This window comes from Streptomyces sp. NPDC057136, from assembly GCF_042670885.1.
In the GTDB taxonomy this organism is placed as follows: domain Bacteria; phylum Actinomycetota; class Actinomycetes; order Streptomycetales; family Streptomycetaceae; genus Streptomyces.
The window spans coordinates 57,672-173,014 of record NZ_JBHUUV010000012.1; the positions used below are offsets into that span (position 1 = coordinate 57,672).

Consider the following 115,343-nt stretch of genomic DNA (forward strand, 5'->3'; position numbering starts at 1 on the left):
CGTAGCTGTGCGCGTCGGCGCCCTGCCAGGTGACCACGGCTGGGTTGTCGAGCACCCGCTCGGGGTCCGCCAGCCCGGCATCAGCGAGAAAGACGATCACGTCGTGGTCGCTGTGTGCGAGCCCGAGCCGTTCGTCGCGGCCCTTGGCATGGACGGATACGATCCTGCCGCCGGACGGTGTCGGGGCGTGGATGACGATTGGTGGCGTTGCCATGCTTCCAGGGTGGCCCGGGCGGCCGGCAGGCGCATCCGGTTGATCGAGATGCGGGGGTGTTGGCCCGGCGTGAAGATCGAGCTAGTGCCGCATCAGGCAACGTTCGCCCTGTAGGCGGACGTCACCAACCGGCATCCCGCCTGCCGGGTCCGAGGTCCTGGTGCCGCCCGGACTATCCCGGCGTACCGCCGGGCGCCGGGATGACGCCGAGCTGCTGGAGGAAACCGAGAAGATCCTTGTCCGACCACTTCTCCGCGAGCCTGCCATTTTCGATGCGGTGAATCACCGTCGCCGTCATCGTGAGCTGGTTACCGGTGGCGGGAATGCCGGGAAGGTCCCTCTCGTGCGCTCCGTGGGCCGTCAGCCGGGTCACCACTTTGTCGCCCTCCGCGATCTGGTCTTCGATCTTATGGGTCCCGGGCGTAGCCTCCCAGAAGAGACGGAACACCTGCTTGAGCCCCTCGCGACCGGACCCGAGCCCCGGAAACGGTGGCGGTGAATGGTCCTGGTAGTCCTCGGCCACGAGATCGTCCATGGCCTCCACGTTGCCCTTGTCGATCTCCGCGTAGAAGCGGCGAACCAATCTCTTGTTCTCTTCGCTCGACACGGGACTCCTCTGCGCGCGTTTTGTACCGCCGAAACCGGCGTTACGCCCGGAAGCATGACCCGCCCAGCCATGGGACGACACCTCAGGCGCGCCGTGCTTCCGTGCACGATCACCCGGAAGCATCCATGCACGTAATTCAGCACGCCAGCAGGGCGAACGTTGCCTGATGCGGCACTAGATCGAGCTATGGGCGGTGGCCCGCATCAGGTCTGTCCTGGGGCAGGCGCCGTCACCGGGATCGGCCCTAGAAGCTGATCGCGTGAATCTCTTCACGGTGTCGACGGAGAAGAAAGCGCAGCGTCAAGCGAAGAAGGCTGAGCGCGAAGCTGAGTACCAGGAGCGGAAGGCCGAGTCCCTGGACCGTGTTTCACCTGCGAGAACATCGCAACAGCGGCATGAATTCCACTCATGAAGTACCGGTGGACAGTCACCGACACAGCAACTGGAACGCCCCAGAGGACCGACTACGGCTTCACGATCGCCGGGGCACGCAGGGCGGCGGCGCTGTACGTGAGCAAGCTGATCAGCGGAAAAGGAAGATCAAATAGCTGCCCTGGGGGATGGAGGCTCGCATGCCAGCAACCGTCTGGTCCGGCGCTACCTGATTGGCCTGGTCACTTCTGTGAACTGAGCGTGTCTCCTTGATGGGGCGGTCGGTTGATTGGGTGTGTCTGTCCGTTTCATGATCACTGATGCGTTGTGGGACCGGATCGAGCTGTTGATGAGCGCCAAGGTGTCAGGCGCACCACGTGACCACCGCACATGGCAGAAGAGAAGGCCACCTCCTTGGCCGCGCTTGCGTGATGGCTGCGGCCGATGCTCTATCGGGTCGCACGACGTCGAGCTGACTCGTCACGGAGTCGAGGCCAACCCACTGGGTTCTGGCCATGCTTCTGTGAAGGGGCAGCCTGCCGCCGGTTCCGGGCCGAGCCCGGAGAGCCCCGACCCGAATATGGCCCCAAGCACACGACGCTGACTGGGCGTGGTTCGGCAAAGGTGCGAACTACAGGTCCTGCACCGAAGGACGGCAAGGTTCTCGGGCCGGGGCAGATTGGGTCCGCATGCTGGAACGGGTGACGGCGCAGCTCGACACAGACGGTGTGGGGGACCGGCCGACAGGCTGTGGACGGCCTCCGTTGCGCGGGCGTGCCTCAAGCGGGCCGGAGATCCCGGAGATGATCCAGCCAACTTGAGGCATGCTCGCTACCGGGCGGCTCCTTCATCCAACAGTTGTTACGCCGGGTCGATGCGGGAGACGCTGCCACCTATGCCGAGCACGTACAGCTCGCCATTGCAGCCCTGCACGAACGAGACGGCCTCGCCGCCGTTGACTCCGAGGTCGCTCACGCCGGTCACCTTGCCGTTCTTTATCTGCAGGGCGCGGACGGTGCCGTCGCAGTAGTCGCTGAACACGTACTGACCATTGAGGTTCGGGATCGCCTTGCCTCGATAGACGTATCCGCCGATCACCGAACAGCCCAGCCCGTTGCGGTCGTACTCGTGGATCGGCGGCACGTGGTTCGCGGGCTCAGCGCCGCCCCGGAAGGGATGGGTGCCCTCCATCTGAGACCAGCCGTAGTTCTCGCCGCCCTTGCTGTTGGCCGGGGCCCAGTCGATCTCCTCCCAGTCGCTCTGGCCGACGTCACCGATCAGCAGGTCGCCCGTGCCCGCGTCGAAGGAGAACCGCCACGGGTTGCGCAGCCCGTATGCCCAGATCTCGTCCCTGGCGTTCGGGTCGTTGACGAACGGGTTGTCCGGCGGGATCGCGTACGGCTTGCCGCCGCTCGGGTCGATCCGCACAAGCTTGCCGAGCAGCGTGTCGAGGTTCTGCCCGTTGCCGTGCGGATCGCCGCCCGCGCCGCCGTCGCCGAACGCGATGTAGAGGTAGCCGTCGGGGCCGAACTTGATGTCGCCGCCGTTGTGGTTCGAGTAGGGCTGCGTCTGGGTGAGGACGGTGCGCCGGGTGTTCGGCTGGATCTTGCCGCCCCGCACGGCGAACTCGTCCACGGTGCTGGTGCCTTCGAGGTTCGTGAACGAGATGTAGAAGTGCGCGAACCTCTTGTCGAACGCGACGCCCAGCAGGCCACGTTCGCCGTCGGTGGTGGTCTCGCCGGATATGTCGAGGACGGGCTCGCCGAGTCCTTTGTCGCCCAAGACCCTTACAGTGCCTGCGCGTTCGGCTATCCAGACCGTGCCACCGGGACCGGCGGTGCCGGCCGATGGATTCTGGGCCGTGGCCACTCTCTTGAGCGCGACCTTCGCTGCCTGACGTGGGGCGGCGGGCTCGTCGGCGGACGCCGTGGTCAAGGCGAGGGAAGCGACGAGGCAGATGGCGCCGATGATCGCCGAGCTTCTGGTGCGAACTTTCACCGTGACCTCCTAGAGGCGGCGAACGGGGAGGTCACCCGCCTGCTTGGGGCAGAGTTAGGTGGGTGTCGCCCGCGCCAGCACGCAACCTGGGTGGGGGGATAGTGTGCTACTGGCCACGGATGAGGATACTGGGACAGCGATCGTTGGTATAGACCAAGGCTCCGTCCATTTGTCTCCGTCCCGCTTTCCGTCGCGCCCTCCGCCGCTGCGTTCCCGGCGCCCCCGCCCGAGAGCCACTTCGCCCACCGGTCGTCCACTAACTGATGGCTTCAGAATGAAGCCGAGGCGGGCGTGCTCGATGCGCACGCCCGGCCAAGTCGACGCTGGGAACACTGTGCCGGCTGCGCTTGTTCGTTCGGCTGTTGGATCGTCCTATGACAAGGAGAGCGATGCCGGACTCGGGATTCCCGCCTATGCAAGCGCGTGGCCGAGGGGTCAGCTGGTATCGCGGAGACTGCCACATCCACTCCGTGTACTCGGACGGCGAGCTCACTCCTGAGCAGCTGGCAGCCGACGCTCGCACAGTGGGCCTCGACTTCATCGCCACCACGGAGCACAACTCCGCGGACGCGCACAGCGCCTGGGGGGCGTCATGCCGCAGATGACTTCTTGATCCTCCTGGGTGAGGAAGTGACCACCAAGACCGGGCACTGGCTCGCTCTCGGCATCGCCCCAGGTCAGGTGATCGACTGGGACTATCGCGTGGGGGACAAACTCATCGACCGATGCCTGGACCAGGTCCGCGAATCCGGTGGACTGTGCGTGGCCGCGCACCCGCACGCGCCCTATCCCTCAGGCAGCTTCATGTACCCCTACCAGGGCCTCGATGTGGTCGAGGTATGGAACGGGCTGTGGACGTCGGACCGGCCGTGGAACGCCGACAACGAGGCCGCCCTCGCCGAGTGGGGCCGAGGCCTGGCGGAAGGAATACACGCGGGGCGCTGGCAGCCGGCCATGGGCAACAGCGACACCCACCTTGAGGGTCAGATAGGCATCCCGCACACCGTCGTGCTTGCCGAGGGTTTGAGCACGCTGGCCATCCTCGCCGCAATCCGTGCGGGTCGCAGTTGGATCGCCGAATCGGCTGCTGTCGATCTGTCACTCACGGCCGTCGCCGCCGGCCACAACGCGGGGATTGGCGAACGACTGGCAGCCCACGGGGAACCCGTCATGGTGCGTGCGCACATACGCGGTGTCCCATCGGCGACCGTCAGTTTCCATACCGACCGGGGCAAAGTCCACCGCGAATCGCTGCCAGATTCCGGCGTGGGCACCACCGAGTGGCACACGACGTCGGAAGACTCGGCCTTCGTCCGGATCGAGGTACGCCATCCGCATGGCCATATGGCCGCTCTCAGCAACCCGATCGTTCTGACTTGACCTTCGGATTGCCTCAGGACGGCTTGCGGAGGCGTCGAAGGCAGATGAGGCTGCAGGCCACCTGGAGCAGACCCAAATGGAGGTCAGCGCGTCGTTCGTAGCGGATGCGGAGCCGTTTGAACTGGTGCAGCCAGGCGAAGGCGCGTTCGACCACCCAGCGAACCTTGCCCAGCCCGGAACCGTGGGCGATGCCGCGTCGGGCGATCATCGGCTTGATGCCGCGCTTCCACAGCAGGCGGCGGTACTTGTCGAAGTCGTAGCCGCGGTCGGCGTACAGTCGCCGAGGCTTGCGGCGCGGGCGTCCACGCAGCCCCCGGATCGGCGGGACCGCATCAAGCAGCGGCAGGAGCTGGGTAACGTCGTGGCGGTTGCCGCCGGTGAGCGTGACAGCGAGCGGAGTTCCACGGCGGTCGACGATCACATGGTGCTTGGAGGCGGGACGGGCACGGTCGACCGGCGAGGGACCGACATGATCCCCCCTTTGAGAGCCCGGACATGCGACCCGTCCAGGCGCAATCATCCAGCGCCAGAAGGTCCGCCCGGCGCAGCTAGTGGCGCGTCTTGCATCGTTGGCCGGGCAATCGACGGGCTGTGTGGTGGTCGGCAGACTGTCTCCGGGACCTGATCTTGGAAATGGTCGTGGCACGGCCACCGAGTGTGTCCGTCCGGCCGGTCAGCATGGACGAGGGCCGGAAGCTGCAGAGGATCAGCCGCACCGCGAAAGACCCCGTGCGGCTGCGGCGGGCGATCGTGGTGCTGATGTCCGCCCAGGGCCAGAGCGTCGAGGACATCACCTCGCTGATGCAGGTCGGTGAGGACTACGTCGCGATGTCATCCACGCGTTCAACGAGCGGGGGTTCCAGGTGCTGGACCCAGAATGGAGCGGGGGACGCCCGAAGACGATCAGTGAGCGGGTGCGTGAGCACATCCGCCTGATCGCCCGGGCGTCCCCCGCCGATGGTTCACGGAGCCCTGCCGGCTCCGGAGCGTCGAGGCATCCGGAACGGTCGGCAGAGGTACCCGGGGGTACGGCGCCGGGAAGCAGGTCGACGGACTGAGGAGCGCTTGGTCCGCGCTGGCCTCACGGACATCAGGTCCGCCGGGCGGCCGTGGAACTCCTTCAGCGGTCAGGCCGGCCGGCGGCGGTGATACGGAGGAACCTGCGGCGGTCCGGCTGCGGGCGATCAGCCCTTCCGGACGAGGAAGCGCTGGTCGGCCGTGCCGCTACAGGGTTCCTGGATCGCCTCGACTCCTTCGACGGGGTCGTCGTCGGTCATGCCGACGCACTGGCCGCTGTGGGCCGGGCGAAGCCGAAAGGCCCCGGCGCTGTCGGCGGCGGTGGGTTCCAGGCGGAACAGGGTGCCCTGGTTGCAGTCCTCACGGGGTTCGAGCATGCCCTTGATCTGGTCTTCGCCCATGACCGTCAGGCATCCCTTTCCCATTTCGGGGTGGTGCCACTGGATGCGGTACAGGCCCTCGCCGACCGGTTCGAGATAGGTGCGTGGCACGGCGGCCTGGACGCAGGGGAGTTGGACGGCGACGGCGCTGGCGTAGGCACCGTCGCGATCGCGTCCGTCGGTCAGGCAGAGGTCAGGCGTGCGGGCGGGGCGGATCGTCACCCAGCCGTCGGAGGGAGTCCGGGAAGCGGTGGCCGCACCGGCGGGAGCTCCCGGATCAGCGGAGTCGTCGGGCAGGACGCCCCAGGCTGCCAGGGCGAGCAACGGGACCAGGAGCGCGGTCACGAGCGCGACCGTACGTCCCTTGGGTCGGCGGGACCGCGGGCCCGTGACTCCACCGGTCCGCGGTGGGACGTTGGCAGCCTGGGGGTCGGCGTCGGCCCCCAGGCCGGGCGCGGGGTCGGGCACGGCGACGGGGCGTGCGGCGATTCGGTCCCTGGCGTCCAGCCAGGCGTCGACCCGCTGAGGGTCCCCGCAGGCGCGCACGAATGCGGCCAGCAGATCGGGGCGCGGCAGGTTCGTACGTCTGAGAATGTCGGCCAGCGTGCTGCGTGCCAGCACCTCGCCGTTCCGGGCGGCCTGCTCCTCCAGTTCGCGATATGTCAGCCCTGAACGCTCCTTGAGCTGCTGCATCGACTCGATGAAACCGGCGGCGTCTCGGGCTTCGTACGGCGATGACTTCCCCAGGTTCCCCATGGGGTCATCTTGCTGCTGCTTCAGCCAGAGGGACAAGGCCGGATTCCGCCGCACCCGGCCCTTAGGAGCACCATCCGGACAAGGCCCTGACCAGTCCGGACAGTCCGCTTCTGTCCGGACGACTGGGCTGCCGCCGCTCGCCCGGCCCGTCGGAGCCCCGGAGCGCTCCCCGGATCCCCCGCGACCATGACGCGGGCGGTGGTCCGGGTGGCCGGGTCGCGGTCGTGCGGCGCCGTCGAGTCAGGGCGCGGACCCGCAACCCGAGGTGGTGGCCACGTCGGTGATCACGTTGGCGCTGCCGGAGGAGCACGGCTCGGTGACATGCGCGGCGAACCCCTTCCAGCTGATGATGTGCCCGTGACGGGCGTAGCGCGCCGTGGTGTTGTAGGGGGAGACGATCGCCGAGGAGGAGGGCGGCAGGCCTCCGTCGTCCGCGTCGGCGGTGCGCCGGCACAGACGACCTGCCGCGTCGCGTGGGGCGTGTTGCGGGGTACCTGCAGCCCGGCCCAGCAACAACGACACCTCTCCCCCAGGGGTTGCGTGGGGAAGAGGCGTCGTCGGGGATGGCTCCCTACTGAGCATGCCCAGAGTGACGGCCCGACAGGCCGTACAGGGTCAGCAGCTGGCAGTCACATTCCCGCAGTAGATCCACCCGGAGTATCCGGCGCTGTCCACTACGTCGTACCACTTGTTGCCGTAGGAGTTGCGGGTCGACCCGTACACGGTGAGCCTCTCGCCGTCGTACGCCCAGGAGACAGAGGAGGAGCTGCCGTACGGGCTGACCCTGATGTACCCACCCGTCGATGTGGTGGTCGAGACCGCTGCCTTGGCCTCATGGACGGTCGATACGGCCGGCGAATCGACGGACGATGCACTCGCCATCGCGTTGGCGGGCACCAGCACCGCGCTCATGAGGGCGGCACTGCTCATCAGCACCGCAGCCTTGATCTTGATCGTCACAGATTTTCCCTTCGTCAGATGCAGGACGTCCCGGGCAGCACCTCTGGCTGGGGCCCCCTCGCCTCTTCGCTGAAGCACAAAGCAGACGTAGCGGCCGCTCGGCTGATCGGGACACTGCAAACCGTGCTGGTGGTTAAGGCCCAGAGCAATGAGGGCTGGCTGTCCCGGACAGAGACGGCGTGTCCGGGCAGGTCAGGTGCATCTTCGGAAAATGTCCCGGACAGCCGGACGTGCAGAATCCACCTCGGCCCAGAGCCACCACATCACGATGACCGTGGTGAACCTGGGTGGAAGGTCGGGCTGTTCTTCATCCCGGCCGCCAGCTCCCGCTGGCGGCCCGACGGCATCCGCCGTCGCGCGGCCGACCGAACCGGCCCGGCACGCTTCTGTCGCTTGCGGACGATCTCCGGTTCGAACGAGCCGTCACGTCGCGCGGCACGACTGTCTCCACCGGTCCGGCGTCCGTCAGGACGGTCTTGGCCCGAGTCCCGTTGCGGGAGTTGCCGCCGTTCTTTCCGGCGGGATCATGTTTGTCATAGCCGAGGTGGTCGGTGATCTCACCGCTCAAGAGCGGACTCCAGCAGCCGCTTCGTCAGCGGCTGCAGGAGCCTGACCTCACCGGTCAGCTGCAGACCCTCGGCCTGGGCAAGGCCTACCAACTCGTCGATGAGCTGGCCGTCCACCGTCTTCGACGGCTCAGGCTCAGACGGCTCGACAGCCTCGGGTTCGGTCACGTTGTCACTGGTCATCGGTGCATCTTCCTTGATCAGGAGCTACACCGAACGTTTTGCAGTCCGAGGCACGGCTACTCGTCTTTGAGGAAGTGTGCCAGCGGCTCGTCCAGGGTGAACTCACCGTTGTCGACCGCGGCTTCCAGCCAGTCGGCAGCAGCCCGCACCCGCGATGTCCCGGCAGATGGTCTCGCATTCGACGTCGGTGAACTCCCGGCCCGGGAATACGGCATGCCGCCGCCGGGCGGATCTGTGCAGCAGCTTCACAAGGGCTGCGCATGGCCTTCGATGGGTGCCGTTAGCGTTACTGTCCGCTCGATCCCGCGTTCGAACGTGAAGAATACGACGCCGGCGTCCCTGGCGGCGCAGCCAGCACAGAAAGATCGCAGATGGACTACTGCTCCTTTTGCCGCCGGAATCTCAATGGGGTTTTCGTGTGTCCGGGGTGCGGCGCATACGCTCCGGACATAGCCCCGCCTGCCCAACGCCTCCACGGCGAGGTCGCCACGATGGCAGCGACGCAGGAGACATGGCGCGCGGAGGAGGTCCCCGTTCCGGGATCCGACGCCGACATCCGTCGCTTCGATGCCGCGCCGAGCAGCAGTACGTCCAGGGGCGTTCCCGAAGGCGCCGACCCCGTCATGCAGGGCCGGGCGGCTCGGCGGCGGCAGCTGGCACGCTGGAAGAAGAACCGGCGCCGGGCCTTGGCCGCAACGGCCGTTGCCCTGGTCGGTGGCGGCCTGACCATTGCCGCGATGCCGACCACCAGGCCTTCCACCAGCCAGACGCATGCGGGCGCACCACCGGAGCGGTTGACCGCGGTTACGCCGCGGACGGCCACGGCCGACTCGTCGTCGGAGCAGCTGGACACCGCGGTTCCTCGGCATCCCGGCACGCGCACGTCCACGGCAGAATCCCGGCCACAGGACACCGCCGACGCCACGCCTCCCTCCGGGACGGCGAACCGGCAGCCGCAGTCCGCCGCCACGGCCCAGCCCTCCTCGCCCCCGCGCGTGGCGCCGCACTCCGCGCCCGAGCCGGCCGAGGAGACGTACGTCGACGACTCCGACGCTCCGGCGTCGGCACCCGAGACGACCGCGCCCGCCTCCACCGAACGTCCCGACGAGGGCACTTCGGCTGTGAACCCGCCGCCCGCAACACCACCGGTCGAGTCGGCACCGCCGAAGCAGGTGTGCGTCCTCATTCTCTGCATCGGCTGAATCGGCTGGGCTCGTCGGCGCCGTATACCGTCGGTGCCGTATACCGCCGGTGCCCCCAGCCTGCCGTCGGTGACCCCTTGCGCTGCCGGGCTTCGCGCCCTACGGTCCCATCGGCGCACGCAATGCACATCGGGGACATCTTCATGCAGACCATCGATTCGTCCGCGAATCCGTGCACCGCCGACATCAGAAGCACCGGCCGGGATGTCCGCGTCCTGCGATGCGTGGCCTGCGAGTTCGGCCTCACCGGACTGTTGCTCTGACTTGTCGTCACCGCTGTGTGGTGGCTGTTCGCGCCCGCGGGCCCGTGGCCATCGGGAATCCCGCGGTCGTACTGGGCGTGTTCGTCGGTGTGTTGCTGACCTCGATCATCCTCCTGGGGGGCCGTCGCCCGCCAGGCCCCGGTCGACTACGCGGCCGTGGGGCCGCACCTGCCTGGATCGCTGCCGCTGTGTTCGCGGCGGAGGCCGGAGCCCTTCGTCGCCGTGAGGCTCATGCTCATCGCCTCCTCGACCGCCCGTCACGCCTCCCGTTGCGAGAGTTGACCACTTACGAAGCTCGGACATCTGGTCTGCGTCGGCGCGGTCCACTTGCTTGGGGAACCGGGGCTGTCTTCGGGACCGCAGGCCGGTAGTGCTCGGCGAACAGCCGCGCAACGAGTTCGCCTCGGCTGGAGACCTCCGTCTTGCCGAAGACGGTCTTGACATGGTCGCGCACGGTGTGCGGGGAGATGAACAGCGTCGCGGCGATCTCGGTGGTGGGCAGCCCGCGCGTGATGAGTTGGGTGATCTCCAGCTCGCGCGGGGTGAGGCCGTACGCCTCGGCGATGAGGACCGCCCGGTCGGCGGCGGCCGCCGGCTCGATGACGAGCGCCACGGGACCGGGTCGCCCAGCGGGGCCGCTGAGACAGGAGGCGTGGCAGGTCAACCAGCGGCCGCCAACGGTTCGGATGCGCACCCTCGCGCGGTCTGCCCGGTCGCGGCCCCGGGCGATCGCCTGGGCCTGCAGCGCGGTGGCGACCACCCAGATCGGCAGCCTCAGGCCCAACTGCGAGGGGATGGAGGGGCCTTCAGGGAGCTGCGAGAGATGCTGTCGCGCCTCCTCGTTGATCGACGTCGGCTCGCCGGAGGGATCGAAGAGCACCAGTCCGGGCGCGGGTGCGTCGGTTCCGCCGGCGGACGCGGACGGGCGGGCGAACCGGCGCAGCCGCGAGGCCAGCGGACCGGACAGACCGGCGAGCAGCGTGGTCTCGGCCGGGCCGAACGGGGCGCCACCGCGCATACGGAACAGGCTCACCACGGCCCATGGCCGGTAGCCGACCCGCAGCACGGCCCGTAGCTCGTCGTCCACGCCCTGGCTTCCGAGCAGTCGGCGGAAGCGCGCGCTGCGCGCGGGCAGGTCGCCAGTGGCCGCGCGCAGACCGGCCGCGGGGACGGTGGCGCGGGCAAGGTCCCGAAACGGGAGGACGTTCTCCTCAAGGAGCTCGCTTTCCCAGTATTCGGCGCAGCCTTCGCCGGAGCCGAGATTCTCCACCAGCATCGGCGCGGTGATGAGACCGGTCTCCGGGTCGGTGGCCGCCCATACGGCCGAGTCGAACGGCATGAGCCGTCGCAGCTCGGCGGACGTCCGGCTGAAGAATTCGCGTGTGTCGGTGGCCCGCTCCGCACCCGACAGCACCTTGGCGTGACCTGACAGCACCTCGGCGTGGCGGCGCGCATCGGACATGGAGATCCCTCCCGTGGTCTGGATGCAGGCCAGCCTGCCCGCCCTACTGCCCTGCGCCAACCCCCCGTTTGTGGGGGGGGGCATCCCGGCCGGTCACCGCTCGCAGGGGATGGGGCTCGGCACTGGCGGCGTCGAGGCTCAAAGGGGCCGCGGCTCCTTTCGGCGGCGGCCCGGAACGTGAAGGGAAGAACATGGACATCGCAATCGTCGGAGCGGGTGCTGCCGCGGTCGGCCTGCTGGACACGCTGGCGGCCACCGCCGACAGCCCCGGGGCCATCACAGTGTTCGAGCCGTCCCCGCATCTTTGGCGAGGCCGCCCGTACGGCCCCGACCTGGACACGGTGCTGGTCAACGCACCACCCGCCATCATGTCGATCCGCCACCTGGACTCCGGGCACTACGCGGCCTGGCTGGGCACGCGTGGCACCGCCCACCTCGACGGACGGCTGGGACAGCCGGTGGTTCCGCGCGCGCTCTACGGTGAGTACCTGGCACACACCGCCGAGACGGCATTGGCCACCCTGCGCGAAGACGGCTGGAAGGTGCGCATCGTCACCGCCCGCGTCACCGAGGTGACCCGGTCCGGTGCCACCTTGTCGCTCCGCACCGAGGACGGACATGGGCATGAGGCCGACCACGTGGCCCTGTGCGTGGGCGGGGGAACGCCGCAAGACCACTACGGTCTCGCCGGCGCCCCCGGTTTCGTGGACGATCCGTACCCGCTGGCACGCACACTCGACCGGGTCCCGCCCGGCAGCAACATCGCGGTCATCGGTAGCGGCCTGACCGCGGTCGACGTCGTCGTGTCGCTCGCCGCGCGCGGGCACACCGGGCCGATCATGCTGCTGTCCCGCAGCGGTGTGCTGCCCCACGTCTGGCAGCGCCCGGTCGGCCACCGGCCGCAGCACGTGACCGCCGAGCGGGTGGCGGCGCTGCACCGGCAGCACGGTGTCGTCACCCTCGAGGACCTCATCGGGCTGATGCGCGCCGAACTGGCGGAGACGGGAGAGGACTTCGAAGCCTTGGTGGCCGAACTGCTGGCGTCCGCGACTGAAGATCCGGTCGGGCGCTTGCGGGCGCAACTGGCCGCTGTGGACGACTCCAGGATTGGCCGCCGGGTCCTCCAGGAGACAGCGCACAGCGTTGGCCCGTACGCGTGGCGGCTGCTGCCCGAGCCCGACCGCCTGCGGCTCGGGCGTCACTTCCGCATGGCGACGAGCGTGGCCTCACCGATGGTCCCCGTGAACGCCGCCACCATGATGCGGCGGTTGGACTCCGGGCAACTCACTGTCGCCGCGGGCGTCCGCAGGATCGAGGTTGTGGACGGGGTGTTCCGGGTGCACGGCGACGACGGCGAACGCACTTTTGACGTCGTCGTCAACGCCGTGAATCCGCCACCGCGGGCGATCCCTCGGGTGGCCGGTCAGTTGGTCACGGCCCTGCTCGCCGACGGCGCGGCCGAGCTGCACCCAGCCGGTGGGCTGGTACCGGCTGACCCGCGTCTGCACGTGGTGGGAGACCTCGCCGGGGGCGGTCCGTTCATTACGTCAAGCATTGCGGGCATAGCGGCCCAAGCGGCACGGGCTGCGCAGGTGATCGTCGCCGCTCAGGACGCAGCGCGGGTTATCTGACCTGGACGCTGAGTCAGGTCTCCTCGTTGGTCGGCGGCGCCCACCCCGACAGATCGGAATGCAGGATTCCGATTCCTGTGGGTGTGCGGAGAGTGGTGGGTAGACAGCGGCGCGCTGATCCGATCGAGTGCGACCCTGAACCGCCCTCTTCCTGACGCTGCGCATGCTGATCGACGAGGCCAGGACGGTCCCCCCTACCTGAGCGTGCACGGCGGGGGCCCCGGACCGAAGTCCGGGGCCCCTGTCCTCCGGGCGGACGGCGACCGACGTGGTCCGCGAGCCGGGCGTCAGCATTGAGGGTCTGCGCGGCTGGGTGAAAGCCGACCGGGGTGAGGGGCCCGCGGGTGCGCCGGCCACGGCGGAGCGGGGAGGCAGTTGCGTGAGCGGGACCGTGAACAGCAGCAGACCATCGAGTTCACCCTCGCCTTCTTCGCGAAGGAGATGAAGTGCGACGACGAACTGGCCGTGGAGATACAGCAGATCCATGCCGACTCCCGGGGTGCTTACGGGGCCTGCGGGTGACCGTGCAGCCGCGGCGCGCGAAGTGATCGGGTATGCGATGGCCCGTCCAGGACCTTCAGTACGGCTACGACCAGGTCGGCAACGTTACGTCGGCGCCCATGTGGCCGACTACGGCTGGCTGGGCGCGACCTGTGACGGGGGCACCTCAGGAGCCGTGGGACTGAAAAAGGCCATAGAGGCTCTGGAGGCATCGGTGGGAGGAGTTGGAGTCTTCTGCTTCACCGCCCATTTGTGCAGTGTCGGCCGGCAGGGTGAGCCGGTCTCGGCCCGCATAGCGCGGTCGGCGGGACAAGGGCCCGCCCCCAGGGATTGATCGGCTGCGTCCCGCCCTGACTCTTGACGAGTACACGTATACCGGCCAAGAATGATCGCGCAGTGAGAGATGACAACGTTGTCTAATCCGAGAGGCGTTCTTTCCATGAGATGGACCCATTGGATTCGGGGTGCGGGGACGGCAGCCGCCACGGCCGCGATGCTCGGCGCCGCCGTTGCCGCACCCGCCGCGGCGGACGGCGGAAAGCACGCCGAGCGCAGCCCGCTCACCGATCTCGTCAACCCGTTCATCGGGACGGAGAACGAGGGCAACACCTACCCGGGCGCCGCGGTGCCATTCGGTATGGTGCAGCTCTCACCGGACACCGGTCACAACACGGGGTACGACTACTCGGAGACCCACATCAGGGGCTTCTCCACCGTCCACATCTCCGGTGTCGGCTGCGGACTCGGCGGTGATCTCCCGGTGCTGCCGACCACCGGCGACGTCACCTCGACGGACAACGCCACGTACGCGGCCGAGTTCAGCCACGACGACGAGAAGGCGGGCCCCGGCACGTACGAGGTCGGTCTCAAGTCCGGCATCAAGGCCGAGTTGAGTGCCACCGAGCGCACCGGCGTGCAGCGGTATACCTTTCCCGCCACCGACAAGGCCAACGTCCTCATCAATGCGGGCCAGTCGCTGCACAGGACGCTGAACACCGAGGTCGAGATCCTCGACGACCGCACCGTGCGCACGGCCATCACCGGCAGCGGCTTCTGCCAGGACACCAAGCCGTACACGGTGTACACGATCACCCGCTTCGACCGGCCCTTCACCACGTCCGGTACGTGGAAGGGTGACACGGTCGCCGAGGGCTCGACGGTCTCGTCCGCCGGCGGTGAGCGCAACGGCGCCTTCGTGCGCTTCGACACCTCGAAGGACCGTACCGTCGAGGCGACCACCGCGATCTCGTACGTGGATGCCAGGGGTGCTGCCCTCAACCTCCGTGCCGAGGGCGGTCGTTCGTACGACTGTGTGGCGCGCGCCGCGCAGGCGGCGTGGGAGGACCGCCTCGACGACGTCCAGGCGAAGGGCGGCAGCGAGACCCTCCGCCGGACCTTCTACTCGTCCCTCTACCGCTCGTTCCTCGCGCCCAACATCGGCAGCGACGTCGACGGCCGCTACACCGGCTGGGACCAGAAGATCCACCGGGCCGAGGGTTTCACCTACTACCAGAACTGGTCGCTCTGGGACACCTATCGCACCCAGGCCCAGCTGCTGTCGCTGCTGGCACCCAGTGAGTCCCGTGACATGGCGATCTCCGTCCTCAAGATCGACGAGGACAGCGGCTGGCTCCCCAAGTGGGGCTACGGCACGGTCGAGACGAACATCATGACTGGTGACCCGGTCACGCCGTTCCTCACCAATGCCTACCAGCAGGGTCTGCTCAAGGGGTATGAGGAGCAGGCGTACCAGGCTCTGAAGAAGAACGCCGACGGCGTACCCCCGGCCGACTCCGCACCCGTGGGACGTGAGGCGAACAAGGAGTACCTCGCCGACGGCTTCGTGCCCTACATCAAGGGCCGGGCCCATGTGAAGCCGGGTGACTCCGACTACGACCACGGCGCATCCGCCACCCTTGAGTACGCGCTGTCCGACGCGATGCTCGGACAGATGGCGAAGGAGCTGGGGCACGAGGACGCCGCCGCCCGGTACGCGGCGCGCGCCCAGAACTACCGGAAGATCTTCGACAGTTCGACCGGCTTCTTCCGTGCCCGGGACGCGTCCGGCGCGTTCACCGGCCCCGTGGACCCCGCCCAGAGCGAGGGCTTCCACGAGGGCACGTCCTGGCAGTACCAGTGGCTCGTCCCGCAGGACCTGCCCGGCATGGTCTCCCTGATCGGCGGAACCGGCTCTGCGAACGCGCGCCTCGATTCGTTCTTCGCTTACGAGCAGCTGCTCAAGGACCCGGCCAAGACCGCCCGTGAGGTCTGGGTGAACGGGCCGTACGCCTACTACAACGCGGACAAGTACAACCCGCAGAACGAGCCCGACCTGATCGCTCCGTACACCTACCTCTCCACCGGTCAGCCGTGGAAGACGACCGACGTGGTGCACGCCGCGCTCACGCTCTTCACGGACACCCCCACCGGCATGACCGGCAACGACGACCTTGGCACCATGTCCGCCTGGAACGTCCTGTCGTCGATCGGGATCTTCCCGGTCCAGCCGGGCACGGACACGTGGGGCCTGTCCACGCCCGTCTTCGAGCGGGTCGACCTCACCCTCGACCGGCGTTACTACCCCAAGGGCCGGCTGACCGTGAAGGCTCCCGGTACGTCGGACTCGGCGCGGTACATCCAGTCCGCGCGGACCGACGGCGCCGCATACGGGAAGACCTACGTCACCACCGAGGACATCCGCGGCACACGCGACATCTCCTTCGAGGTCGGTACCACGCCCTCCCGTTGGGGCACCTCGGCGGAGGCGGCACCGCCCGCACTGAAGTGACGCGCTGAGCCGGCCCCCGGCCCCACACAGGACCCGCCCCTCGTCGGGGGCGGGTCCTCGCGCTTTCCGGACGTGGTCACGGTCTCCGACGTGAGAGGAACGGCCTCTCTGCAGGAACAGGCCCTCGAGGCGCGCTCCGCCGAGGTGTGAAACCCCTCCGAGTCACCGGCGCCTGGCCTCCGTACCGGTCCTCGAGGAGCGATGACACACCCATCATGACAGGTCAGACGGCATTTTCGTAGGACGAACAGCACGCTCGCGAAGCCTTGTTGGGGCTCGGCGGTATCTCCCAGAATCGCCGTCATGAATCACTGCGAGAACGTCGATCACGACGCCGTACTGAGAGCACGCACCCTGTTGCTCGGATCCGGCACGATCAACATCCACGAGGAGATCGACGCCTATCGAGTGCTCGCCGGGGTGAGTCCGGTGGTGCATCTGCCGCGCCTGGCCCGCGCGCTTGTGAAGTTCGGCACGTCGGAGCCCCGGAACCCGGCGACCCGCTTGCCCGTCCTGACCGAGGCTGCTGCCGCGGCCCGGCGGATGGACGAGGCCGAGCCGAAGCGGGCGGCACTGCTGGGGGAGGTGCTGGAGGCATGCAGGGAGGAACTGCTCACTCTGGGGCGGAATGAGGATGCGCGCGTCGTGAGTGAGGAGCTGGCCCGGTTGGTCCCCGGCGGGGAAGGGACACCTGCGGGCCGGGCCGCCTGAGGCAGGTTACCGGTGGGGCAGCCCGGCGCCGAGCCGGCTGCCCCACCGGAGGGCTCCGGCTCACCGGCCTCACGCGTGGTGGCTCGGCGGAAGGCCGCGGTACGGGCTCCTCTACGATCACCCCTGTGTGCGCAAACGTGATAGTCGCCGAAGACGACGCGAAACAGGCCGAGCTGGTACGCCGCTACCTCGAACACGAAGGGCATGCGGTCACGGTGGTGTCCGACGGACTCTCCGCACTGGAACAGGCCCGGCAGGGGGCGCCCGACCTGCTCGTTCTCGACGTCATGATGCCCCGCGCCGACGGACTGGACGTGCTCCGCGTACTCCGGGCAGAGCAACGCGAACTGGCGGTCCTCATGCTGACCGCACGGGCCACGGAGGACGACCTGCTGCTCGGGCTCGACCTGGGGGCGGACGACTACATGACCAAGCCCTACAGCCCGCGGGAACTCATGGCACGCGTGCGCACGCTCCTGCGGCGGACCCGGCGGGACGGGGACCGGGCAGAGGGCGACGTGCTGAGGGTGGGAACACTCATGGTTGATCCCGTGCGCCACGAAGTGACCGTGGACGGCGCGGGAGTCGAGTGCACGCCGGGTGAGTTCCGGCTCCTGGCGGCCATGGCCGCCGAGCCCGAGCGCGTCTTCACCCGCGAGCAACTGCTCGCCGAACTGCACGGCTTCGACCGGTACATCAGCAGCCGTACGGTCGATGTGCACATCATGAACCTCCGCAAGAAGCTCGAGCGCGCGCCCCGCAGACCGGTCCGGCTGCTCACCGTCTTCGGGGTGGGATACAAACTCATGGATCCGCTGAAGAGGGCCGCGCGTGCTTCGGCGCGCTGAGCGCGGAGGGCAGCGGCTGCGTCTGCCGCTGCGCAAGAGCCTGCTCGGCCGGCTGCTGGCCGTGTCGGTGCTCGTGGCGGCGTGTTCCGTCGCCGCAACCGCATGGCTGGCCGTCCAGACCACGTCCGGTGCGATCGAACAGGAGCAGGGCCGCAACCTGGCCGCCGACACCCGGATCCTCGACGCCCTGCTCGCCTACGCGGCCGAACACCCCACCTGGGACGGGGTAGAAGCCACCGTGGACGAGCTGGCCGAGTCGGCCGATCGGCGGATCACACTGACGACGCGGAGCCGGGAGACCGTCGCCGACTCCGCCGGTTCCTCTCCGCCCCCACCGGCTCTTCCGGCCCAGGCGTCCGCCGTCGTGGATCCGCTGTCCGTGACAGCCGTGTCGTCCGGAACCGCGAACGGGAGCGTGAACGGATCAGGAGACGGGAGTGCGAACGGGGCAGGCAGGGGGTCCGGTTCGGTGTCCGTGACGGTCGGCTCACCCGGTGCGGACGGGGAGCAGCGCTCCGCCGACGACCGGATCGACCCGCGGGCCGTAGGCCCGTTCAGACTGCCCCAGGCCGAACGCACGTCGTTGAGGCGTACCGCCGAGGCCGCCGTGCAGTGCCTCAGCCGGTCAGGGATCGCCTCGGACGTCGTCGAGGCCCCGAGCGGGCGCCCCCGCATCCAGGTCGTCGGCAACGATCCTGACCGTCTGCGGAGCAGTCGGTGCCCGACGGACGCGCTGGACAGCCCCACCGGGACCGAGAAGAGGGCGCTGAGCACACTGAACGAGCTCGTCGACGCTTGTCTGGAGCGGCAGGGCCGCGAAGGCGTACGGCTGGACCTCGACCTCTCGTGGAACAGCTCCGCGGAGCCCCTTCCCACGGCCGTCGCCGAAGGGCCGACACCTGTGCCGGGCGTCAGCGTTCCCGGGTCTCCCACGCCGACGCCGTACGCCACCCCCTCGCCCCTGGACAGCGAGAACGACCGCGACATCGCCTCGTGCGTCGGCATCGCCCGTCAGGAGCAGCTCAGTTCATACGTCGCCTCACCCGCGCTGCTGTTCATCACCGACCCGGGCGGAGGTGCCGTCCCCGGCTTCGAACTGTCCGCGGCGAACACAGTGAAGATCATCGGCGCCGCGGCGCTGGTCCTCGCGCTCACCGTGGGCGCCTCGGTCCTCGCCGGAGTCCGTCTCGTACGGCCGCTGCACGCGCTCACGGGAGCGGCTCAGCGCATGCGGGACGGCGAGGACCCGTCGCAGGTGGTGGTCGCGGGTGACAACGAGATCGGCCGGCTGGCCGCCGCTTTCAACGACATGTCGGCACACCGTGCCCGACTGGAGGAACAGCGCAAGGTGATGGTCAGCGATGTCGCGCACGAACTGCGCACCCCGCTGAGCAACATACGGGGGTGGCTGGAGGGGGCACAGGACGGCATCGCCGAGGCGGACGCGACGTTCGTCTCCTCGCTCCTGGAGGAGGCGGTCCAGTTGCAGCACATCATCGACGACCTCCAGGACCTGTCGGCGGCCGATGCCGGTGCCCTGCGACTGCACCCCGAGCCGGTGCGGATCGAAGAGCTGCTCGCCCAGGTCGCGTCGGCCCACCAGGCAGGGGCCGAGGCCGCCGGGGTCGGCCTCACCGTGGCCCTCACGGCGGGGCGCGAGCCGGTCCCCGCGCTCGACGCCGACCCGGTCAGGCTGCGCCAGGCGGTAGGCAACCTGGTGTCCAACGCCGTACGCCACACCCCGCCCGGAGGGCAAGTGACGCTGCGCGCGTATGTGACGGCGCCCGGGGACGCGGGCGATGGGGCTGCAGACGAAACGGTGGTGGTGGAGGTCGCTGACACCGGCAGCGGCATCGAACCCGAGGACCTGCCGTACGTCTTCGACCGGTTCTGGCGTGCCGAGAAGTCACGCAGCCGCCGGACCGGGGGCAGCGGTCTCGGGCTGGCCATTGTCCGCAAACTGGCGGAGGCGCACGGAGGGACGACCGGCGTGGCAAGCACGGTGGGCCAGGGGTCGGTATTCACCCTGCGGCTTCCGTCGGCCGGCCCTGATCCGATGGAAACGGCGGTCTGACAGCTTCCTCACAACTTCACTCCAGTCTGGGACGAGCCGGCGCCGCCCGACGCGCATCCGAGCGCGGGCACCACCCATGCCGAGCTGGAATCGGAGTTCTTCATGTCCCTTCGAACGACCCTGCGCACCGCGGTCCTCACCGCCGTCGCCGCCGGCGCGGTCCTCCTCCCGACCGCCGCGGCCGTCGCCGACGGCACTCCCACGCCGGTGCCCTCGGCGAGCGTCGCCACCCCCAGCCCCACTTCCGAGGGCACCGACCCCTCCCCGACGCCGACTCCCGCACTGGCGGAGCCGGGCACGATGCCGCGGGGCGGCGTCGACGCGGGGGAGCGTCCCGTCCAAGGCGCCCACGACACCACGCTGTACGGCTCGGCCGCGGGCGCGGTGCTGCTCGCGGGTGCCTGTGCCCTCGTGCTGCGTAGCCGGTCCGCCGCTCAGCGCAACGGCTGATCCCGCACAGTGGCGCCGCTCCCCGTGGGGGGCGGCGCCACCCCTTTTCCCTCGCTCACCACTGCACCGGAGTGCACATGCCCCTCATACCGAACTCGTTCTGGCGGGCAGTCGCGTCCGCCACGGCAGTCGGCCTGCTGCTCGCCCCCGTCACGGGGTGCGGAACGGCGGACGTCCCCGAGGCATCCGCCCGGACGGCCTCACACGCACCCCGGTCCCCGGAAGCGCCCAAGGCGCCTGCGCCGATCCGGCTGACGGTACCGTCGCTCGGCATCGACAGCGCGCTGCTGCGGCTGGGACTCAACGAGGACGGCACGGTCGAGGTTCCGCCGGCCGAGGAGGGCATGACGGCGGGCTGGTACGCGGGCGGGGCCGTTCCCGGTGAACAGGGTGCTGCCGTGCTCATCGGTCACAACGACACCCGCTTCGGCAAGGCCGTCTTCCACGACCTCCGCTCGATCGCCGAAGGCGCGGAGATCGTGGTGTCCGACGGGGCGGGCGGCGAGTCCCATTTCGCGGTCACCGGCACAGAGACCGTGGACAAGAACGCTTTCCCCACGGAGAAGGTGTACGGGGCGACCGGTGAGCGCGTGCTCCGTCTGGTCACGTGCGACGGAGCGTTCGACGCCGACGGCCACCCCGTCGACAACCTCATCGTGTACGCGACGCTTCGCTGACCCTGTCCGTATGGGCGCGAGCCGCCCGGGTGAGCTTCTCCACGTCGGTCGGCGGACCGTGGCGCCGCGGTCGCCGAACAGAGGCCGGGCGGGGCGTGCTTAAGGACTAGTACTGCAACCGCAGCTGCCGTGACAGGTGCTGGATTGGCTCGTTGTGGTGACTGTGCGATGAATCGTTGACGGTTGAGCAGGTCGAGTCGTGGTCCGAGGGGATAGCCGGTTCCATGCCCGGTTCGCCCACCGTTTCGGCCGGTCGGAGCCCCGGGAGCGGGCGTCGGACTACCTGAACGGGTTGCTCGCGCCGCTTGAGAAGAAGAACGGGTGGACGCTGTCGGAGCAGGTCGGGCAGTTGCGTCCCGACGGCGTCCAGCGGCAGTACACCGGCACAGCTGGCCGCACGGAGAACAGCCAGATCGGAACATTCCTGGCCTACGCCTCCGCCAGGGGGCGGGCGTTGATCGACCGCGAGCTCTACATCCCCGTCTCTTGGACTGGTCAACGGACGCGCGGCAGGGCGAGGGGCGCAGGGCAGTGTGACGCGACAGGCACACGGCCAGAACCGACAACAGATGACAAGGCGATCGGCCCACCAACTCCCTGACCACAGCCTTGACTTGGCTGGCCAGGATAGGGAGGCAACCCCGAAAACGCCACGTCCAAAAGCTCGTCGGCATCCCGCATGTGATGTCAACGAAGCCGACCCCACATTCCGTCACCACCGAAATTGGACAGAGCCGCTAAAGAGACGGGCTCCAGCGGCTGCCCCTTATGCCCTTGAATGCCCTGCCGAATCTGATGCGGTACTCACCGGTTCAGGTGAACGGAACCAGCCGTTAGGGATATCGGACAAGTGCGACAGGCATGCTGGGATCGTTCACAGACGTGCACCGGCCTTCGGGCCGACGGGCCGGTGAGGTGACTGGGGTTGCGGGGTCGGGGCAGTCGTGCTCAGGGGAGTTCAGCATGGACGGGCCATGGTTGGCTGCTGTACGTAGTGGGCGTTGCATCAGTGGCGCTGGCCGGCTGCGCGGTTGGTGGGCTTGCGGGATGGCCGACGGATGCAACGCTGAGAGTGCCTGTGAGCGCGCTTGCCGCCCAGGGGGTGCTGGCGTTGTCCCTGTTCACGCGTGCTCGGCTGGCCTCGGGGCGGGTGAGGCTTCGCCTTGTGTTGCTGGGTGCCTCGGCGGTCGGCGACGGGGTGCGCGAGCTGGCCGCAGATCTGTCCGGGATGACGGCGGGGTCGGCGGGCGGTGGCACGCATGCGCTGTCCGTCCTACTGGTCGTGGCAGGGCTGGCGATCGCGCCGGGCATGGCAGTGGCCGGGCTGGCGATCGCGGCCGACGGCGGGGGGCCGATGCGGCTGCGGGGCCTGCTGGACGGGTGGATGATCGCCGGATCCCTCTTCACGCTGGGCTGGACGGTCGTACTGCGGCGGGCCGAAGCGGGCGACCGCCTGACGGCAGGAGTGTCGGTGGCCGGCTCTACGGTCGTTCAGATCCTGGTGCTGGGTCTGCTCGCGGGCCTGTGGTTCGCCGTGCGCCGGGAGGAGCGCGCCACGGTTACTGTCGCCGCGGCCGGGCTCGCGATCGTACTGACCGGCGACATGCTGTACCTGTGGTCGGCCGGGCCAGGTGTGTGGTGGACATGTTCTGGGGCTTTGGAATGCCGCACCGTGGGCCTGCTCATCGTCGCTGCGGCACCGTGGATGCGCGGAGGCGGCAGCCTTCTGCGAGAGGGCCGCAGCGAACCAAGTGTGCGAGAGACGGTCGCGGCGCTCATCCCGCTCGTCGTCTGCGTGGCAGGCGTGACCATCCAGGCGCTGACCTGGCAGCGTCTGGATATCGCCACGCTCGCCGTCAGTGGCTCCGTGTTCGTCGCTCTGGGCGTTCGCCAGGCCGCCGTACAGGCGGACAACCAGCGCCTGAACGGAGAGATCGCCGCCCGTGAGAGCTACTTCCGGTTACTGGTACAGGGCTCGAGTGACATCATCATGATCGCCGGGCCGGACGGTGTCCTGCGCTACATCAGTCCGGCCGTGCACCTGGTCCTGGGATACCCGCCCGAGGATCTGCTGGGCTCCTCGCTCCCCCTTCTCGTCCACCCCGACGACCGGATGCCGTTGATCCGCATCATTGGGAGGCCGCAGGTCCCCAGCACGCCCGTGGAACGTGCTGTGGAGCATGTCTCTTACCGCCTGCTGGCGGCGGACGGACAGTGGCGGCACATCGAGTCCGCAGTCAGCTGCCATTGTGAGGGAGCCGTTCTCAGCAGCCGGGATGTGAGCGAGCGGGCGGCGCAGCAGGCCAGGCTGGAACACCTTGCCTTCCACGATGCGCTGACCGGGTTGCCCAACCGTGCTCTGTTCAGCGACCGGGTCCGCCATGCACTGAGGATGCGTTCAGCTGCAACCGACCCGCCGGCGGTGCTCTTCATGGACCTGGACGGTTTCAAAGCGGTCAACGACTCGGCAGGGCATGCGGCAGGCGATGAGCTGCTGGTGCAGGCAGCGGGACGGCTGCGCGGCGGGGTGCGGGCGGGGGACACCGTTGCCCGGCTCGGTGGGGACGAGTTCGCCGCGCTGCTGACGGGAGGAGCCGGATGCGAGGGGCGCGCACGGGAGGTCGCCGAGCGGCTCCTGCTCACCTTGTCCCAGCCCTACGGCGTCGGCGGAAGCCAGGTCACGGTCGCCGCCTCGATCGGCATGGCCGTCGCAGTGGGGGACACCAACGCGGACGAGTTGATGCGTAACGCCGACCTCGCTATGTACAGAGCCAAGGCAGCCGGAAAGGGCCGCATCCGGGCCTACGAAGAAGCCAGCGGGTTCCGGTGAGCCGTCCGGACAGCAACGGCTGCTGAAGCTGGACGCCTGGAAACCGCAATCCACCAGCCCGAGGCTATCGCCGTCTACCCCCTCGTCGGCTACACACCGATCCGCAGCTTCCGGTCCTACCAGCGCCAGGGAGCTCAGCTGCTTGCCATGGGAAGCAGCTCTCTCCTCATGCCCCATGGTCATGACACGGGCGGCCGCGGTCCGCCTGCCGACCGGATGCAGCAAGCTGGAAGATCGTTTCGGGTCAAAGAATCGAGCAGGTACCAAAGGTGACGAAGAATCACATACGGCACCCGACAACGGATTCCGCGGCCGGCCCGCTCCCCCTCGCGGCGGGAGGCGGCCGCTGAACCGGCGTGTCACTACCAACGCCGAGGCCACACACCCCAGATGCGGTTGCAGTACTAGGCATCAGGGGCCAGCGCCTCCGGCCCCTCGGTGTGCCCGTTCCAGAATGATGCCGTGGCCGAGAAGCAGCAGGGAAACGGCTCCCGGCCAGCTGACTCCCGTGTCGCTTGGAGCGTATTCGGGCCGGCCTGGACGACGATCCGGCCGCGACTATCGGGTCGTGCCAGGAACTCGTTGAAAGTCGCGAGATGGCGTGGCCCGTGGGTTCTCTTCATGATCCATCTATGTAGATGGGCGGCTAGCGTTCATCCCGGAGGGGGTGCCCGTACACCGGGATCTCGCGTGGACGGCCTTCGATCTAAGTCTCCGAACTGGGCGCGCTGCGCACCGGATCCAGACCGCCGGATGATCCGGCAGACACGAGGGTCGAGAGTCGTGAACATTTCCACTTCGTTGCGCCGGGCCAAGGCTCCGTTGGCCCTGACGGCTGCTGCCCTGCTGGCCGCAAGTGCGTGCGGCGGTGCCGAGGCGGGCTCCAGCGGTGGGGACGGCGACAAGTTGGCCGGGACGGTGAAGGTCGACGGTTCCAGCACTGTGGCTCCGCTGTCCACCGCTGCGGCGCAGCTCTTCCAGGACAAGAACTCGGGCGTCAAGGTCACGGTCGGTACGTCCGGCACCGGCGGTGGCTTCGAGAAGTTCTGTGCGGGCGAGACCGACATATCCAATGCGTCACGTCCGATCAAGGACGAGGAGAAGGCGGCCTGCGAGAAGAAGGGCATCAAGTTCGAGGAGTTCACGGTCGCCAACGACGGTCTGTCCGTCGTGGTGAGCAAGGACAACGACTTCGCGGAGTGCCTGACCGTCGAGCAGCTGAAGAAGGTCTGGGAGCCCGGCTCCAAGGTGAACAACTGGAACCAGATCGACCCGAAGTTCCCGGACGTCAAGCTCGAACTGTTCGGAGCGGGCACCGACTCGGGTACTTTCGACTACTTCACCGATGCGATCAATGGTGAGGAAGGCGCCTCGCGCACCGACTACAACCCGAGCGAGGACGACAACGTCACCGTTCAGGGTGTATCGGGCTCCAAGGGCGGAATGGGCTACTTCGGGCTCTCCTACTACAAGGAGAACAAGGACAAGCTGAAGGTCCTGAAGATCGACGGCGGCAGCGGCTGTGTCGAGCCCACACAGACCACCGTCCAGGACTCCAGTTACAAGCCGCTGGCCCGGCCGCTGTTCATCTACCCGAAGGCTTCGTCGCTGGAGAAGAAGGAGGTCGAGGCGTTCGTCGAGTACTACGTCGAGAACAGCGCCGAGATCGCCGAGAAGGCCCAGTTCGTGCCGCTGAACCCGACGCAGGATGAGGAACTGAAGAAGGCGCTTGAGCAGCTGAAGGCCGCGCACAACTCATGAGTTCCTCCCTCACCGGACGGCAGGCCGCTTCGGGAAGCCCTGGCTTCCTGAAGCGGTCCCAGCCGCGGTACGGCGAGAAGGTCATCAAAGTCCTCCTGGTGGCCGCCTCGCTGGTCTCGGTGCTGACCACGATCGGCATCGTCATCGCCCTGATTCCGCCGGCTGCCGAGTTCTTCGGCAAGGTGAGCATCGGCGAGTTCCTCACCGGCACCAACTGGGCGCCCCTCTTCAAGCCGCCGCACTTCGGCGTCCTGCCGCTCATCGGCGGCACCCTGATGGTCACCCTCATCGCGCTGCTAGTAGCCGTACCCCTTGGCCTCGGTGCGGCGGTGTATCTGAGCGAGTACGCGAACCGTCGCGTACGGACCGTCTTCAAACCGATGCTGGAGGTGCTCGCGGGCATCCCCACCGTCGTCTACGGCTTCTTCGCGCTGAAGGCCATCACCCCGCTGCTCCAGGAGATCTGGCCGGCCGGCGACGGACCGCAGATCTTCAACGCGCTCGCTGCCGGCTTCGTCATGGGCATCATGATCATCCCCACGATCGCCTCGCTGGCAGAGGACTCCATGAGCGCCGTGCCCCGCGCCCTGCGCGACGGCGCGTTCGCCCTGGGCTCCTCCCGCATGCAGGTCTCGACCCGCGTGGTGTTCCCCGCCGCGCTGTCCGGCATCGTCGCCGCCGTCGTGCTCGGCATCTCGCGGGCGCTGGGCGAGACGATGATCGTCGCCATCGCCGCGGGCGGTCAGCCGAACCTGTCCTTCAACCCCCTTGAGGGCATGCAGACGATGACCGCGTTCATCGCAGCGGCGGGCATCGGCGACCTGCCCACGGGCTCGACCGGCTACCAGACGATCTTCGCGGTGGGCTCCCTGCTGTTCGTACTGACCCTGCTGATGAACCTGCTCAGCATCCGTCTGGTGCGCAAGTACCGCGAGGTGTACGAATGACCGACGTCATCGACCGTGACACGGCGGTCCCGGACGCGCCTCAGGCGCCCCGGCTCAAGGGGCGCGGCACACCGCTGCGCGAACGCATCTTCCAACTGAGCCTGTGGGCCTCGCTCGCCATCGCCGTCGTCTTCCTCGTCTCGCTCCTCGGGTACGTGCTCGCAGAGGGCTGGCCCCGTCTGGACCCGCGGCTGTGGTCAAACTTCCCGGACGTCATCACGCCGGAGAACGGCGGAGCCCAGTCGGCCATCATGGGCACGCTCTGGGTCATCGCCTTCACCGCGGTGTACTGCCTGCCGACGGGCATCCTCACCGCGATCTACCTGGAGGAGTACGCCGATCCGAACCGGTGGTGGAACCGGGCGATCGAGATCAACATCCAGAACCTGGCCGCCGTGCCCTCGATCGTCTACGGCATCCTCGGCCTGGGTGTCATCTCCCGGGGCCTGGGCTTCGGCCAGACCGTCCTGACGGCCTCGCTGACACTGTCGCTGCTGGTCCTGCCCGTCGTGATTATCTCCTCCCGCGAGGCGATCCGCGCGGTACCGCAGTCCATCCGGCAGGCTTCTCTGGCACTGGGCGCGACTCAGTGGCAGACCATCTGGCGGCAGGTCCTTCCGGCGGCCGTGCCCGGCATGGCGACCGGTTCGATCCTGGCCCTGTCGCGCGCGATCGGTGAGGCTGCCCCGCTCCTGCTGCTCGGTGGCCTGACGTACATCTCGTTCAACCCCACCGGTGTGCAGAGCCAGTTCACGGTTCTGCCGATCCAGATCTTCAACTGGATCAGCCAGTCCAGGGCCGAGTTCGTCTCGCTCGCATCCGCCGCGATCGTCATCCTCCTGGTGATCCTGCTGGCGATGAACTCCCTCGCCATCTGGCTCCGTAACCGCTATTCCCGTACCTGGTGACCGCCATGACCTCCACGACTTCCGAGACCGGTCGCCTCGAACCGTCCGCAGACTCTCCGCAGGAGACCGCCATGACCCCTCCCTCCGATGCCACCGGCGGCACCCGGACCCCCCAGGTCGCCTTCCGTGAGGCCCCGTCGCTGACCAGCCCGGTCTTCGAGGTCGGCAGCCTGTCGGTTTTCTACGGCGACCACGAAGCCGTACGCGACGTGAACATGAATGTCGGCCACCGTCAGATCACGGCGATGATCGGCCCATCCGGCTGTGGCAAGTCCACCGTCCTGCGCTGCTTCAACCGCATGAACGATCTGGTCCCTGGCGCGCGCGTGGCAGGCAAGGTCCGATACCACAACGAGGATCTGTACGGCCGTGAGGTGGATCCGATCGAGGTCCGGCGTCGTATCGGCATGGTCTTTCAGAAGCCGAACCCGTTCCCCAAGTCGATCTACGACAACATCGCGTACGGGCCCCGTGTCGGCGGCTTCAAGGGCAACCTGGACGACCTTGTCGAGGAGACGCTCACCCATGCGGCACTGTGGGACGAGGTCAAGGGCAAACTCAAGACCTCCGCGCTCGCGCTCTCCGGCGGTCAGCAGCAGCGGCTGTGCATCGCGCGCACGATCGCCGTGAAGCCAGAGGTGATCCTCATGGACGAACCATGCTCGGCCCTGGACCCGATCGCCACGGCCAAGATCGAGGACCTCATGGAGCATCTCGCCGAGGAGTTCACGATCATCGTCGTCACACACAACATGCAGCAGGCGGCGCGCGTTTCGCACCGAACAGCTTTCTTCACGGCGGACGTCGACGACAAGGACGTCCGCCACGGCCGACTCGTCGAGTACGACGAGACCGCCCGTCTCTTCTCCAACCCCTCCGACCAGCGCACCGAGGACTACATCTCCGGTCGCTTCGGCTGAGTCCACCAGCCGGCAGTCCGCCGCAGCCAGGCCGACCTTTGCGACCCGCCACCGTGAAGGAGAACCACGGGTGACACCCGAAGCACCACAGCCACCAGTAGTCGTCCCGCAGCGCCGCACAGGTGGCCAGGACGACAGCTCACGGCCGGGTCTGCTCCTGGCCGAGCCCGACACCGAGCTCGCCGCCCGGGTCATGGCCCGCTTCGAAGGTGCGGGCGTCTCGGTGACCGTTTGCCACGACGGTGCGGAAGCCCTTCTCCAGGTCGGTGCCCACCATCCGGCGGCCGTCCTCCTGGGCGCCCCGCTCCCGATCGTGGGCGCCGCCCAGGTCACCGAGCTGATCGCACGCCTGCACCCGGTCCCCGTCATCGTGGGTGCGGGTCCGGACGGGGTGGATGAGGCCACCGCAGCACTGTCCGCCGGCGCAGTGGCCTTTGTGGCCCGCCCCTACCGCATTGAGGAAATACTGCCTTTCCTGACCGTCGGCAGGCGGCAGGCGGGCGACGGCCCGGCCGACACGCTGGTTGTCGGAGACATCGAACTTGATCCGGCTGGTTTCCACGTTCATGTGCGCGGTCGCCCGCTGCAGTTGCCGGTCCGTGAGTTCATGCTGCTGCGCTACCTGATGCAGCACCACAACCGCGTCATCAGCCGCGGCGAGCTGACGCAGGCCCTCTGGGGCGCCGAGGTGCTGGACAGCAACACGCTCACAGTCCACGTCAGACGGGTGCGGAACAGGTTGCGCAACGAGTCCGGCAGCTGCTGCACCATCGATGCGATCCGCGGCATGGGCTATCGGCTGGAGTGCAGCCCAGTGACGACATCGTCTCCCTCAAGCGCATAGCCGCCGGGGGACGTTGCTCAGGAGGTGGCGTCCGATGAAGGACATGCCGGAGACGGACTCCTACACCTGCTCGATGGTCGCCAAACCTGCCGAGTGGTCCACGGTGAAGCGCCGGTCGGATGGGGATTCAACCAGGGCGCCGAGTCCTGAGGCGGCTTCTGTCAGCTCCGTAAGGGCCTCAGCCGAGAACGGGCCGCCGTGCTGGGCGACCTGGACCAGCATCAAGACGGTGTACGCGTAGGCCCGCATCGTCTTCGCGTCGCGGCCCGTCAGCCCTATCGAACGGAACCAACTGGTGAGCGGCTCGACCGGACGCATCGGCCGGCACGGCCACCACCACTGACGCGCCTTCGTCGACGGCGTCGGCAAAAGGTGCCTCCAGGGAGCGACATAGCGCGCCGATCCGCCGGGCCCGAGATTGAGGTCTGCGATCCGGACCCGAGCGTTGCCCATGGATAGAGCTGGGGGCGGGGTCAGGTGATGTCGTCGGGGGCGAGGTCCGGGCGTAGTCGGTGCCAGGAGGGGTGGCGCAGGCGCCCGGCCCGGGTCCGGGTCGCGTAGCCGACCTCGCCGACCAGGCGCGGCAGCACCCACCGCGCCCCGGCCACCGGCGGCACCTCGGTGAAGGGGCAGTGGTCGATCGCGGCGGCGTGGAGGAGTTCGGCCAGTGTTACGCGCTCGGTGTCGCTCCAGCCGGTGCCGACGCTTCCCGCGTATCGCAGTCCGTCCTCGTCGTGCTCGCCGACGAGCAGCGCACCGGGCAGGCCGGCGAGCCGGCCGCGCCCGGGCACCCATCCACCGACGATGACGTCCAGGGTCCGGACGTGCCGGATCTTGATCCACGCACGGGAGCGCACCCCCGGCTCGTACACCGACGTGAGCCGCTTCGCCACAAGCCCTTCGAGACCTGCGGCTTTCGTCATCTCCAGGGCCTGGGTCCCATGGCCGACGACCGACGCGGGTGTCGACCAGTGCGTACCCGTGAGCCCGAGCCCTTCGAGCACACTGTGCCGCTCGGAGCAGGGCATCTTCGTGATGGTCCTCGCGTCAAGGAAGACGATGTCGAAGAGGATGAGGTGGGCGGGTACCTGTTGTGCCATCCGGGCCGCTTTCGCGGGTGATCCGGACAGCCCCATCCGGGACTGCAGCCGCTCGAAATCACTGCGCCCCTGGTCATCGAAGGCGACGATCTCACCGTCCAGGACAGCTGGCCGGCCAATGGCTGAGCCGAGGGCTGTGAATTCGGGGTACGCCGCGGTGATGTCTGCTCCGGACCGCGATCGCAGGATTACGGTCCCGTCGCCGGGCAGGTAGATCATGGCCCGCTGGCCGTCCTGCTTGACCTCGAACCCGAATCCATCCTGGAGTGCTGGGGGCGGGAGGGGGCCTGGTGTGGCGAGCATCGGGGCGAAGCGGGGGAGGGCCGCCGCTGGGTCAGCAGGCACTGCGCTTCTTCACCGCCGTCTTCCTGCCCGTGGTCTTCTTCGCGGCCGTCTTCTTACTGGGCCGCATCGCATGGACCGTCGCGTCCCCGCCCTCCCCGGTGTCCTCGCCGCGGGATTCCTTCGCCGCCATCACGGAGGGGTTCAGGGCGGCCATCAGGTCCACGACCTGCCCGGACTTCGCTTCCTCGCCCTCGGCCGGCTCGGGGAGGGGCTTGCCCTCGGACTTCGCCTCGATCAGCTCCTCCAGAGCATCGCGGTACGCGTCCCGGAAACCGCTGATGTCGTCCAGCGCCATGGTGTCGGCCAGCTGGACGGCCCGCTCGATCTCCTCCTCGTCCAGGTCCACCTCCTTCGGCGCGGCCGATTCGGGACTGAGGCCGAGGCGCTCACGGTTGTGCCAGGCGAATTTCGCGACCGCGACCTTGTCCGAGCGCTCCAGCGCCTTCCTCAGGAGCGTGTACGGCTTGGCGGCGACCTGGCCGTCGATCGCGAGGTAGTAGGAGTCGCTGATCCGGATCGGATCGATCGTGTCGGCGTCGACGAACGCGACGATCTCGATGGCGTTCGCGGTCGGCAGGGGCATCTGGTCGAGCTCGTCGTCGGTCACCGGGCCGGTCTGGTCCTTGCCGATCTCGTAGCCCTCGCCGATCTCCTCCTGCGGCACGACCTTGCCGTCGACCTGGCAGAGCTTCCGGGTACGGACGCGGCCCATGTCCTCCAGGTGGACCTGGTGGAAGTGGATCGCACGGTCCTCCGTCGCGGAGACGACCTTGATCGGGATCGTGACCAGCCCGAAGCTGATGGCACCGCTCCACAGGGGCCTCGGCATGCTTACCTCCAGGCCCCCTTGGCGGTGTGAGCCGGAAGTGACCGGAAGCGCCACATGAAGCGAGCGCGGCCGGGCCACCGCCCGTAATCCGATCCTCACGTCGGCCGGACCGGCCCGCATCCGGAGGGGATCGGTTTGGAGAGAGCTGCCGCCGCCCAGCTTGGCGGGCCGACCACGACATCTGTGACTGAGTACCTGAGTTGGCACCGCTCGCCAGATACCGCGCTCGGAATCGTCCGCCCAAGCAAAGAACTGGCAGCACTGTGGACTGCTCAATGGGCCAAGGAGGGCGGTGGTGCCCGGCAGCCGAGCAGCAGACCGGCATTCCCGACTCCTGACCGTCAGGTGCCGACGACAGCCCTCGCAGATGGGTTGTCGATGCCGCCTGGGGCTTTCCTTGCTTCCGTGTCAGCCGCCGATCGTGTTGAGTTCCGCGACCGCGTCCGCCGGTAGCGTCAGGTCTGCGGCGGCGATGTTCTCGCGCAGGTGTGCGCGCGAGGAGGTGCCCGGAATGAGGGCGATGGTGGCCGAGCGCTGCAGCAGCCAGGCCAGGGCGACCTGCTGGGGTGTGGCGTCCAGGCGGGCGGCGACGTCGGTCAGGGTCTGTGACTGCAACGGGGAGAAGCCGCCCAAGGGGAAGAACGGGGTGAAGGCGATGTTCTGTGCCGCGCACCGGTCGACGAGGGCGTCGTCCTGGCGGTTGGCCAGGTTGTAGAGGTTCTGCATCGTGACGACCGGGGCGATGGCCTGCGCCTCGGTGAGCTGGGTATCGGAGGCAGCACTGAGTCCGAGGTGGCGGATCAGACCTTCCTTCTGCAGCTCGGCCAGCGCGCCGAACATTTCGCCGATCGCCTCCTCGTCCGTCTGCCCCTCGTTGGAACCGAGGCGCAGGTTCACCACGTCGAGCGCGTCCACGCCGAGGTGCTGGAGGTTCTCGTGGACCTGAGCCTTGAGGTCCTGGGGGTCCCGCGAGATGTTCCAGCTGCCGTCGTCGCCGCGACGGCTGCCGACCTTGGTCACGATGCGCAGGTCCGCGGGGTAGGGGTGCAGGGCTTCCCTGATGATCTCGTTGACGACGGCGGGCCCGTAGTAGTCGCTGGTGTCGATGTGCGTGATGCCCCGCTCGACGGCCTCCCGCAGCACCGCGACGGCTTCGTCCCGGTCCTTGGGCGGCCCGAACACGGTGGGTCCCGCCAGCTGCATGGCGCCGTATCCCATACGGCTGAGGATCAGGTCGTCGGCGAGGGTGAGCGTTCCGCCGGGAGTGGTGTCGGTCATGGGGTGCCTTCCGCTCTGTGCCTGTGTGGACAGCTTGTCCGGTGTCGACTGTGCGCGCGTCCGGCCGCGCTCGGCAGTACCCCACTGTTCCTGGGAGTGACAGGGACAGGCACCCGCGCCGGTACGGACCTAGGGTTGGGGCATGGATGGCACGAATGCTCTCGGCGAGTTTCTGCGCGCCCGGCGGGCGCTGGTCCGGCCCGAGGACGCCGGAATCCGCGGTGGCGGACTCCGGCGCGTCCCGGGACTGCGTCGCGAGGAGGTCGCGATGCTCGCCGGGATCAGCGCCGACTACTACCTGCGCCTGGAGCAGGGCCGCGACCGCAATCCGTCGCTTCAGGTCCTTGAAGCCCTGGCCGACGTCCTGAACCTGGACGCGGACGCCACCACGCACCTGATCGGCCTGACCCAGGCCCGACCCTCCCGAGCCCGCCGGCCGGCCCGCCCAACGGACCGTGGACGGGCTTCACGCAAACCTGAGCCTGTGCCGCCCGGCATCCTTCAGCTCATGGAGGGCTGGACGAGCAATCCCGCGTACGTCGAGAACAAGTTCACCGATGTGCTCGCCGCCAACGCGCTGGCGACGGCCCTGTCCCCGAACTACTCCGTCGGCGTCAACCTCCTGAGGGCCCTCCTCCTCGACGAGAGCGAACGGAAACTGCTGCGGGACTGGGAGGAACTGACCGAGGCGCTGATCGCCGCCCTGCGGGCCAACGTCGGGCCCGACGTCGACGATCCTCGCCTGACGGAGCTCGTGGGCGAGCTGTCCGTACGCAGTGAGCGCTTCCGCCGTCTGTGGGGCCGTCACGATGTGCACCCCAAGCAGGCGCGTGTCAGCCGACTGCGCCATCCGAAGGTCGGCGACCTCGAGCTGCACGCCAACAAACTGGCCATCGTCGGCACGGACGGCCTGGTCCTCAAAGTCTTCCACGCCGAACCGGGCAGCCGCAGCGCCGAGCTGCTCGCGATCCTGGGGAGTTTGGCAGTGTCCGGCGAGGGCCGGAACCTGACCGGCTCGGACGGCCACCAGGCTGTCGACGAGCAGTGAAGGGTCGTCGCCGGCGCGCGGATGTTGGCGTTCATGCCGGTCGCGGCGCCAGTCTGAGGTTCGGCCTCCGCCGTAGGGGAGGGCACTCTGTCCGGTGCAGCAGGTGTGCCTACGCGTCGGCCCCGTAGGTCCCGTACTCCGGAAGTCCTGTCGATTCGTATACGTGAATCGCCAGTCCACCCGGTGTCGTCTCATTGCTCAGGAGTCGTAGGCCGGCCGGGGCACCGCCGTCCGGGAACAGGCGGCGGCCTTTGCCCACGACCACCGGGGCGATCACGAGGCGCAGTTCGTCGATCAGCCCGGCGGCCAGCAGGGACTGGGCCAGCCGGGCGCTGCCGTGGATCTGTAGCTCGCGGCCGGGCTGCCGCTTCAGTTCGGCGACCTGGGCGGGGATATCGCCGGACAGGATCGTGGTCGGGTCCCACTCGGCCTTGACCAGGCTGTGGGAGGCGACGTACTTCGGCAGGCCGTTCAAGGTGTTGGCGAACGGGTGTTCGGTCATCTTCGGCCAGTCCCGTGCGAAGTTGACGTAGGTACGGCGGCCGAACAGGAACGCATCCGCCGTGCCGAGCCAGGTGCCGGCCTGCCGTTCGAACGCCTCGTCCATGTGCGGCACGAACCAGCCGCCCTGGGTGAACCCGTCACTGGTGTCCTCGTCCGGGGACCCCGGGCCCTGGTAGACGCCGTCCAGCGACAGGAACTCCTGCAGTACCAATCTCATCGCGCACCACTCTCTCTTGGGTAGGGGACGTGTCCGTCCTTTCCTCCTGAGACATCATGCCGCCCGAAATCTCATCGGTCCGAGCGCCGCCGATTCCGGGCTCCCCGTGTCCGATACGCCCAGTCGGGACTGCACGAGATGCGGTCCCGTGGCCTACGCTGCCGCAGCGTTGTCATTTTCGGGCCCTGTGATCGCTGAGTGCTACCGGTCGGCACACGTTGCCCGCTCCCAGTTTCTGGCTCAACTTCCGTGAAGGGCTGACTGGCCGTGATGTCAGCTGTGAGTGGTGGGCTGGACGGATGCTGTCGTTGACCTGCTGAGAGACGGTGTTGGTGCCTCTGTACCCGTCTTTGACCCGCGTCCTGGCTGAGGCTCTGGTCGACGTCCTGTGGTTCATCGAGGCAGTGAAGACGAGCAGATGGATCCGGATGACGCCGTCAAGATTCTGGAGGGTTTCGCACACCCGGTCTTCGGCCCAAGGGGCCGGCGCGATGAACCCTGGTGACGCCCCACCGCCGTCACCCCTTATGCAGGCCCGGTCGTCTCGTCGTTGACAGGGATGCCCAGTTGGCCGGCCACAGTGGTGAGGGCCGTTCCCAGCGGCAGCGCGATGCGGGTGACGGAGTGCCGGTCGCCCCGGGTCGGGTCCCGGTTGACGATCAGCACCGGTTTTCCGGTCTGGGCCGCCTGGCGGACGAACCGGAGCCCGGACATCACCGTGAGTGAGGAGCCCAGGACCAGCAGCGAGGCCGCCTCACGGACCAGTTTGCGGCAGTGCTCGACCCGCCGCGGGGGCACGGCTTCGCCGAAGAACACCACGTCTGGTTTGAGGATGCCGCCGCAGACCGTGCAGGACACCACGCGGAAGTCTCCGACCTGCTCGTCGGTGAGGTCGGCGTCACCGTCAGGGTTGATCGCGGCGGCCACCGGCCCGAAGTCCACATTGGCGTCCTCCAGCTGTCGGGCGAGCTCGCGGCGCAAGGTGAAGGCGCCGCAGGAAAGGCAGACGGCCCGGCCCAGGCTTCCGTGGAGTTCCACGACGTCCTCGCTGCCGGCGGCCTGGTGCAGGCCGTCGACGTTCTGGGTGATCACACCCGAGAGCAGGCCGTGCCGCCCGAACGCGGCCACGGCCCGGTGCCCGGCGTTGGGGCGGGCGCGGCCGAAGGTGCGCCAGCCGAGGTGGCTGCGCGCCCAGTACCGGCGCCGGGCCTGGGCGCTGGCGGTGAAGTCCTGGTAGGTCATCGGGGTGTGCCGGCTCAGGCTCCCGCCCTCGCCCCGGTAGTCGGGGATGCCCGACTCCGTGGAGATGCCCGCCCCGCTGAGCACCAGCACACCGCCGGTGCTCAGCGCATCGGTGACCGGCTCCAAATCCGTGGTGCCCGGCGACAGGTCCTCGGTAGGGGCCCAGCTCAGAGTGGGGCGCATGCGCATGCCCCCAGGGTACGGAACAGGCTGCCACCACCCGCTTCCGCCGTCGATGGCGCCGCTTCCAGGGACGCAAAGGAGCGGACGTGCTGGATAAGTGCGTTCAGGTGCTCGCGGGCGTAGATGACGGCGGCCTGGACACCCTGGCGCCAGTGGCCGCGTGCTGGTGGGCACGGATCGAGGTGGAGTCGACCGAGACGTCCCAGTCGATCCCGCCGGCGGCATCGGCCCGGGCCTGCACCTGTTGGAGTAGCCGCTCCCAGGTTCCGTCGGCCGACCAGCGGCGATGGCGCTCATAGACGGTCTTCCACGGCCCATAGCGTTCGGGCAGGTCCCGCCACTGCACTTCGGTCCGGACCCGGTGCAGGATGCCGTTGACCAATTGGCGGTGGTCGCGCCACCGCCAGGCAGTGGTTGTTGCCCACTGGCAGGAACGGCTCCAGACGTCGCCACTCCGCCTCTGTCAGATCCTCCGACCAGTCATAGCAAGAGACAACGACTCAGTGGACGGCATGGGCACGGTCAGCACCGGCGATGCCACCACGCCAACTCCGAATCTGCCATGGGTTCGTGATGCGTTCGTCTGAGTAGCACCTCATCCAGGTGCTCGATCTGCACCCGGAGTTCGGTGGCGGCTCTCGGCGGCAGCAGGGACAGAGCCTCTTGCAGCTTGTCCCGGGCCCAGCCCTCGCCGCAGCACGGGCAGGTGAACTCGGCTTCCCAACACCTCCACCGGCGTTTGGTGCCATGGACGCGGACAGCCCACACACTCAGCGCGACAGACACAACCCCCGGCGCCAGCCGCTCTCGTTCGAGCATGCGGACGGCTGCATTCGCCGCCCCCGACAGGCCAGGAACGTCGCGATAGCGCACCCAGGGTCCTTTCCAGTCACGTTCCCGCGGCCGAAGCGAAGCTGGCGTTCTACGCGGCACGGCCCCTTCGCATATCAATCATGGACGCTGACGGCCAGCGGCCCTCGGCGAAGCGGCTGGAGCAGGAGATCAAGGCCAGGATGCCGGAGCGTTCCCTGATGGGCATCGTGGCCCGGACCGCGTACTGGGTGGAGTGGTGGCGCCGTTTCGGCCCGCCGTCCGGCAACGAGCCCAAGCTCACCGCCCCCTTGGGCCGCTATGTGATCGTCACGTTCGTCAAGGGCACCAACATGGGCCCGTACGAGGCCGCCCGGCACATCCCCGGCGTGAGCGGACACGAGCTGTCGTACGTCGCCAACAAGCACTTCTCGATCGTGCTGCTGAACGAGGCGGTCGCCGACCTGGTGAACGCGCACGCCCGCCTGGACATCTCGCAGGCGTGGGGCGACGGGACCGCCGTCGCGGCGGACGGCACCCACATGGACACGTACCTCGACAACCTGCTCTCCGAGACGAGCGTGCGGTACGGCAAGCCGGGCGGCATCGCCTACCACCACGTCTCGGACACCTACATCGCGCTGTTCACACTTCATCCCGTGCGGCGTCTGGGAGGCCGTCTACATCATCGAGGGCCTGCTGAAGAACACCAGCGAGGTGCAGCCGACCACCGTGCACGCGGATACGCAGGGCCAGAGCTTCCCTGTCTTTGCGCTCGCCCACCTCCTGGGCTTCGACCTGATGCCCAGGCTCAGAAACTGGAAGGAACTGACCTTCTACCGGCCCTCCAAGCAGAGCGAGTACGTGCACATCGACGCCCTGTTCGGGGAGCCGGGCAAGAACATCATCGACTTCGACCTGATCGAGTCCCAGTTCCGCCACCTGATGCGCGTGGCCGTCTCCGTACGCGAGGGCACCATCTCCTCCTCCACACTGCTCAAGCGCCTGCGCTCCGGGTCGCGAAAGAATGCCACCTACGCCGCCTTCCGCGAGGTCGGCCGCGTGATCCGCACCGTGCAGCTGCTGCGCTACCTCTCCGACGCGCCGCTGCGCCGACGGGTGACCGCGGCGACCAACAAGGTCGAGTCGTTCAACCGGTTCTCCCAGTGGATCGGCTTCGGCAACCGCGGCGTCATCGCCGACAACGACCCCATCGAGCAGGAGAAGGCGATGAAGTTCAACGCGCTGCTCACGAACGCGGTGATCTTCCACAACGCCCTGGACATCGCGGAGATCGTGCGGCAGCTGCTGGAGGAGGGCTGGGAGATCGACCCGGAAGACCTAGCGCACATCTCGCCGTACCTGACCGAACACATCAACCGGTTCGGCGAGTACAGCACCCACGAACTCGGCATCCAGCCCGAGGCGTACGACCCGAAACTCGACGTCGACTTCACCCCGCTGCGCGAGCAGGACCTGACCCCCGCCGGCCTCGGCCAGGCCGCCTGAACCGTGAGGTGAACTAGCTGGTGACGCCCTTCACGGGAGCGGGCCGGTATACCCCAGAATCCTGCTGTGAGGGTCAGCCTCCAACACCGTGGCCTGGGCAGGTGATCCGATAGCGCTGCCGTGGGGACGGGGTTTGTGACGGTTCTCGTGAGCCCTCGCCGTATTTCAGAGGGATACCCGCGCTGTTCTGCCAGCGGCAGAACACCAGCCGGACCGGGCTCGACGATCACTACAGTCCAGTCTCATGACGACGATTACGACGCGTACGGTCGAGTATCCGGCCGACGGTTTGACGATGATCGGGCACCTCGCGCTCCCGGCCGGTGTCGACCGCCGGCCCGCGGTGCTGCTCGGACCAGAGGGCATGGGGCTCAGCGACGTCGAGCGCCGCCGGGCCGATGCTCTCGCCGAACTGGGATATATAGCGCTGGCCTTCGACCTTCACGGCGGGCGCTATTTGGGCGACCCCGAGGAGATGCTGGCCCGTTGCCTGCCGCTGCTCGCTGATCCCGACCGGATGCGGGGCATCGGCCATGCGGCGCTCGACGTGTTGCGCACCGAACCGCGGACCGACCCCGACCGGATCGCCGCCGTCGGCTACGGCACCGGGGGCGCCGTCGGGCTGGAACTCGGGCGCGGCGGCGTCAGCCTGCGTGCGATCGGGACAGTCAACGCACTGACCACGGGCCGACCGGGCGAGGCGGCGCGCATTTGCTGCCCGGTGTGGGCCGGGGTCGGGTCGGAAGACCCGATCATGCCGCCCGCGCAACGGGACGCGTTCACCGCTGAGATGCAAGCCGCGGGCGTCGACTGGCGCCTCGCGGTCTACGGCGGCGCCTTGCACGCCTTCCACCACCCGCCGGTCGGCCACCCTGTGGTCCCCGGCGTCGGCTACCACCCACGGCACGCGCAGCGCGCCTGGCGCGACGTCGTCGACCTGCTCGCCGAGTGCCTGCCCGTGACGGAGGATCTGGGGCATGTCCCAGGTAAGCATGCTGGCGCCGGGCACTGACAGTCCCCTCCCCTCAAGTCCGCACAACAGAACCGCATTCGGGCGGATGCTCGATCGCGGAAACGCGTTCGCAACTGCCGCAGTAAATGCCGGATTTACCGCGACAGAGCCCCTACCGTGATCACCGCGACCTGCGGCGGGCCATTCCGGCCGCCGGGGCGAGGTGTACGCATTTACTGCGGCAGTGTCAGGGGGTGGGCGGCGTGACGATCGAACCAGTGACCGAACTCGGAAGCGGGGGCGCGCTTCGGCTGCCGTGTGCTCGGGTCGTACCTCTGTCCGCCCCGCCCGCGTCGTACACCGCGGCGGTCGAGCGGTACCTCACCGGCGCGGGCATCGCGAAGTCCTCCGCGCGGATCTACCGGATCTCGCTGACGACCTGGGGGTGGTTGCTCGCCGGCGAACCGGCGCCAACCGGACCCGCCCGCCGAGGCGCGAAGCCGCCCGTCTTCCCCGTCGCCGCGATCGACGACCCGGCGCTGCCGGAGGTGCTGGCCGAACTGGCGGCGGCGCGGGCGGACGTGATGGACGCCGACACCGTCAACCGGGAGCTGTCCATCGCGCGCAAGGCGATCGGCTGGTGCAGCGCCAAGGCTGGATCGAAGGCGACCCCACGATCGGCATCGAGCGGCGGCCGGCGCCGCCCGACCGTACCAAGGCTCTCGCGGAGAGCCAGATCGCCGCCCTGTGGCGCCTCGACGTCGCGCTGCGGGAGAAGACCCAGTGGAAGATGCTCTACGAGTCCGCCGCGCGGGCCGACGAGGTGCTGTGCCTCAACGTGGAAGACCTCTACCCGCAGGACAAGCGCGGGAAGATCACCGCCAAGGGCGGGGCGACCGAGTGGATTCACTGGCAGTCCGGCACCGCCCAGCTCCTGCCCCGACTCATCGCCCGCCGTACCCGCGGCCCGCTGTTCCTCACCGACCGCAAGGCCCCGGCCGGAACCCCGACGCTCGACGTGTGCCCGGAGACCGGCCGGGCCCGGCTCTCCTACCGGCGCGCTGAGGAGATCTTCGAGGAGAACACCAGGCTCCTGGCCAACCCCCTCGCCTCACCCGACGACATCGAGGACCTGGACGGCTGGACGCTTCACCGGCTACGGCACAGTGCCCTGACGCACGACGCGGAGGACGGCACCTCCACCCCGATGCTGCTGGCCCGCTCCCGCCACGCCTCCGTCCGCTCCCTGGAGCGGTACGCCCGCCCCGGCGTCGACTCGGTCGCCCGGCACGTCGCCGAACGCGACCCCGCTGCACGTCGCCGCACGTAAATCCGATCGGATCAGGGCTTCAAGATCATCCCGTTGCCCCTTTGGCGCGTATCTCGGAACCGGCGCGTATCGCATCCGATGCGAACTGGCGTCACCTTGCGCCGCATTGGTCAGGCGGGCGCCGGGAAGCCACTGATCAGCAAGGTAGGCGGTTCTCCAGGGCCTGCTGGGACGGTATCTGACAGGACGGGTCGATGTCGTTCCGCTTCACTCGATCGGATGGCTGACCTGCCGTTCCGCTCCACGCTTCGCATCTGATGCGAGATTCTCGCGGCGAATGCGATCTACGGAGCGTGACAGTGTGGTGAGCAACAACAGGGCGGCGCCGGGGGCCGCGCGGCTTCACCTGGCCGACGGGGTGCCGCTGCTCCGGCCGGACGAGCAAGTCTTCGAAGCGATGCTGGACGGCTGGCGCAACCAGCAACTGGCCCGGAACCTCGCGCTGTCGACCATCAACGGCCGCGAGCGAAAGGTCCGGGCGTTCGCCGCTCACGCCGACGCCTTCCCGTGGAACTGGTCCTCACCGCTGGCCGACGAGTGGTTCGGCGACCTGCGGTCGGTTCACGGCTGCGGACGTTCGACACTCCGGGGCTACCAGGAAGCGGTGCGGCTGTTCTGCGACTACACCACTGACCCGGCCTACGAGTGGGCGACCGAGTGCGAACGCCGCTTCGGGACCCATCCGATCCAGGTCTGCCACGAGTGGAACACCGCCGTGCACATGCAGGAGTGCGAGGCCGAGGCCCCGAAACGGGCCTTCACCCGGGACGAGTTGCAGACATTCTTCGACCACGCCGACGACCAGGTCGAGCGCGTCCGCGGCCGCGGACGCAAGGGCTGGCTGCCCGCCTTCCGCGACGCGATGTTGTTCAAGACCGCGTACGCATTCGGACTGCGCCGCAACGAAACCCGGATGCTGGACACTGCGGACTTCGGCCGCAACCCCGAAGGAGCGGAGTTCGGTGAGTTCGGCATCTGTTACGTGCGCCATGGCAAGGCGAAGAAGGGCTCGCCGCCCAAACGCCGCAGCGTGCTGACGGTATGGGAGTGGTCAGCCGAGATCCTCGACCAGTGGACGAGCGAGGTCCGGCCCGCCATACGGCACGCGGACGGGCCAGCCCTGTGGCCTTCCGAACGCGGGCGGCGAGTGGGCCTGCAACGGCTGGACTCCCGTTTCGCCGCCTACCGCAACGATCTCGGCTTGGACCCGGTCCTGGACTTCCACTCGCTACGCAGGTCTTACGTCACCCATCTGATCGAAGACGGCATGGACCCTTTCTTCGTCCAGCAACAGGCCGGCCACGACCACGCCTCCACCACCTCCATCTACACCTGCGTGTCCTCCGACTTTCGCACCCGCACCCTGCGGCGGGCGCTGGACGCCACCATCGAGGCCGCACTCAAGCCCCCGAGGAGGGCCCGATGAAACGCCAGGTCAGCTACCAGTGGCGACTGCGCGAGAGGATGGCCACCGCCGGGATGTTCACCACCAGCGAGCTCGCCCCGCCACTGGCCGAGCGTGGCATCAACCTCTCGCTCTCCCAGGTCCACCGGCTCGTCACCGGCACCCCCGAGCGGCTGTCGCTTCCGGTCCTGGCCGCGCTCTGCGACATCTTCGACTGCACCCCGGCCGACCTGATTGCTACCAGGGCAGAGAACGCGACAGTCCGCAGGGTCGCCACTGGTGATGCGGTCGTCGACCTGTCGGCGGTCCGTCCCAAGCGCGCCCGCATCCGGCCGGAAGGATGAGTCGCACCCGCGTCCGCGCCGAGGACTTGCTCTGCACACGTTGTGGCCGGGCCCTGCGGCTGGGGGCGAACCACTGGCCCGAGGGCTACATCTGCCAGAGCTGCATGACCAGAGCTCTGGAGACCTACGGGACCTGCACCGGATGCGGAGTTGAGCGGCTCATTCCCGGCCTCGCGCCGGACGGCGGGAAGCTCTGCACCGACTGCGCCGGCGGGATCGGTGACTTCTTCTGTGAGCAATGCGGCCAGGAGGCCAGACGTTACCGGCGCGGGGTCTGCGGCCGATGCGTCCTGACCGAGCGGCTCCGCGATCTTCTCGACGACGGGACCGGCTCCGTCCACGCTGAACTGCTCCCGCTGTTCGACGCCCTGCGGCAGATCCGCCGCCCGTGGGGCGCGCTGACCTGGACCAATAAGCCCCACACTCGGCGCAACCTGCGGGCTCTCGCCCTGAAAGAGGTTCCGCTCACGCACGACGGCCTGAGCCAGCTCACTCCCTGGCGATCGGTCGCTTACCTGCGCGACTTGCTCATGCAGAGCGGCGTCCTGCCCCCGGCTGACCGGCAGCTGCTGCTATTCCAGCGGTGGCTCGCCGAGAAACTGCCTGCCGTCGGCGACGCCGGGCACCGGCGGCTACTGGAGCTCTTCGCAACCTGGCACGTTCAGCGCCGACTGAACTCCCTGGCCGATCGCGGCCCGCTCACCAGTAAGCAGGTTCAGCAGGCCCGCAACGAGATTCGTCTCGCGACCGTCTTTCTCGATCACCTCGCCGAGCGAGGGCGGAACCTCGCCGAGTGCACGCAGGCCGATGTCGATACTTGGTACGCGGGTGGCTATACCGCCCGGCGCCTGACCCACGCCTTTTTGCGATGGGCGATGCGGTCCAAACACATGCTCAAGGTCGCCGTCCCGCATCGCTCCACGAGCAAACCCGCCCCGCTCGCCCAACACCAGCGACTCACCCTGTTGCGGCAGGCCGTCGACCAAGGCGACATTCCGCTCCAGGACCGCGTAGTTGCCGCGTTCGTCCTCCTTTACGCGCAACCGCTCACCCGGATCGCTCGGCTCACCACCGACGATGTTCTTCACGTGGACGGCGAGGTTCTGGTCCGGCTCGGTGATCCTCCCTCGCCCGTCCCTGAACCGCTTGCCGGAGTGCTGCTGACCTATCTCGACCAGCGACCGAACACCATGACCGCCACGAACCCAAACGCCCGGTGGCTCTTTCCCGGCCGCAGGGCTGGACAGCCCATGACCCCGCACACGCTCGAACTCAGGCTTCGCCACCTGGGCTTCCCCACCCAGCGAGGACGCACGGCGGCCATCCGCCACCTCGTCCTCCAGGCCCCCGCACCCGTGATCGCCCGCATGCTCGGCTACCACGACGACACCACCGCCCAGCTCGCCGCCGAGGCAGGAGGAACCTGGCGGCACTATGCCCCCGGCGACCACTCGCGGTGAACACGAGCCCGGGAGCGGTCACCCTCCGGTTGCACGGATCTCGGCGCGCGTAGGGGCTGCGGTCGACTGGTGGAAAGACGTGCGGCCTCGGCGGCCACCCAATCCAGAAGCACATCTGCCAGATCAGGAAGGGATCTTCCTTCGCCGAGAAGGACGAGGCGGCAGTCGAGATGGTCTCCCGGATTGTGGGGGTTCAGGATGCCGCAGCGAAGACCCGTACGGTCGATCTGGCCGCCCAAGCAGGTGCTGACCATATTGCGCACGGGGTCTACCAGGCTCGTCCACACCAGCAGGCCGTCTGTCCATAGGACGTCGACGGGGAAGTCCACGCAAAAGTCTTCAGGTTCCGGCGCCCCCCTGGGCCAGCTCGTGACGCGGGCCGCCAGGTGCTCGACCACTGGCCGCCAGTCCTCGCCGAACTCCCAGTCCGTGAGGTACTCGTCGAACGTGCTCATCGGGCCAGTGAATCACCGTTGCGTGCGGACTCGCCTGCGCATATCGACTCCACGCCGCCTATCTCGTTGAGGAGCGCGGACAGGTGAGTCGGGGCGGAACGGCCGACCTGCCCGGCGGCAGGGGAAAGGGGCTGAGACTGGCGGCCACTCACAGTGAGCACAGCCCCCACTGGCGGAGGAATACGCGACTCACGATTACGCGAGGTCGCCAGTGTCACACCCCCTGATCCCCGTGGGTTCAAGAAAACCGAAGGCCCTTCAGCCTGAACCCACGGGTCCACCGGTCTGCTTCAGGTCAATGCATCCGTGGGTTCGGTTGGAACACGAGGGTGCTGTGCCAGACGAAGAGCTTCGGCCGTGACCTCGGCGTCGATCTGGGCCGGTGTTCTGTCGCCGTACTCGAGGATGTCGTACTCGTCGTCCAGATTGGCGAGTCGCTCGGCCAGAGGCAGCTCGTGCCCGAAGCGCTGGTGGATCCGGAAGGCCAGCTCGCGAGGCGTCAGCTCGCCCGCCAGCATCCGGGCGGCAAGTGCCCGTACGGCGGCTTCCTGTCCGGCAACGCTGCCCACTGCGTGGAAGGTGAGACCCAGTTCGTCAAGTGCGGGGGGAAGGAGGTCGGGGACGTCGTAATCCGCCTCCGCACGTGTGCACGCGGCCAGAGTCCGCAGGGCAGGACTGTCGAGGCCGGCAACGAGTGCATCACAAGCAGCAGTGACGACGTCGGTTGCGCAGATCTCGCCCATGCTCCAGAGAACGGCGCGGTCCTGAAGCTCGCGGGCTGATCGTTCGGTCGTCGGCATCTGTCCATGATCTCGTCAGTGGGGCGAGCAGGTCGAGTGGGTTTCACTGCCATGCCTGCTCGGCCTCGTGCAGGTCGCGTACGACCGCCAGCGCCAACCCGACCCTCCTCACCTTCAGTCCGACCGCTGATCGGTCGGACGGAGTGAGAACGCTTCGAGAATTCCGAAATGACGTCACAGAGCTGCAGAACACCCAAGGGAGGAAGAGCCCCATGGCCACGTGGCCAGTGATTCAGCGGGGCTCAGGGGAACTCACGGGATGTCGCACAGTATAGCCCGCGCCGGGACCCGTCGATGCGTTACCGCACGGGTCTCGATGCCGACGTGTGTGCCTACGTGGTGTCGACACCGGGTGCGCAGCTGCTCGCGCACAACGCCGCGATGACCGTCCGGATCCTGATGGGCCAGGCCAGGCCAGCCGGGTACACCGTGGCGGTGGGTGTGTCGGCGGCCGGCACCGAGTCGTTGACCGGACTAGCGGTGGTTTGTTAGACCGGAAAGGGGCGGTTGGGATGGCGCGGGAAGTCCATCGCCTGTTGTGCGAGTTCGCGACGATCGGCGTGTACCGGACCGAGATCGTCCACCGTGATGTTCACCGCCCGGTTCCGTCGGCGGCGCGGCACAGGTGACACCGCACGGCGGGGCCCACACCGTTGCGCGGTCCCCCGTGGTTGGTCACGGGCCGTGCCTGCTCGGCGCGCGTGTGCGCGAGTCCGGGCCTGCCGGGCGTCGTATCGGGGCGGTCGCCGACGCGGGCGTTGATCCGGACAGCGGCAGGGCACAGCAGGCCGGGAGCGGGGAGGTGTGGGCGCAAAGGCTACGCGTGTCGCGCAGGGGCACGCTCCGCAAGAGGGGGGCTGTACGGGCCCCTTTCCGAAGTACCGTCCTGAGTGTCAAGGTGCGCGGGTCAGCAGGACTACGGCGCCGCCCGGTCAGCTCTGCCAGCGCTACCGGGATGGCATGGAGGACCAGATCGGCGTCCACGGCCTGGTCCTCAACGCGCTCGTGAGTTCAACACCCGCTACATGGGCGCAGCCGTCAACCAACTGCGCGCGGACGGCTTCGACGTCCGTGACGAGGACGTCGCCCGCGTTTCCCCGTTCGTCCGTCACCACGTCAACATGCCTGGGCCGGTACTCCTTCCGTTTTCCGGACCTCCCCGGCGGTATGCAGTCCCTGCCTGACAAGGACGCCATCGACGAAGGGTGGGACCGCTCAGCGGGGCGTTCCGCATGGCGGTTCTCCGTGCCGGGGTCAGGGTGTGTGGTCGGGCCAGGGGATGTCGGTGGCAACCGCGGCGGTGTAGTCGATGCCCGGCACGGAGAATCCGTACAGGCCTTGGACTTCGGTGCGGAACCAGGCGAGGTCGGCGAGGTCGGCGATGGCACCGGTAGTGGCGGCCTCCCAGCGTTCGGCGACGGCCGCCTGGACGTCGTCGGTGAGTTCCCAGTTGTCCAGGCGGATCCGGCCTTCGTCGTCCAGAACGAGCGGGGCGGCACCGGTGAGCTGGTCCCACAGGGCGGCGAGCTGGTGCACCGGCGGGACCAGGTCCTCTCCGAGGACGCCGCGCAGCAGGCCGGTGTACAGGGCGATGCCGGGGATGGCGGTGGAGGACTGGGTGACGGCAGCGCCGTTGACCGAGGTCACGGCCCGACCGCCCACCGTCTTGTCGAGCCGCTCGTTCAGAGTGCGGGCGGTGGCCTCCAAGTGGGCCTTGGCCACGCCGATGGTGCCCTGCCGGTAGATCGCCGCTGTCAGCGGCGAGCCGATGTACGACAGCGCGGCAGTGGCGAAGCCGTAGGCGAGCAGGCCCCGACTGGCCAGGTGATCGATCCAGCGTTCCCAGTCCGCGCCGCCCATCACGGCCACGGTCTGCTCGACGTCGTCGCCTTCGGCCGGCCCGGTCTCGATTTCGCGGACCTCGGGAACGCCCTGGCCGTCGAAAAGGAGGGTCTTGGTGCGGTTCGCCTGGCCGATCGGCTTGAGGACCGAGGCGTACGTGGTGCCGGTGTCGGGGTCGGTGCGCCGGGGCGCGGCCACCGAGTAGATCAGGTAGTCCAACCTGCCGCCGAAACGCTGCTCGATGAGGTCGGCGACCTGGTTCTTCATCGCGTCGGAGAAGGCGTCGCCGTTGAGGAAGACCAGATCCTTCCCGGCGGTGCGGGCGATGCGCGCGGTGGCGGCGGTGCGGTACCAGCCGGCCGTAGCGGTACGCCGTTCGGTGGGGGCCTTCTCGAAGGAGACCATGATGCCGCGGATGCCGGCGCGCTTGAGTCCGGCGAGAGTGGCCGCCAGTCCGTATCCGGCCGAGGAGCCGATGATCAGAGCCACCGGCCCGGCACCCTCGGGCACGCCGGCAGGGTCGGGGCATGTCTGCCACATGTCGGCCACCAGCTGCTCGCAGCCCGCCGGGTGGGAGTCGAGGAAGAGGAAGCCCCGGTTGCGGGGGGTGAGAACGCGCTCGCTCACGATTGCAGTCCTTGGTTCGGCTGGGACAAAGACGCGGGGACCAGCCGGGCCACCACGTCCTGTAAGTCTGCGACAGGACGGACACGGGCAGTGGCCCCGCAAGGGACAACGATCGCGAGCCGGTCTTGGTGTGTTTCCACCACTTCCAGCAGAGCAAGAAGTAGTTGCGACCGGGCTCGGCATCACCGCGCAGCACTTCGCCTGCACCCTCCCGTGATCCGCCACCGGGCGGGACGAAGCCCGGCCCGTCCTCAGCGCCGACTGTCGCCCGGGCGAGCAGGCTGGTGAACTCGGCGATGGCCTCCGGGGACGACTCGAAGTAGCGGCGGACGGTCGCCGGCTTCCTGCGTCTCGACTTCGCGTCCAACACACGCCCAGTGCCTTCAGCTGACCGTCTACCAGATTGCGTGCGGTTAGAAGTGCATGTGGAGTCGGGTGCGGGGGAGCTGCGTTCGTTGCAGGGCTGGTTGCGGTCGGATCCGGCGCCACCGTTGACGATCGCCGATGGTTACCGTGCGAGTGCCGCCGGCTCGCCCAGTTGCAGGGCGGCAGTACGCCAGGCTTCGGTCACGGCGCGCTGGGCGACCGCGCTCGCTGCGTCGATCTCGGTGGGCAGTATCAGCGGAGCGCCGATGTGGACGTGCAGGCGGGGGCGCCGGAGGGGCGCCGTGAGTAGTCCTGCTAGCTGCTTGGTGTGGCTGCCTGAGGTGATCCTGCGGGCACCGGCCTGACCGATCGGAATGAGGGGGGCTCCGGAAGCGGCGGCGAGACGGGCGGGGCCGCTTCGGAACGCTTCGGGGGCGGCTTCGGCGGGGTCCGTGCGGCTCGGGAGGCGGCCCTCGCCGTAGATAAGAACGTGGCGGCCCGCGCCGAGCGCAGCCGCCGCCTGGTCCAGGGCGTCGGCGGCGCGGGCTGTGCGGCGGTGGACGGGCACGTGCCCGTCACGGTCCAGGAGGTAGCGCAGGACGGGGATGCGCCACAGGCCGGCGGTGGCAAGGATGACAGGTTCAATGCCGAGGCGGCGGAGCGCCGCCAGCACGATGCCCGGGTCGGCCAGGGATGTGTGGTTGGCGACGAGGATGCTGGGGCTCTGGAATGCGGGGAGCTCGGCTGACGTCGTCATGCGGCCGAGGGAGGGGACGATGGTGGCGGCGATACGGCTGAGCACGGGGCTCCTCGGGGCTCGGGCGGCGGCGTGATCCATCGTCGCTCCGCGGCCTTCCAGGGGCCTGAGTTCTCGTACTCATCCCTTCTGAGCCGCAGGTATCAGCCCGTCCAGGTTTTGAGTGTTGCTGCCAGCCGCCGGCCCTCACGGTTGAACTGCGGCTTCCCGGTTGCGCAAGCTGCAACTCTCAGTCAGGTACACCAAGCTGCTGTACCTCGTTGTAGGACGGGGCACTCAGGTCTGTCGGCCGGCCGTCTCGGATGGCGGTCGAGGTGGCGACGGCCGCCGCCAGAGCCCTGCGGTAGAGCAGCGAGCCGAGACTGATCCTGCGCACGCCCAACGTGGCCAGCTCGGAGAGCGTGGGACCGGTCGGCGCGTAGAGGATGTTCAACGGGACGACGAGGGTGGCCGTCAGCGCGGCGATCCCGTCAGGGGCCGACAACCCTGGAACGAATACCCCGTCAGCGCCTGCCTGTTCGTAGAGGGCGAGGCGCGTGGCAGTCTCGTCTTCCCGGCGGCCCAGCCAGTGGGTGTCGGTGCGTGCGTTCACGAATAGCGCGGGCACGGCGTTCTTGACGGCGGCGATCTTCGCCGCGTGCAACTCCACGGGGGCGAGCGTGCCGTCGGGGCGGCCGTCTTCGAGGTTGATTCCGGCCGCGCCCGCGTCGTACAGCTTTTGGGCCAGCTCGGCTACTTCCTCCACCTCATCGCTGAAGCCTCCTTCCGCGTCGACGGTGAACAGGAAGGAGCCCCGTCCGAGCCGTCGGGCCAGTGCCAGGGTCGCTTCGATGGTGGCGGCCGCCCCGTCCGGCACGCCGGCGGCCGCGGCCACGCCCAGGCTGGTGGTTCCGATGGCGGCGAACCCCTGCTCCGCGAGGGCAGCGGCGGAGGCGTAGTCCCAGGCGTTGGGCAGCAGCAGCGGGGCGGCCTGGTGGTGCAGGCCGGCGAAGGGGGGCAGCGGGCGGTGGAGCAGGCCCTCGGCCAGGGCGAGGGCGTGAACCCGGCCGGGGCATACGCGAGGCGGGCTGCCAAATGTGAGGGGTACTGGGTGAGTGCGGTTGGCGGTCGCAAGGTCGAGGAGCACCACGTCACCCTCGGCGATCTCCCGACCTGCGACTCGCGTGGCCCTGGCGGCGATACGGCGCATGGTCCGTACCGGGGGAGTCTCGCGGAGTACCCGGGCCAGCGGTACGTCGCCGCTGGTGGCTGCGGCCTCGACCAGTGCGGCGGTCGCCTCGCATGACTGGACCAGCAACCCGATGCGTTGGGCGGCAGCGTCCAGGGCGGCACTATCCGCCGGGTCCGGCGCCAGTAGTGCCACCAGCCGGGTCACCGCATCGTCCGCAGCCGCGTCCGCCCCACCGAAGTAGATACGGGCGACCGTGATCACTGCCTCGGCCACTGCCCCGGGCTCCGGCATCCTCAGAGCCTCGGCAAGGGTGCGCACCACCCGAGTACGGACCTCCCCCACACCCTCCGCTGCTGCCGCCTCCCGGAGCAAGGCGGGGTCCAGCCGGGCCAGTTGGGCCTCGATCAGTGCGCGACGTTGCCGGTGCGGCTCCCCGCAGCTGAAGCGGGCCACCGAGGCGCGCAGCCAGGCGACACTCGCCCCGACCGAACCGTCGTCCGCAGCCGGTAGCTCCGGGACGAGTGCAGGGTCGGCAAGGGCCGCTCGCACGTCCGCGTAGCAGTCGAACTCATGCATCGTGTGCGTCATAGCCCTGACGCTAGGGCCGGAACAGTTCGGCGCCGGCCGAACAATCCCCGCGGCATCATGACCTTCGTGCCCCCCCGTGGGGTGCGACGGTCCTTATTGAGTGTCCTGCGGACTGTGTGCGGACTGCTGGGCCACCGATGTGATCACCGCTAGGAATCGCCATCGTCGGCACGCACGGCCATCAGTACGCGTTGCAGCGCGGTGATGCCAGACCGGTCGATCGACTCGTCCCGACGGACCACCGGCTCAAGAGCGAGCTGCGGTCCCCTCCGCTGGTTGACCCCCGGTCGCCCGAGGGTGGTGCCCAGCTCCTTCATCAAACTGTTGTGTCTTCGCGAACCTGTTGAGCCATCAGAAGCATGAACATTTCTCACCTTGTCCGCCTGCTGTTCGTCGACGGCGTACTGAAGGAAGGCCAGGATCGAGCTGCTCCTCCTTTGTGGGGAGAACTACCACTTCTGTTGGAGTTGAGACGTACATGCATCGCAGCAGGCGCATCGCGCCGTCCCCCGGCAGCGGGTTTGGGCGCACTGGCGCCGTTCGGCGCAGGATTGCCCGCCCATGCGGAGACGGGGTTGCCAGGGCTGCCGGGGCCGGTGATCCCGGGCAATGCCAGCAGGGGGCTGGTGGCTGACGCCGAGGGCGAGGGCATCGCGGAGGGCCGCCGCATTCCGCAGCACCCTTGCGGTGCGGGCCGCAACCAGCAGTGGTGCTTCCAGGCGGCCGGCGCGGGCTATCTGATCAAGAGCAATGTGAACGGCGCGTATTGCTTCGGCCGCCAGGAGGGCTGGGCCGTACGGGAGCACTGTTCCAGCCCGGGTACGAGCTGGGAGTTCGACCGGAAGGGCGACGAATCCCGGATCAAGGTGCCCGGCGCGGAGCAGTACCTGACCACGTCCAGCGTGCGCTGGGCGGTTCCGACGGCACCGGAGCGCGGCTCGCGGTCGGCCCGGACGCCGCCGGGCGCAGCCGCTGGCACTTGACCGAGCCGGTCCTGCCCAAGCAGCGCGTGCCGGCCGCCCCCGGCTGGACGATGGGCGGCGGTCTGGGCAGCTCCGACTGGCCCTGCTACAGCAGGTGGAACGACATCCCACTCACCCGCGCCGAGGGAGGATTTCGCCGGCTGACGGTCATGAACCATTTTCCGCGACGTCGCCATGTGGCCGACGTACGCGAACGAAAACGCCAAGGTCCTCGACCGGGCGAACCACGTGTGCGCGTTGGTGGCCCGTCGACGGCCCAACTTCATCGCCGACGACCAGTACAAGGACGGGGACCCCATGGCCGCCGTCCGCTCTCTCAACCAGAACCGGTGAGCTCCATGACACATGACCACGACTACCACCCCGACCGGATGTTGCCGCGCTGGGCGGATCCCGCCGTCGCGGAACAGGGTCTGAACGTGCAGGAGGTCTCCCGGCGACGGTTGCTGCGCGGAGCAGGCCTGTTCGGTGCGGGGTTCCTGGCATCCGCAGCGTTCGGCGGCGAGGCGCTGGCTGCCACTGCCGAACGGGAATCCGCGGCGGTCGGGGGCCCTTCGAGCCGCTATGCGTACCTCGTGGGCGACCATCACGTGCACAGCAGGTACAGCCACGACGCCAAGTACGACCTGCTCCAGCAGACCGGCCGCGCCGAGCAGTTCGGCCTCGACTGGATGGTCTTGACCGAACACTCCAACATCGGCCACGCGAGCCCGGGCGGCGCGCGGGAGCAGCATGAGGAGATACGCGGGATCCGTGAGGCCTGCCCCCGGCTCCTCGTCTTCCAGGGCCTGGAGTGGTACATCCCGGCGGCCGAGCACGCCACGGTGATGTCCGCGCCCGGCCGGCACGAAGTGGACCTGCTCACGCAGTTCGAGCTGGCGCACGATGGCAAGCTCAACAAGCGGGACGCGTCGACTTCCGAGAACGAGCAGGCGGCCGTCGACGCGATCAGATGGCTCGCGCGCCAGCGTCGCCTCGGGATCGTGCCCGACGTGCTGCTCTTCGCCAACCACCCCTCCCGTCTCGGCATCGACTCGCCGCACGAGCTGCGCGCGTGGCGGGATGCCGCACCCGAGATCTTCATCGGCATGGAGGGCGCGCCCGGCGCTCAGGCTGCGGCGATAGCGACCAACAGCGGAGCGGGCAGCGTGCGGGGCGAGTACGAGAACGCCCCATCGGCCAAGTCCTGGCCCGGCTACCCGCTGGAGTCCTACCGGACCCTGGGCGGCTTCGACTGGATGAGCGCCACCGTCGGCGGCATGTGGGACTCCCTGCTCGCGGAGGGAAAGCCGTTCTGGATCACCTCCAACTCCGACAACCACCGCACGGTCTGCGACACGTGGCGCGACGGCGACTTCCCGCCCGGAACGGACTTCGACCAGCTGGGCCACAAGCCCAGCCCGACGGACACGGGCGTACCGCAGCACGGCAGTGACTTCTGGCCCGGCCAGTTCAGCCGTACACACGTCGGCGTGACCCGCTTCGGCTACCGACAGGTGATGGACGGCCTGCGGGCCGGCCGGGTCTGGGTGGACCACGGGCACCTCATCGACGACATCGACGTACGGCTGCGCCGGGACGGTTTCGACCCTCACGGCGTCACCCTCGGGCAGCGGCTGCGCGTACGGCGCGGCCGCCAGGTCAGCCTCGACGTCACCATCACCCCGGCTTCCCGGCACAACTCCAACGGCGATCTGCCCCGGCTGGCCACCCTCGACGTGATCCGCGGCACCGTGATCGGCCCTGGCACCGACCGCGACTCCTGGTGCGCCCCCGACACCCGGGTGGTCGACCACATCGACGTCTCCCACCGCCGAGGCACCTTCACACTCCACATCCCCCTGGGCCGGGTTGACGAGCCGTTCTACGTCCGACTCCGGGGCAGCGACGGCAAGAGCAACGCCCCCGGCCCCTTCGGCCCGGCCGTCGACGCCCACGCCCCTCAGCCCCACAGCCCCGGCGAGGGCAACCCCTGGAACGACCTGTGGCTCTACACCAACCCCATCTTCGTCGACGTGACCCACTAAACGCGCATCGAGCGTGACGCCCGCGCTCACGCAAAACGGCCCCGGACAATCCGGGGCCGTTTTGGCTTTGGCCCCAGCCGCACAATTGCCTCATCCGGCAAGGCAGGTTCATGGTCAACCTCCGTCTCCGGCAGGTCTACGCTCTCTTTGCGCTGGCGCTGGCGCTGGCGCTGGCGCTGGCGCGAAGCGGCATCGGGAATACGATTGCGACGAATAGTGGGCGATCCGGCTCAACGAGGCGCCTTGGCTCCTCGCCGTGAACTGCCGCCCCCGCACAAGACCGCGGCCCGGACCGGCGGCTCAGCCCACCCGCTGAGCGGGAACCGGCGGAAACGGACTGCAACCCGCCAACTTGTGGCCGCCAGGACCGTGGTCGAGGCGGTTGAAGAGGTGGTCGACGTCGGGCGGCTGGAGCATCGCCGGCATGGTGATCGCGCGGGTGACGGGCTCGCCAACTCAGCCCATCCCAGCTCCGGCCTGTCCGATTCAGGAGGGGGCGACAGGGCGGGCTCCGTCCATGGCGGACCAGTCCGCCGTGATGCGGGCGGCCGTCGCCCGCAGTGCGGGAAGGATGGTGTCGCGGGCTTCCTCTTCGGATGTGCGTCCCGCGTGCAGGGAGACGTTGACCGCGGCGGCCACCGTGCCGTCGGCGCCGTGGACGGGGGCGGCCACCGAGCGCAGACCCTCCTCCAACTCCTGGTCCACGAGGGCGTATCCGTCCTGTTCCACCTGGTCGAGGACGTGCCCGAGGGCTGCCGGGTCGGTGAGCGTCAGACCGGTCAGCGGTCGCAGGTCGGCCGAGGCCAGCCACCGCGTTCGCTGCGTGCGTGGCATCCCCGCGAGCAGGACCCGTCCCATGGAGGTGGCATGCGCTGGGAAGCGGCTGCCGAGGGTGATGGTGACGCTCATGATCCGGCTTGCCGCGACGCGGCCGACATAGCGGATGTCCGGGCCGTCGAGCACCGCCACCGAGGCGGACTCCCGTACCTGCCGGACGAGGTCGGCGAGATGGGGCTGGGCGACCTCTCCCAGGGTGAGGCCGGAAAGGAGCGGGTATCCGAGGTCGAGCACTCTGGGAAGCGGGCTGAACAGCCCGTCGTCGCCCGCTGCGTAGCCGAGCTGCTCCAAGGTGAGCAGGGAGCGCCGGGCCGTGGCGCGGGCCAGGCCCGTGGCCTGTGCGACATCGGACAGAGTCATTCCGCCGGGTGTGCCGCCCAGTGCCGCCAGCACCGTGAGGCCACGGGCCAGCGACTGCAGGTACTCCGGCCCGAGATCCTGCTTGGCCTGTGCGGTCGGGTCGGCCATGGGAGGTGGCGGCGTCGCGGGGGGCCCGAGGACGGCGAGGGCGTCGGTCATACGCGCGGCGGTGCGGCGCAGCGGTTCCAGGGCGTGGCGCCGCAGGGCCTGTGCGGAGTGCCGACTGGTGTGGCTGACGGCGCTGAGAGCGCAGAGGGTACGGCCCTGGGAGTCACGGATGGGGACGGCGACGGCGACGAGGCCGGGCTCGATGAGCCCATCGTCCTGTGACCAGCCGCGGGCGGCGGCGTCGGCGGCGAGCGCCCGGAACTCCGCGTCGCCAAGACGCGGTCCATGCGGTGGCGGCAGCGCGGGGAACACTTCGGGAGTGCCGGGCCGGCGTGCGGCATACCGCTCGTCCGGCCATTCGGCGGCGAAGAGCAGCCCGGGGGCGCAGCGGTCCGCGGGCAGGGTGTCCCCGACACGGAAGGAGACGGTCAGTGCCCGGCGCCGGGTGTGCTGGACGACGAAACGCACGGCGTCGCCGTCGGGGACGGCGACGGAGACGGACTCGTCCAGTTCGTCGGCGAGCCGGGCGGCGAGCGGGTCGAGTGCCGCGGGCACGCCGCTGCTGCGCAGATAGGCGGTGCCGAGCGCCAGCAGGGGCGGGGCGAGGGCGAGTTCGCGGCCCTCTTCGCGCAGATAACCCAGGTGGGCCAGGGTGGTTGCGATCCGGTCCACGGGGGAGCGGGCCAGGCCGGTCGCCCTGGCCAGTTCGCTCGCCTGCATCCGGCCGCCCGGCGCGCGGGCCAGGGCCCGCAGCGCGGCGAGGCCTCGCTCGAGAGGCCCGACGAGCCCATGGATGTTGCTGGGCTGCGGCATCCGTCCTCCTTGATCACACGGCGGTACCCGTTGACAGGTGGACGCAAGGGGAAGGAGACTCACGCCATCGTCATTCCTGAACAATAGTTCACCAGGCGAACACACGCAAGGTCGCGTGCCGACGAGCGGACGGACGCTATGGACAGCTACGACCTGCCCGGACACGGCGGCTCCCCGGCCGTACTCCCGCACCAGCCCACCGTCGCCGCACTGGCCGCTCTCGTCATGGAACTGGCGGACTCGCTCGGCATCGAGCGCTTCGCCTACACGGGAGTCTCCCTCGGCGGCGCGGTCGGCGCCTGGCTGGCCGCCCACCACCCCGACCGCGTCGAGTCCCTCGCCCTGGTGTGCACCTCGGCCCGCTTCGGCGACCCGGACGCCTGGCCACCACCTTGTTCACCCCCCCGTTCCAGGACCTCATCACCCGCTACGCCTGGGGCGAGATCTGGACCCGCCCCGGACTCGACCGACGCAGCCGCAGCTGCGTCACCCTGACCGCCCTGATCGCCAGGGGCCACCACGAGGAGCTGGCCTTGCACGTCCGCGCCGCCCGCGCCGCCCGCGCCAACGGACTCACCGTGGCCGAGATCCAGGAAGTGCTGCTCCAGACCGCCGTCCACTGCGGCGTTCCGGCCGCCAACACGGCCTTCGCCATCGCCGACCGTGTCCTCGCCGAACTCGAAGAAGAGAGCCCGTCATGACAACTCCCTCCCGCACCACCGTCGGTATCGTCGGCGGCGGCCCCGCCGGACTGCTCCTCGCCCGGGTCCTGCACCAGGCCGGCGTCGACTGCGTCGTCCTGGAGGCCCGCGACCGTACCTACGTCGAACAGCGACAGCGCGCCGGAATCCTGGAACAGGGCACCGTCGACGCGCTGCGCGCCTGCGGCGCCGCCGAGCGCCTGGACCGCGAAGGCCTGGTCCACGACGGCATCGAACTGCGCTGGAACCGGCGCAGGCACCGCGTCGACTTTCCCTCGCTGACCGGCGGACGCCGGGTCTGGGTGTACGCCCAGACCGAGGTCGTCAAGGACCTGATAGCCCTCCGACTGGCCGACGGCGCACCCCTGCTGTTCGACGCCCAGGTCACCGCCGTGACCGGAGCCGACACCGACCGTCCCGTCGTCCAGTACACGCACGAGGGGACCGCCCGCACCCTGACCTGCGACTACGTCGTGGGCTGCGACGGCTTCCACGGCGTCGTCCGCAAGGCGATACCCGAAGGACAGCTCCACACCTTCGAACGGGTCTACCCCTACTCCTGGTTCGGCATCCTCGCCGACGTCCCACCCTCCTGCGACGAGCTGATCTACGCCCACTCGCCGCGCGGCTTCGCCCTGCACAGCATGCGCTCGCCCACGGTGAGCCGCCTCTACCTCCAGGTCCCCAACGGCACCGACCCGGCCTCCTGGAGCGACCAGGAGATCTGGGACGAACTGGAGACCCGCTTCGCCGTCGACGGCGACTGGAAGCTCGACCGCGGCCTGATCACCCAGCGGGCCGTCCTGCCGATGCGCAGCTTCGTCACCGAGCCCATGCGCTGGGGCCGCGTCCTGCTCGCCGGCGACGCCGCCCACATCGTGCCCCCCACCGGCGCCAAGGGACTCAACCTGGCCGCCTCCGACGTCATCGTCCTCGCCGACGCCTTCACCCAGTGGGCCGCCACCGGCACGACCGACGCGCTCGACGCGTACTCCGACACCTGCCTGAAGCGGATCTGGCGGGCCGAGCACTTCTCCTGGTTCATGACCACGACCCTCCACACCGCCCCCGACCAGAGCGCCTTCGATACCCGGCTGCAGCTCGCCGAGCTCGACCGGATCGCGACCTCCCCGCATGCCGCGGCCGAGCTGGCGGAGAACTACGCGGGGCTTCCCGTCGGCCGAGCGGGCGCGGCAGGTAGGCCCGTCTGAGACAAGCCCGGCCACATCGTGCCCTACGCCTCGGTGAGCAGAACGACCGGCAGCGTCCGGGGGGCGGCTCCCGGTTCTCGCGGACCCGATTCAGGAGGTTGCGCGCTGCCACTCCGGCCAGGCTTGGGCGAGGGTGGCCATTCCTTCGGGGAAGAGCGTCCTGCCCATGCCGAAGCGCAAGTGTTGTCCGGTGTGGGCGAACATCACGTCAGGGGCCAGCAGCACACCGTGACGGTCGACCAGCCACTCGGAGAACGCCTGTGCCTCCGTTGCCGTCAGCCACGGGTAGGCGCAGGTCCCACCGGCCGGGGGCACCCAGTCCCAGCCGGGGGTGGATTCCACGAACGAGGCCAGCGTGGCGGCATTGGCGCGGACCAAGGTGTTGGCCCGATCAAGAAGCGCGGGTGCCGCCTGCAGGCCCGCGATGGCGAGGACCTCGCTCGGCGCACTCGTGGCGAGCGTCGTCCAGTAGCGATAGTCCAGCAGGCGCGCTGTCACCGCTGCGTTCTGTGTGACCGTCCAGCCGATTCGGACTCCGGCCATGCCCAGTGCCTTCGAAACGCCCGTGACCGAGATCGCGTTGGCCGTCATCGCCGCAGCGGACGGGAGCCGGCGCTGCGGGTCCAGTTCGATGCCACGGTAGATCTCGTCGCTCAGCAGGAGGGTCTCAGTCCCGTCCACCAGGCCCAGAAGTTCCTCGAAGACAGACGCCTCCGGCAGTGCTCCCGTGGGGTTGTGGGGGAAGTTCGCCACGATCAGCCGGGTATCCGGCCGCAGGGCGCGCCTGACCTCGTCGACATCCAGGCGCCAGCCGTCCTCGCGCCGGAGGCGGACCTCGGTCACCTCCGCCCCGATCGCACGTGGCACGTCGATCAGCAGCTGGTAGGCGGGGCCGATGACCACTACGTGGTCCTTGGGGTTGAGGAGGACATTCAGGAGGACGAACACCGCCTCGGTGGCGCCGGCGAAGACCTGCACCGCCGACCCCGAGGGGACGCCGCAGGACTGGGCGGCCAGCTCCCGCAGCAGCGGGTGGCCCGGAGACTCGGTGTAGCCGAGTGTCAGGGACTCGTACCACCGGCGCGTGTCCTCGGGGGCGACCTTCCATAGCTCGTCCAGCGGCAGCCCTTCGGTGTCTGAACCAGTCAGGTTCACCCGGCATGTGAACTCGTGCTGGGCGAACATACGCTCAATCAAGAACGGAGGCAGCTGCATGTCGTGATCCTTTCTGCTGGTAGGCATGCTGGCATGGCAGCGGGTCTCGGTCGAGGAGTGATCTGCTCAGAGCAGCCCCCTGGTGAGTCCGTGGTGCGCGAGGGCGAGCCGATCCGGCACGTGGCCGACGCTGACCAGGACGACCGGGCCACCGCCGGGGCCGCGATCAGCACGTAGAGGTCTGCCGCAGTAAATCCGATATCTACCGCGGCAGACGGTTGCGTTCGTCAACCCGCCGCGTCCGGAGCACGCAAGTGGACCATGGTCCTGGGGCCGGGTCAGCCGGTCTGGCGGTCGCGGCCCGCGAGAAGGCCGGCCACGAGTTGGGGCAGCATGAGCAGCGCCATGAAGACCAGCGGTGCCCGCCAGCTCCCGCAGAGCGTCCTGGTGGCCCGCGGTGTGCTCGGGGCATGAGCTCGGCGATGGCGGTGCGGATGGCGCCGCGGCTGACGTCGTGTTCGCGGGCGAGGCTGGCGATGACCAGGTGGGCCATGCTGTTCCCCGTTCCTGTGGTCGCATCCGACCCACGAGACGACCGCCCAGGCAGGCGCCCGGGTAGGCGCTGCACGGCCTCCAGTACGCAATCGCACTGTCGGTGATGTCCTCGCGGTGCTCAGGAAGCGGAAACTCAGCGTCCCCGAGTACCGATAGGAGCTGGTACGTCCACGACGCCAGCGTGTGGACGCCTGGCCAACTCCCGTGGGTTGGACGCAAACCGGGGCGCTGGCCAGCCGCGAAACTCAGATCATGCGTCGTAGCGCGGTCTCAACGGCATCGATCAGCGGATCACCTTCGGATCGTGGGTGCCGTGCGAGGCCGAGCTCGACGTCCGGCAGGGTGGGTAGGGCGTCCGCGTCGTGGCAGGCCATGGCCGGTTCAAGGTTCGTGGGCATGAGCGCCGCGACGCCGAGCCCGGCCCGTACCGCGGCGAGCACACTGACCAGGCTGTTGCTTTCGAAGGCCACCCGCCAGGGCCGATCGGCGCGTTCCAGGGTTTCCAGCACAGACGTACGCCAGGAGCACGTGTTCGAGAACAGCACCACCGGCAGGGGATCGGCAGTCACGTCCACGCCCTGGCCGAGTGCCCAGACCAGCGGGCGGCGTACGGTCCAGCGCGGCGGTCCGGGAATGGCCGGCACCTCGTTGAGCACGAGTTGGACGCGGCCCGTGTCGTAGGCCTCCCGCATCGCGGTGTTGGACATGCTGAGCACCTCCAGGGTTGCGCCGGGGTGCAGCCGGGCGAGGTCGGCGAGGGCCTGCGGAAGCTGGGACGCGGCGAGGTCTTCGAGCAGCCCGACGCCGCAGCGGCCGGTGAGCGTGCGCCTGGTCTCGGTGAGTGCCTGTGCGGAGAGCGAGAGAATGCGTTCGGCGTACGGCAGGAGCTCCTCGCCCGCCCGGGTCAGCGAGACACCGGAAGGTGATCGGTGAAGCAGTGGACGGCCGATGGCCCTCTCGAGCTTGCGCACCTGCTGGCTGAGCGCGGGCTGGGTATGTCCGAGCGTGGTCGCGGCGCGGCTGATGCTGCCCGCCTGCACGATGGTGACGAAGGACCGCAGCAATGCGGTTTCAAGATCCCTGGGCATAACGATTCATTATGTCAGTCGCAGCAAATGAACCACTACCTATGACCTGACGGAGGATCTAGCGTCACGTGAGTGACCGGATACCGACAGATACTCGCCGTGCCAGGGATGGCATCGCTGTTGGGCGTTTCCCTTCTCGCCCGTACCGCGATCACGGCTGACGTGATGGCACTGACGATGTATGTCGTGCTGGGCCTGAATATGAGCTACGTGGCAGCCGGCGGTGTCGCGGCGACTCTGACCACCGGGCTGGCGCTGGGCGGTCCGCTGCTTGGCCGCATGATCGACCGGCGGGGCCTGCGTACCGTGCTGCTGGTAACTGTCGTAGTGCAGGTCGTGTTCTGGCTGAGCGTGCCGATCCTGCCGTACGGGATCCTGCTGGGCGCCGCCTTTGCGGCGGGTCTGCTGATGGTGCCGGCACAGCCGGTGACCAGGCAGGCGATCGCCGCGATGACGACGGCGGAACAGCGCCGGGCCGCGTTCGCGCTGGAGTCGGTGCAGGGCGAGCTGTCGTACATGGTGGGCCCGGCGGTCGTGATCCTGTGCGCCGCGAAGGTGTCCCCCGGGGTGGTGGCGTGGGGGCTCGGCGCCGCGATCGTGGCCGGCGGAACCGGGATCGCCTTGCTCAACCCGCCGCTGCGTGCCGAGGACGAGGCGGATGCCGGCGCGGCCGGACGGCACCCGCGACGGGAGTGGCTGAGCGTCGGCATGATTGCCGTACTGACGATGGCGTTCGGTACTACGACGCTGCTCAGCGGCGTCGACCTCGCCATCGTTGCCACGCTCGAAGAAGCAGGTCAGGTGTCCTGGGCCGCCCTGGTCGTGGCCGTGCTCGGCGTGACCTCTGTCGCCGGCGGGCTGATCTACGGCGCGCTGTCCCGGCCGCTGCCCACGTGGTTGCTGCTCGGTTTGCTCGGGCTCGTGACGATTCCCGCAGGGCTTGCCCACGACTGGCCCTGGTTGTGCGTGGCCGTTGTCGGCACCGGGTTTCTCGCCGCGCCGACCCTTTCCGCGGTGGCCGACGCGGTGAGCCGACTGGCGCCAGCCAGCGTGCGGGGTGAGGCGACAGGTCTGCAATCCTCGGCGCAGAGTGCGGGTTTCGCGCTTGGATCCCCGATCGTCGGGGTGGCAATCGACGTCTCCGTGCCGGCGGCCGGGCTGGCCGGCCTCGCCGCCGCGCTGACTGGATGCCTGCTGTCCCGCCGCTGTCCGTCGCCTCGGCCGCCACTTCAGCTCGTCGCGAGTCGGCGAGAAGAACAGATGCAACTCATGTTCAGTGATCAGCCGCTTGAACCGGGGGGTACCGAGCCAAGCGGGTGATGGTCTCGGCCCTTCACGGCCTCGAAATCAACTCGTTGCCTTTTGGCGTATATCTGAGCCACACTCCGCCTCGCTCACGCAGCTCGTCGGGATAATTCCGGGGTGCAGGCATCAGACCTGTGCTTCCCATCTGCCGAGTCAGTCATGCCCGGCTTCAGGGCCGCTACGGAATCCGGTTCAGCTCAGGGCCGCACTTCTCGGAGTGGCCCAGCGCCGCCCAGGGGGGCCGCCCGGCGATATCAGGGGCCTGGCGGCCCATTGGCGTCGTGGTGCCGGCTGATTCGAGCCCGGCAGTCCGACTGATCTTGTGCGGTCACAACCTACTCACCCCACACGTCACTTGACCGAACCTGCCATCACGCCTTGCACGAAGTGCCGCTGGAAGGCGAAGAAGACCACTACGGGCACGATCAGCGAGAGGAAGGCACCGGGCGCCAGGACATCCATGTTGCTGCCGAACTGGCGGATCTGTGACTGCAGTTCCACCGTGAGCGGCTGCGCGGAGCTGTCTGCGAAGAGCAGAGCCACAAGCATGTCGTTCCATACCCACAGGAACTGGAAGATCGCGAGGCTGGCGATGGCCGGTCGGCCCACCGGCAGGACGAGACGGGTGAAGATCCGCCACTCACTGCCGCCGTCCATCCGGGCCGCTTCCAGCATTTCGCGCGGCATCTCGCCGAAATAATTGGCCAGCAGAAAGATTGCGAACGGCAGCCCGTACGCCACGTGGAAGATCACTACGCCCGGGATCGTGCCGAAGAGACCCAGCTGGCCGAAGAGTTTGGCCACCGGCAGCAGGCCGATCTGTACGGGCACCACCAGCAGTGCCACCACGAGCAGGAAGATCCAATCCCGGCCGGGGAACTCCAGCCAGGCGAAGGCGTACCCGGCTAGCGCGGCGATCACCACGACGAGGGTAGTGGTGGGCACCGAGATCAGCACGGTGTTCCAGAATGCCCGGGTGATGCCCTCGTTGCCGAGGAGAGTGGAGTAGTTGTCGAAGGACAGCTGTGCCGGGCTGGTCAGGACCGTCCACCAGCCGCTCGCCGAGTTGTCCTTCGTCGTGCGCAGCGAGGAGAAGAAGAGTCCGGCGAGCGGGGTGACCCAGATGAGGCTGACGATGACGAGGAACGCCCGTACCACGACGTTGCCGGACCAGCGCCTCAGCCGTCCGGCGAAGCGGCTGTGCTTCGGTGCCGGTGGAGTCGGGGCGTGTCCGCTCTCCTTCGCGGGAGCGGTGGCGGTGGCGCTCATGACTGACTCCTGCGGAAGCGGCGGACGTTGAAGACCATGGCGGGGATGACCAGAAGGAGAAGCAGTACGCCGAGCGCGCTGCCGAGGCCCTGGTTGTTGCCGCCGCCGAAGGAGACCAGCCACATCTGGGTGGCGAGTACGGTGGCGTCCTCCTGCACCGGTCCGGGCGCGATGATGTAGACGAGGTCGAAGACCTTCATCACATTGATCACCAGGGTCACGAACACCACGGTCAGCACGGGCGCGAGCAGCGGCACGGTGATCTTGCGGAAAACCTGCCACTCGGTGGCGCCATCCATCCGGGCCGCTTCCAGGGTGTCGCGCGGCAGCGCGGAGAGCCCGGCTCCGATGAGCACCATGGCGAAGCCGGTCCAGATCCACAGGTAGGCGCCGATGATGGCCGGGGTGACGAGGGCCGGCCCGAGCCACGAGACGCCCTCGTAGGGTTCGGTGAAATTCTCCACCGGCAGCCGCAGGATGTACGAGCCCGGTGCCAGGTCCTGGAGGCGGAAGGAGCCGTCGGCCGCGGTGGTGGCGGTGGCCACCGCCCTGCCGTCCAGGAGGGCCTCGACCCGCATCTGCGGCAGCCCGCTCTCGGCCCTGTCGACGGCGCCCTGCTTACCACCGCCGCCCGGCACGAAGTCCAGATAGACGACTCCGCGCAGTTCGTCGCGCTCAGCCTGCTGAGTGGCCCCTGGGAGTGCTTCCTTCGCCCCGGCGGGGATCTCCTCGGGCAGTACGCCGACGAACCCGAGGTTGACCGTACTGCCCGGGGACGCCGCTCCGTCCGCGCTGTAGGAGCCGTCGGCGGACCGGGTCAGACCCTGCCCTTCGCGGGCCCGTGCGGTCGGGTAGGAGGAGGTGTCCTGGAAGGAGTCGTGCACACCGACCACGGCCGCGTTGACGACGCCCTTGTCGGGGTCCTCCTCGTACGCCAGCCGGAAGATGATGCCGGCGGCCAGGAAGGACACGGCCATGGGCATGAACAGCAGCAGCTTGAACGCGGTGGCCCAGCGGACCTTCTCCACGAGGACCGCGAGGATCAGTCCGAGCGCGGTGAGCAGTGTCGGAGCGACCACGACCCAGATGGTGCTGTTACGGATGGCCTTGAGCGTGGCCGGGTCGCGGAACATCTCGGAGTAGTTCTCGGCGCCGACGAACCGGGTGCCGGAGGCGTCGAAGAAGCTCCGCCCGACCGAGAAGAGGACCGGGTAGACGACGAGGGCGCCGAGCAGGAGGAGAGCGGGCAGCACGAAGGCGATGGCGACGAGCCGCAGACGCCGCCGGGCGCGGCGCCTGCCGTCGATCTGTTTGCCGTCGATCTGTTTACGGGGCCGAGAGCCCCCGACTGTGCCGGGCACGGCTGTGGTGCCAAATGTGTCCGTGGTCATGAGGTTCCTCAGCGTCCGAACGACTTGGCTGCCGCGTCTTCCAGCCGGCCCGCGGTGGCGCGCGGGTCGGAAGGGTCGCGCAGGAAGTCCTGGAGGATCTTCCACTCGCCGGCGCCCTTGGTGCCGCCGAAGGAGGCCGGGGCCTGGTCGGACATGTCGAACCGGACCGAGTCGCCCGCGTCGGTCAGCGACTTGGCGATCTCCCGGCTCGTGTCGTCGCCGTAGGCGGCGGGTGCGACCTTCTTGTTCGGCGACAGGAAGCCTCCGGCTCCGGCCCAGATGGCGGCCGACTCGGGGCCCGCCAGGTATTCGAGGAACTGCATCCCGGCCTTCCGGTTCTTGCCGTCCTTCAGGACGACCGCCGCGTCGCCGCCACTGACCACCGGTGCGATGCCGCCCTCGACCGCGGGGAAGGGGAAGAAGGAGACGCCCTCTCCGGGCTTCTTGCCGAACTGGTCCTTGGCTATGCCGGCGACGAAGTCGCCCTCGTACACCATCCCGGCCTCGGGCTCGGGGCCGAAGACCTTCTCGACCGAGCCGGGGAAGTCGGTGCTCAGTGCGCCCTTCGAGCCGCCGTTGATCAGTTGGTCGTCGGAGAAGAGCGTGCCGAGTGTGGTCAGCGCCTTCACCACGGTGGGATCGGTCCACGCGATCGTGTGGGCGGCGAGCTGGTCGTACTTCTCGGGGCCGGCCTGGGAGAGGTAGATGTTCTCGAACCAGTCGGTGAGCGTCCAGCCGTCCTCGCCGGCGACTGCGAAGGCGGACAGCCCCGAATCCGCGACGGCCTGCCCGGACTTCAGCATCTGCGCGTACGTCGTCGGCGGCTGGACGCCGGCCCGCTCGAGTGCGTCGGGGCTGTACCAGACGGTGGACTTGTGGGCTGCCTTGAAGTAAAGCCCGTAGAAGTCCTCGCCGACGCTGCCGTACTTCTTCCACACACTCGCGTAGTTGGCGTCGACGGACTTCTCGGTCTTGGCGGAGAGCGGCTCCAGCCAGCCGCTCTTCGCGAACTGCTGCAACACGCCGACCTGCGGCACCATCACCACGTCCGGGGCGTTGCCGCCCTCGATCTTGCTGCCGACGACGGTGGAGACGTTGTCCCCCGTGGATACGAAGTGTGTCTCGGCACCGGTCTTCTCGGTGAAGGCGTCGAGCACCTTCTGGAAGTTCTTCTGCTCGGTGCCCGACCAGACGCCGGCCACGGTGATCGTCTGGCCACTGAGCGCCTTGCTGCCGCCGTCCGCAGTGGTGACAGGGTCTCCTCCGCATGCGGTCGCACCGAGGGTGAGGACGAGAGCCGTGCAGCATGCGAGCGTGGTACGTCGTTGCGTCATCGTGGGAATCCAATCGGGTCGATGGTGTTGTCGTCGGGGTTGTCGCTGATCCACCAGGCTGCGGTGGAGCCGGGCAGTAGGCCGGCCGGGCAGGGGCCGCTGGCCAGCAGGGGGGCTCCCGGAACCGGGGCGGGCACCGGAGCGGTGGTGAAGTTGACCGCGCAGACCAGGCCGTCGCCACGGACGAAGGACAGCACGCCCGGGCCGCTCTCCAGCCAGCGCAGCGTGCCCTCTCCGAGCTGCGGCAGGCTGTGGCGCAGCTGGAGCCCGTCGCGGTAGAGGTGCCAGAAGGAACTGGTGTCGGCCAGTGCCCGGTCGGTGGCGTGCTCGGCGAACCAGTCGGGCTGCGGCAGCCACGGCTTGACGTCCACGGCGTCGGCGCTGAAGCCGAACGGGGAGGCGTGGCCCGACCAGGGGAGCGGCACCCGGCAGCCGTCGCGTATCCCCGTCCTGCTGCCGGTACGGCGGAAGATCGGGTCGGTGAGCACCTCGTCGGGCAGGTCGAGTACTTCGGCCAGGCCCAGCTCCTCGCCCTGGTAGAGGTACGCGGCGCCGGGCAGCGCGAGCATCAGCAGTGCGGCGGCGCGGGCTCGGGCGGTGCCGAGGCCACTGCCCTCGGTGCCGTGGTCTCCGTACCGGGTGACGGTACGGACCTGGTCGTGGTTGTTGAGTACCCAGGTGACGGTCGAGCCGGTACCGGCGATGTCCTCCATGGCCTCAGAAATGATCTTGCGGAAGTAGTCGGCGTCCCACGGTGCGCCGAGCAGGTCGAAGAAGAAGGCCTGGTGCAGTTCGTCGGGGCGTACGTACAGGGCGTGTTCGCGGGTTGTCGGTACGGACACTTCACCGACCAGCAGCCGCTCGCGGCCGTCGCGCGCGGTGTACTCCTCGCACACCGACCGCCAGTGGCGCCACACCCCGTGCACCTCGGGCTGGTTCCAGGCCAGCGGGTTGACCGAGTCCCGGGTGCGCGCGTCGGCCCCGGGGTCCGGCGAGTCGGGCAGTTCGGGGTGTTTGAAGAGTCCGGCGGCCACATCGATGCGGAAGCCGTCGACGCCGCGGTCGAGCCAGAAGCGCAGTACGTGGTCGAAGTGGGCCCCGACCTCAGGATTGCGCCAGTTCAGGTCCGGCTGCTCCGGCGTGAACATGTGTAGGTACCACTGGCCAGGGCTGCCGTCCGGCTCGGTGACCCGGGTCCAGGCCGGGCCGCCGAACATCGCGTGCCAGTTGTTGGGCGGCTGCTCCGCGTCCGGGCCTCTTCCCTCGGCGAAATGGAAGCGGGCGCGGGCCGCGCTGCCGCGGCCCGCGGCGAGTGCCTCGCGGAACCAGGGGTGTTCCCTGGAGCAGTGGTTGGGGACGATGTCGAGCAGCACCTTGATGCCGAGCCGCCGTGCGCCGGCGACCAGCCGGTCGAACTCACCGAGGTCGCCGAAGACCGGGTCCACGTCGCAGTAGTCGGACACGTCATAACCGTGGTCGTGCTGGGGCGACGGGTAGAACGGGCTCAGCCAGACGCCGTCGACGCCGAGTTTCTTCAGGTACGGCAGTCCCGCACGGACGCCGGCCAGATCGCCTATGCCATCACCCGTGGTGTCAAGAAAGCTACGGACGTATACCTGGTACACGATCGCGTCGCGCCACCATTCAGCCATCACCCATCGACCTGTCTTCTGCGGGGGTGTGCGCGACCAGTAGCGTCGCGCCTAATGGATGCATGTTAGGTAGGCCCGGCGAGAGAGTGTCAACCAGTTGAACAGAAACCCCCCTGTTTCATAGGGGTAACGTCCGCATTTCTCCGAAAAGAGACATGCCTACAGGCCCACACTCATAGCTAACACGTAAGTAGAGCTGAGGAGGCTCAGCCTCTGCGACGGGCGATGGCGGCCAGTTCCCGGGCCATCCTGCGCACAGTCGCCGATGGCGACTGATGCTGCGTCATGGCGTCATGCAGGACCGCCTGCACCACCAGGCTCACCTGGTCGTAGTGCGGGCTCTTGGGGCGCGGTGCGGCCGCCAGCACGCTCGTGCGCAGGGCTGGCAGATACGGGTACTGCCGCACGAGCTCCGCATCGCGGTACAGGGCTGTCAGCACAGGCGGCTGGGCACCCTCGGTCAGCACCTTGCGCTGCACCGGCTCGCTGGTCAGATACGCGATCAGGTCGGCCGCCGACTGCGGATGGCGGGAGTCCGCGTCGACCGCCAGATTCGAGCCCCCGAGCACACTCGTCCCTGGCCCGTCGGCACCCGGCAGCGGGACGATCCCGAATTTTCCCGCGACCTCGGAGTTCTTGCCGGAGACGCCCGCATAGGCGTACGGCCAGTTGCGCAGGAAGAGCAGCCGGCCGTCCTGGAACGCCTCCCGGGACTCCTCCTCCTTGTACGTCAGTGCTTCCCGCGGGATCCACCCGTCGCGCGCCCCCCGTATCAGGAAGCCGAGGCCCGCCCGTGCCGCGGACGAGTCGACGGTGACGCGCTCCCCCTCGTCCCCGAGGATGCTGCCGCCCGCCGAGTACACCGCCTCGGACGCGTTGACGGTCAGCCCTTCGTACGGCAGGAACTGGCCGGCGTATCCACCGATCCCGTACTCCGGAGCGATGGTGCGCGCCTGCCGTTCCAGCTCGGGCCAGGTGCGCGGGGGCTGTTCGCCCTCCCGCGCCAGGATGTCCTTGCGGTAGAAGAGCATCCCGGCGTTCGTGACGTACGGAACGGCATACAGCTTGTTGTCGTACGTCGCTGTGCCCACCACCGGCGGTAGGAAGCCCTCCAGCGGGAAGCCGTCCCGGTCGAGCGGGGAGATCCACCCGGCGGCGGCGAACTCCGAGGTCCAGGGGACGTCGATGTTGAGTACGTCGAACCGGCCCCGGTCCGATCGCAATTCGGTGAGCATCTGCGCGTGGGTCTCGTCGGCGGAGTCCGGCAGCTCGACGAGCGAGACCTTCTCGTCGGGGTGCGTGCCGTTCCAGCCCTCCAGCAGCGGGCCGAGATAGTGCGTGAGGTCCCCGGCCGTGGCCAGGGTGATCGGACCGCGCCCGTCGTCACCCGCCACGTCCCCGGGAGCGGCGGAGGCGATGCATCCCGACATGACGACCGCTGTGACCAGAAGGCCCCTACCGGCGGCCCGTACCCACCGCATAGGTTCCTCCCTGTACACCGGCGCCCAGCCCCTCGGCGTGAACGGGCCATGGGTGCCCGTCAGGCATGGGCGATACTAGGGGACGCAAAAGAACGAAGAGGTGATCCGGACCACATTGCGAGCGGCCGGAATCACACTGTGACAAGCACGCATACAACGCAGCGGAGGAGTGCACGAGTGCGGTTGCCCCTCCTGGCTCTTCTGGCCCGCGGACCCGCCCATGGTTACGAACTCAAACAGGACCTTGAGCAACTGCTGGGTGCCGAGTACCCTCAGCCGAACGTCGGGCAGATCTATGTGACTCTGGGACGGCTGGCGAAGTCGGGACTGATCGAGGGCGAGGAGATCGCCCAGTCGAGTCGGCCCAACAAGAAGGTCTACCGACTCACGGATGCCGGACGCGAAGCACTGCAGGTCTGGTTCGAGGACACCTCGGACGAGCCCCGGGTGCGGGACGACTTCTTCATGAAGCTCGCCCTCGCTCCCCGGACCGGTCTCGCCGACCAGATCTCCCTGATCAACACGCAACGCCGTCAGTATCTGAAAACCATGCGCAACCTGTCGAAACTGGCTGCGGCCGACAACCGGGACAACCCGATCGCCCACCTGCTGGTCGAGGGCGCCATTCTGCATCTGCAGGCCGACCTCGACTGGCTGGAACGGTGCCAGGAGGAGCTGGAATGAACGACACCTCCGCTCCCGCACTTCGCGCCGAGGGCCTCGTCAAGTCCCACCACGGCGAGGGCGCCCCGGTCCGCGCTGTCCGCGGTGTGGACTTCTCCGTACGGCAGGGAGAGTTCGTCGCGGTCACCGGACCCTCCGGTGCCGGGAAATCCACGCTGCTGCATCTGCTCGGCGGGCTCCAGCGTCCGGACAGCGGAAGCGTCTGGCTGGACGGCGAGTGCACCGACTCCTACAGCGAGTCCCGCTGGGCAGTGGAGCGCCGCTCCCGGATCGGCATCGTCTTCCAGTTCTTCAACCTCGTGTCGAACCTGACGGTCGCCGACAACGTCGAGCTGCCCGCACTGCTCGCGGGGACGTCTCCCAAGCGGGCGCGCGCCGAGCGCGAGGCGCTGCTGGCCGAGCTGGGGCTCGAAAGCAAGGCACGCAGCATGCCGGGCGAGCTGTCCGGCGGTGAGCAACAGCGCGTCGCCCTGGCACGGGCACTGGTCAACCAGCCCCGGCTGCTGCTCGCCGATGAACCCGCGGGCAGCCTCGACAGTAAGGGCACCCGCGAAGTGATGCGACTGCTGACCCGCTTCCACCTGCGCGGCCAGACGATCGTCCTCGTCACCCATGACGCGCGGCTCGCCAGCGCGGCCGACCGGGTTATCAGCTTTTACGACGGGCGGATAGCCGACGACGCGCGGCTCGACAGCACCGGTTCACCGGGCAGGGGCATATCCTCCGTGCTCGAATTGAAGGACTGATACGTGCGAGCCACCCTGCGCTGGGCGCACGCCGATCTGCGCACCCATCGCGGCGAAGCGCTCTTCATCGTCGTCGCCACCACCGGGATCGTCGTCTCCCTGCTGCTCGCCTCCGCGCTCTTCGGCTACGCCACCAACCCCTGGCAGCGCGTCTTCACTCAGGCTCACGGTGCACACCTGTGGATCCACACGGATACCACCGCCGACGCGACCCCGCTGGCCGAGCTGGACGGCGTCGAAAGCGTGTCGGGCCCGTACCGCACCGCGTCCGCCACGGTGGAGTCCCACGGCGCCCGGGCCACCATCGAACTCCGCCATGCGGGAACCGCCCCTCCCGGCACCGGTCGCCCGCTCCTCGACTCCGGACGGTGGCTCGACGCCAGCGAACCGGACGGAGTTGTACTCGAAACGGGTCTCGCGCGAGCCCTGTGGGTCGAAACCGGCGACACCCTGACGCTGCCCGGGGCCTCGCACCCTCTGACGGTCCTCGGCACGGCGAACCACGCCGAGCTCGGATACAGCCCCGGTGAACGGCCGGGCATCGCCTGGGCGCTGCCGCAGGCAATGGAACGAGCCGGTGCTTCCACCGGACAGGTCGTGGGACTGCGGCTGGCCGACCCCGGCGACACTGACTACGCCGTGCAGCGCGCCGTCACCGAGCTCGGCGCCGGCGCGGTCACCCAGGTCTCCAGCTGGCAGCAGGCACGGGCCGAGGCACAGGACGACACGCGGCTGCTCGGCCAGGTGCTCGGCCTCTTCGGACTCGGCGCGCTGCTCGCCGCGGCGTTGGCGGTGTTCGGCGCGATCAGCACCCGGATCCGTGGTCATCTTCGGGACATCTCCGTACTGAAGGCCATCGGCTTCACACCGGGGCAGGTGGTCCGTGTCTTCCTCATCCAGCATCTGGCATTCGCCCTGCTGGGAGCCGTGATGGCGACGGTACTCATCGAGACGCTCGGCAGCGGCATCCCGGGCAGGCTCGGCGACGCGGTTGGGGTGTGGCAAGGACTGCCCGGCCATGCCGCGGCACTGCTGGCGGTTCCGGTCGGCGCCGTGCTGTTCATCGGCGCCACCACGTGTCTCGCCGCCTGGCGGGCCGGCCGAGTGCCGCCCGTACCGATTCTGCGGCCGGCTGGTCCGGCGGGGAACGGGCTCTCCGGTCCGGCGCGCCGGGCGCTGGCGTTGCGGCTTCCGCCGGGCCTCGTCCTCGGCTGGCACCGGGCGTTCGCCCCCAGCCCGCACTCGGCGGCCACGATCGCACGGCTGGCCCTGCCCCTGCTGCTGATCACCGTCGCGCTCAGCGCGTGGACGACCATCGACCGCTTCGAGACCAGACCCGAGCAGGTCGGTCTCGCCGCCGCGCTCACGGCTCGCGCGGACAAAGGGCTCGACGACCGTGAGGCGCGGGCCCTGCTCGAGGCGGACGACCGGGTCGAGGCTGCGCACCCGGGCGTGGAGGTGGCGGCGCTCGCTCCTGGCCAGACAGGCACGATCGCGCTGCGCGGTCTCGGCACCCGCGAGGACCCGTATCCGTTCACGCTCGCCGCCGGCCGTCCCGCGTCCGGGCCCGACGAGGCCGTGGCCGGTCAGGGCCTGCTGCACCTCTTGGACGTACAGGTCGGTGACTGGATACGGATGACGGTCGGCGGACGACCGCAGATCCTGCACATCGTCGGCCGCAGTATCGAACCGGAGAACGGAGGCCGGGTCATCTCCGCCTCGCTCGATACCCTGCGGGAGAACGACCCGGGACTCCGGCCGACGCTGTACAAGCTGCTGTTGCGCCCGGACGCGGACCCGCGGGCCGTCGGCGCGGCTCTGACCAGGGCGTCGGACGGTCGGCTGGACATCCGAGAGGTGACCAATCCCGCCGGCGGGCTCGGTTCGATGCGCGGCGTTGTAGTCGGGCTGATCGCTGTTCTGGCCCTGATCGGGCTGACCGAACTGTCGACGGTGATCGGCGGCAGCGTACGGGAGGGCGAGCGGGATCTCCTGGCGCTGAAGGCCGTCGGGCTGTCACCACACCAGATCACAGGGGTCACCGTAACGGCCGTCGCCTGCACCACCCTCGTCGCCGCCGGCGGCGCTGCCGCACTGGGAGTGCCGCTCGCCCGCCTGTTGATCGACGCCCAGGGCCGATCGAGCGGCATCGGCGCGGGGCTCGCCCATACTCCGTCGCCGTGGCTGCTGCTTCTTCTGATCGCCGCGGCGGTTCTGGGCGCGGCAGCGCTCGCCGCCCTGCCTGCCGCACGCGCCACCTACCGCCGCCTTGCGGACACCCTCAGCGCTGTCGCCTGAACGGCAGGCCGTCCGGCCACCCGTTCCGCACCATGTGCCTGGGGCGGGGTGTTCCAGCACGTCTGTGCACTTCGTGCAGATACCGGCAAAGGGCGATCCCGGAGAGGGCGAATGACCGGCAAGCCCCAGGCGCTCCCGGTCGACGACCGGACCATGACGCTGATGCAACTCGTAACGATCTGCCGGTACGGACGCTGGACCGAATACGCTCGGATGCGGATGCCTCTTCCCGCCCGTCGATCCACAGAACAGTCGTCTGCACCACGGACTCCTCCCTTCACCTCGACCGCCGCCAGCCCCACGGCGGACAGCGCGGCCGGCAGCGCGTCGAGCGGTGCCCGTGCCCAGGAGTGGCCAACTCCCCGGGCAGCGCTGCGTGGCGAACAGTTCGCGCGTTCTCGGGCCGGAGCGATGGGCGTTGCGGGAGAGATGGGCATCGAGCAGTGCCGGCTTCGCACTCACCGGTCCAGCTTTATGTGGTGCTCGGAATGACAGCCCGGAAGGAGCGCGTCGACGTCGTCCGCACATCCCCGTTCCACGGAGCCGCCTCGATCTTCACCCAGATCACCGGGAAGCCGACTGCCTCCAGCTCGGCACCGTGCCGGCCCGCGGCACCATGCTGATCGGTGAGGGAACCGCGGCCCTACTCGGCCACCATCGGCTGATCGAGGACCGCTCCCCGATCCAGGACGATGCGGGTGAGTCTCGGCCCCGCTGAAACGCCCAGCAGCTCAACCGCTCGCCCGCCGCCCTCGGCCTGCGGGCGAGCGGGGTCTTTGTGCCTGCCGCGCGACCGCCTCCACGAGCAGTGATCCCCGCCGGTACACCTGGTCGCCCCGACCTACCGATGCTTCGGTGCCGGCACCCGCAGCGCGTTCGGTCACCAACTCCGAGAGCGCCAACACCGCCGCTTCCACGACGTCTGGCCGAACTTGCCAACCGGGCACGGATTCGGCAACGACTCGCGACACGTTGCGCGCTGGGAGAGTCGGCAGGCACGAGACAAGGAGCGGAAATCAGACCCCGTGGATCGTTGTCCTGGGGCCGCCGCGTGCGATCTCCGGCACATGCCGTTCGGGGAACACCGTCCACTCGGGTTCCGACTGGGGCCAATCCGGTGGACGCCACGATGGTCTTGGCTCCGTGCTGGCGGTAGCGCAGGCCGAAGTAGCCGGGACCGCGGTGCTCGATGACCTCGGAACGCGGATCATGCTCCGTGCATGCGAAGAGCGCGGTGGGGGTCAGCAGCAGGCAGTTCAGGCTGACGAAGCCGGTGGCCAGGGAGCGCAGGTGATCGGCGGTCCGGATGAGGGCCGGTGGGGAGATCTGAGGGCATCCCGCGAGCCGTGACGAGTCCTGCGGCGGTCGGCGGTCGTAGTGTCGAACCTGTTCCCGAGGAGGACTTCTGATGCGCAGCGTGACCTACTCGATGGGTGTTTCCCTAGACGGCTACATCGTCGGGCCGGACGGCGACTTCGACTGGACGGCGCCCGATGAGGAGGACTTTCGCTTCGTCACCGACGAGATCCGAGAGATCGGCGTCCACCTGTTGGGCCGACGGCTGTACGAGACGATGTTGTACTGGGAGACCGTCGACCAGGATCCATCGCTCGACGACTCAATGCTCGAGTGGGCCGCGATCTGGAAGCCGCTCCCAAAGGTGGTGTTCTCCACCACGCTGTCGGCGGTGCAGGGCAATGCCCGCCTGGCCTCCGGCGGCCTGGCGGAGGAGATCGAGCGGTTGCGAGCCGAGCCGGGGGAGGGCGACATCGCGATCGGCGGCGCGACTCTCGCCGCCGAGGCGGCCGCGTTGGGTCTGATCGACGAGTACCGGGCCAGGGTCTACCCGGTGCTGGTTGGCGGTGGCATTCCGTTCTTTCCCCAGCGCGAGCGCCGGGTGGATCTCGAACTCGTCGAGACCCGCACCTTCAGCTCAAGAGTCGTCTACCTCCGCTACCGCGTGGCGCGCTAAAGCGTGTTGCGCAAGGCGCTGGTCTGGGCATTTCCTATGTATGCGTGGGGTGTTGAGGGCTGAGGCGTTGTGGGTTGAGACGTTCACGGGTCTGCGGATGGGCCAGTTCGAGCGGCTGTTGCAGGTGGGTGGTGCGTGAGCGAGGTGGTGACGGTCCGCGGATCGGGCGGCCGTGGTGCCTGCCGTTGGCGGCGTCAGCACGCCACCACACAGCCTTCTGCAACACGCTTTACGACCTCGCGCACGATAAGCATTCGGGCCTGCCGGCGGTGCCTGCTGTCAAGGGACGAGGCTGTGATCAGGAGGGACGCAACGGCGGAAAGGCGTCAACGCTTGTCGTGCACGAGGTCGTCAGGGCCATTCGCCCGCCAACCTGTGCGCCCATGTATCCGCATGTGCGGGGAATCCGGGGCCGTACGCCCTCCCGAGTAAGCCCGATCATTCCGAACGGCTGTTACACAACGATCATTGAGTGCGTCCGAGCGACCCCGGCATACTTCAGGACCCCGGGGTCGTACACGTATCCGAATACGCCCCCGTGCGGGCCGGGCCCTCGCCCGCCCGATTCACTCCTGAGCAGGGGCAATCTTGCGTAAACGATCAAAGAAGGCGTATGCCGTCGTCGCTGCGGCCGCCGTCGCTCTGACGGCGGGCACGACCGGCCCGGCATCTGCGAAGACCAGCAGCCTGGACACGGCATCTCCGGTCACCGCCAAGGGCTTAGGGACAGCCGGCAGGACCGTGAACACCGTCACCTTGATCACCGGCGACCGGGTCCTCGTGGACTCCCGTGGCCGGGTCGGCGGTATTCAGCGGGCGAAGGGCCGGGAGGACATACCTTTCTTCACTCAGACCCACAACGGCCGTACCTATGTGGTGCCGCGTGACGCCCGGCGGCTGATCGCCGAAGGCACGCTGGACCAGCGGCTGTTCGACATCACCGGACTCGCCAAACCGGAGAGCCGCAAGGCCCACCGGGCCGGGCTCAAGGTGATCGTCGGCTACCGGGGATCGGCGGCAAAGCCCGCCCGCGCCGAGGTGCGGTCCTCCGACGGCACCACCGTCCGCCGGACTCTGTCGGCCCTCGACGCCGATGCCGTCACCAGCGCCAGCACCACCGACAGCACGGGCTCCCTGTGGGACGCCCTGACCCGTCAGCAGGGCGACGGTTCGGCGGCCACGACCTCCGGCATCGCGCGGATCTGGCTGGACGGCGTACGGAAGGCGTCGCTCGACCGCAGCACTGGCCAGATCGGCGCCCCGGCGGCCTGGGCCCGCTCGTACGACGGCGCCGGTGTGAGGATCGCCGTCGTGGACTCCGGGATCGACGCCACCCACCCGGACCTGACGGGCCGGGTGGTGGCGGAGCGGAACTTCAGCGGCTCCCCGGACGCCCGGGACCGTGTCGGACACGGCACGCATGTGGCCTCTGTCGCGGCCGGTACGGGGGCGAAGGACGCCCGGTTCAAAGGCGTGGCGCCCGGGGCCCAGTTGATCAACGCCAAGGTGCTGGACGACCGGGGCGTCGGTGACGACTCAGGCATCCTCGCGGGGGTCGACTGGGCCGTCGCCCAGGGTGCCGACATCATCAACATGAGCCTGGGCAGCCCCGACACCCTTGGGATCGACCCCCTGGAAGCCCAGATCAACAAGGTCTCTGCGGAGAAGGGCATCCTGTTCGCGGTAGCCGCAGGCAACAGCGGGCCGGGGCGGGGCACGGTCGCATCGCCGGGCAGCGCCGACGCGGCCCTGACGGTCGGCGCCGTCGACGACGACGACCTGATCGCCGACTTCTCCAGCGTCGGGCCCCGCACCGGGGACGGCGCCGTCAAGCCCGACATCACTGCGCCGGGCGTGGAGATCACGGCGGCCGCGGCGGCCGGCACCTCGGGACAGAATCCTCCCGGATACGTCAGCCAGAGCGGCACGTCGATGGCGACCCCGCACGTCGCGGGCGCCGCGGCAATCCTCAAGCAGAAGAACCCCACCTGGACGGGCGCACAGATCAAGGCTGTCCTGACGGGCTCAGCCAAGGGCGGCTCCCACTCGGTCTTCCAACAGGGCTCGGGCCGGCTCACCGTCGACAAGGCGATCGACCAGACGCTCGTCTCCGAACCGGGCTCGGTCAGCCTGGGCACCCAGCAGTGGCCCCACACCGACGACACACCCGTCACCAAGCAGGTGAGGTACCGAAACAACGGCACCGCCGACGTGACGCTGGACCTGTCGCTGGCGGCGCCCACCGGCGGAGACGGACAGCCCGCCCCGGCCGGGTTCTTCACCCTCGGGGTGCAGCGGATCACGGTCCCGGCGGGCGGCGACGCCGCCGTGGATCTGACGGCCGACACCCGGCTCGGCGGTACGGTCGACGGCTCGTACTCAGCCACGGTCGTCGCGTCCGGAGGTGGCCAGACCGTGCGCACCGCGGCAGCGGTGGAGCGTGAGAGCGAGTCGTACGACGTCACCTTCAAGACCATCGGACGGGACGGTGCAGCCAGCACTACCTGGCAGGCCGACCTGAAGGGCTACCGCGAGTCCGCCGCAGGCCAGCGGTTCTTCCCGGACCTGTCGTCGGGCTCCGCCACGGTCCGGCTGCCGCGCGGTACCTACAGTCTCGCTGCCGACATGCTGGTGGACCCTGCGGCCCCGCACAAGGGCGCCGATCTGATCAACAATCCGCAGCTCTCGGTGACCGGTCCCACCACTGTCACCCTCGACGCCCGGACCACCCGGCCCGTGACCTTCAAGGTGCCGGACGCAGCCGCACGCCCCACACGCGCCGGAATGATGTACACACTGAGCACACCCGAGACCTTCATCATCGAGGGGGGCGAGTTCAGCAGCTTCGACAACCTGCGCACCGCGTACCAGGGTCCCAAGATGGACGACGGTTCCCTTGCCCAGCAGTGGTCCGCGCACTGGGAGCGGGGCACCACCGAATACAACGTCCTCACCGGCGGCCCGGTCCAGGAGCTGGCCACCGGCTACAGCAAGACCTACACGCCCAAGGACATGGCCCTGGTGAAGGCAAGGATCGGGTCGTCCGTACCCGGCCTCGAGGGTGCCCTCGCGGCGCACGGCGTACTGGACTACGGAGGCGGCGTCGAGGCCCCCTACTCCGTGCAGTCGGCACCGGGAACGCGCAATGTGTATCTGTCCACGGCCGACGGGGCCGCCTGGAACATCGTCGCGGGTGTACTGGGCGAGACGGACCCGGCGGGCTACCGGAGCTTCGACTCGGCATACGAGCTCGACGGGCCGCAGCGGTTTACGGCGGGGGCGACGTACACCGAGAACTTCAATGTCGGTGTATTGGGGCCGCGGATGAACGCAAACGACGGAATCGTGCGCGACGGCGACGACATCTATGGCGCGTTGCCGCTGGTCAGTGACGGGTCGGGTCATTCCGGGTTCGCCCAGTACTCAGGTGCGAGCACCACCATCCACCGCAACGGCGAGCTGTACACGCAGAAGGACGCTGCCATCGACCAGGAGCCCTTTACGCTGCCGTCGGAATCCGCCGCGTACACGGTGGCAACCACGATTCACCGGAACCCGACGTTCAACCGCACCGGGACCCGGATCGACGCCTCGTGGACCTTCAGCTCGGCCCGCACCGCGAGCCCGACCATGCTCCCGGTCTCCACGGTCCGTTTCCTGCCGCAGCTCGCGTTGGACTCCACTGTTCCGGCAGGCGGCAAGCAGACCGTCCCCGTCGAGGTGCAGGGCGCGGCGGCCGGCGCCAACCTGAAGACCCTGCAGGTCCTGGTGTCGTACGACGACACGAAGTGGCTGCCCGTTCCAGTCAGGGCGGACAAGATCACGGTTCGCGCCCCGGAGAAGGGCAAGGCGATTTCGCTGAAGGCCGTCGTCACCGACAAGGATGACAACCAGTCGACGGTCACGATCCACGACGCCTTCTTCGGCAGGTGAGGCAACACGGGGCCGGAACCCACGGGGGCGCGCGATCGGGTGAGACTCCGACGGGCGGGACGCGGCCCCGGGTGAGTTGAGGAGGCGGCCCGCCGGAACGGAGGTTTCGGCGGGCCGCCTTCCCGTGCGGGTCCGCCGGGAAGTTTCGATTCTGCCGGGGTCCGACTGTCCCGCCGGGTATCCACGGCGGGGCCGCCCCGGATCCGTCAGACGGCTGGGCGCCACCCGGGTTGGCGGAGTCGACGGCAACCGGGCCTCGCAGCTCGGGGATTGGCCTCTTCGACCGGTGCTCAGCCGTTTGCATGCCCTCTGCCACGGCTCAGCGTGCCGGCACCGGGACCGGTCGAACGGGGCAGTCGGCCGGGGCGAGGCGTCCTTCCTGCCCGACCAGGCTTACGGACACGGCCCCCTGCGCATGCGCCGCGTACGCCGCCGTGCAGACGATCTGGTCGCGGGCGGGTGCGGTCAGCCGTGTCACCCGCAGGCGCAGCTCGACCTCGACGGTGAGGCCACCTGTCACGACCCGGTCCGCGGCGGATGCCGCACGGGGCAGCGAGGGAGCATTGCGGAACCCGGCCCGCCGTTCGGCCTTGTCCGGCCCGGCGAGCAGGGCGGTGACGGCCGCGAGTGGCGAGAGGGACTCGCTCATCTCCTCACTCACCGGCTGCGAACCGCCGAGGCCGTCCCGTCTGTGTGACTCGTCCGGGCGGGCCGACGAGTCATCCGGCCCGACGGAGCCCGCAACGCCGTTCCGCCACGGTGATTCGACGGTCCGTGGCACGGGCAGCAGTTCATTGTCGGGGGAGAAGAAGAACAACAGCACACGTCCCTCACGCGGGGGAAGCAGATCGGCGACAGCCGGGCTGCCGGCCTCGATCACGGCCGTCTCCTGGATACCGCAGCCTACGAGCGGGAGCGGGCCTCCGGCGAGCACCAGCAGCGCGGCGAGCCGGACCGCTCGACGCGCACGGAACGCCGACTTCCTCACGCGGTGACCTCCGTTCGGTCCCGGCTGTCCGCCGGCCCCATGCCACCGTGCGCGGGGGACGGACCATCCGGTGCGCTGCTCCCGGACGCGGGCCCGTCGAAGGGCAGCTCCACAGTGAACAGCGCGCCGCCGCCGGGCGCGTTCTCCGCGCGGATCGAGCCGCCGTGCAGCTGTACGTTCTCCGCGGTGATCGCAAGCCCGAGGCCGCTGCCCGATGAGCGGGAACGTGCGGCGTCCGCCTTGTAGAAACGGTCGAAGATGTGCGGCAGCGCGTCCGGGGCGATCCCGGGGCCGCCGTCGTGCACCTCGGTGATCAGCGCACCCCTGCGTGCCGACAGCCGCACAGTGACCGGTTCGGTACCGTGGCGAAGGGCGTTGCCGACCAGGTTGGCCACGATGACGTCGAAGCGGCGCGGGTCGAGGCGGATACGGATGCCGTCGGGCAGCTCCGCGCGGACCCGGCCGAGCCACTGCCTGCCGGACAGGGTGCTGCGCACGGCCTCCGCCGCATCTACCTCGTCGGCGTTGAGCTCCGCCGCGCGGGCGTCGAAGCGGGAGATCTCCATCAGATCCTCCACCAGTACGGCCAGTTTGCCTGTCTCGGCGCTGATCAGGCGCACCGCCCGAGCGGTGTCCGGGGCGAGCGTCTCGGCGTCCTCGTCCACCACGTCCGTGACGGCGAGCATACCGGCGAGTGGGGTGCGCAACTCGTGCGAGACGTCCGAGGCGAAGCGCCGGGCCCGCGCCCCGGCGTCCCGCAACTCCTGCACGGAGCGTTCAAGGCGGGCTGCCGATTCGTTGAACGTCCTGGCCAGGTCGGCCATTTCGTCCCGGCCATGTACGGGGATACGTGTGTCAAGCTGCCCGCCACCCATGGAGGCTGCGGCACGCCGCAGTTCACGTACGGGGCGTAGCACGCTGCGCGCCGCGAGTAATGCGGGCACCAGGGCCACGGCCAGCCCTGGCAGCGCGCCGTCGCGGGCAGCGGTCACCAGTGCGTCGATGTCCACCTCCTCGCTCGTCATGGGCATCACGGCGAAGAGAACCAGGCCACTCGGCACCGCGTCGCCGCCGGCGACGACTCGCGTCATCACCGGCATCCCGATCGTCAGATACGCGCTCCCGTCCTTGACGACCCGCTCGAAGCTGCCGTGCGGCGAAGTGTGCGCGGTGCGGCGCAGCTCCGCGGTAAGAACACCGGAGACGGGCCGGTCACCTGAGGAGGCGCGCAACGAGCCGTACTCGGCGAAGACGATCCACGGATGGGGTTTGGCGCGCGCCGCGATGTCGTAGAGGTACGACCGCAGGGAATCCGGGTCCAGGGGCAGGCTGGGGACGAACTGCTCGACCTCCTCGCGGAAGGAGGCGACGGCCGTGTCCTGCGCACGCACGAGGACCGCGCTGCGCGCCTCCCGATAGGTCAACGCGGCGGTCGTGACGGCGCTGACCGCAGCCACCAGCAGGAACGCGATCACCAGCCGGGTGCGCAGCCCGAACGCGGCGGTCGCTCCAGGCATCCTCACAGCGGACCGAAGCGGTAGCCGAAGCCCCGCAGGGTCTGAATGTATCGAGGACCGCGGCACGGATCTTCGATCTTGGCGCGGAGCCGGCGCACACAGGCGTCCACCAGACGGACGTCACTGTGGTAACTGTGCTCCCAGACCTCTTCCAGGAGCCGCTGCCGGCTGAAGACCTGTTCCGGCACCGCAGACAGGTGCAGCAACAGCTTCAGTTCGGAGGGCGCGAGGGCGACCCGGTCGCCCGACTTGAGGACGGTGTGACCGGCGCGGTCGATCTCGAGTTCACCGTGGTGCTCAATGGCGGGCCTCGCGTCGGTCGGTCCTTCGATGCTGCGCAGCACGGCACGTATGCGGGCCTCGATAACCTCGGTACGGGCGGGCTTGACGATGTAGTCGTCCGCACCCGCGTCCAGGCCGACGACGATGTCCAAGTCGTCGCCGCGCGCGGTCAGCATGATGATCGGCAACTGGCTGGTCTCGCGTACCCGGCAACAGACCTGGACGCCGCTCATGGCGGGCAGCATCAGGTCGAGCAGCAGGAGATCGGGGCGAAAGGCACGCAGTGCCTCCAGACCGGCCTCGCCGGTCGCGGTGGCGAGGACCTCGTGCCCGCGCCGGCGCAGCCCGATCTCGACGCCCTCGCGAACGGAGGGGTCATCTTCGACGAGGAGGACGCGTGGCATGGCGGTGTCTCCGGGGTCGTGGGGAATGGGGAGTCGTAAAGGGTTCGGCGACTGGGCGGCGGGGACAGAACCGAAGATCGGATGACCGTGTCCGTGATTTGCCTGCGCGTTACCGGTCAGCCGGCGGCTGCGTCAGCAGTTCCAGTGCGGACCTGTCCGGCGCAGGCAGTCGGAGGCCCGGCGCAGCAGCGCGTCCAGCTCGGTCAGCCGCGGCAAGCCGCGCCAGCCGCGCGAATGCGGCGGCGACGGCCACCCGGCGGCGGTTTCGGCGAACGGCCCTCCCGGCTCCGCCCCCGACCGCCACAACCCGCGCACCCCCCGCCCCGCGGCGTCCCACCCGGTGCGTGGGACCGGCGGGACCCTCCGGCCAGGGACATGAGGTGGCGACGGGTCATGGTCGTACTCCAAGAGGTGAGGCAGCAGTGACTCCTCATACTCCCAGGCGTGCGCGACGTGGTGACGGGAGGTCATATGTGCTGGTATGTGACCCGGGTTCGTCACGTCTTGAGGCCGAGCCGAGCTGGAAGTACAGCACCGACTCCTCGATGAGGAAGAGCGAGCCGGGCCACGTCACCGTCGCCGGAGTGCCGGTCGCCGGACCGTGCTCGGCATCGGAGTCGAGCCCGTTAGGGGGCAGGCACAGGCCGCTCGACATGCCGGGTCACTCGGAGGCATCGGCCTGCTCCGAGGCATCGGCCTCCGCCATCATGATCCGGCGACCGGCAGCCGCCCGCCCCGCCCCGGCAACGGAGTACCACGGAGCGGCCTGGGCCACCCGGTCGTCAGGCCGACCGCCCCCGCGCACGGTGGCCGGCACGGCAGTCGGCCATCTCCGTTTCATCGAATTCATGGGGCGCAGTGTCGCCGCGCTGCGCGGCCCGCGACCGGCCCCCAGTTCCGGTCGCGGCCCGCACCCCAAGGAGCCGAGGCCGGTCACGGGCCGTGGCAGCCGCCGTCCGGTGCTTCTTCGTCAGAGCCCTCAGCACCGAAGAGCCGTCTGCCGTCGCCCGGCGCCGGGCAACGGCTCAAGGGCGCACCCGGTGGATCACGTGCCAAGAGCTCGCGCAGCGATATTCCTCGCCTTGCTCGGTGAGGCACTCTCGGGCGTCGATGTAGTACAGGTCCGGAGCGAAGTTCCAAGTGAAGCTGTTCGTCGCCTGGTTGCCCGTGGCGTTGAGGTTCTCGTACCGGCTGCTCCAGCCGTCGTTGTAATACGCCATGACTTCGAGTCGAGCACCGTGGCCGTCCGCCGCGGTGTCCTTGATGTTGGCAGCCAGGTAGTAGCGGCCGTCGGAGCCGAGGGTGAGAGAACCCCAGGCGTGCGCACCGACCACACCGGAACCACTGCCCTCGAGGTTCCAGGAACCGAGAGCCGCGTGAGCCTGGCCAGGCATCACGAAGACCGCGACCAACGCCCCCAGGCCGGCGATCGCAGCCTGAGCGTGGCGCCGAATGCGTGTGTTCATCTTGAGAACCCTTCAGTCGACACGGATGAGAACCGCGAGGTCGGTGCCTGGCACGTCCTGCGTCTTCTGACGCGACGCGCGAGTACACCGCTCGTGCCGTTCCGGGCGGTGTACCGCCCGGTTTTGGACACGTCGACAACCATGTACGGCCGACCTGGGGCAAACCTTGCGAGAAACCTTCAGGGGCAGGTCACAGTCCCTTTCAGGCCTGTACTGGCATGAAGGGGGAGCGCGGCATGGTGGAGTTCCAGTTATTGAGCGCTCTTGAGGTGCGAGTGGGTGGTCGGCCGGTACCTCTGGGGCACCCGCGGCAGCAGTGCGTTCTCGCGGTTCTGCTGATTGACGCAAACCGCCCCGTGTCGGCCGACCAACTGCTCCACCGCGTATGGAATGATCGCGTGCCCCTTCGGGCCCGAGACACGCTCTACTCCTATATATCTCGTTTGCGCCACGGGCTGGACCCGCACGGCATCCGTCTGGCCCGCAGGTCCGGTGGCTACGTGCTCGACATCGACAAGACCACGGTGGATCTGCACTGCTTCCGCCACCTGATCGCGCGGGCCAGGAAGGCCCCCGATGACCGGTCCGCCCTGAAACTGTTCGAGGAAGGGCTCGGGCAATGGCGGGGCGAACCGCTGGCGGGTCTGGACTCCCTGTGGCTGGACACCGTGCGCGAGCAACTGCAGGCAGAGCGATGGGCGGCGGAGCTGGACCGGACCGACGCCATGCTGCGCACCGGCCGCCACAGCGAGTGTCTGGCCGATCTGTCAGCACGGGCTGTCGCCCATCCTTTGGACGAGCGGGTGGCCGGCCAGTTCCTGCTCGCCCTGCACCGCGAGGGCCGACCCTCCGACGCCCTGGCCCACTACCAGACCATGCGAGGGCGGCTGGCAGAGGAGCTGGGGGTCGACCCCGGCCGAGCCTTAAGACAGCTTCACCAGCAGATACTCGCCTCCGACCCTGCCCTCGACGAGCCGGCCCCGCGCTCCGCGAGCGCTTCCGCACCGGCACGCGACATGTCCCCTCGGCGGGCCTCATCAGCGTCGGGCCCGCACGCGCCGGTTTCGGACCGGCGGGACGACGCCACCGGGAGCGGTCACGAGGACTGGGGCGGAGCGAGCGCACAGCAACCGCGCCCGCGTCTGCTTCCGCCGGCCCCGTCCCTGTTCGTGGGCCGGGAAGACGAGGTGGCCGAGGCTTGCCACCTGGTCGGCCAGGAGACAGCCGGGTCGGTGACCCTGCTGGTCACCGGACCGGCTGGGGTCGGCAAAACGGCCTTCGCCGTGCGCACGGCGCATCTGCTGACCTCCCGGTTTCCGGACGGTCAGCTCTACGTGGACCTGCGGGGTTTCGGTGACGAGCCGGCCGAGTCGTTCACGGTCCTGAGCGCCTTCTTGCGGGCGCTCGGCGTACACGGCGGAGCGATGCCCCCGGACGCGACCGGGCGAATCAATCTCTACCGCACCTTGCTGGCCCAGCGCAGGACACTCGTCGTGCTGGACAACGCGGCCGACGCACTGCTGGTGGACGACCTCCTGCCCAGCGGAGAACACTGCGCCGCCATCGTCACCAGCCGGACCACGCTGGCCAGCCTGAGCGGTATCCGGCTGCCCCTCACAGTCTTCGACTCCACGACGGGGCTGGCTCTGTTGCGTGAGATGGTGGGCACAGACCGCACCGTCGCGGAGGCCGACTCGGCCCGATCCATCGTGGAAACCTGCGGGGGACTTCCCCTCGCGGTATGGGTCACCGGAGCACGACTGGCCGCACGACCACACTGGCCCCTGGCCAAAGTCGCCCGTGCGCTCGCCGACGAGCAACGCAAGCTTGATGAGCTGGCCGTCGGCCACATCGCCGTGCGAGCCAGCCTGGAGCTGACCTACCGGGGCATGACCCCTAAAGTTCGGCACGCCCTGCGGATGCTCGCCCTGCTGCCCGGACCGGACTTCGCCGTCTGGGCCCTGGCCGCGCTGCTGGATATGGACCTGGGCCGGGCGGAGGCCGTGCTCGACGAGCTGGTGGATGTGCATGTGGTGGAAGTCGGGGCTGCCGGTGCCACCGCAGTGCGCTACCGGCTGCACGACCTGGTGCGGCTGGTGAGCCGGGAACGGGCAGAACGGGAGGTCCCGCCCCAGGACCGTACGGCCGCGCTCACACGGCTGCTGGGCGCGAGCCTGCACCTGGCCGACCTGGCCGCGGACACCCTCAGCGTCGACTTCCAGGGCACCTCGCAGTCCGGCCTGACATCCTGGCGGCCCTCCCCGACGGACACCATCCAGATCCTCGCGGACCCACTGGCCTGGTTCAACGACGAGCGCCAGCTCCTCATCGACGTGGTGGACCAGGCGCTTGACAGAGCAGAAGTTGCGCTGGCCGCCGGGCTGGCCACCACGCTGACGACACTCTTCCAGATCGGCAGCAACTTCGACGACTGGGAACGCACCCAGAGCCGGGCGCTCAAGGCAGCACTGGACAGCGGAAACCAGCGCAGCGCCACCCAGCTCCACCGCTGCCTCGGCGAACTCACCACCATCCTCGACCGGTACCCGGAGGCGCTGGACCACTTCGAGCAGGCGCTGCGGTTGGCCGACGGCGAGGGCCCGGCCTACCGAGCCAGCGCCACAGCCGGGCTGGCATACGTCCACCGTCTGTTGGGCCAGTACTCCTCGGCCGTGCATCATTTCGAACAGGCAGCCGAGCTGGCCCGAACGGTCGAGAACGTCAACTGCCTCGTCTACGCCACCAACGGCATCGGTGTCATCTACCTGGAGCAGGGGCGTGTCGAAGCGGCCATGGAGCGGTTTACGCACTGCCTGCGGGAGAGCAGGGAAGCGGGCTACCGGCCTGGAGAAGCACAGGCCTTGCGATGCCTGGGACAGGGCCACCGTGCGCGTGGCGCCTATTCCACCGCCGCCGAGTACTTCCGGACGGCCGCCTCGATCAGCGAGAGTCTGGGCGACCGGCTCACCACCGCACACGCCACCTGCTGGCTGGGGGACGTCCTGGTGCGACAAGGCGCTCAGGCGGAGGGGCGCCGAATACTGGCCGGCACCCTTTGGACCTACCGGGAGTTCGGCAATCTGTGGGGCGAGGCGGCAACGCTCAATGCACTCGCCGAGGCGCAACTCATAGCAGGACGTCCAGCGCCAGCCCGCCGACGCGCCGAAGCAGCCGTCAGGCTGTGGCGACAGATCGGTTCCCGGACCTGGCTGGCCGTGGGCCTCGACACCCTGGCCAAGGCCCACACCATGGCCGGTGACCTCGTGGCCGCAGCCCGCGCCCAGCACGAGGCCTCAGCAGTACGGACGGCCTCGGCCACCTAGTACCTCCAGCCGGACTTCTCCATTAGCGCTGGTCAACGACTTGGACGTGGGGGAGTCTCATTGGCGGCCCGCTGGATGGGCAACACATCGACATCACCGTCCGCCCCGTCCAACAGCTGCTGGACGGGCGGCCCTTCGGCCCTGCCGAGGCGAGGACATCGATGAGGCGGGAGACGGTGGGATCGGAGGCCACCGGACCGAACACGGCCGGCTCGGCCAGACAGTCCCCGCCGAGCGCGACCGCCAGGGCCACATCCAGCAGGATCTTCCCCGGATCGTGCACCGCCCGCGACTTGCACCGGCGCCAGATCCGCCGATATCGCCTGGTCCAACCCGGTCTTATGGGCGTTTCCACCAGCAGGACGCCTCCCGCCTGCGAGACCACTGCCCGGCCACCGCCCTCAACGCGGACACGCGGGTACGACCCGATACGCTTCTTCACCTGGGAAGTGCCTACGACGGTGGCAGGTACAAGGACCTCGACAATCCTCATTCTTGCTGGTCAGAGGCACTTTTCGTTTGCCTGACCACCCGTCGGGACACCAGACTTCATGAAAGCGGGAGGCTAACGCCTGGGGTACACGTCACCTCGGCAGGGCTCAACCGGCCGGCCGTGAGATCGATGACGCCACGATCGCCGAGGCGCTGGTGTGCGACGAGTCGGCGGAGTACGCCGAGCTGGCCGTCAGGGGGAAAGGCGTCGGTGACGAAGCGGGGCATCCGAGGACCCTTGGTGGGGAACTGGCCGAGCAGGGATCGCCGACGGCAGGTCTCAAGCGCCCGAGTGATCCAACAGCCGCGAACTGGAGGCTGAACGCTTCCGGGCGGCTCCGTGAATTCGATCAGGACCGACCGGTAACCGACCCACGGATCATTAACGTCCGCTTTATGAAACACATATGCAGAGCAGCCGGGCTCGCCCTCGCGCTACTGCTTCTCGTGCTGGGCACCGGCGCCCAGGCCGCATCCGCGCATGTCACGCGCGAGCATGCGGAACTCGTGGTCGCGCCCGGTGACAACGTCACCAGCGGCCGCCTCATCGTGCACAACGCCGTAGTGGCTCCCGAGCAGGCCGGTGCATGGGCGGCCGGGCTGCTCTCGGCCCCCTGCCCGGCCACCGGTTCCGGCGTGCCTGGTGACAACGGCGGCGTGCCCGGCGGCGTCGTCATCGAGCTCGCGTGGAGCTGCCATGTCGAGGCGCTCGACCTGAGCCCCCTCATCGACAAGGGCGGACTGACCCAGGTCGTCGTCGAGTTCGACGGCACGGCGGTCGACGCCTCTGCCGCCACCCCGCTCGTCGATGTCCACGGCGCGCACGCCCTGCCGTCGTTCCCCTGGCTCATGGTCGCGTTCATCACGGCCGCCGGTGCCGCCGCTCTGCTCGCCGCTTGGCGACTGCCGTCCCTCGTCCACGGACTGCGCCGTACCCGGCGGCGCTGGCAGCTGGCGACGGCCGGTGCCGTCGCTCTGTCCTTCCTCGCGCCCCAGGCAGCCTTCGCCGACGGCAGCGCGGATCCGGCCGCCACTGCAACCGTCAAGGGCACCGTCTTCAAAGACCGCAACGGCAACGGCGAGCGGGACAGGGGCGAGCAGCCCATGCCCGGCATCGACGTCACCGACGGCGCCGTGTGGACCGCGACCGGCGCGGACGGCTCGTACAGCCTGCAGATCGATCCGAAGCGGCGCGAAACCGACCTTGTCGGCATCGTCTCGCCCGACGGCTACACGCCCGCGCTGCGCAAGGACTACATCCCGCAGTTCTTCCACAAGGTCCCCGAGACCGGCGGCAGGGACGTCGACTTCGCACTCGTACCCGACCGCAACGCCTCGGACCCCACCGAGAAGTGGGTCATGAACTCCGACCCCGAAGTCGGCAACCGCACCGACGACGAGGCCCGCCGCGCGCTGCCCCAGTGGACCGGCCAGGTCCGGGCGATGTCCGAGGTCGACGGCGCGACGATGCAGATCTCGACCGGCGACCTCACCGTCACGGACTACGCAGCCGAGCCGCGCCGTCAGGGCGCGTACGACCTGTTCAGCAAGGGCCTGGAGGAGGGGCGGCTCGGGCACCCCTTCTACCCGGTGATGGGCAACCACGACTTCGGCGGGACGGCGACCTCCCAGGGCTACGCCGGCAGTATGGAGTACTACCGCCGCAACCTCGCCCCCGAGTGGTACAGCTTCGACCGGGGTGGCCGCCACATCGTCGTCCTCGAGGACAACTACGACGCGAGCGGGCTGAAGCCGCAGCTGGAGTGGCTGCGCCAGGACCTCGCCCGGCACGCGGTGGGCAAGCAGGTGTTCGTCTTCGCCCACCGCTCTCTGTTCACCCAGTGGGGCCCGGGCGCCGGCATGCAGCCGACGATCGACGAGCTCGCCAAGTACGACGTGCGGCTGGTCGCCGCCGGGCACAACCAGCAGGCGGAGTTCCGGCGCGGCGCCTTCAAACGGTCCGTCGAGATCAACAACCAGGGTACGTACGGCATCGACGGTGCCCGCCCCGACTACAAGGTGCTCGACTTCAGAGCCATCACGGACGATCCGCGCACACCCCGCAACGAGGACACCGGCCATGTGACCGGCATCCACCGGCAGTTCGACATCGACGACGACGCCGCGCTGGTCAGCCCCGCGCAGGGCAGCGTGCACGGCGCCAAGGCCGCAGTGCCCGTCGAGGTGTACGCGGAGGACGACGGCCGCACGCCCGCCAGGGCGGTGCTGACCGTCCGCGACAGCCGAGGGAACCTGGTGAAGCGTGAGGACGTGCGCTTCGGCAAGGGGGTGTCCCGCCCCGGCATCGAGAACTGCTACACCCCGCCCGGCGGCACGCCGGAGCCCTGCCCCGACGCACGCGGCGCCTGGACCCGGGCGAGCGGCACGCTGAGCGGGCTGCGGCCCGGCACGTACACGGCAGAGTCGGTCGCGTACGACACCCGGGGCGAGCAGTTCCCCGTCGTGAAGAACACCTTCGAGATCGTGCGCGACTCCGAGCTCGCGAAGCCCGGGACCGGGCAGGACTGGCTGAGGCAGGGCGGCCACGAGGCCGGGCGGTCCGCGAGCGGCGACGCTCCGGGCGCGAAGCTCGACCTCAGGTGGGCCCGTCACACCGGCGAGCAGTTCAACCTCAACGGCTCGGTGGTTGCGGACGGCAAACTCCTCGTCTCGTCCCGCGCCTTCGACTCGCCGTACAGCATGATGCTCGCGTACGACATCGCCTCCGGGCGTGAGCTGTGGCGCACGTACCTGGACGGCGACGCCGAGTCGGCGCCGACGCTCCATGACGGCAAGGCCTATCTGACCACCGGCGTCGGCCGGATCTACGCGCTCGATGCCGCGAGCGGCCGCATCGCCTGGCAGTCGATCGACCGCGAGGAGACCCACGGGGACAGCGTGCGCCGCTACGGCCGCGCCGGAGGACCGGTCAGCGTCTTCGCGCTGGCGGGCGCGGACCACCGCTCGGTCGCCGTCTACCAGGACGCCTACACAGTCCGCTGCCGGGACGCCGGGACCGGCGGGATGCTGCCCGGCGGCTTCGGCGCCGCGTTCTCCTGGGGACAGGCCCACAGCACGGTGATCCGGGAGCCCGGCTCCAACACCGCCTATCTGCACTCCATGTCGAGCAATACCGTCATCGCCATGGACCTCGCGACCTGCACCCAGCTGTGGGTGAAGGACACCGCGGGCGACATCGACAGCCACTCCTCGCCCGTCCTGACCGACCCGGCCACGGGCACGGCGAAGCTGGTGACGTTCACGGCGTACGGCGTCCGCGGGCACGACCCGAAGACGGGCTCGGTGACCTGGGAGTCCAAGCTGGGCGGCGGCAGCACCTGCGAGCCGGGGCGCGCCCCGCTCACCAGCCCATCCGTATGGGGCGACATCGCCTATGTCGCGGGCCGGGACGGTGTCGTACGCGCCTATGACACGAGCGCGACCGATCCGTCGAAGCCGGTGTGGGAGGCCAAATCGGGCTATCTGGCGGGGGAAAGCCCGCTGGACGACAAGTGGCGGGTCGCCATGGGCTGTTCGGCCGGTAGCGGAGCGCCGACGATGCATCCGCTGGTCACGAAGTCCCATGTGTACGTCGGGACGTGGGACGGTCGCCTGCTCGTCCTGGACCGGGCGAACGGAACGCAGGTCGCCTCGTACAACCTCGGCGCGGGAGTGGCCTCGGCCCTCTCTGTGAGCGGTGACTGGGTCTTCGCCCTGACCGACGACGGCACAGTCCACGCGCTCGCCGCACGCCGGAAGTAGAAAGGAAGCGCCACCGTGCGATCACTCCGCACCGGGGTGCTGCTCCTGCTGACCGCCGTCCCCGTGCTGCTCCTGGGCAGCGCGGGGACGGCGCAGGCGCACCCCTTCGGAACCCCTCCCGTCGTGAGGATCGAGGCAGCGGGCACAACCGTCGACGCAACGTGGTCCGCGCAGCGGGACGACGTCGCCGTCCTGAAGAACGAGTCCGGCGGTGACGAGGCGAGCTATCTGCGCTCGCACATCGTCGTACGACAGGACGGCCGCCCCTGCCGGGTGGACCGGGCGGACGACGTGAAGCTCCGCTTCGTCTGCCCGCGGCCGGTGGAACGCATCGAGCTGACGGTCACGGCGCTGACGGACCTCGACCCGTCGTACCGGACACTGTCCGTGACCGACACGGGCTCCGGCGGGCTGCACACGGCGCAGGAGCCGACGCGGACGCTGACCCTGAAACCGGCGGCCGCGGGGACCGCCGCGGCCGCACCGGCCGCTTCGCGCTGGGGGGCCTGGACAACCGACCTGACCTCATTGCTGGACCACGGCACGGCCCTCCCGCTGGCGCTGCTCGTGGCCGCGGCCGTGGGGGCGCTCCACGCCTGCGCGCCGGGGCACGGGAAGGCGTTGGCCGCCGGGTATCTGGTGGGCGGCAGGGGCAGGCCGCGCGACGCGGTGTGGCTGGGCGGGATCGTCGCCGTGATGCATACGTTCTCGGTGTCCACGCTGGCGGTCGGCTGGTGGCTGGCGGCAAACAGCACACCAGGCATCGCGGCGCTGACAGGGTGGCTGCAGCTGATCGCGGCGCTGGTGGTGGCCGGGGTGGGCGTGAGTCTGCTGCGGCGGCACCTGCGCCACCACAAACACCAACATCCCCACCACGGGCATGACCACGGACACGATCATGGGCATGACCACGGACACGATCACGGGCACAGCCATCACATCCCGGACGCCCCGTCCCTCTTCACCTGGCGAGGCATCGTGCTCCTCGGTGCCTCGGGCGGCCTGCTGCCCTCGCCGTCCGCCTTCCTCGTCCTGCTCACCGGCCTGCTGAGCGGCAAGGTCGGCATCGCCCTCGCGATGGTCGCCGCCTTCGGCCTCGGCATGGCGCTGACGCTCACCGGCGTCGGCCTGATCGTGCTCCGCTGCCGGGACGCGCTGCTGGACAGAGTCTCGCGCTCCCGGACGCTGCGGACGTGGATGCCGAGGGTCCCACTGTTCGCAGCCTCGGCGGTGGTGGCCGGAGGGACGGTGGCCTCGGCGGTCGCCGCAGGCCACCTTCTCGCTCCGTGATCTCCGTAACTCTGCCAGGGCTGTGGTCACGTATGCGGCGCTGGCTTTGGTGAGGTGAACGTGCTCGTCGCGGGCAGCCTGCACAGAGGCGTTGGAGAAGTCCCTCTGCCGAGCGGGGAAGTCCGAGCTGGCTTCCAGCTGGCCCATGGGTACATAGATCTGGCCCCCTGTGAAGCCGGACGTCTCCGCCTCCGCCACAGAGCCTTGTTGGCCTGCAGGGCCGGGAAGGCCGGCTGGACCCTGCACCCCGGCGGGCCCTCGATCGCCTCGCAAGGCGCTGTGAGCTGCCCCGATTGACCGAATGGTCATCGAGGGTGTGGCGAGCAAGGCCAAGGAACCCCAGAGGCGTTCGCCGCCGGGCTGGCTTTGCTATGCGGGGCCGATGCGGGCGATGCCGGTCTGGTAGGCGATGACGACGAGTTGGGCGCGGGTCGCGGGCGCCGAGTTCGGCCATGGCCCGGTTGGCGTGGGTTTTGACGGTGAAAGGGGTGATGAAGAGGTGTCCGGCGATTTCGTCGTTGGTCAGTCCGGTGGCGACCAGGGCCATGACTTCGCGTTCGCGTGGGGGCCCCACAGCCCTCTCGGGCGTCCAGCCGGCCATGAGCGTCAGACATTTTTTGCTGGTCGCAATGGGGAGCGCCGCATTCGTGCAGCCCCGCTTCCGAGCTGGCTGCCATCGCCGTACTCTAGGTAGACCTACCTACCTAGTTTGGACTGTGATGAGCGAGAGCGACGTGAGTACGGCGGAGAGTGGACGGCGGCGACCGGCCCGCGAGCGGCTACTGGAAGCGGCGTCCCGCCGTTTCTATGCCGACGGTGTGACGGCGACCGGCATCGACACGATCACCGCCGAGGCCGGTGTGGCGAAAATGAGCCTCTACAACAACTTCTCCTCCAAGGCCGACCTGGTTCGGGCCTATCTCGACGCCCGGCACGAGGAGTGGCTCGGTCTTTACCGGGCGCGGCTGGAGCACGCCGACGGGCCGCGCGAGGGGGTGCTGGCAGTGTTCGACGCGTACGCCGATCATGCGGCGTTCGCGTACGCGCACGGGTTCCGCGGCTGCGGGCTGCTCAACGCCGCCGCCGAGCTCCCGGCCGGGGACGAGGGCCGGGCCGTGGTGCGTGCCCACAAGGAGGAGGTCGAGCGGTTGATCGCCGGCCACGTGGAGGAACTGCTGCCCGACCGCCCCGGCGAGGCGCGCGCGACGGCCGAGCACCTCGCCTTCCTCCTGGAGGGCGCGATGGCCCGCGCCGGCCTGGAGGGCGACGGCGACCGGCTCCGGCACGCCCGCTCCCTGGCTGCCGGCCTGTTGGACCGGCTGTGAGGCGGCCCGCCGGAGTCGGCCGGTCCGCGGGGGTGGGCGCGCTGTGCGTGCTGGCCGCCTCCGTGCTGTGGGGTACGACGGGTACGGCCGCCACCTTCGCCCCGGACGTGGGCCCGCTCGCGATCGGGGCCGTCGCCATGGGACTGGGCGGGCTCCTCCAAGCCCTCATCGCCGCACGGCAGATCGCCCACCACGCACCCCGCCTGCGCGAGCAGCGCGGCACGGTTCTGCTCGGTGCGGCGTCGGTGGCGGTCTATCCCCTGGCGTTCTACAGCTCCATGCACCTGGCCGGAGTCGCCGTGGGTACCGTGGTGTCCATCGGCACCGCCCCCCTCGCCTCAGCCCTGATCGAACGCGTTGTGGACCACCGCCGGCTCACCCGCCGCTGGATGCTCGCGGCCTCCCTCGGCCTGCTCGGCACCGTCCTGCTGTGCGTCGCCGAAGCCGCCCACGCCGCCAACGGAACCGGACAGGCATCCGTAGCTGCCACGCTGCTCGGCGTGAGTCTCGGCCTCGTCGCCGCCGCGACGTACGCGCTCTACTCCTGGGCCGCGCACCGGCTCATCACCCGCCAGATCCCCTCCCGCGCGGCGATGGGCGCCGTCTTCGGGCTCGGCGGACTGCTCCTGCTGCCCGTCCTGGTGGTCACCGGCGCCCCGCTCGTCAGCTCCTGGTCTAACGTGGCCGTTGGCACCTACATGGCGCTGGTCCCTATGTTCGTCGGCTACGTCCTGTTCGGCTGGGGCCTGGCACACGTGCCCGCCAGCACCGCGACCACACTGTCCCTGCTCGAACCGGCCGTCGCGGCCGTACTCGCCGTCCTGGTCATCGGCGAACGCCTCCCCGCCGCCGGCTGGACCGGCATCGCACTCGTCATCGCTTGCCTCGCCGTCCTCACCTCCCCATCACCCACCGCACGCAGCCGGCGGCAGCGGCCTCCGAACCCGGCTGCGGATGACGATGTCAGCGATACGCAGAAGGACAACCTCCTCCCGACAGTGGGCTCCGTGCGGCGGGACAGGGTGGACCTGGCCGACGCCGACCCAGCCTGAGTGCTGTGCACCACAGGCCCTTCTGAGCTGTTGTAGGCCAGTACCTCCCACGGAGGATTACCGACCTGCGTAGTCATCGTCGCCCGTGACCAACTTGATCTTTAACCTGTGCGGCGTGGACGCGGGGTCGTTGATTTCTTCGTCCGCCGCGTTGTGTGGTCCGGTTTGCCGACGATGGACGGATTGTGAGAGTCAACGCAGACGGCGACTACCCATTCACGGGACCCGGCGCGTTTCCGGTGCGCATCGGCTGCCCCGTTGGTTCTGGTCGAACGATTTACGGGACCCCTCGCCTCTTGCATGTTCTATGCCATACCCCATAAGTTACCGACAGGTAGCCGCCTGGCGGGCCAAGTCGTCGTCCGGAAGGTGGTGCACGGGTGAGCCCGCGCAGGAGTGTCGGTCGTGACCGGATGGTCCTCAGTGCCGCTGGCCTGCTGCGCGAGTATGGGGCAAGCGCGACCAGCATCGACCGGGTCCTCGCCCACAGCGGAGCCCCTCGCGGGTCGGTGTATCACCACTTTCCCGGCGGGCGGACGCAGCTCATCGGCGAGGCGGTGGCGCTGGCGGGGGCCTTCATTGCCGGTCTGATCGACGCTGTCATGCAGGCCGAAGATCCGGTGGAGGCCATCGACGCGTTCTTCGTGCTGTGGCGCGACCGGCTCGTGGAGAGCGGCTTTCGCGCCGGCTGCCCGATCGTGGCGGTAGCTGTGGAGACCAACGACGACGCACCCCAGCTTGCCCGCTCCGCCGCTGTGGTCTTCGCCCGATGGCAGGAGGCCCTCGCGGCCCTGTTCGTCCGGCACGGCCTGACCGAAGAACGCAGCCGGAGACTCGGAGCCTTCATCATCGCCGCGGTCGAAGGTGCCGTGATCATGTGCCGGGCCGAGCAGAGCACTGCCCCGATCGAGGCAGCCGCAGCCGAGATCCACGACCTGCTCCTGTACGCCCTGCGCGACCGCCCCGGGACCGAACGCCGGCCCCAGGCATAGGCCGCCGTCGCTTCACCTACATACACATAGCTCGAAGGAGTCGCCATGCCCTCGCTCGACCGTCAGGACAACGTCTTCGTCCTCGACCTCGGAGACGGAGAGAACCGCTTCCACCCTGACTGGCTCACTGCCGTCAGTGCCGCGCTCGACGAGGTGGAGAAGGCGGAGGGCCCCCGCGCCCTGGTCACCGCCGCCACAGGCAAGTTCTACTCCAACGGGCTCGACCTGGACTGGCTGTTCGCCCACGCCGACCAGCACCAGGACTACGTCGTCTCGGTCCACGAGCTGTTCGCACGGATGCTGTCGCTGCCGGTCATCACGGTGGCCGCACTGCAGGGGCACACCTTCGCCGCCGGCGCGATGTTCTCCCTCGTTCACGACTTCCGCGTCATGCGTGCCGACCGCGGCTACTGGTGCCTGCCCGAAGCGGACATCAACATCCCCTTCACCCCCGGCATGGCCGCCCTCATCCAGTCCCGGCTGGCCCCGCAGACCGCCCACGAGGCCATGCTCACCGCCCACCGCTACGGCGGTGCCGACGCCGCGGCCACCGGCATCGTCGACCAGGCGGTCCCCGAGGACGCCGTGCGCTCCACCGCGATCGAGATCGCCCAGGCACAGGTGAACAAGGCTGGCGACACCCTCGGCACCATCAAGGCCCGCATGTACGCCCCGGCCCTGGCCACCCTGCGCGAAACCACCAATCCTCTCGGCTGAGCCAGCACCTCACCGACCGCACCACCCCGCGCCCCGGGCACTTCCCCCTGGGGCGCGGGCTGCCCCAGCTGCCCACCGCATGAGGAGACAGGGCCGATGACAGCCGACACCGCCTGGCACAAGAGCGCGTCATTCTGTGCGAGAAGAACTGCGGCATCCACATCCAGACCGACGGCCGCCGCTTCGCCAAAATCGGTGGCGACAAGGAGCACGTCGCCACCGCCGGCTACACCTGCCTCCGACTCCGCGAGCTCTACCCTGATCATTTGTCAGAACGCCTCACAGCACCGGTCGTCGACGAACCGTGGCCGCCCTCCGGGGTCGCCGTCACATTCAACGTCGACACCATCGACGGACCCCCATGGGACACCATCGCCCAGGCCCTTGGAATCAGCGAGGAAGCAGCCGGCAAGCGCCTGAACCGCTACACCGTCCGACACTGTCCTGAGCCTGTGGGCCCCGCGGGCCTGGACCAGCCGAGCGGATCGAGGACCTGGGCCGATATGCGGTGCACGATGAAACGGTGCGGTGCATTGCCGGGCGGTGGCGGCACCCGATGCGCACCACTGCCAGCGGCGGTGCGCACACTGCGAGCATCTCCGGAAGGCAGGCGCGGTCGAGACGAATGCTGCCCGGCACCGTGAGTTGGTCTCACCCGATGATCGCGACCGGGGCGTCCCAGGCGTTGCGGTCGACGGTGATCGTGTATCCGCCGCGAGACTCTTTGCTGTTGACCATGTACTGGTGGCCGCGGCTGTGGTCGGTGAACTGCGCGGCACCCCATGGCCAGTCCGTTGTCGTCGTGTTCTTCTTGTCCCACATTGCGTACCAGAGGTTCCCCGGCAGGTCGGTCTTGTTCGTGGCAGCGGCGATGGCTTTCGCGCTGGAGCTGCTGAAGCCGTAGAAGCCGCCGCGGTAGGTCATTGCCCGTAGCGTCTTGGTGAAGGAGCGCACGTAGGTCAGTACGGCCTCGTTGCACGCCTTGTTGGTGATGTCGTACGGCTCCATGTCGAGGTAGATCGGGCTGCCGGCCTTCATGCCGAGCGCGGATGCCTTGGCGACTGCGTCATTGGCATTGCTCGCGCCGAGGGATGCCGCTGTCGAGGCGGTGAACTTCTCCGGGTTGGCGCTCTTCTGGCAGGGCGGCTGAGCGCCTACGTAGATCGGTATCAGTTTCCAACCAGTGGAGCTGACCGACTTCACCCAGGACGCAGTCAAGTTCGGCTGGGCGCAACCGCGGTTCCTGCCACCGACGTAGACCGCGGCAGCGCCGTAGAACCCCGTATGCCAGGCTTGCATCGCCGGAAGCGAAGGCGCCGTGCAGGTGTCGAACGCACGGCCGGTATAGGTCTTCTGTGCAGGCCATGACGTGGCCGCCATCGACGTCTGTGCCGCGACTCCGGCACCTGCGACAACGGCGGCACCCGCCGTCGCCCAGGCGATGTATCGGCCCCTTTTGGACAGTCGGTGACTGGACATCCCCACCCCATTCATGATTGCGGCGCGCGGCGCCCAGCCGACGCTCCTGCAAAAGACGCGTACGCAGCAGCACGGCACAACGAGGTACGGATGCAGCCGGTGGCACACGCAGTGTTCCCGCTCCGGGCACCCGGAGCGGATCGCACAATAGCCGACGCTCGCATCAACGCCGCCCGGACCCTTCCTGGGCGGTATAAGGATGCGCTGATCCCGCCGAGTGCGCGGGCGGTTGCGTTGCGTCCCGGACGTGGTCTTCTTTGCCGCTGTCTTGGTGGGGGTTGATCCACAGGGGCCTTGGCATGCTTACCTCCAGGCCCCCCCCTGGTGGTGTGAGCCGGAAGCGGACCGGAAGCGCCACAAGAACCGTGTGCACCGACCCACGAACGGACCTCAGCAAGATCCCCACCCATGACAACACCAACGATCGATCTGCCCACCCGTCACGCACCGTTGCAGTACTAGGGCCTGTCCGAGGGAACGTGGTAGGAGCTGGTCCGGTGGCGGCTGCGGAATTCGGCCAGCAGCTCGTCGGTCGCCTCGGCCCCCGCGCTCACAGCGGTGTGGACGTCGCGGAAGTAGTCTTCGTAGCCGGCGGGGGTGTAGAGACACAGGGCGCGTACGGGGGCCGGGCCCACGTTGCGGAAGCCGTGCGGGGTGCCGCGTGTGGCGGCGAGCAGATGTCCGGGGCCGACAGTCACCTCGCCGTCTCCCGTGTGAAGCGTCAACTCGCCCTCCAGAACGTAGAAGTACTCATCATGCCCGTCGTGCACGTGTGGCCTGGCACCGATGGTGCCAGGGGCGAGGCTGAACTCCTCGAAGGCGAAGTGCCCACCCGTGTGATCGCTGGTGAGCCGGAAGAAGTGCGCGACACCGGCGACGTCTATGAGTTCACCGTCCTGCGGGCGGCGCAGCAGCGGACGGGTGGGAGTGTGGGCCTGATGATCGGTCATGGGGGCATTGTGACTCAGAGACTGTCCGGCGGGTTATGAGCGGAGCCAGAGGCATAAGAGTAAGAGCTCGTAACACGATCACGAGCGGGCCTTGTTGAGGCGTCTCCCAGCAGATGAGCTGCAGGCGCGGGAGATGAAGGCCTCGTGGAGTTCGGTGCGGCGTTCCCAGCGGACGGCGAGGCGTTTGAAGTGGTGGAGCAGGGCGAAGGTCTGCTCGACGACGTAGCGGAGGTTGCCTATGCCCTTGATGTTAGGTGATCCCTTGCGGGAGATGACGGGCAGGATCCGTCGGCGACGCAGCTCGTCGCGGTAGGTATTGGAGTCGTATCCCTTGTCGCCGAGGAGGGCTTCGGGTCGTCGGCGGGGCCGGCCTGGGGGCCCGCGACGGGCGGGATGCCGTCGACCAGGGCGAGGGTCTGGGTAACGTCGTTGACGTTCGCCGCGGTGGTGATGACTTTGAGTGGGGTGCCGCGTCCGTCGCAGATCAGGTGGTGTTTGCTGCCCGTTTTCCGCCGGTCGACCGGCGACGGACCGGTGTCGGCGCCCCCTTTTCGCAGCGGATGTGGGAACCATCCACCCACGCCCGTGACCAGTCGAGTTCGCCAGCCGCGTTCAGCTCCGAGAGCAGGACTCGGTGCCGCCGGTCGAAGACTCCTGCCTTCTGCCACCGGTCCAGGCGACGCCAGCACGTCTGGCCCGAGCCGAACCCCAGCTCCAGGGGTAGGAGTTGCCAGGCTATGTCGTTGTAGAGGACGAACAGAATGCCCTGCAAACAGAGCCCGGTCCGACACCGGCCGAGGCCCGGGCGACCGCTCCGGCCACGGCGGCAACAACGGCTCGATCAACGCCCACAACTCATCGTCCACGATCCACGGTCGAGTACCCACACCCTCACGAACGGCCGATTCGTCACACCGGTTACGCCCCACCAGCACACTTCAACAAGATCGTGTTACGAGCTCATAGGCTGGCCGTCTCATCCGACGCACCGCGACGAGGATCAGCCCATGCGCAGCAGTACCAGGATTCGCCTGATCCAGCCCGCCGACGCCGCCCCGATCGCCGCGCATCGGGTGCGGGATTTCGAGGCTTTCCGGCCGTGGGAACCGGCCCAGCCGGCTGACTTCTTCACCCCGGAGGGCCAGGCGGAGCGGATCGACAGCCTGCTGGCCGGATACCGGGCCGGCGCGGTCTGGCCGGGCGTGGTGCTCGCCGACGACCAGGTGATCGGGCAGGTCACCGTCGGAGGCATCCTGCCGCAGCCGCACCTGCGCCGCGGCTCCGTCGGATACTGGATCGCAAGCGTCGCCCAGAATCAAGGGCACGCCGGGCACGCCGTCGGGCTTGTACTCCGGGTGATGGCGGACGAACTCGGGTTGCACCGCGCCGAGGCGTCCACCAATCTGGAGAATCTGCCGTCGCAGCGGGTGCTGCGCCGCAACGGGTTCAGCCCGTACGGCGTCGCGCACTCCTCGATCTTTCTCGACGGGAGCTGGCGGGACGGGCTGTTGTGGGAGCGGGTCCTCGGCGACTAAGCCTCACGAACACCGACGGCACGAGCGACCTCTTTGATCCCACCGTGGCCGAGCGACTGGGCCTCTGCCCCTATCAACAGGCGACGCTTTCGCTCGTCGATGTGCGGCAAAATCACCTCGAACTTGGCTGCCAGCACGGCCCGTTGTCCTTCCAACCTGCTCATGCCAGACCAACGAACCACCGAACGGAAAGCCGCGAGTTAATGATCTGCACGCCCTTACTGATCATTTCAGAATGAGTTCGCTTGTAGGGCTTGGCAGTTGGGGTTGGTGGCGGCAGAGTTGTGCGGGTGTCGGATGATCTTGTGCCTGATGACTTGTGGGAACGGGTAGCCCATTGCTGCCTCCGTGTACGCCGAGGCGCCGGAGTATCCCGGTCGGCTGCCGACGGACGACCGGGCTGCCCTGCGTGGGATCGTTTACGTGCTGCGCAAGGGCGTGAGCTGGGCTGATGTGCCCACGGAGCGGATCGGCTGCAGCGGAGTGACGGCATGGCGGCGTCTGCGGGACTGGACCGAGGCCGGTGTGTGGCCCCGCCTGCACGAGATCCTTCTGGCAGAACTGCGAACGGCGGGCCTGCTGGACATGGACGACGCGGCGGTCGACGGCTCACATGTCAGAGCCCTCAAAGAGGGGCTCACACCGGACCTTTGCCGGTCGACCGCGCACGTCCGGGCAGCAAGCACCACCTGATCGCCGACCGGCACGGCACCCCCTTGGCCGTCTCGCTGACCAGCGGAAACCGGCACGACGCCACCCAGCTGATGCCCCTGCTGGACGCGATACCCCGCATCCGCGGTGTGCGCGGGCGGCCGCGTCATCGACCAGCCCGGCTGTTCGCCGACCGTGGCTACGACTTCGACAAGTACCGCCGCCTGCTCCGGGCTCGGGGGATCACACCGAAGATCGCTCGCCGCGGCGCCTCGCACGGTTCCGGCCTGGGCAAGACCCGCTGGGTCGCCGCGCGGCCCACCCATCCGCCTGGCTCCACCAGTTCAAGCGGCTCCGGATCCGCTACGAGAAACTGCCGACCTCCACCTGGGACTCCTCCAACTCGCTCGCAGCATCATCTACTTGCGACGACTCCGAACCTCATTCTGTAATGAGCAGTTACGCGCTCATGCCGCCCCCTCCGCGGGGCCGGCGCCGTCGTGGCGGGCGTGGGACCAGGCGTCCCAGAAGGGTCTGATCACGCTCGGGTCGGCGCCGAGCAGGATGGTGATCCGCTTGGTCGTGCGCCAGTCCGGCACCGAGGTGGAGGTGGCGCCGGACGTCAGGAGCGCCTCCGCGCCCAGTTCCACCTCGGCGGGTGCGCCCGCTGCCAGGTGCAGTACGTGCAGCACTTCCCGCAGACGGCGCTGTGCGTCCAGCTTGGAGTGGGCGTCCGGGGGTTCGTCGCCGGAAGCCGCGTCCCAGACGGGGCGCAGGGCCTGGGGGTCCCCGCCCAGGATGGTGACCAGCAGGTGGGTCGACGGCCATGAGGCGGTGACCAGTTCGCCGCCCAGGCTCAGGGTGATCGCCTCGGCCGGCAGGCCGGCCTCCCGGGCGACCTCGGTCGTCGACAGGGGTGCTCTGTCGAACAGCGCTGTCAGATACCACCGCAGCACCCGGGCCGCGGCGTGCTGCAACCGGCCGGAGGGCCGGGTGAACCCCCAGTCGAGCGGCTTCCGCGAGGCCGGGCCGCCACGTGGCTGGAGCCGGTACGGGCCGGTGGCGCGACGGCGCGGTTCCGGTTCCGGGCAGGTTCCACCGGGCATCTCCTGGCGCACGGTGTCGCGGACCAGCGGTTGCAGGAAGTCGATGTGCGAGGAACCGTCCGCTCTCGCACGCAGCAGACCGGCGCGCAGCGCCCTCCCTACGTCGTGAGCGGACGCCCCGGCCGCGACGGCCAGTTCCCGCAAGGTGTCCGTGGTGCTCTCCGGACCGAGAACGGCGCAGGCGTTCAGGACGGTGAGTACGCCGGCCGGAATGCCGGACAGTCTCTCCGTGATCACTTCGGCCAGTCTCGGCGGCAGCAGCTCGTTGACCTGACGGGCCGTCGTGCCGTCGCCCACCGCGTCGAGGAGCCCCAGCAACAGGAAGGGGTTGCCGCCGGATCGTTTCTGCAGCGCCGCGCACAGGGCAGGGTCGGCGCGAGCGCCGAGGGTGGCGGCCATGATGCCGCGGCTCTCCTCCCGCGGCAGCCCCTCCAGCCGGATCTCCTCGGCGTGCGGCATCTGAAGCAGGCGCGCCCGGGTGGCCCGCCAGCCCGGATCGTCGGAGATGCGGAAGGCACGCGAGGTGACGACGAGCAACAGCGAGGACTCGGCCGTCTGCTCCACGAGGAAGCGCGTCAGCGCGAGCGAGGGGAAGTCGGCCCGCTGGAAGTTTTCCAGGACGATGACCAGCGGGCGGTCGGCCAGAGCGAGCAGGAGCCGGCTCACCGCTTCCTGGAAGGCGAACGTCCCTGCCGCGGGCGGGAGGGACGAGGGTTCCCCTGCCGGGTCGCCGTCCGGCTCGGGAAGGAGGGGATCGAGGTGCCTGCGTACGGCCGGCGGCAGCGCCTGGATCGCCTCGGGCCGTCGGGCGGCCGCCCGACGCAGTACCTGGAGCCATGGCCAGTACGCCGGCATGTCGTCGTCCGGAGGGCAGTAGACCGTGAAGACATCGATGTCAGACGCGCGGCATTGCTCCCCGAACCGCTGGAGCAGCCACGTCTTCCCCACGCCCGCCTCTCCCACCACGAGGACACTGCGTCCGCTGCCGCGGTGGACCGCGTCCAGCGCGGCCGACAGCCTTCCGAGCTCGCCTCGCCGCGCCGGCGGCGTCCTCGGCTCGCCAACAGCCGCTGCTGCTGTGCCGGCCGGCGGGAACACCGGCACAGGGGCTGGCTCCGCCGCCCGGCCGGGGCCTTCGACGACGATGCGGCCGACCGACGGGGAGCCGGGCGTGTGACGCCAGGGCGCAGGAGGCGCCGGGTGCAGGGCGGTGAGGGGTGGAGGTACGGGGTGAGTGCGCCGGAGCGCGGGATCGTGCCGAAGGATGCTCTCGTGAACCTGCCGTAACTCGGGGCTGACATCGGCCCCGAGCTCCTCGACGAGGGACTTCCGGGTGCGCTCGAAAGTGAACAGCGCGTCGGCCTGCCGGCCGCACTGGTACTGGGCACGCATCAGCTGGTGCACCAGGCGCTCGCGCAGCGGGTGGAGGTAGACCTCCCGCTCCAGAACGGGGAGCAGTTCCCGGCTGCGGTCCAGCGCGAAGGCGCACTCGGCGCATTCCTCCAGGGCGGTCAGCCGCAGGTCGCCCAGCCGGGACGCCTCCTGGGACGCGAACTCGTAGTCCGTCAGGTCCTCGAAGGGAGGTGCTCCCCAGCCGTGCAGCGCCTCGGACAGCAGATCGTAGGAGTGCAGCGCGTCGCCCCGCTGACGGGTGGCCATGCCCCGGCGTACCGCCTGCTCGAACCGCAGGACGTCCACGTGTTCCGGCGGCACGGTCAGCACATAACCGGGGGAGCGGTGTCTGAGCTGGAGCTGCACCCCGCCGCTCAGCGGCCGGTCCGCCACCAGTTTGCGCAGCCGGGAGATGTACGACTGGAGGGTGGTGACCGCCTGACCGGGAGGTCTGGCTCCCCAGATGTTGTTGACGAGGGATGAGAGCGACACCACCTGGCCTGCGTTGACCAGCAGCAGGGCCAGTACGGCGCGACGGCGCGGCGGTCCCAGCTCCACCGGACCTTCGGGCGTGCGTACGGTCATTCTGCCGAATGCGGAGATCACGGCTGGGGTGGCGGCGCTTTCCGGCGAGTGGATGAACCGGCGAGCCCCGTCGACGCTCTGGACTAATCCCTCTGTCATAAGCCCCTTGCCTCTGTGTTTCCCGAAGCGGACGGCTCGTGGGCGGGACGGCGGTTGCGGTCGGCGGGAGGCGCGTGCCGGCTGCGGTGAGGATTCCGACCCGACGCTGAACCGGTCATAACGTACCAACCGAGACTCGTCGAACACAGGGTGTGTTCGGCCAATCGCTTCCGGGCTCAAGGTGGCTGGAGGCGGATGATCAGTGAGCCGCGCGGGAAACTCCCGCGAAACGGGGGGATGCCGGCCCTGCGGACGGACGCGGGCATCCCCGCCTTGTCCCGTGCTTGTGGATCACTGGACGAACGGCGTGCGCCGTGATCATGCCGACCGCATACGCCCGCTGACAGACTCCCGTCCGGTCGGTGGCTGTTCACACCCGCCTTCCACGCGCCCCTCCCGAGTCCACGGCACCCTCGTGCCCGCCTGTCCAAAGGAGCCCGCCCATGTCCGTGTCCCCCACCGTGCCGGTCACCGCGTCCGCCGCGTCCAGGACGGCCGACTGGATTCAGGCCGACCGTGACCGGCTGATCCACCCGAACCTGCCGGCCGACAGGCGGGACCGCATCGTCATGGTCGAGGGGAACGGCTGCCGCGTCCGCGACAGCACGGGACGCAGCTACCTCGACGCCGCCGCGGTGCTGGGCATGATGCAGGTGGGACACGGGCGCAGCGAACTGGCCGAGGCCGCCGCCGCGCAGATGAACGCGCTGGAGTGCTTCCACACCTGGGAGCTCATGAGCAACGACAAGGCGATCGAACTGGCCGTGCGTCTGGCCGAGTTGGCGCCCGCGGGCCTCGAACGCGTCTTCTTCACCAGCGGTGGTGCCGAGGGCAACGAGATCGCCCTGCGGATGGCGCGCTACTTCCACTACCGCGCGGGTCGGCCCGAGCGCACCTGGGTACTCTCCCGCAAGTCCGCCTACCACGGCATCGGCTACGGCAGCGGAAGCGTGTCCGGACTCCCCGTCTACCACGAGGGATTCGGGCCGACCATGCCCGACGTCCACCACCTCACGGCGCCCGACCCGTACCAGCTCCAGCAGTACGGGGAGGAAGGCGTGACGGACTTCTGCCTGCGGGAGCTGCGCGAGACGATCGAACGGATCGGACCGGGCCGGATCGCGGCGATGATCGGCGAACCGGTCATGAGCGTCGGCGGCGCGGTCATTCCCCCCGCGGACTACTGGCCGCGGGTGGCGGAACTGCTGCGGCAGCACGGCATCCTGCTGATCTTCGACGAGGTGGTGACGGGATACGGCCGCACCGGACACTGGTTCGCGGCGGAGCACTTCGGTGTGACCCCCGACCTCATGGTCACCGCGAAGGGCCTGACCTCGGGTTACGTCCCCCACGGCGCCGTGCTGGTCAGCGACGAGGTGACCGAGATGATCACCGGGAACGGCTTCCCCATCGGGTTCACCTACACCGGGCACCCCACGGCCTGCGCGGTCGCCCTGGCCAACATCGATCTCATCGACCACGAGAACATGCTGGAGAACGCGACCAAGACCGGGGCGCACCTGGCACAGCGGCTGGAGGGTCTGCAGGACCTGCCCGTGGTCGGCGAAGTCCGCCAGCTCGGCCTGATGCTCGGCATCGAGCTGGTGGCGGACAAGCAGACGCGGACCCCGCTCCCCACCGGCACTGCGCCCGTCGCGACGGCCCTGCGCGAGGAAGCGGGAATCATCCTGCGCGGCAACCCCCGTGCGCTGCTCATCAATCCGCCCCTGGTGCTGAGCCGCGACGACGCCGACGAGCTGGCCGACGGGCTGTACGCGGTGCTGCAGCGCGTGAACGGCGATGGCAGCGTCCGGGCGGCCTGACTCCGAACGTCCGTAACTCCCCGAATCGCACAGGCACCACCTCTCGTCTCCGTGTCCGTATCGAGGAAAGGGCCCCCGTGTCCCTCTTGGACCTCACTCCTGACGAACTGCTGACCACTACGCGCTCCGTGCGCAAACGGCTCGATCTGACCCGCCCCGTTCCGCTCGACCTGGTCAAGGAGTGCCTGGACATCGCGCTGCAGGCGCCGTCGGGCAGCAACCGGCAGACCTGGCACTGGATGGTCGTCACCGACAAGGACCAGCGGGCCGCCATCGGCGAGTACTACCGGCGGGCGGTGCAGACCTACCTGACGTCCGAGGGCTCGTGCGCCGCGCTCTACGCGGACCACCCGGTCCGCCATCCGGAGCAGCAACGCGTCGGTGACAGCGTCGCCTACCTGGGCGAGCACATGGCGGACGTCCCCGTCCTCGTCATCCCGTGCCTGGACGCCAAGGAGGCGCCGGAGTACAACGAGGCCGGCATGTGGGGCTCGGTCATCCAGGCCGCGTGGAGCTACATGCTCGCCGCCCGCGCCCGTCGCCTCGGCACGGCCTGGACCACTCTTCACCTGATGTACGAGAAGGAGATCGCCGAGCTGCTGGGCATGCCGGACGGCATCGTGCAGGCGGCTCTGATCCCGACCGCGTTCTCCATCGGCACGGACTTCCGGCCAGCCGCCCGTCAGCCGCTGGCCTCTGTGATGCACCTGGACACCTGGTGAAGGATGGCCGCCCGGGTCCGATGGGCCCTCCCTTCCCCGTAAGGACAGGACACCGATGACGACCGCACTACCGCTCCCCACCCGCCGCCTCGGCACGTTGAAGCTGCCGGCCCAGGGCCTGGGCTGCCTCAGCACCACCTCGTTCTACGGGATCGCCGACCCCGCCGAGGCACTCGCCACGGTGCACGAGGCGATCGAGCGCGGTGTCGCGCTCCTGGACACCGCCGACGTCCAGGGACTCGGCGAGGGGGAGCGGCTGCTCGGACGGGCCGTCGCGGGGCGGCGGGACCGGGTGCTCCTGTCCACGAAGGTCGGTCTCGAACGTGACGCGGAAGGGCAGTTCCTGGGCGTGCGCGGGGACCGGGCCTACATCCGGGAGCGCTGTCACGCCTCGCTGCGACGCCTCGGAGTGGACCACCTCGACCTCTACGTCAAGCACTGGGCCGCCCCCGGCGAGGACATCGAACAGGCCATGGGCGCGATGGCGGAGCTCGTCGCAGAGGGGAAGGTGCTTCATGTGTGCCTTTCGGAGGTCTCCGCCGCCACCCTCCGCCGTGCGCACGCGGTCCACCCCGTCACCGCGGTCCAGAGCGAGTGGTCGCTCTGGAGCCGGGACGTCGAGGACGAGATCCTTCCGGTCTGCCGGGAGCTCGGCGTGGGCCTGATCGCGTCCAGTCCGCTGGGCCGGGGCTTCCTGACCGGGCAGATCCGCTCGGAGGCGGATCTCGGCCCCGCGACGGACTTCCGGCGCACACTGCCCAGGTTCGACCCGCCACGGCTGCGCCGCAACGTCGCGGTGCTGGACGCGCTCCGGCCCCTCGCCGCGGCGCGCGGGGTCACCGTCGCCCAACTCGCCCTGGCATGGCTCCACCAGCAGGGCGACGACGTCGTCCCCATCCCCGGCACCGCACGACGGGACCACCTGGCGGAGAACCTCGCCGCCGCCTCGGTCGAGCTCTCCGCCGACGAGCTCGCGGCGGTGGCCGCGGCCGTGCCGGCGAATGCCGTCCACGGCGACCGCTACTCCCCGTTCCTCATGGGGCTGGTCGGCAACTGACCGCCGTACACGGTGCTCCGTCCGCCGCGTCCCCCCCACACGTCCCCTACGGGAAGGTAATGGAAGCGTGAAATTCCTGCACCACGATCTCGCCGCCTGCGAAAGGCTCTTACCGGGTCTCGCCGGCCGGCTGGCCGACGTACCGTTCGATGAGCTGGAGTCGGCGGAGAGCCCCGCACTCGCCCTGTTCAAACAGTACGGCGGCCCCAACCTCCTGATCCCGGGCGAGTACGACGGCATCGGCGCCTCCGCCCTCGACGCGGTCCGGGTCGTCCGTGCGCTCGGGTCGCTCGCCCCCTCCCTCGCGGTGGCGACCGCGATGCACCACTTCTCGGTCGGCATGCTCTACTCCCTCTCGCCTCTCTACGGCGACGACTCCAAGCTCCGCAAGACCGTCCTCGACGTCATGGCGGAGAAGCGGTCGCTCCTGGCCTCCGGCTTCGCGGAGGGGCGGTCCGGCCGCGGCATCCTGAGCCCCGCCGTACAGGCCCGCGAGACGTCCGGCGGCTACCTCGTCAGCGGCTCGAAGAAGCCGTGCAGCCTGTCGCGCTCCATGGACCTGCTCACCGCCAGCGTGGGCGTGAGCGGACGTGACGGCAGCCCCGAGATGGCGCTGCTGGTGCTGCCCGCCGACACCCCGGGCATCTCCGTCCACCCCTTCTGGTCGACGTTCCCGCTGGTGGCGGCGGAAAGCCACGAAGTCCGCCTGGAGGATGTGTTCGTCACGGACGAGGATCTGCTCCGGGCGCCCCCGACCGCTGCCGAGAAGCTCGACGAACTCAACGAGACCGGCGTCATCTGGTTCCAGATGATCATCGCTGCCGCCTATACCGGTGTCGCCAGCTCCCTGGTCGCCCGGGCCCTTGAGGAGCGGCGCGGTACGGCCGCCGAACGCGCCCAGCTGTGCCTCCTCGTCGAGACCGCCGCCTCGCTCGTCGAGGGACTCGCACGCCGGATCATGGACGGCGACCTCGGCAACGACTGCGCTGCCGCCTCCCTGTTCACCCGCTACTCCGTGCAGGACCTGCTGACCAGGGTCGTCGGCATGGCGGTCGAGACGCTGGGCGGCATGACCTACATCCGCTCGCCCGAGATCGCCTACCTCGCGTCCGCCGCCCAGGCACTGGTCTTCCATCCGCCCTCGCGGTCCAGCATGAGCGAGGCCATCGACGCCTACTACGCGGGCAAGCCCCTCTTCTTCTCGTAGACAGCAGTTCGGCAAAACCGATCGGACGGAGCAGAACATGGCCGGAATAGCGGACTTCGAGATCACCTTCCCGTCGGCGCGCAGAAGCGTCCGCGAGATGGCGGCGGAGTCGGGACTCTCCGAGGAGGACATACGCGTCATCACGACGTGCGACAGCTACCCGGTCCTCGGAGAGGGGGAGACGGAGTGGGAACTCGCGCTGCGGGCCGCGCAGCAGGTGATGAAGCGGACCCAGGTGCCGCCCTCGGCCGTACGGACCGTGATCTACGCGGGTACGGGGGAGTGGGACAAAGCCTTCTGGTCGCCGGCGGCGAAGGTGGCGCAGGAGCTGGGCATCACCGGCGCGTACTGCTACGAGCTGACGAACTACTGCAACGCCGTGACCGCCGCGCTCCAGATCGGCAGCGACGCGCTGGCCGGGCGCGAGGGCGAGTCGGTGCTCGTGCTGATCGGCGACCGGGTAAGCACACTGCTCGACTACGGCGATCCCACCGCCAAGGAGATGTTCAACCAGGGGGACGCGGGCGGCGCGTTCCTGTTGTCGTCGTCCGGCACCACTGCCGAGGTCCTGGGCTCGCGCCTGCGTACCGATCCGAGCTGGTGCGACTACTACTCCGGTGTCCGTGACGGCGACCGGATGATCGTCCGGCGGAACGGCGACCGGGACGGCCTGGCCGAGGCCTACGCGGAGAACTTCACCACCCTCACCACGGATCTCCTCGCCTCGCTCGGAAAGGACCTCACCGACGTCGCCTATCTGCTGGTCACCCACGGCAGCAGGCCCATCCACGAGCGGCTGTTGACGGACCTCGGCCTGCCGGAAAGCAGAAGCGTCCTCAACTACCACCGGCTCGGTCACATGGGTGGCGCGGACACCTTCATCGCGATGCAGGAACTCATCACCGCACAGAAGCTCGTGCCCGGCGACCTGGTCCTGCACGCGACGAGTGCGGTCGGGTTCAGCTGGGGGGTCATGGCCATGGAGTACAGGGGCTGACAGCCCGTACCGGGGCGCTCACAGGTTTGCCGGACAGCGTTGGGGATAACCGTCGAGATCAGATCCGGTTGGGTCGTCCGGGCTCGGAGCCGAGGCCACGCCTGCGGGAAGCGCCGCAGGAGTGGCAGTGGTGTGTCGCATGGCCGAGCCTGGAGAGGTATTCGTCCAGTGCGGGAGGCGCCGTGAGCATTCCAGACGCCGGGAGAGAACCACACAACACCGACAGAAGAGTGACCCGTGCCGGAGCCGGCGGCAGCGCACGTTCGCCGGTGGGGCGTACTTCCTCTGTTCGGCTTCTCCGGCGGGGGCGACGTGGAGGTCATGCAGGTCTCTGCCCAGCACCTCGAACGGTACCTGGCCAGGGACAATCCGGAGATCGCCGAGGAACGTTCCCGCGTGGCCGCGGCCCTCTCGCTACGCGTCGTTCCCGTCGCCGAACGGCCAAGGAGGGCGGGAAAGCCGTCCGCCTGGGGGCGCGTCGTCAGGACGTTTGGGGCACCGCGCGGGTCAGGGGTTCGAGGTCGCCGTAGAGGGCGGCGTGCAGGGTGGCGGCCAGTTCGCGGGCCGCAGTTCCTCACGCGCGAATCCGGCTGCGGTCGCCCGTGGCGGCTTCGGCGCTCCCGCAACTCGGCGCGTGCCGGGGTACGGATCGCTTGGCCAACCGCGAGACGCGGTAGGTCGTCAACCCGCGACGTAAACCTTCTCCTCAACTCGAAGGCCGAGCCCGGCCACTCCGGCCCGCCCGAACCTACACAGGGACGGATGGCCGGCTCGCGCCCGCGTGCAGGTTCGCCCACCCGAGCCTCCAGGATTCTGCGACCCGCGCGCTTGGGTCTGGGACGTGCTCATGCACCCGACGGCCGACACCGTCACCGACCGCCCGTACACGGAGCGGCGGGCGCTGCTGCTGGAGCTGTTGGCGGAGATCGGCCCCCCCGATCCAGCCCGTGCCGTCCACGGACGACCGCGACGTGGCGCTGCACTGGTACGAGGTGCTCCAGGCCCAGGGTTGTTTCTGCCTACCTGCCGTGTCCCTTAGGTCAGCGGTGGCTCCGAGAGTCATGTGAACGCCGAATCCATGATCAATGTGAGCAGGTCTTGATGTCACTCGACGTCACCTGGTGGACGGCTGCTCGTCTTGCGGAGGACCGACTCGTGGACTTCAGGGCGGCTGGCCGTCGGCGACGTGTCCTGCGAGGCCGGAAGCTCCCGTCCCAGGCGTGCGAGCGGGGACAGAGCCATCACCGCTGGCGACAGCATCATGCCTGCGGCCGTCACCAGGAGGCTGGTGCGCAACCCCCACTCCTCCGCGAGAAATCCGCCGAGCAGAGAGCCGAGCGGGGTCAGCCCCATGCCGACAAACGTGATCGTCGCGGCCGCGCGGCCCTGCATCCCGTCCGGAGTGACGGCCTGCCGGACGGCCATGACCGTGACATTCACCAATTGGCCGCCGGTCCCGAACACGAAGCTGACCGCAAGGAGCGCGGCAACCGTCACCGCAGAGGAACCGTGCAGCGCAGGCGCACACAGGAACACGCCGTCTCCGAGTGCCGCCGCGGACACGAGTACCGCGCCATAACCGAACCGGTTCGGCAGGCGGGCGGCCAGCAGCGAACCCAGGAGCGCGCCCGGTCCCGCCGCGGCGAGTGCCAGCCCGACGACGGTGCCTGACAGGTGCAGTTCCCGCGGCAGGAAGAGCAGGTAGACGGTCATCATCGCCGCGAAGGAGAACTGGAAGGCGGCCGAGGCCAGGCACACGGTCCGAAGCGCGGTATCGCCGACGACGAAACGCAGGCCCTCATGAATTCGCTGCCAGACCCGAGGGGGACGTTCCGAGCGCTCCGGGATCGATTCGATCCGGCGGATCCTCCGGATCGACAGGAACGACAGCGCGAAAAACAGCGCGCTGGAGGCGGCAGCGATTGGCGCCGACAGCAGGGACACCAACGCACCGCCGAGAGCGGGACCGCCGATCTGCGCCGCGGACCGGCTGCCCTCAAGTGCGCTGTTGCCTCGCACCAGCTGATCACGTTTCACCAGCCGTACGAGAGACGCCTGGTATGCCACGTCGAAGAACACGGACAGGGCCCCGACGGCGAAGGCAAGCGCAAGTAGCGCGGGCAGGCCGAGCCAGCCGAAGAGGCCGGCCACGGCGGCGGCGCCCAGGGCCAAGGCCCGACCGACGTCCGTGAGCACCATCGTCGTGCGGGTCCGCCACCCGTCCACCCACGCACCGACGAAGAGCGAGAGCAGCAGGATCGGCGCCTGCCCCACCGCGCGGAGGACACCCAGCTGGCCGGCACTGGCGTGGAGCGTCAGGATGGCGAAGAGCGGCAGAACCACCAGACTTGCGTGTTCGCCGAGTTGGGAGGCTGTCTGACCCATCCAGAGTCTGCGGAAGTCGGCGTCCCGCCACAGGCTTGACGGAACAGGTCGACCGGAATCGGATACAGCGGAGGAAGCGGACGGCACGGGAATCCCTTGTGTTGCCGACAACGAGGCCCGCCACCGAGCACACGAAAGGTGCACCGACGGTTCAGGCAGGGGAAGGCTCGCTATGCCGCAACATCAAAGGCAGCACGCGATGACAGGCCGGTCACGGCCTACAACGTCAACGCGCGCTCGGAAACCGACCATGTCTTAGCTCCTCATGGGTGACTCGCTGCACCCGGACACTAGCCCTCGGCCGCCCGGTGCGAAAGGCGATTGAGGACTGCGGCGGCGGGGCGAGGCACCTCCGGACGCACCGTGTCGATCAGGCCCCAGGAAGCATGGATCCGCACGGAGTCCGGCCCCTACCTGGACCGGGATCCGCACGGAGTCCGGCGGCCCCTACCTGGACCCCTGGTACAAACACCTCAGCCAGGCGTACAAAATCACCAAATGGCCGACCTCGGAGTCACCTCCACCCTGACCGAGGCCGAATTCCTGACCGCGATGGAGACCCACAAACAGCGCGACCCCGGCATGGCAGCCGTACTGTCCGAGATCAAAAGCACCGTCAAGGGCGGCATCGGCAAGCTCCGCGAACGCCCCCAGGGCGCCCGGTACAGATACGGCGAACCCTGGCCCGCACTGGAACGCCCGACTTGGCGACCCGACATCCGCGCCGCCGTCATCTCCGCCGCTCGCGTCAACATGCACCGCAAGCTCCTCAAGACAGCGCTCGCCACCCAGAGCGCCTCCGCACCCGTCGGACATCTGACACTGGGCCAGGACTCACTGATCCCGATCGCGCTCCTCTGCGACTGCGCCGTCTACCTCTCCGAAGGCCCCTCGCCGCTGGACGTCCTGCCACGTACCCCCGACGGGAAACCGGCACCGGGCACGTTCCGCCTCGGCGTCTCACCCGGGATGGTCAAGCACGAGGGCACCCAACCCGTCCTCTGGGCAGTGCAGTGGCTCGATGAAGGACACAATCCGGCCCGCCACATCAAGGGCGACACCTGTAGGTTCGTATTTTCTGTGTCCTTTTCTCACAGGCAATGTCGCTGGCCCGGCCCAAAGGACACAGAAGTGAGACGAACGGCTGGGGTTTGACCCCGCGAGAGCGCAACGCTTCAGCCCGCCCCGGACGCGCCCGGGGCGGGCTCACTGTTGCACCGGTCCCGCCGCCAGGGTGTCCAGCTGCTCCTTCGACGACGAGAGGCTGCCGGCTCGCAGGTCTTCGACCACCGCGCGCACCCACTCCAGCTCCGCGGCGGTCACGGCCTGCAGGTACTCGGTCTCCAGGCGGGTGATGCGCGGCAGCCCCTGATCCGCCTCTGCGGCCATGGCCGCTTCCAGTCCGTCGAGCTTCTCCGCGAGGGTGTCGGCCCGCCGCTCCAGTACGTCTGCCATCTCTTCGGGCGTGAGCAGCAGCAGATTCGAGAGGGCGGCCGGGAACTCCGGGAACTCCTGCTTGGGTGTGGAGAGCATCTCCTCCAGCCAGGCGCGGGCGATCTCGCGCCCCGCGTCAGTGACTTCGTACACGGTCCGCTCGGGGTACTGCTGATCGCGCCCGGTCTCGCGGACCGCGATCAGCCCGTCGCCATTGAGTCGCTCGATCGTGCGGTAGAGGCTCGCACGCTGCCTGACGTTGACGACCTGTTCCTTGCCCCAGTCCTTGACCAGCCGCTGGATGCCGTACGGGTGCAGCGGCTTGTAGTGCAGCAAAGCCAGAACGGTCAGGGCGAGGGGGGAGCTGCGGGGAGCAGATGTGGTCATGGACTCGATTTTAGCCCCGGAACAACTAGTTGACGAGAGACTAGTTTCAGTGCAACTATTGAATCGTCAACGCGACACCACCCAGAGAGGAACCGCCGAGATGTCCCTCACCGAGCGCATCCACTCCGACCACGGCCTCGTCAAGCACCTGGGCAACTGGACCGAGGCCGGCCACTTCGAGGTCACGGCCCGCCATGGCGCTGCCGTCCTCGACCTCCGTTCCCCCGACCTCCCCGACGAAGTCGAGATTCACCTCGACATGGACCGGGCCGTGGTCAAGCTGCTTGTCGACGACGGCACCGCCATCGACCACTGGAACCTGAGGTGGACCGCCCGCGGCAAGATCAAGGACTCCCAGTCCTCATCCACCCGCGACAAGGCGGCCGGCCGCCGTATCCATCTGTCCGGCTCTGCGACGAACAGCGAGATACGCATCCACCGCGGTGGCATCGCGATCCTGTCGGCGATGTTCTCCCGTGCGTACGTGCAGGATGTGCTCCGCGCACACAAGGCCGGCGGCGTACCGACGATCGACGACCCCGCGAGGGGGCACCAGTCATGACCCGCATCGGCAAAGCCCGCACCGCGCTCGTCATCGGTGGCGGGATCGCAGGCCCGGTCGCCGCGATGGCCCTGCGTCAGGCAGGTATCGAGGCCGCTGTCTACGAGGCGTACGACTCCACGGCCGATGGGGCCGGCGGCGGCATGACCATCGCCCCGAACGGCCAGAACGCCCTCGACGCGATCGGCGCGGGCGACATCGTCCGCGCCATCGGCACCCCGGTCACCGCCATGGGGCTACAGAGCTGGACGGGTAAGCACCTCGCGCAGTTCGCCCCGCCCTCCCGCCTCCCGTCCCTGCAGTTCGTCTGGCGCGCTGATCTCTACCGTGCGCTCTACGACGAGGCGGAACGCCGCTCCGTCCCCATCCACCACGGGAAGCGGCTGACCGGCACGACGGACACCGGCTCCGGCGTCACCGCGCACTTCGCGGACGGTACGCAGGCGAACGCCGATATCCTCATCGGCGCCGACGGCATCCGCTCCACGGTCCGCCCCCTGATCGACCCGGCTGCACCAGAGCCGAACTACGCCGGCCTGGTCTGCTTCGGAACGCGGATGCACCAATCAGGGATGCCCTCCACCAACGGCGTCATGTACATGTGCTTCGGCAAGCGCGCATTCTTCGGATACCAGGTCTTCGACGACTCTTCGGCGGTGTGGTTCGTGAACCTGCCCCACCGCGCCCCGATGACAGTCGCCGAGGCCCAGGCGATCGGCGCGAACGAGTGGATGCGCACCCTGCTGACCGCCTTCGCCGACGACCGCACCCCGGCCCTCGAGATGATCAGCCGTACCGACGCCGCCCAGCTCCTCATCACCGGCCCGATGGAGAACATGCCGAGGGTCGCCACTTGGACCCGCGGCCGCATGACCCTGATCGGCGACGCGGCCCACGCCGCCTCGTCCAGCTCCGGGCAGGGCGCCTCCATCGGAGCCGAAAGCGCCGTCGAACTGGCGCGCTGCCTGAGGGACCTGCCCTACAACCAGGCTTTCGCGACGTACGAACAACTGCGCCGCCCCCGCGTCGAACGCATCATCAAGCTCG

The 115,343-nt window shown here is 69.0% G+C and carries 89 protein-coding genes and 13 pseudogenes (2 of these 102 cut by a window edge); 57 read left to right on the top strand and 45 right to left on the bottom strand.

Features of this window, described 5'->3' with window-relative positions:
* The 3 genes from ACFT7S_RS17150 to ACFT7S_RS17160 form a co-directional block, all read right to left on the bottom strand.
* A protein-coding gene (locus ACFT7S_RS17150) for a hypothetical protein (RefSeq protein WP_382732389.1) crosses the window boundary here: on the bottom strand, nucleotides 1–214 show its 5' portion. It extends 11 nt beyond the left edge of the window; only the first 214 of its 225 coding nucleotides appear in the window; its start codon is at nucleotides 212–214; its stop codon lies beyond the left edge, outside the window.
* A gap of 172 nt (nucleotides 215–386) precedes the next feature.
* The gene (locus ACFT7S_RS17155; RefSeq protein WP_382732390.1) at nucleotides 387–821 is read right to left on the bottom strand and encodes an ester cyclase; all 435 of its coding nucleotides are present in this window, start codon (nucleotides 819–821) and stop codon (nucleotides 387–389) included.
* 1,233 nt (nucleotides 822–2,054) lie between these two features.
* Nucleotides 2,055–3,191 carry a PQQ-dependent sugar dehydrogenase gene (locus ACFT7S_RS17160; protein ID WP_382732392.1) on the bottom strand — a complete coding sequence of 379 codons (1,137 nt, stop codon included), beginning with the start codon at nucleotides 3,189–3,191 and terminating at the stop codon, nucleotides 2,055–2,057.
* A gap of 630 nt (nucleotides 3,192–3,821) precedes the next feature.
* Here ACFT7S_RS17160 and ACFT7S_RS17165 point away from each other — a divergent pair.
* Entirely contained in the window at nucleotides 3,822–4,571 is a 750-nt protein-coding gene (locus tag ACFT7S_RS17165) for a CehA/McbA family metallohydrolase (protein WP_382732394.1), read from the top strand.
* Nucleotides 4,572–4,584: 13 nt separating this feature from the next.
* Here the strand turns inward: ACFT7S_RS17165 and ACFT7S_RS17170 are convergent.
* The 6 genes and pseudogenes from ACFT7S_RS17170 to ACFT7S_RS17195 all read right to left on the bottom strand — a co-directional run.
* Nucleotides 4,585–5,049, bottom strand: a pseudogene (locus ACFT7S_RS17170) (IS5 family transposase); the annotation flags it as partial.
* A gap of 706 nt (nucleotides 5,050–5,755) precedes the next feature.
* Nucleotides 5,756–6,724, bottom strand: coding sequence for an XRE family transcriptional regulator (locus ACFT7S_RS17175; RefSeq protein WP_382732395.1), 969 nt, complete (start codon nucleotides 6,722–6,724; stop codon nucleotides 5,756–5,758).
* Nucleotides 6,725–6,964: 240 nt separating this feature from the next.
* Nucleotides 6,965–7,246 (bottom strand): hypothetical protein, encoded by a 282-nt coding sequence (locus ACFT7S_RS17180; RefSeq protein ID WP_382732397.1) that lies wholly within the window; start codon nucleotides 7,244–7,246, stop codon nucleotides 6,965–6,967.
* A gap of 93 nt (nucleotides 7,247–7,339) precedes the next feature.
* On the bottom strand, nucleotides 7,340–7,684 hold the full coding sequence (locus ACFT7S_RS17185; RefSeq protein ID WP_382732399.1) for a hypothetical protein: 345 nt from the start codon (nucleotides 7,682–7,684) through the stop codon (nucleotides 7,340–7,342).
* Between the two features lie 380 nt (nucleotides 7,685–8,064).
* Nucleotides 8,065–8,433: pseudogene (locus ACFT7S_RS17190) on the bottom strand (transposase); the annotation flags it as partial.
* A gap of 56 nt (nucleotides 8,434–8,489) precedes the next feature.
* On the bottom strand, nucleotides 8,490–8,582 hold the full coding sequence (locus tag ACFT7S_RS17195) for a DUF6192 family protein (RefSeq protein WP_382732401.1): 93 nt from the start codon (nucleotides 8,580–8,582) through the stop codon (nucleotides 8,490–8,492).
* Nucleotides 8,583–8,924: 342 nt separating this feature from the next.
* Between ACFT7S_RS17195 and ACFT7S_RS17200 the strand changes: the two genes are divergently transcribed.
* On the top strand, nucleotides 8,925–9,635 hold the full coding sequence (locus ACFT7S_RS17200) for a hypothetical protein (RefSeq protein WP_382732403.1): 711 nt from the start codon (nucleotides 8,925–8,927) through the stop codon (nucleotides 9,633–9,635).
* A 549-nt stretch (nucleotides 9,636–10,184) separates the two neighbouring features.
* Here ACFT7S_RS17200 and ACFT7S_RS17205 read toward each other — a convergent pair.
* On the bottom strand, nucleotides 10,185–11,360 hold the full coding sequence (locus ACFT7S_RS17205; protein ID WP_382732405.1) for a LuxR C-terminal-related transcriptional regulator: 1,176 nt from the start codon (nucleotides 11,358–11,360) through the stop codon (nucleotides 10,185–10,187).
* Nucleotides 11,361–11,551: 191 nt separating this feature from the next.
* On the opposite strand from ACFT7S_RS17205, the gene ACFT7S_RS17210 reads away from it, so the two are divergent.
* The 16 genes and pseudogenes from ACFT7S_RS17210 to ACFT7S_RS17285 all read left to right on the top strand — a co-directional run bounded on the left by ACFT7S_RS17210 (nucleotide 11,552) and on the right by ACFT7S_RS17285 (nucleotide 29,250).
* Nucleotides 11,552–12,991, top strand: a complete 1,440-nt coding sequence (locus ACFT7S_RS17210; RefSeq protein WP_382732407.1) for an FAD/NAD(P)-binding protein — start codon at nucleotides 11,552–11,554, stop codon at nucleotides 12,989–12,991.
* 375 nt (nucleotides 12,992–13,366) lie between these two features.
* Nucleotides 13,367–13,513: a hypothetical protein gene (locus ACFT7S_RS17215; protein WP_382732408.1), complete on the top strand. Its 147-nt coding sequence runs from the start codon at nucleotides 13,367–13,369 to the stop codon at nucleotides 13,511–13,513.
* A gap of 37 nt (nucleotides 13,514–13,550) precedes the next feature.
* On the top strand, nucleotides 13,551–13,826 hold the full coding sequence (locus ACFT7S_RS17220) for a hypothetical protein (protein WP_382732410.1): 276 nt from the start codon (nucleotides 13,551–13,553) through the stop codon (nucleotides 13,824–13,826).
* Between the two features lie 105 nt (nucleotides 13,827–13,931).
* Entirely contained in the window at nucleotides 13,932–16,280 is a 2,349-nt protein-coding gene (locus ACFT7S_RS17225) for a GH92 family glycosyl hydrolase (protein ID WP_382732412.1), read from the top strand.
* Nucleotides 16,281–16,583: 303 nt separating this feature from the next.
* Entirely contained in the window at nucleotides 16,584–16,991 is a 408-nt protein-coding gene (locus ACFT7S_RS17230) for a hypothetical protein (protein WP_382732414.1), read from the top strand.
* Nucleotides 16,992–17,116: 125 nt separating this feature from the next.
* Complete coding sequence (locus tag ACFT7S_RS17235) at nucleotides 17,117–17,839, top strand: response regulator transcription factor (RefSeq protein WP_382732416.1); 723 nt, start codon at nucleotides 17,117–17,119, stop codon at nucleotides 17,837–17,839.
* Nucleotides 17,823–19,913 (top strand): sensor histidine kinase, encoded by a 2,091-nt coding sequence (locus ACFT7S_RS17240; protein ID WP_382732417.1) that lies wholly within the window; start codon nucleotides 17,823–17,825, stop codon nucleotides 19,911–19,913. Before ACFT7S_RS17235 ends, ACFT7S_RS17240 begins: the two co-directional genes overlap by 17 nt.
* A 102-nt stretch (nucleotides 19,914–20,015) precedes the next feature.
* Nucleotides 20,016–20,363, top strand: a complete 348-nt coding sequence (locus tag ACFT7S_RS17245; protein ID WP_382732419.1) for a hypothetical protein — start codon at nucleotides 20,016–20,018, stop codon at nucleotides 20,361–20,363.
* 77 nt (nucleotides 20,364–20,440) lie between these two features.
* Nucleotides 20,441–21,040: a sortase domain-bontaining protein gene (locus ACFT7S_RS17250; RefSeq protein WP_382732420.1), complete on the top strand. Its 600-nt coding sequence runs from the start codon at nucleotides 20,441–20,443 to the stop codon at nucleotides 21,038–21,040.
* 199 nt (nucleotides 21,041–21,239) lie between these two features.
* Nucleotides 21,240–21,596 (top strand): annotated as a pseudogene (locus ACFT7S_RS17255) (transposase); the annotation flags it as partial.
* A 522-nt stretch (nucleotides 21,597–22,118) separates the two neighbouring features.
* Nucleotides 22,119–23,870 carry a diguanylate cyclase domain-containing protein gene (locus ACFT7S_RS17260; protein ID WP_382732422.1) on the top strand — a complete coding sequence of 584 codons (1,752 nt, stop codon included), beginning with the start codon at nucleotides 22,119–22,121 and terminating at the stop codon, nucleotides 23,868–23,870.
* Between the two features lie 783 nt (nucleotides 23,871–24,653).
* Entirely contained in the window at nucleotides 24,654–25,631 is a 978-nt protein-coding gene (locus ACFT7S_RS17265) for a PstS family phosphate ABC transporter substrate-binding protein (RefSeq protein WP_382732424.1), read from the top strand.
* The gene (gene pstC, locus ACFT7S_RS17270; protein WP_382732426.1) at nucleotides 25,628–26,578 is read left to right on the top strand and encodes a phosphate ABC transporter permease subunit PstC; all 951 of its coding nucleotides are present in this window, start codon (nucleotides 25,628–25,630) and stop codon (nucleotides 26,576–26,578) included. The genes ACFT7S_RS17265 and pstC overlap by 4 nt, the downstream gene beginning before the upstream one ends.
* Nucleotides 26,575–27,486 carry a phosphate ABC transporter permease PstA gene (pstA, locus tag ACFT7S_RS17275; RefSeq protein WP_382732428.1) on the top strand — a complete coding sequence of 304 codons (912 nt, stop codon included), beginning with the start codon at nucleotides 26,575–26,577 and terminating at the stop codon, nucleotides 27,484–27,486. Before pstC ends, pstA begins: the two co-directional genes overlap by 4 nt.
* Before the next feature lie 71 nt (nucleotides 27,487–27,557).
* Nucleotides 27,558–28,406, top strand: coding sequence for a phosphate ABC transporter ATP-binding protein PstB (pstB, locus tag ACFT7S_RS17280; protein ID WP_382732430.1), 849 nt, complete (start codon nucleotides 27,558–27,560; stop codon nucleotides 28,404–28,406).
* Nucleotides 28,407–28,476: 70 nt separating this feature from the next.
* Entirely contained in the window at nucleotides 28,477–29,250 is a 774-nt protein-coding gene (locus ACFT7S_RS17285) for a response regulator transcription factor (protein WP_382732431.1), read from the top strand.
* Nucleotides 29,251–29,310: 60 nt separating this feature from the next.
* On the opposite strand, the gene ACFT7S_RS17290 is transcribed toward ACFT7S_RS17285, so the two are convergent.
* The 4 genes from ACFT7S_RS17290 to ACFT7S_RS17305 form a co-directional block, all read right to left on the bottom strand.
* Nucleotides 29,311–29,568, bottom strand: coding sequence for a hypothetical protein (locus tag ACFT7S_RS17290; RefSeq protein ID WP_382732433.1), 258 nt, complete (start codon nucleotides 29,566–29,568; stop codon nucleotides 29,311–29,313).
* Nucleotides 29,569–29,723: 155 nt separating this feature from the next.
* Entirely contained in the window at nucleotides 29,724–30,653 is a 930-nt protein-coding gene (locus ACFT7S_RS17295; RefSeq protein ID WP_382732569.1) for an ATP-dependent DNA ligase, read from the bottom strand.
* Between the two features lie 31 nt (nucleotides 30,654–30,684).
* A complete protein-coding gene (locus tag ACFT7S_RS17300; RefSeq protein ID WP_382732435.1) occupies nucleotides 30,685–31,524 on the bottom strand; it encodes a Ku protein in 840 nt (279 codons plus the stop codon).
* Between the two features lie 408 nt (nucleotides 31,525–31,932).
* Nucleotides 31,933–32,802 (bottom strand): oxidoreductase, encoded by an 870-nt coding sequence (locus tag ACFT7S_RS17305; RefSeq protein WP_382732437.1) that lies wholly within the window; start codon nucleotides 32,800–32,802, stop codon nucleotides 31,933–31,935.
* A 142-nt stretch (nucleotides 32,803–32,944) separates the two neighbouring features.
* On the opposite strand from ACFT7S_RS17305, the gene ACFT7S_RS17310 reads away from it, so the two are divergent.
* Nucleotides 32,945–33,850: a helix-turn-helix domain-containing protein gene (locus tag ACFT7S_RS17310; protein WP_382732439.1), complete on the top strand. Its 906-nt coding sequence runs from the start codon at nucleotides 32,945–32,947 to the stop codon at nucleotides 33,848–33,850.
* A gap of 109 nt (nucleotides 33,851–33,959) precedes the next feature.
* On the opposite strand, the gene ACFT7S_RS17315 is transcribed toward ACFT7S_RS17310, so the two are convergent.
* The 3 genes and pseudogenes from ACFT7S_RS17315 to ACFT7S_RS17325 all read right to left on the bottom strand — a co-directional run.
* Nucleotides 33,960–34,571 (bottom strand): dihydrofolate reductase family protein, encoded by a 612-nt coding sequence (locus ACFT7S_RS17315; RefSeq protein ID WP_382732441.1) that lies wholly within the window; start codon nucleotides 34,569–34,571, stop codon nucleotides 33,960–33,962.
* Nucleotides 34,572–35,096: 525 nt separating this feature from the next.
* The gene (locus tag ACFT7S_RS17320) at nucleotides 35,097–36,002 is read right to left on the bottom strand and encodes an NAD-dependent protein deacetylase (RefSeq protein WP_382732443.1); all 906 of its coding nucleotides are present in this window, start codon (nucleotides 36,000–36,002) and stop codon (nucleotides 35,097–35,099) included.
* A 136-nt stretch (nucleotides 36,003–36,138) separates the two neighbouring features.
* A pseudogene (locus ACFT7S_RS17325) lies at nucleotides 36,139–36,439 on the bottom strand (transposase); the annotation flags it as partial.
* Nucleotides 36,440–37,027: 588 nt separating this feature from the next.
* On the opposite strand from ACFT7S_RS17325, the pseudogene ACFT7S_RS17330 reads away from it, so the two are divergent.
* A pseudogene (locus ACFT7S_RS17330) lies at nucleotides 37,028–38,315 on the top strand (transposase).
* A 244-nt stretch (nucleotides 38,316–38,559) separates the two neighbouring features.
* Nucleotides 38,560–39,327: a dienelactone hydrolase family protein gene (locus tag ACFT7S_RS17335; protein ID WP_382732445.1), complete on the top strand. Its 768-nt coding sequence runs from the start codon at nucleotides 38,560–38,562 to the stop codon at nucleotides 39,325–39,327.
* A gap of 358 nt (nucleotides 39,328–39,685) precedes the next feature.
* Here ACFT7S_RS17335 and ACFT7S_RS17340 read toward each other — a convergent pair whose 3' ends face one another.
* On the bottom strand, nucleotides 39,686–39,886 hold the full coding sequence (locus ACFT7S_RS17340; protein ID WP_382732447.1) for a hypothetical protein: 201 nt from the start codon (nucleotides 39,884–39,886) through the stop codon (nucleotides 39,686–39,688).
* Nucleotides 39,887–39,907: 21 nt separating this feature from the next.
* On the opposite strand from ACFT7S_RS17340, the gene ACFT7S_RS17345 reads away from it, so the two are divergent.
* The 4 genes from ACFT7S_RS17345 to ACFT7S_RS17360 all read left to right on the top strand — a co-directional run bounded on the left by ACFT7S_RS17345 (nucleotide 39,908) and on the right by ACFT7S_RS17360 (nucleotide 43,806).
* Entirely contained in the window at nucleotides 39,908–40,597 is a 690-nt protein-coding gene (locus ACFT7S_RS17345; RefSeq protein ID WP_382732449.1) for a tyrosine-type recombinase/integrase, read from the top strand.
* Between the two features lie 304 nt (nucleotides 40,598–40,901).
* Nucleotides 40,902–42,023, top strand: coding sequence for a tyrosine-type recombinase/integrase (locus ACFT7S_RS17350; protein ID WP_382732451.1), 1,122 nt, complete (start codon nucleotides 40,902–40,904; stop codon nucleotides 42,021–42,023).
* Nucleotides 42,020–42,346: a helix-turn-helix domain-containing protein gene (locus ACFT7S_RS17355; protein WP_382732453.1), complete on the top strand. Its 327-nt coding sequence runs from the start codon at nucleotides 42,020–42,022 to the stop codon at nucleotides 42,344–42,346. Before ACFT7S_RS17350 ends, ACFT7S_RS17355 begins: the two co-directional genes overlap by 4 nt.
* A 104-nt stretch (nucleotides 42,347–42,450) precedes the next feature.
* Nucleotides 42,451–43,806: a hypothetical protein gene (locus ACFT7S_RS17360; protein ID WP_382732455.1), complete on the top strand. Its 1,356-nt coding sequence runs from the start codon at nucleotides 42,451–42,453 to the stop codon at nucleotides 43,804–43,806.
* Here the strand turns inward: ACFT7S_RS17360 and ACFT7S_RS17365 are convergent.
* Nucleotides 43,779–44,261 carry a hypothetical protein gene (locus ACFT7S_RS17365; RefSeq protein ID WP_382732457.1) on the bottom strand — a complete coding sequence of 161 codons (483 nt, stop codon included), beginning with the start codon at nucleotides 44,259–44,261 and terminating at the stop codon, nucleotides 43,779–43,781. The two genes, ACFT7S_RS17360 and ACFT7S_RS17365, sit on opposite strands and share 28 nt — an antisense overlap.
* Before the next feature lie 290 nt (nucleotides 44,262–44,551).
* A complete protein-coding gene (locus ACFT7S_RS17370) occupies nucleotides 44,552–45,061 on the bottom strand; it encodes a hypothetical protein (protein ID WP_382732459.1) in 510 nt (169 codons plus the stop codon).
* A 294-nt stretch (nucleotides 45,062–45,355) separates the two neighbouring features.
* Here ACFT7S_RS17370 and ACFT7S_RS17375 point away from each other — a divergent pair, with 294 nt between their 5' ends.
* A complete protein-coding gene (locus tag ACFT7S_RS17375) occupies nucleotides 45,356–45,553 on the top strand; it encodes a hypothetical protein (protein WP_382732461.1) in 198 nt (65 codons plus the stop codon).
* 438 nt (nucleotides 45,554–45,991) lie between these two features.
* Nucleotides 45,992–46,264 (top strand): annotated as a pseudogene (locus tag ACFT7S_RS17380) (Tn3 family transposase); the annotation flags it as partial.
* Between the two features lie 51 nt (nucleotides 46,265–46,315).
* Here ACFT7S_RS17380 and fabV read toward each other — a convergent pair.
* The 3 genes from fabV to ACFT7S_RS17395 all read right to left on the bottom strand — a co-directional run bounded on the left by fabV (nucleotide 46,316) and on the right by ACFT7S_RS17395 (nucleotide 50,412).
* Entirely contained in the window at nucleotides 46,316–47,530 is a 1,215-nt protein-coding gene (gene fabV, locus ACFT7S_RS17385; RefSeq protein ID WP_382732463.1) for an enoyl-[acyl-carrier-protein] reductase FabV, read from the bottom strand.
* Nucleotides 47,531–48,038: 508 nt separating this feature from the next.
* Nucleotides 48,039–48,698: a lysophospholipid acyltransferase family protein gene (locus ACFT7S_RS17390; RefSeq protein ID WP_382732465.1), complete on the bottom strand. Its 660-nt coding sequence runs from the start codon at nucleotides 48,696–48,698 to the stop codon at nucleotides 48,039–48,041.
* Nucleotides 48,699–48,882: 184 nt separating this feature from the next.
* Nucleotides 48,883–50,412 carry an isocitrate lyase/phosphoenolpyruvate mutase family protein gene (locus ACFT7S_RS17395; RefSeq protein ID WP_382732466.1) on the bottom strand — a complete coding sequence of 510 codons (1,530 nt, stop codon included), beginning with the start codon at nucleotides 50,410–50,412 and terminating at the stop codon, nucleotides 48,883–48,885.
* A gap of 626 nt (nucleotides 50,413–51,038) precedes the next feature.
* On the opposite strand from ACFT7S_RS17395, the gene ACFT7S_RS17400 reads away from it, so the two are divergent.
* From ACFT7S_RS17400 to ACFT7S_RS17410, 3 genes are all read left to right on the top strand, one after another.
* Nucleotides 51,039–51,395, top strand: a complete 357-nt coding sequence (locus ACFT7S_RS17400) for a hypothetical protein (protein ID WP_382732468.1) — start codon at nucleotides 51,039–51,041, stop codon at nucleotides 51,393–51,395.
* A 174-nt stretch (nucleotides 51,396–51,569) separates the two neighbouring features.
* Nucleotides 51,570–51,728 carry a hypothetical protein gene (locus ACFT7S_RS17405; RefSeq protein WP_382732470.1) on the top strand — a complete coding sequence of 53 codons (159 nt, stop codon included), beginning with the start codon at nucleotides 51,570–51,572 and terminating at the stop codon, nucleotides 51,726–51,728.
* A 5-nt stretch (nucleotides 51,729–51,733) separates the two neighbouring features.
* Nucleotides 51,734–53,422: a histidinol-phosphatase gene (locus tag ACFT7S_RS17410; protein ID WP_382732472.1), complete on the top strand. Its 1,689-nt coding sequence runs from the start codon at nucleotides 51,734–51,736 to the stop codon at nucleotides 53,420–53,422.
* A 486-nt stretch (nucleotides 53,423–53,908) separates the two neighbouring features.
* Here the strand turns inward: ACFT7S_RS17410 and ACFT7S_RS17415 are convergent, their stop codons facing one another.
* The gene (locus tag ACFT7S_RS17415) at nucleotides 53,909–55,540 is read right to left on the bottom strand and encodes an IclR family transcriptional regulator C-terminal domain-containing protein (RefSeq protein WP_382732474.1); all 1,632 of its coding nucleotides are present in this window, start codon (nucleotides 55,538–55,540) and stop codon (nucleotides 53,909–53,911) included.
* 147 nt (nucleotides 55,541–55,687) lie between these two features.
* Here ACFT7S_RS17415 and ACFT7S_RS17420 point away from each other — a divergent pair.
* Nucleotides 55,688–56,241, top strand: a pseudogene (locus ACFT7S_RS17420) (alpha/beta fold hydrolase); the annotation flags it as partial.
* Entirely contained in the window at nucleotides 56,238–57,452 is a 1,215-nt protein-coding gene (locus ACFT7S_RS17425; protein WP_382732476.1) for a 4-hydroxybenzoate 3-monooxygenase, read from the top strand. The pseudogene ACFT7S_RS17420 and the gene ACFT7S_RS17425, both read left to right, overlap by 4 nt.
* Before the next feature lie 90 nt (nucleotides 57,453–57,542).
* On the opposite strand, the gene ACFT7S_RS17430 is transcribed toward ACFT7S_RS17425, so the two are convergent.
* Both ACFT7S_RS17430 and ACFT7S_RS17435 read right to left on the bottom strand, forming a co-directional pair.
* A complete protein-coding gene (locus tag ACFT7S_RS17430; RefSeq protein WP_382732477.1) occupies nucleotides 57,543–58,607 on the bottom strand; it encodes a pyridoxal phosphate-dependent aminotransferase in 1,065 nt (354 codons plus the stop codon).
* Nucleotides 58,608–59,407: 800 nt separating this feature from the next.
* The gene (locus ACFT7S_RS17435; RefSeq protein WP_382732479.1) at nucleotides 59,408–60,250 is read right to left on the bottom strand and encodes a LysR family transcriptional regulator; all 843 of its coding nucleotides are present in this window, start codon (nucleotides 60,248–60,250) and stop codon (nucleotides 59,408–59,410) included.
* 108 nt (nucleotides 60,251–60,358) lie between these two features.
* On the opposite strand from ACFT7S_RS17435, the gene ACFT7S_RS17440 reads away from it, so the two are divergent.
* Nucleotides 60,359–61,570 carry an MFS transporter gene (locus ACFT7S_RS17440; protein WP_382732480.1) on the top strand — a complete coding sequence of 404 codons (1,212 nt, stop codon included), beginning with the start codon at nucleotides 60,359–60,361 and terminating at the stop codon, nucleotides 61,568–61,570.
* 336 nt (nucleotides 61,571–61,906) lie between these two features.
* On the opposite strand, the gene ACFT7S_RS17445 is transcribed toward ACFT7S_RS17440, so the two are convergent.
* From ACFT7S_RS17445 to ACFT7S_RS17465, 5 genes are all read right to left on the bottom strand, one after another.
* Entirely contained in the window at nucleotides 61,907–62,824 is a 918-nt protein-coding gene (locus ACFT7S_RS17445) for a carbohydrate ABC transporter permease (RefSeq protein WP_382732482.1), read from the bottom strand.
* The gene (locus ACFT7S_RS17450) at nucleotides 62,821–64,215 is read right to left on the bottom strand and encodes a carbohydrate ABC transporter permease (RefSeq protein WP_382732484.1); all 1,395 of its coding nucleotides are present in this window, start codon (nucleotides 64,213–64,215) and stop codon (nucleotides 62,821–62,823) included. Before ACFT7S_RS17450 ends, ACFT7S_RS17445 begins: the two co-directional genes overlap by 4 nt.
* 8 nt (nucleotides 64,216–64,223) lie before the next feature.
* A complete protein-coding gene (locus ACFT7S_RS17455; RefSeq protein ID WP_382732485.1) occupies nucleotides 64,224–65,549 on the bottom strand; it encodes an ABC transporter substrate-binding protein in 1,326 nt (441 codons plus the stop codon).
* The gene (locus ACFT7S_RS17460) at nucleotides 65,546–67,201 is read right to left on the bottom strand and encodes a glycoside hydrolase family 13 protein (protein WP_382732487.1); all 1,656 of its coding nucleotides are present in this window, start codon (nucleotides 67,199–67,201) and stop codon (nucleotides 65,546–65,548) included. Before ACFT7S_RS17460 ends, ACFT7S_RS17455 begins: the two co-directional genes overlap by 4 nt.
* Before the next feature lie 206 nt (nucleotides 67,202–67,407).
* Nucleotides 67,408–68,682, bottom strand: a complete 1,275-nt coding sequence (locus tag ACFT7S_RS17465; protein WP_382732489.1) for an ABC transporter substrate-binding protein — start codon at nucleotides 68,680–68,682, stop codon at nucleotides 67,408–67,410.
* Nucleotides 68,683–68,859: 177 nt separating this feature from the next.
* Here ACFT7S_RS17465 and ACFT7S_RS17470 point away from each other — a divergent pair, with 177 nt between their 5' ends.
* From ACFT7S_RS17470 to ACFT7S_RS17495, 6 genes and pseudogenes are all read left to right on the top strand, one after another.
* Nucleotides 68,860–69,366, top strand: coding sequence for a PadR family transcriptional regulator (locus ACFT7S_RS17470; protein WP_382732491.1), 507 nt, complete (start codon nucleotides 68,860–68,862; stop codon nucleotides 69,364–69,366).
* Nucleotides 69,363–70,112 carry an ABC transporter ATP-binding protein gene (locus tag ACFT7S_RS17475; protein ID WP_382732493.1) on the top strand — a complete coding sequence of 250 codons (750 nt, stop codon included), beginning with the start codon at nucleotides 69,363–69,365 and terminating at the stop codon, nucleotides 70,110–70,112. The genes ACFT7S_RS17470 and ACFT7S_RS17475 overlap by 4 nt, the downstream gene beginning before the upstream one ends.
* 3 nt (nucleotides 70,113–70,115) lie before the next feature.
* The gene (locus ACFT7S_RS17480; protein ID WP_382732495.1) at nucleotides 70,116–72,410 is read left to right on the top strand and encodes an FtsX-like permease family protein; all 2,295 of its coding nucleotides are present in this window, start codon (nucleotides 70,116–70,118) and stop codon (nucleotides 72,408–72,410) included.
* Between the two features lie 1,408 nt (nucleotides 72,411–73,818).
* The gene (locus ACFT7S_RS17485) at nucleotides 73,819–74,382 is read left to right on the top strand and encodes a dihydrofolate reductase family protein (protein WP_382732497.1); all 564 of its coding nucleotides are present in this window, start codon (nucleotides 73,819–73,821) and stop codon (nucleotides 74,380–74,382) included.
* Between the two features lie 40 nt (nucleotides 74,383–74,422).
* A pseudogene (locus ACFT7S_RS17490) lies at nucleotides 74,423–74,573 on the top strand (IS5/IS1182 family transposase); the annotation flags it as partial.
* Between the two features lie 397 nt (nucleotides 74,574–74,970).
* Nucleotides 74,971–78,315 (top strand): S8 family serine peptidase, encoded by a 3,345-nt coding sequence (locus ACFT7S_RS17495; RefSeq protein WP_382732499.1) that lies wholly within the window; start codon nucleotides 74,971–74,973, stop codon nucleotides 78,313–78,315.
* A 319-nt stretch (nucleotides 78,316–78,634) separates the two neighbouring features.
* Here the strand turns inward: ACFT7S_RS17495 and ACFT7S_RS17500 are convergent, their stop codons facing one another.
* The 5 genes from ACFT7S_RS17500 to ACFT7S_RS17520 form a co-directional block, all read right to left on the bottom strand.
* Nucleotides 78,635–79,303, bottom strand: coding sequence for a hypothetical protein (locus tag ACFT7S_RS17500; RefSeq protein WP_382732500.1), 669 nt, complete (start codon nucleotides 79,301–79,303; stop codon nucleotides 78,635–78,637).
* A complete protein-coding gene (locus ACFT7S_RS17505; protein WP_382732502.1) occupies nucleotides 79,300–80,820 on the bottom strand; it encodes an ATP-binding protein in 1,521 nt (506 codons plus the stop codon). Before ACFT7S_RS17505 ends, ACFT7S_RS17500 begins: the two co-directional genes overlap by 4 nt.
* Before the next feature lie 2 nt (nucleotides 80,821–80,822).
* Entirely contained in the window at nucleotides 80,823–81,506 is a 684-nt protein-coding gene (locus ACFT7S_RS17510; RefSeq protein WP_382732504.1) for a response regulator, read from the bottom strand.
* Nucleotides 81,507–82,167: 661 nt separating this feature from the next.
* Nucleotides 82,168–82,356 (bottom strand): hypothetical protein, encoded by a 189-nt coding sequence (locus ACFT7S_RS17515; protein WP_382732506.1) that lies wholly within the window; start codon nucleotides 82,354–82,356, stop codon nucleotides 82,168–82,170.
* 175 nt (nucleotides 82,357–82,531) lie between these two features.
* Nucleotides 82,532–82,972, bottom strand: coding sequence for a hypothetical protein (locus ACFT7S_RS17520; protein ID WP_382732507.1), 441 nt, complete (start codon nucleotides 82,970–82,972; stop codon nucleotides 82,532–82,534).
* Between the two features lie 236 nt (nucleotides 82,973–83,208).
* Between ACFT7S_RS17520 and ACFT7S_RS17525 the strand changes: the two genes are divergently transcribed.
* Nucleotides 83,209–86,295, top strand: a complete 3,087-nt coding sequence (locus ACFT7S_RS17525) for a BTAD domain-containing putative transcriptional regulator (RefSeq protein WP_382732509.1) — start codon at nucleotides 83,209–83,211, stop codon at nucleotides 86,293–86,295.
* A 145-nt stretch (nucleotides 86,296–86,440) separates the two neighbouring features.
* Here the strand turns inward: ACFT7S_RS17525 and ACFT7S_RS17530 are convergent.
* A pseudogene (locus ACFT7S_RS17530) lies at nucleotides 86,441–86,737 on the bottom strand (transposase); the annotation flags it as partial.
* Nucleotides 86,738–87,183: 446 nt separating this feature from the next.
* Between ACFT7S_RS17530 and ACFT7S_RS17535 the strand changes: the two are divergent.
* Both ACFT7S_RS17535 and ACFT7S_RS17540 read left to right on the top strand, forming a co-directional pair.
* Nucleotides 87,184–90,549: a PQQ-binding-like beta-propeller repeat protein gene (locus ACFT7S_RS17535; RefSeq protein WP_382732511.1), complete on the top strand. Its 3,366-nt coding sequence runs from the start codon at nucleotides 87,184–87,186 to the stop codon at nucleotides 90,547–90,549.
* A gap of 15 nt (nucleotides 90,550–90,564) precedes the next feature.
* On the top strand, nucleotides 90,565–91,839 hold the full coding sequence (locus ACFT7S_RS17540) for a nickel/cobalt transporter (RefSeq protein ID WP_382732513.1): 1,275 nt from the start codon (nucleotides 90,565–90,567) through the stop codon (nucleotides 91,837–91,839).
* Between the two features lie 369 nt (nucleotides 91,840–92,208).
* Here ACFT7S_RS17540 and ACFT7S_RS17545 read toward each other — a convergent pair.
* Nucleotides 92,209–92,404: pseudogene (locus ACFT7S_RS17545) on the bottom strand (response regulator transcription factor); the annotation flags it as partial.
* A 154-nt stretch (nucleotides 92,405–92,558) separates the two neighbouring features.
* Between ACFT7S_RS17545 and ACFT7S_RS17550 the strand changes: the two are divergent.
* The 5 genes from ACFT7S_RS17550 to ACFT7S_RS17570 all read left to right on the top strand — a co-directional run bounded on the left by ACFT7S_RS17550 (nucleotide 92,559) and on the right by ACFT7S_RS17570 (nucleotide 96,569).
* Nucleotides 92,559–93,164, top strand: coding sequence for a TetR/AcrR family transcriptional regulator (locus ACFT7S_RS17550; RefSeq protein ID WP_382732515.1), 606 nt, complete (start codon nucleotides 92,559–92,561; stop codon nucleotides 93,162–93,164).
* A complete protein-coding gene (locus ACFT7S_RS17555) occupies nucleotides 93,161–94,216 on the top strand; it encodes a DMT family transporter (protein WP_382732516.1) in 1,056 nt (351 codons plus the stop codon). The genes ACFT7S_RS17550 and ACFT7S_RS17555 overlap by 4 nt, the downstream gene beginning before the upstream one ends.
* 380 nt (nucleotides 94,217–94,596) lie before the next feature.
* Nucleotides 94,597–95,208 (top strand): TetR/AcrR family transcriptional regulator, encoded by a 612-nt coding sequence (locus ACFT7S_RS17560; protein WP_382732518.1) that lies wholly within the window; start codon nucleotides 94,597–94,599, stop codon nucleotides 95,206–95,208.
* 45 nt (nucleotides 95,209–95,253) lie between these two features.
* On the top strand, nucleotides 95,254–95,925 hold the full coding sequence (locus ACFT7S_RS17565) for an enoyl-CoA hydratase-related protein (protein WP_382732520.1): 672 nt from the start codon (nucleotides 95,254–95,256) through the stop codon (nucleotides 95,923–95,925).
* A 161-nt stretch (nucleotides 95,926–96,086) separates the two neighbouring features.
* The gene (locus ACFT7S_RS17570) at nucleotides 96,087–96,569 is read left to right on the top strand and encodes a hypothetical protein (RefSeq protein ID WP_382732571.1); all 483 of its coding nucleotides are present in this window, start codon (nucleotides 96,087–96,089) and stop codon (nucleotides 96,567–96,569) included.
* A gap of 7 nt (nucleotides 96,570–96,576) precedes the next feature.
* Here the strand turns inward: ACFT7S_RS17570 and ACFT7S_RS17575 are convergent, their stop codons facing one another.
* The 3 genes and pseudogenes from ACFT7S_RS17575 to ACFT7S_RS17585 form a co-directional block, all read right to left on the bottom strand.
* Nucleotides 96,577–97,404 carry a glycoside hydrolase domain-containing protein gene (locus ACFT7S_RS17575; protein WP_382732522.1) on the bottom strand — a complete coding sequence of 276 codons (828 nt, stop codon included), beginning with the start codon at nucleotides 97,402–97,404 and terminating at the stop codon, nucleotides 96,577–96,579.
* A 458-nt stretch (nucleotides 97,405–97,862) separates the two neighbouring features.
* Nucleotides 97,863–98,354, bottom strand: a complete 492-nt coding sequence (locus ACFT7S_RS17580; protein WP_382732525.1) for a cupin domain-containing protein — start codon at nucleotides 98,352–98,354, stop codon at nucleotides 97,863–97,865.
* 106 nt (nucleotides 98,355–98,460) lie between these two features.
* Nucleotides 98,461–99,223 (bottom strand): annotated as a pseudogene (locus ACFT7S_RS17585) (IS5 family transposase); the annotation flags it as partial.
* A 138-nt stretch (nucleotides 99,224–99,361) separates the two neighbouring features.
* On the opposite strand from ACFT7S_RS17585, the gene ACFT7S_RS17590 reads away from it, so the two are divergent.
* Nucleotides 99,362–99,889, top strand: a complete 528-nt coding sequence (locus tag ACFT7S_RS17590) for a GNAT family N-acetyltransferase (protein WP_382732527.1) — start codon at nucleotides 99,362–99,364, stop codon at nucleotides 99,887–99,889.
* Here ACFT7S_RS17590 and ACFT7S_RS17595 read toward each other — a convergent pair.
* Nucleotides 99,886–100,026, bottom strand: coding sequence for a hypothetical protein (locus ACFT7S_RS17595; RefSeq protein ID WP_382732573.1), 141 nt, complete (start codon nucleotides 100,024–100,026; stop codon nucleotides 99,886–99,888). The two genes, ACFT7S_RS17590 and ACFT7S_RS17595, sit on opposite strands and share 4 nt — an antisense overlap.
* 153 nt (nucleotides 100,027–100,179) lie before the next feature.
* Here ACFT7S_RS17595 and ACFT7S_RS17600 point away from each other — a divergent pair.
* A pseudogene (locus ACFT7S_RS17600) lies at nucleotides 100,180–100,984 on the top strand (IS5 family transposase); the annotation flags it as partial.
* A gap of 23 nt (nucleotides 100,985–101,007) precedes the next feature.
* Here the strand turns inward: ACFT7S_RS17600 and ACFT7S_RS17605 are convergent.
* On the bottom strand, nucleotides 101,008–103,623 hold the full coding sequence (locus ACFT7S_RS17605) for a BTAD domain-containing putative transcriptional regulator (RefSeq protein WP_382732529.1): 2,616 nt from the start codon (nucleotides 103,621–103,623) through the stop codon (nucleotides 101,008–101,010).
* 542 nt (nucleotides 103,624–104,165) lie between these two features.
* On the opposite strand from ACFT7S_RS17605, the gene ACFT7S_RS17610 reads away from it, so the two are divergent.
* The 5 genes from ACFT7S_RS17610 (at nucleotide 104,166) to ACFT7S_RS17630 (ending at nucleotide 109,528) form a co-directional block, all read left to right on the top strand.
* Nucleotides 104,166–105,545, top strand: coding sequence for an aspartate aminotransferase family protein (locus ACFT7S_RS17610; RefSeq protein WP_382732531.1), 1,380 nt, complete (start codon nucleotides 104,166–104,168; stop codon nucleotides 105,543–105,545).
* 77 nt (nucleotides 105,546–105,622) lie between these two features.
* Nucleotides 105,623–106,267 (top strand): nitroreductase family protein, encoded by a 645-nt coding sequence (locus tag ACFT7S_RS17615; RefSeq protein WP_382732532.1) that lies wholly within the window; start codon nucleotides 105,623–105,625, stop codon nucleotides 106,265–106,267.
* Nucleotides 106,268–106,322: 55 nt separating this feature from the next.
* Complete coding sequence (locus ACFT7S_RS17620) at nucleotides 106,323–107,324, top strand: aldo/keto reductase (RefSeq protein ID WP_382732534.1); 1,002 nt, start codon at nucleotides 106,323–106,325, stop codon at nucleotides 107,322–107,324.
* A gap of 67 nt (nucleotides 107,325–107,391) precedes the next feature.
* Complete coding sequence (locus ACFT7S_RS17625; RefSeq protein ID WP_382732536.1) at nucleotides 107,392–108,531, top strand: acyl-CoA dehydrogenase; 1,140 nt, start codon at nucleotides 107,392–107,394, stop codon at nucleotides 108,529–108,531.
* 37 nt (nucleotides 108,532–108,568) lie between these two features.
* Complete coding sequence (locus tag ACFT7S_RS17630) at nucleotides 108,569–109,528, top strand: 3-oxoacyl-ACP synthase III family protein (protein ID WP_382732538.1); 960 nt, start codon at nucleotides 108,569–108,571, stop codon at nucleotides 109,526–109,528.
* 1,104 nt (nucleotides 109,529–110,632) lie between these two features.
* Here ACFT7S_RS17630 and ACFT7S_RS17635 read toward each other — a convergent pair.
* Nucleotides 110,633–112,000 (bottom strand): MFS transporter, encoded by a 1,368-nt coding sequence (locus tag ACFT7S_RS17635; RefSeq protein ID WP_382732540.1) that lies wholly within the window; start codon nucleotides 111,998–112,000, stop codon nucleotides 110,633–110,635.
* Between the two features lie 319 nt (nucleotides 112,001–112,319).
* Here ACFT7S_RS17635 and ACFT7S_RS17640 point away from each other — a divergent pair.
* Nucleotides 112,320–112,969: pseudogene (locus ACFT7S_RS17640) on the top strand (transcriptional regulator); the annotation flags it as partial.
* A 150-nt stretch (nucleotides 112,970–113,119) separates the two neighbouring features.
* On the opposite strand, the gene ACFT7S_RS17645 reads toward ACFT7S_RS17640, so the two are convergent.
* Nucleotides 113,120–113,734, bottom strand: a complete 615-nt coding sequence (locus ACFT7S_RS17645; protein ID WP_382732542.1) for a helix-turn-helix transcriptional regulator — start codon at nucleotides 113,732–113,734, stop codon at nucleotides 113,120–113,122.
* A 100-nt stretch (nucleotides 113,735–113,834) separates the two neighbouring features.
* On the opposite strand from ACFT7S_RS17645, the gene ACFT7S_RS17650 reads away from it, so the two are divergent.
* Nucleotides 113,835–114,296, top strand: a complete 462-nt coding sequence (locus ACFT7S_RS17650) for a hypothetical protein (RefSeq protein ID WP_382732544.1) — start codon at nucleotides 113,835–113,837, stop codon at nucleotides 114,294–114,296.
* Nucleotides 114,293–115,343, top strand: the 5' portion of a protein-coding gene (locus tag ACFT7S_RS17655; RefSeq protein ID WP_382732546.1) for an FAD-dependent oxidoreductase. 158 nt of this gene lie beyond the right edge of the window; 1,051 of the gene's 1,209 nt are visible here — the first part of the coding sequence; it begins with the start codon at nucleotides 114,293–114,295; the stop codon falls past the right edge of the window. Before ACFT7S_RS17650 ends, ACFT7S_RS17655 begins: the two co-directional genes overlap by 4 nt.

What these genes read in the sequence shown, in the direction of transcription:
- ACFT7S_RS17645 (WP_382732542.1), bottom strand. Translation starts at nt 113,734, where the DNA reads ATGACCACATCTGCTCCCCGCAGCTCCCCCCTCGCCCTGACCGTTCTG.
- ACFT7S_RS17650 (WP_382732544.1), top strand. Translation starts at nt 113,835, where the DNA reads ATGTCCCTCACCGAGCGCATCCACTCCGACCACGGCCTCGTCAAGCAC.
- ACFT7S_RS17455 (WP_382732485.1), bottom strand. Translation starts at nt 65,549, where the DNA reads ATGACGCAACGACGTACCACGCTCGCATGCTGCACGGCTCTCGTCCTC.
- ACFT7S_RS17535 (WP_382732511.1), top strand. Translation starts at nt 87,184, where the DNA reads ATGAAACACATATGCAGAGCAGCCGGGCTCGCCCTCGCGCTACTGCTT.
- ACFT7S_RS17590 (WP_382732527.1), top strand. Translation starts at nt 99,362, where the DNA reads ATGCGCAGCAGTACCAGGATTCGCCTGATCCAGCCCGCCGACGCCGCC.
- ACFT7S_RS17370 (WP_382732459.1), bottom strand. Translation starts at nt 45,061, where the DNA reads ATGCCGACGACCGAACGATCAGCCCGCGAGCTTCAGGACCGCGCCGTT.
- ACFT7S_RS17245 (WP_382732419.1), top strand. Translation starts at nt 20,016, where the DNA reads ATGTCCCTTCGAACGACCCTGCGCACCGCGGTCCTCACCGCCGTCGCC.
- ACFT7S_RS17295 (WP_382732569.1), bottom strand. Translation starts at nt 30,653, where the DNA reads ATGCTCGCCACACCAGGCCCCCTCCCGCCCCCAGCACTCCAGGATGGA.
- ACFT7S_RS17320 (WP_382732443.1), bottom strand. Translation starts at nt 36,002, where the DNA reads ATGCGCATGCGCCCCACTCTGAGCTGGGCCCCTACCGAGGACCTGTCG.
- ACFT7S_RS17565 (WP_382732520.1), top strand. Translation starts at nt 95,254, where the DNA reads ATGCCCTCGCTCGACCGTCAGGACAACGTCTTCGTCCTCGACCTCGGA.
- ACFT7S_RS17580 (WP_382732525.1), bottom strand. Translation starts at nt 98,354, where the DNA reads ATGACCGATCATCAGGCCCACACTCCCACCCGTCCGCTGCTGCGCCGC.
- ACFT7S_RS17360 (WP_382732455.1), top strand. Translation starts at nt 42,451, where the DNA reads ATGACCAGAGCTCTGGAGACCTACGGGACCTGCACCGGATGCGGAGTT.
- ACFT7S_RS17310 (WP_382732439.1), top strand. Translation starts at nt 32,945, where the DNA reads ATGGATGGCACGAATGCTCTCGGCGAGTTTCTGCGCGCCCGGCGGGCG.
- ACFT7S_RS17620 (WP_382732534.1), top strand. Translation starts at nt 106,323, where the DNA reads ATGACGACCGCACTACCGCTCCCCACCCGCCGCCTCGGCACGTTGAAG.
- ACFT7S_RS17425 (WP_382732476.1), top strand. Translation starts at nt 56,238, where the DNA reads ATGACAACTCCCTCCCGCACCACCGTCGGTATCGTCGGCGGCGGCCCC.
- ACFT7S_RS17210 (WP_382732407.1), top strand. Translation starts at nt 11,552, where the DNA reads ATGGACATCGCAATCGTCGGAGCGGGTGCTGCCGCGGTCGGCCTGCTG.
- ACFT7S_RS17515 (WP_382732506.1), bottom strand. Translation starts at nt 82,356, where the DNA reads ATGAATTCGATGAAACGGAGATGGCCGACTGCCGTGCCGGCCACCGTG.
- ACFT7S_RS17230 (WP_382732414.1), top strand. Translation starts at nt 16,584, where the DNA reads ATGAATCACTGCGAGAACGTCGATCACGACGCCGTACTGAGAGCACGC.
- ACFT7S_RS17475 (WP_382732493.1), top strand. Translation starts at nt 69,363, where the DNA reads ATGAACGACACCTCCGCTCCCGCACTTCGCGCCGAGGGCCTCGTCAAG.
- ACFT7S_RS17335 (WP_382732445.1), top strand. Translation starts at nt 38,560, where the DNA reads ATGACGACGATTACGACGCGTACGGTCGAGTATCCGGCCGACGGTTTG.
- ACFT7S_RS17450 (WP_382732484.1), bottom strand. Translation starts at nt 64,215, where the DNA reads ATGACCACGGACACATTTGGCACCACAGCCGTGCCCGGCACAGTCGGG.
- ACFT7S_RS17415 (WP_382732474.1), bottom strand. Translation starts at nt 55,540, where the DNA reads ATGCCGCAGCCCAGCAACATCCATGGGCTCGTCGGGCCTCTCGAGCGA.
- pstA (WP_382732428.1), top strand. Translation starts at nt 26,575, where the DNA reads ATGACCGACGTCATCGACCGTGACACGGCGGTCCCGGACGCGCCTCAG.
- ACFT7S_RS17520 (WP_382732507.1), bottom strand. Translation starts at nt 82,972, where the DNA reads ATGAACACACGCATTCGGCGCCACGCTCAGGCTGCGATCGCCGGCCTG.
- ACFT7S_RS17525 (WP_382732509.1), top strand. Translation starts at nt 83,209, where the DNA reads ATGGTGGAGTTCCAGTTATTGAGCGCTCTTGAGGTGCGAGTGGGTGGT.
- ACFT7S_RS17505 (WP_382732502.1), bottom strand. Translation starts at nt 80,820, where the DNA reads ATGCCTGGAGCGACCGCCGCGTTCGGGCTGCGCACCCGGCTGGTGATC.
- ACFT7S_RS17355 (WP_382732453.1), top strand. Translation starts at nt 42,020, where the DNA reads ATGAAACGCCAGGTCAGCTACCAGTGGCGACTGCGCGAGAGGATGGCC.
- ACFT7S_RS17395 (WP_382732466.1), bottom strand. Translation starts at nt 50,412, where the DNA reads ATGACGCACACGATGCATGAGTTCGACTGCTACGCGGACGTGCGAGCG.
- ACFT7S_RS17225 (WP_382732412.1), top strand. Translation starts at nt 13,932, where the DNA reads ATGAGATGGACCCATTGGATTCGGGGTGCGGGGACGGCAGCCGCCACG.
- ACFT7S_RS17205 (WP_382732405.1), bottom strand. Translation starts at nt 11,360, where the DNA reads ATGTCCGATGCGCGCCGCCACGCCGAGGTGCTGTCAGGTCACGCCAAG.
- ACFT7S_RS17200 (WP_382732403.1), top strand. Translation starts at nt 8,925, where the DNA reads ATGGCAGCGACGCAGGAGACATGGCGCGCGGAGGAGGTCCCCGTTCCG.
- ACFT7S_RS17510 (WP_382732504.1), bottom strand. Translation starts at nt 81,506, where the DNA reads ATGCCACGCGTCCTCCTCGTCGAAGATGACCCCTCCGTTCGCGAGGGC.
- ACFT7S_RS17290 (WP_382732433.1), bottom strand. Translation starts at nt 29,568, where the DNA reads ATGCGTCCGGTCGAGCCGCTCACCAGTTGGTTCCGTTCGATAGGGCTG.
- ACFT7S_RS17435 (WP_382732479.1), bottom strand. Translation starts at nt 60,250, where the DNA reads ATGCCCAGGGATCTTGAAACCGCATTGCTGCGGTCCTTCGTCACCATC.
- pstB (WP_382732430.1), top strand. Translation starts at nt 27,558, where the DNA reads ATGACCCCTCCCTCCGATGCCACCGGCGGCACCCGGACCCCCCAGGTC.
- ACFT7S_RS17220 (WP_382732410.1), top strand. Translation starts at nt 13,551, where the DNA reads ATGGCCCGTCCAGGACCTTCAGTACGGCTACGACCAGGTCGGCAACGT.
- ACFT7S_RS17460 (WP_382732487.1), bottom strand. Translation starts at nt 67,201, where the DNA reads ATGGCTGAATGGTGGCGCGACGCGATCGTGTACCAGGTATACGTCCGT.
- ACFT7S_RS17315 (WP_382732441.1), bottom strand. Translation starts at nt 34,571, where the DNA reads ATGAGATTGGTACTGCAGGAGTTCCTGTCGCTGGACGGCGTCTACCAG.
- ACFT7S_RS17630 (WP_382732538.1), top strand. Translation starts at nt 108,569, where the DNA reads ATGGCCGGAATAGCGGACTTCGAGATCACCTTCCCGTCGGCGCGCAGA.
- ACFT7S_RS17300 (WP_382732435.1), bottom strand. Translation starts at nt 31,524, where the DNA reads ATGCCGAGGCCCCTGTGGAGCGGTGCCATCAGCTTCGGGCTGGTCACG.
- ACFT7S_RS17605 (WP_382732529.1), bottom strand. Translation starts at nt 103,623, where the DNA reads ATGACCGTACGCACGCCCGAAGGTCCGGTGGAGCTGGGACCGCCGCGC.
- ACFT7S_RS17405 (WP_382732470.1), top strand. Translation starts at nt 51,570, where the DNA reads ATGTGGCCGACGTACGCGAACGAAAACGCCAAGGTCCTCGACCGGGCG.
- ACFT7S_RS17250 (WP_382732420.1), top strand. Translation starts at nt 20,441, where the DNA reads ATGCCCCTCATACCGAACTCGTTCTGGCGGGCAGTCGCGTCCGCCACG.
- ACFT7S_RS17375 (WP_382732461.1), top strand. Translation starts at nt 45,356, where the DNA reads ATGCGTTACCGCACGGGTCTCGATGCCGACGTGTGTGCCTACGTGGTG.
- ACFT7S_RS17175 (WP_382732395.1), bottom strand. Translation starts at nt 6,724, where the DNA reads ATGGGGAACCTGGGGAAGTCATCGCCGTACGAAGCCCGAGACGCCGCC.
- ACFT7S_RS17485 (WP_382732497.1), top strand. Translation starts at nt 73,819, where the DNA reads ATGCGCAGCGTGACCTACTCGATGGGTGTTTCCCTAGACGGCTACATC.
- ACFT7S_RS17340 (WP_382732447.1), bottom strand. Translation starts at nt 39,886, where the DNA reads ATGGACAGCTCCCGGTTGACGGTGTCGGCGTCCATCACGTCCGCCCGC.
- ACFT7S_RS17305 (WP_382732437.1), bottom strand. Translation starts at nt 32,802, where the DNA reads ATGACCGACACCACTCCCGGCGGAACGCTCACCCTCGCCGACGACCTG.
- pstC (WP_382732426.1), top strand. Translation starts at nt 25,628, where the DNA reads ATGAGTTCCTCCCTCACCGGACGGCAGGCCGCTTCGGGAAGCCCTGGC.
- ACFT7S_RS17410 (WP_382732472.1), top strand. Translation starts at nt 51,734, where the DNA reads ATGACACATGACCACGACTACCACCCCGACCGGATGTTGCCGCGCTGG.
- ACFT7S_RS17610 (WP_382732531.1), top strand. Translation starts at nt 104,166, where the DNA reads ATGTCCGTGTCCCCCACCGTGCCGGTCACCGCGTCCGCCGCGTCCAGG.
- ACFT7S_RS17465 (WP_382732489.1), bottom strand. Translation starts at nt 68,682, where the DNA reads ATGCGGTGGGTACGGGCCGCCGGTAGGGGCCTTCTGGTCACAGCGGTC.
- ACFT7S_RS17440 (WP_382732480.1), top strand. Translation starts at nt 60,359, where the DNA reads ATGGCATCGCTGTTGGGCGTTTCCCTTCTCGCCCGTACCGCGATCACG.
- ACFT7S_RS17365 (WP_382732457.1), bottom strand. Translation starts at nt 44,261, where the DNA reads ATGAGCACGTTCGACGAGTACCTCACGGACTGGGAGTTCGGCGAGGAC.
- ACFT7S_RS17445 (WP_382732482.1), bottom strand. Translation starts at nt 62,824, where the DNA reads ATGAGCGCCACCGCCACCGCTCCCGCGAAGGAGAGCGGACACGCCCCG.
- ACFT7S_RS17575 (WP_382732522.1), bottom strand. Translation starts at nt 97,404, where the DNA reads ATGTCCAGTCACCGACTGTCCAAAAGGGGCCGATACATCGCCTGGGCG.
- ACFT7S_RS17550 (WP_382732515.1), top strand. Translation starts at nt 92,559, where the DNA reads ATGAGCGAGAGCGACGTGAGTACGGCGGAGAGTGGACGGCGGCGACCG.